This window comes from Geodermatophilus ruber, assembly GCF_900114385.1.
In the GTDB taxonomy this organism is placed as follows: domain Bacteria; phylum Actinomycetota; class Actinomycetes; order Mycobacteriales; family Geodermatophilaceae; genus Geodermatophilus; species Geodermatophilus ruber.
Window position 1 is genome coordinate 1 of record NZ_FOSW01000012.1, and the last position, 113,747, is coordinate 113,747.

The 113,747-nt window shown below is 74.4% G+C and carries 103 protein-coding genes, 3 tRNA genes and 1 pseudogene (1 of these 107 running past the window's edge); 35 read left to right on the forward strand and 72 right to left on the reverse strand.

The window, feature by feature from the left end; translation table 11 throughout:
• The first annotated feature begins 68 nt into the window (after positions 1-68).
• Positions 69-898 (forward strand): IS5 family transposase gene (locus tag BMZ50_RS17430; protein WP_425432016.1). Its coding sequence is split into 2 segments (ribosomal slippage): positions 69-425 and positions 428-898, totalling 828 coding nucleotides; the frame shifts between segments, so codons are not numbered across the junction.
• 78 nt (positions 899-976) lie between these two features.
• Positions 977-1,862 (forward strand): annotated as a pseudogene (locus tag BMZ50_RS17435) (IS982 family transposase).
• Between the two features lie 20 nt (positions 1,863-1,882).
• On the opposite strand, the gene BMZ50_RS17440 reads toward BMZ50_RS17435, so the two are convergent.
• The 3 genes from BMZ50_RS17440 to BMZ50_RS17450 are packed head-to-tail and all read right to left on the reverse strand — an operon-like array spanning position 1,883 to position 4,090.
• Positions 1,883-2,524: a cytidylate kinase-like family protein gene (locus tag BMZ50_RS17440; protein WP_091327279.1), complete on the reverse strand. Its 642-nt coding sequence runs from the start codon at positions 2,522-2,524 to the stop codon at positions 1,883-1,885.
• Entirely contained in the window at positions 2,497-3,066 is a 570-nt protein-coding gene (locus tag BMZ50_RS17445; RefSeq protein ID WP_091327281.1) for a GNAT family N-acetyltransferase, read from the reverse strand. The genes BMZ50_RS17440 and BMZ50_RS17445 overlap by 28 nt, the downstream gene beginning before the upstream one ends.
• Entirely contained in the window at positions 3,050-4,090 is a 1,041-nt protein-coding gene (locus tag BMZ50_RS17450; protein ID WP_245753703.1) for a thiamine-phosphate kinase, read from the reverse strand. Before BMZ50_RS17450 ends, BMZ50_RS17445 begins: the two co-directional genes overlap by 17 nt.
• 92 nt (positions 4,091-4,182) lie before the next feature.
• Here BMZ50_RS17450 and BMZ50_RS17455 point away from each other — a divergent pair, with 92 nt between their 5' ends.
• Together BMZ50_RS17455 and BMZ50_RS17460 are read left to right on the forward strand one after the other, a co-directional pair.
• Positions 4,183-4,416 (forward strand): Lrp/AsnC ligand binding domain-containing protein, encoded by a 234-nt coding sequence (locus BMZ50_RS17455; protein WP_091327285.1) that lies wholly within the window; start codon positions 4,183-4,185, stop codon positions 4,414-4,416.
• A gap of 167 nt (positions 4,417-4,583) precedes the next feature.
• Complete coding sequence (locus BMZ50_RS17460; RefSeq protein WP_245753704.1) at positions 4,584-5,063, forward strand: DUF3515 domain-containing protein; 480 nt, start codon at positions 4,584-4,586, stop codon at positions 5,061-5,063.
• A 6-nt stretch (positions 5,064-5,069) separates the two neighbouring features.
• Here the strand turns inward: BMZ50_RS17460 and BMZ50_RS17465 are convergent, their stop codons facing one another.
• Complete coding sequence (locus BMZ50_RS17465) at positions 5,070-5,720, reverse strand: hypothetical protein (RefSeq protein ID WP_091327289.1); 651 nt, start codon at positions 5,718-5,720, stop codon at positions 5,070-5,072.
• The gene (locus BMZ50_RS17470; RefSeq protein ID WP_091327292.1) at positions 5,717-6,868 is read right to left on the reverse strand and encodes a D-alanine--D-alanine ligase family protein; all 1,152 of its coding nucleotides are present in this window, start codon (positions 6,866-6,868) and stop codon (positions 5,717-5,719) included. Before BMZ50_RS17470 ends, BMZ50_RS17465 begins: the two co-directional genes overlap by 4 nt.
• A 95-nt stretch (positions 6,869-6,963) precedes the next feature.
• Here BMZ50_RS17470 and BMZ50_RS17475 point away from each other — a divergent pair, with 95 nt between their 5' ends.
• Positions 6,964-7,761: a CDP-alcohol phosphatidyltransferase family protein gene (locus tag BMZ50_RS17475; protein WP_091327294.1), complete on the forward strand. Its 798-nt coding sequence runs from the start codon at positions 6,964-6,966 to the stop codon at positions 7,759-7,761.
• Positions 7,762-7,776: 15 nt separating this feature from the next.
• Here the strand turns inward: BMZ50_RS17475 and BMZ50_RS17480 are convergent, their stop codons facing one another.
• From BMZ50_RS17480 to BMZ50_RS17490, 3 genes are read right to left on the reverse strand one after another with little or no spacing between them, the layout of a single operon-like run.
• Entirely contained in the window at positions 7,777-8,940 is a 1,164-nt protein-coding gene (locus BMZ50_RS17480; protein ID WP_245753705.1) for a cystathionine gamma-lyase, read from the reverse strand.
• Positions 8,937-9,953, reverse strand: coding sequence for an NAD(P)H-dependent glycerol-3-phosphate dehydrogenase (locus BMZ50_RS17485; protein ID WP_091327295.1), 1,017 nt, complete (start codon positions 9,951-9,953; stop codon positions 8,937-8,939). The genes BMZ50_RS17480 and BMZ50_RS17485 overlap by 4 nt, the downstream gene beginning before the upstream one ends.
• Complete coding sequence (locus tag BMZ50_RS17490) at positions 9,950-10,732, reverse strand: lysophospholipid acyltransferase family protein (protein ID WP_091327297.1); 783 nt, start codon at positions 10,730-10,732, stop codon at positions 9,950-9,952. The genes BMZ50_RS17485 and BMZ50_RS17490 overlap by 4 nt, the downstream gene beginning before the upstream one ends.
• A gap of 186 nt (positions 10,733-10,918) precedes the next feature.
• Between BMZ50_RS17490 and cofC the strand changes: the two genes are divergently transcribed.
• From cofC to BMZ50_RS17505, 3 genes are read left to right on the forward strand one after another with little or no spacing between them, the layout of a single operon-like run.
• Positions 10,919-11,551, forward strand: coding sequence for a 2-phospho-L-lactate guanylyltransferase (gene cofC / locus BMZ50_RS17495; RefSeq protein WP_245753706.1), 633 nt, complete (start codon positions 10,919-10,921; stop codon positions 11,549-11,551).
• Positions 11,552-11,591: 40 nt separating this feature from the next.
• The gene (locus BMZ50_RS17500) at positions 11,592-13,652 is read left to right on the forward strand and encodes an RNA degradosome polyphosphate kinase (RefSeq protein WP_245753707.1); all 2,061 of its coding nucleotides are present in this window, start codon (positions 11,592-11,594) and stop codon (positions 13,650-13,652) included.
• Positions 13,636-14,634 carry a bifunctional NUDIX hydrolase/histidine phosphatase family protein gene (locus BMZ50_RS17505; RefSeq protein WP_091327301.1) on the forward strand — a complete coding sequence of 333 codons (999 nt, stop codon included), beginning with the start codon at positions 13,636-13,638 and terminating at the stop codon, positions 14,632-14,634. Before BMZ50_RS17500 ends, BMZ50_RS17505 begins: the two co-directional genes overlap by 17 nt.
• Here the strand turns inward: BMZ50_RS17505 and leuD are convergent.
• A complete protein-coding gene (leuD, locus tag BMZ50_RS17510; RefSeq protein WP_091327303.1) occupies positions 14,592-15,197 on the reverse strand; it encodes a 3-isopropylmalate dehydratase small subunit in 606 nt (201 codons plus the stop codon). The genes BMZ50_RS17505 and leuD overlap by 43 nt on opposite strands.
• A gap of 5 nt (positions 15,198-15,202) precedes the next feature.
• Positions 15,203-16,615 carry a 3-isopropylmalate dehydratase large subunit gene (gene leuC / locus BMZ50_RS17515; RefSeq protein WP_091327305.1) on the reverse strand — a complete coding sequence of 471 codons (1,413 nt, stop codon included), beginning with the start codon at positions 16,613-16,615 and terminating at the stop codon, positions 15,203-15,205.
• Between the two features lie 85 nt (positions 16,616-16,700).
• Here leuC and BMZ50_RS17520 point away from each other — a divergent pair, with 85 nt between their 5' ends.
• The gene (locus BMZ50_RS17520) at positions 16,701-17,402 is read left to right on the forward strand and encodes an IclR family transcriptional regulator (protein ID WP_177212856.1); all 702 of its coding nucleotides are present in this window, start codon (positions 16,701-16,703) and stop codon (positions 17,400-17,402) included.
• Positions 17,403-17,413: 11 nt separating this feature from the next.
• Here the strand turns inward: BMZ50_RS17520 and BMZ50_RS17525 are convergent, their stop codons facing one another.
• The 9 genes from BMZ50_RS17525 to BMZ50_RS24570 form a co-directional block, all read right to left on the reverse strand.
• A complete protein-coding gene (locus BMZ50_RS17525) occupies positions 17,414-18,844 on the reverse strand; it encodes a hypothetical protein (protein WP_091327309.1) in 1,431 nt (476 codons plus the stop codon).
• A gap of 255 nt (positions 18,845-19,099) precedes the next feature.
• Positions 19,100-20,257: a galactokinase gene (gene galK, locus BMZ50_RS17530; protein WP_091327311.1), complete on the reverse strand. Its 1,158-nt coding sequence runs from the start codon at positions 20,255-20,257 to the stop codon at positions 19,100-19,102.
• The gene (gene galT / locus BMZ50_RS17535) at positions 20,254-21,342 is read right to left on the reverse strand and encodes a galactose-1-phosphate uridylyltransferase (protein WP_091327673.1); all 1,089 of its coding nucleotides are present in this window, start codon (positions 21,340-21,342) and stop codon (positions 20,254-20,256) included. Before galT ends, galK begins: the two co-directional genes overlap by 4 nt.
• Before the next feature lie 145 nt (positions 21,343-21,487).
• Positions 21,488-21,560: transfer RNA gene (locus BMZ50_RS17540), tRNA-Glu, on the reverse strand.
• Positions 21,561-21,677: 117 nt separating this feature from the next.
• Positions 21,678-21,750, reverse strand: a tRNA-Glu gene (locus BMZ50_RS17545).
• Positions 21,751-21,807: 57 nt separating this feature from the next.
• Positions 21,808-21,879, reverse strand: a tRNA-Gln gene (locus tag BMZ50_RS17550).
• Complete coding sequence (locus BMZ50_RS17555) at positions 21,865-22,824, reverse strand: CPBP family intramembrane glutamic endopeptidase (protein WP_143087209.1); 960 nt, start codon at positions 22,822-22,824, stop codon at positions 21,865-21,867. The genes BMZ50_RS17550 and BMZ50_RS17555 overlap by 15 nt, the downstream gene beginning before the upstream one ends.
• Before the next feature lie 382 nt (positions 22,825-23,206).
• The gene (gene gltX, locus BMZ50_RS17560) at positions 23,207-24,691 is read right to left on the reverse strand and encodes a glutamate--tRNA ligase (RefSeq protein ID WP_245753708.1); all 1,485 of its coding nucleotides are present in this window, start codon (positions 24,689-24,691) and stop codon (positions 23,207-23,209) included.
• Entirely contained in the window at positions 24,688-25,500 is an 813-nt protein-coding gene (locus tag BMZ50_RS24570) for a fumarylacetoacetate hydrolase family protein (RefSeq protein WP_091327318.1), read from the reverse strand. The genes gltX and BMZ50_RS24570 overlap by 4 nt, the downstream gene beginning before the upstream one ends.
• Before the next feature lie 75 nt (positions 25,501-25,575).
• On the opposite strand from BMZ50_RS24570, the gene BMZ50_RS17570 reads away from it, so the two are divergent.
• Positions 25,576-25,953, forward strand: coding sequence for a VOC family protein (locus BMZ50_RS17570; protein ID WP_091327319.1), 378 nt, complete (start codon positions 25,576-25,578; stop codon positions 25,951-25,953).
• A gap of 23 nt (positions 25,954-25,976) precedes the next feature.
• Complete coding sequence (locus tag BMZ50_RS17575) at positions 25,977-26,303, forward strand: putative quinol monooxygenase (protein WP_091327323.1); 327 nt, start codon at positions 25,977-25,979, stop codon at positions 26,301-26,303.
• Between the two features lie 75 nt (positions 26,304-26,378).
• Here the strand turns inward: BMZ50_RS17575 and cimA are convergent, their stop codons facing one another.
• The 4 genes from cimA to BMZ50_RS17595 form a co-directional block, all read right to left on the reverse strand.
• A complete protein-coding gene (gene cimA, locus BMZ50_RS17580; RefSeq protein WP_091327326.1) occupies positions 26,379-27,968 on the reverse strand; it encodes a citramalate synthase in 1,590 nt (529 codons plus the stop codon).
• A gap of 173 nt (positions 27,969-28,141) precedes the next feature.
• Complete coding sequence (locus tag BMZ50_RS17585; RefSeq protein WP_245753709.1) at positions 28,142-29,053, reverse strand: NAD(P)-dependent oxidoreductase; 912 nt, start codon at positions 29,051-29,053, stop codon at positions 28,142-28,144.
• Positions 29,050-30,042 carry a Gfo/Idh/MocA family protein gene (locus BMZ50_RS17590; RefSeq protein WP_091327330.1) on the reverse strand — a complete coding sequence of 331 codons (993 nt, stop codon included), beginning with the start codon at positions 30,040-30,042 and terminating at the stop codon, positions 29,050-29,052. Before BMZ50_RS17590 ends, BMZ50_RS17585 begins: the two co-directional genes overlap by 4 nt.
• Positions 30,043-30,087: 45 nt before the next feature.
• A complete protein-coding gene (locus tag BMZ50_RS17595; RefSeq protein WP_091327333.1) occupies positions 30,088-31,098 on the reverse strand; it encodes an amidohydrolase family protein in 1,011 nt (336 codons plus the stop codon).
• Positions 31,099-31,497: 399 nt separating this feature from the next.
• Here BMZ50_RS17595 and BMZ50_RS17600 point away from each other — a divergent pair, with 399 nt between their 5' ends.
• The 5 genes from BMZ50_RS17600 (at position 31,498) to BMZ50_RS23785 (ending at position 36,248) form a co-directional block, all read left to right on the forward strand.
• A complete protein-coding gene (locus BMZ50_RS17600) occupies positions 31,498-32,529 on the forward strand; it encodes an ABC transporter substrate-binding protein (protein WP_177212857.1) in 1,032 nt (343 codons plus the stop codon).
• Positions 32,530-32,560: 31 nt separating this feature from the next.
• Positions 32,561-33,415, forward strand: coding sequence for an ABC transporter permease (locus BMZ50_RS17605; protein ID WP_143087212.1), 855 nt, complete (start codon positions 32,561-32,563; stop codon positions 33,413-33,415).
• A complete protein-coding gene (locus BMZ50_RS17610) occupies positions 33,412-34,230 on the forward strand; it encodes an ABC transporter permease (protein WP_091327343.1) in 819 nt (272 codons plus the stop codon). Before BMZ50_RS17605 ends, BMZ50_RS17610 begins: the two co-directional genes overlap by 4 nt.
• A gap of 51 nt (positions 34,231-34,281) precedes the next feature.
• Entirely contained in the window at positions 34,282-35,046 is a 765-nt protein-coding gene (locus tag BMZ50_RS17615; RefSeq protein WP_091327345.1) for an ABC transporter ATP-binding protein, read from the forward strand.
• An 86-nt stretch (positions 35,047-35,132) separates the two neighbouring features.
• Entirely contained in the window at positions 35,133-36,248 is a 1,116-nt protein-coding gene (locus tag BMZ50_RS23785; RefSeq protein WP_177212858.1) for a LacI family DNA-binding transcriptional regulator, read from the forward strand.
• An 11-nt stretch (positions 36,249-36,259) separates the two neighbouring features.
• Here BMZ50_RS23785 and BMZ50_RS17635 read toward each other — a convergent pair whose 3' ends face one another.
• The 5 genes from BMZ50_RS17635 to BMZ50_RS17650 are packed head-to-tail and all read right to left on the reverse strand — an operon-like array spanning position 36,260 to position 40,323.
• Complete coding sequence (locus BMZ50_RS17635; protein ID WP_091327353.1) at positions 36,260-36,595, reverse strand: redoxin domain-containing protein; 336 nt, start codon at positions 36,593-36,595, stop codon at positions 36,260-36,262.
• 9 nt (positions 36,596-36,604) lie between these two features.
• Positions 36,605-36,754: a thioredoxin domain-containing protein gene (locus tag BMZ50_RS24330; RefSeq protein ID WP_177212860.1), complete on the reverse strand. Its 150-nt coding sequence runs from the start codon at positions 36,752-36,754 to the stop codon at positions 36,605-36,607.
• A gap of 10 nt (positions 36,755-36,764) precedes the next feature.
• A complete protein-coding gene (locus BMZ50_RS17640) occupies positions 36,765-37,697 on the reverse strand; it encodes a fumarylacetoacetate hydrolase family protein (RefSeq protein WP_091327357.1) in 933 nt (310 codons plus the stop codon).
• 35 nt (positions 37,698-37,732) lie between these two features.
• The gene (locus BMZ50_RS17645) at positions 37,733-39,043 is read right to left on the reverse strand and encodes a bifunctional 3,4-dihydroxy-2-butanone-4-phosphate synthase/GTP cyclohydrolase II (protein ID WP_091327360.1); all 1,311 of its coding nucleotides are present in this window, start codon (positions 39,041-39,043) and stop codon (positions 37,733-37,735) included.
• Positions 39,044-39,075: 32 nt separating this feature from the next.
• Positions 39,076-40,323 (reverse strand): LLM class flavin-dependent oxidoreductase, encoded by a 1,248-nt coding sequence (locus tag BMZ50_RS17650; RefSeq protein ID WP_091327364.1) that lies wholly within the window; start codon positions 40,321-40,323, stop codon positions 39,076-39,078.
• Between the two features lie 204 nt (positions 40,324-40,527).
• Between BMZ50_RS17650 and BMZ50_RS17655 the strand changes: the two genes are divergently transcribed.
• From BMZ50_RS17655 to BMZ50_RS17665, 3 genes are all read left to right on the forward strand, one after another.
• Positions 40,528-42,546 carry an AMP-binding protein gene (locus tag BMZ50_RS17655; RefSeq protein WP_091327681.1) on the forward strand — a complete coding sequence of 673 codons (2,019 nt, stop codon included), beginning with the start codon at positions 40,528-40,530 and terminating at the stop codon, positions 42,544-42,546.
• Positions 42,547-42,562: 16 nt separating this feature from the next.
• Positions 42,563-44,476, forward strand: a complete 1,914-nt coding sequence (locus BMZ50_RS17660) for a helix-turn-helix domain-containing protein (protein WP_177212861.1) — start codon at positions 42,563-42,565, stop codon at positions 44,474-44,476.
• 245 nt (positions 44,477-44,721) lie between these two features.
• Positions 44,722-45,477 (forward strand): hypothetical protein, encoded by a 756-nt coding sequence (locus BMZ50_RS17665; protein ID WP_091327370.1) that lies wholly within the window; start codon positions 44,722-44,724, stop codon positions 45,475-45,477.
• 179 nt (positions 45,478-45,656) lie between these two features.
• Here BMZ50_RS17665 and BMZ50_RS17670 read toward each other — a convergent pair whose 3' ends face one another.
• The 7 genes from BMZ50_RS17670 to BMZ50_RS17700 are packed head-to-tail and all read right to left on the reverse strand — an operon-like array spanning position 45,657 to position 52,362.
• Complete coding sequence (locus BMZ50_RS17670) at positions 45,657-46,580, reverse strand: alpha/beta hydrolase (protein WP_091327373.1); 924 nt, start codon at positions 46,578-46,580, stop codon at positions 45,657-45,659.
• A gap of 50 nt (positions 46,581-46,630) precedes the next feature.
• Positions 46,631-47,629, reverse strand: coding sequence for an LLM class flavin-dependent oxidoreductase (locus BMZ50_RS17675; RefSeq protein WP_177212862.1), 999 nt, complete (start codon positions 47,627-47,629; stop codon positions 46,631-46,633).
• 38 nt (positions 47,630-47,667) lie between these two features.
• Positions 47,668-48,408: an ABC transporter ATP-binding protein gene (locus BMZ50_RS17680; protein ID WP_218146322.1), complete on the reverse strand. Its 741-nt coding sequence runs from the start codon at positions 48,406-48,408 to the stop codon at positions 47,668-47,670.
• Positions 48,405-49,151 (reverse strand): ABC transporter ATP-binding protein, encoded by a 747-nt coding sequence (locus tag BMZ50_RS17685; RefSeq protein ID WP_091327379.1) that lies wholly within the window; start codon positions 49,149-49,151, stop codon positions 48,405-48,407. The genes BMZ50_RS17680 and BMZ50_RS17685 overlap by 4 nt, the downstream gene beginning before the upstream one ends.
• Positions 49,148-50,203: a branched-chain amino acid ABC transporter permease gene (locus BMZ50_RS17690; protein ID WP_091327382.1), complete on the reverse strand. Its 1,056-nt coding sequence runs from the start codon at positions 50,201-50,203 to the stop codon at positions 49,148-49,150. Before BMZ50_RS17690 ends, BMZ50_RS17685 begins: the two co-directional genes overlap by 4 nt.
• Positions 50,200-51,057, reverse strand: a complete 858-nt coding sequence (locus BMZ50_RS17695; protein WP_091327385.1) for a branched-chain amino acid ABC transporter permease — start codon at positions 51,055-51,057, stop codon at positions 50,200-50,202. Before BMZ50_RS17695 ends, BMZ50_RS17690 begins: the two co-directional genes overlap by 4 nt.
• A 51-nt stretch (positions 51,058-51,108) precedes the next feature.
• Positions 51,109-52,362, reverse strand: coding sequence for an ABC transporter substrate-binding protein (locus BMZ50_RS17700; protein ID WP_091327387.1), 1,254 nt, complete (start codon positions 52,360-52,362; stop codon positions 51,109-51,111).
• Between the two features lie 189 nt (positions 52,363-52,551).
• On the opposite strand from BMZ50_RS17700, the gene BMZ50_RS17705 reads away from it, so the two are divergent.
• The 3 genes from BMZ50_RS17705 to BMZ50_RS17715 are packed head-to-tail and all read left to right on the forward strand — an operon-like array spanning position 52,552 to position 55,314.
• On the forward strand, positions 52,552-53,568 hold the full coding sequence (locus BMZ50_RS17705) for an LLM class flavin-dependent oxidoreductase (protein ID WP_177212863.1): 1,017 nt from the start codon (positions 52,552-52,554) through the stop codon (positions 53,566-53,568).
• Positions 53,569-53,570: 2 nt separating this feature from the next.
• On the forward strand, positions 53,571-54,425 hold the full coding sequence (locus BMZ50_RS17710; RefSeq protein WP_091327393.1) for an amidohydrolase family protein: 855 nt from the start codon (positions 53,571-53,573) through the stop codon (positions 54,423-54,425).
• A gap of 19 nt (positions 54,426-54,444) precedes the next feature.
• Positions 54,445-55,314 carry an EamA family transporter gene (locus BMZ50_RS17715; protein ID WP_091327396.1) on the forward strand — a complete coding sequence of 290 codons (870 nt, stop codon included), beginning with the start codon at positions 54,445-54,447 and terminating at the stop codon, positions 55,312-55,314.
• Positions 55,315-55,355: 41 nt separating this feature from the next.
• Here BMZ50_RS17715 and BMZ50_RS17720 read toward each other — a convergent pair whose 3' ends face one another.
• Genes BMZ50_RS17720 through BMZ50_RS17730 form a run of 3 tightly spaced genes read right to left on the reverse strand, consistent with a single transcriptional unit; the run spans position 55,356 to position 58,409 of the window.
• A complete protein-coding gene (locus BMZ50_RS17720) occupies positions 55,356-56,144 on the reverse strand; it encodes an SDR family NAD(P)-dependent oxidoreductase (RefSeq protein WP_218146323.1) in 789 nt (262 codons plus the stop codon).
• Positions 56,141-57,124: a cyclase family protein gene (locus tag BMZ50_RS17725; protein WP_091327399.1), complete on the reverse strand. Its 984-nt coding sequence runs from the start codon at positions 57,122-57,124 to the stop codon at positions 56,141-56,143. The genes BMZ50_RS17720 and BMZ50_RS17725 overlap by 4 nt, the downstream gene beginning before the upstream one ends.
• Before the next feature lie 58 nt (positions 57,125-57,182).
• A complete protein-coding gene (locus BMZ50_RS17730; RefSeq protein ID WP_177212864.1) occupies positions 57,183-58,409 on the reverse strand; it encodes an FAD binding domain-containing protein in 1,227 nt (408 codons plus the stop codon).
• A gap of 86 nt (positions 58,410-58,495) precedes the next feature.
• Here BMZ50_RS17730 and BMZ50_RS17735 point away from each other — a divergent pair, with 86 nt between their 5' ends.
• Positions 58,496-59,749 carry a PucR family transcriptional regulator gene (locus tag BMZ50_RS17735; RefSeq protein WP_091327406.1) on the forward strand — a complete coding sequence of 418 codons (1,254 nt, stop codon included), beginning with the start codon at positions 58,496-58,498 and terminating at the stop codon, positions 59,747-59,749.
• 23 nt (positions 59,750-59,772) lie between these two features.
• Here the strand turns inward: BMZ50_RS17735 and BMZ50_RS17740 are convergent, their stop codons facing one another.
• The 3 genes from BMZ50_RS17740 to BMZ50_RS17750 are packed head-to-tail and all read right to left on the reverse strand — an operon-like array spanning position 59,773 to position 62,337.
• A complete protein-coding gene (locus BMZ50_RS17740) occupies positions 59,773-60,657 on the reverse strand; it encodes an NAD(P)-dependent oxidoreductase (RefSeq protein WP_091327411.1) in 885 nt (294 codons plus the stop codon).
• The gene (locus BMZ50_RS17745) at positions 60,647-61,231 is read right to left on the reverse strand and encodes a carboxymuconolactone decarboxylase family protein (RefSeq protein WP_091327415.1); all 585 of its coding nucleotides are present in this window, start codon (positions 61,229-61,231) and stop codon (positions 60,647-60,649) included. Before BMZ50_RS17745 ends, BMZ50_RS17740 begins: the two co-directional genes overlap by 11 nt.
• Positions 61,228-62,337 (reverse strand): LLM class flavin-dependent oxidoreductase, encoded by a 1,110-nt coding sequence (locus tag BMZ50_RS17750; protein ID WP_091327419.1) that lies wholly within the window; start codon positions 62,335-62,337, stop codon positions 61,228-61,230. The genes BMZ50_RS17745 and BMZ50_RS17750 overlap by 4 nt, the downstream gene beginning before the upstream one ends.
• A 191-nt stretch (positions 62,338-62,528) precedes the next feature.
• On the opposite strand from BMZ50_RS17750, the gene BMZ50_RS24335 reads away from it, so the two are divergent.
• The gene (locus tag BMZ50_RS24335) at positions 62,529-63,677 is read left to right on the forward strand and encodes a flavin reductase (protein WP_091327422.1); all 1,149 of its coding nucleotides are present in this window, start codon (positions 62,529-62,531) and stop codon (positions 63,675-63,677) included.
• Between the two features lie 17 nt (positions 63,678-63,694).
• On the opposite strand, the gene BMZ50_RS17760 is transcribed toward BMZ50_RS24335, so the two are convergent.
• Positions 63,695-64,714 (reverse strand): asparaginase, encoded by a 1,020-nt coding sequence (locus BMZ50_RS17760; protein ID WP_218146324.1) that lies wholly within the window; start codon positions 64,712-64,714, stop codon positions 63,695-63,697.
• 72 nt (positions 64,715-64,786) lie between these two features.
• Between BMZ50_RS17760 and BMZ50_RS17765 the strand changes: the two genes are divergently transcribed.
• The 3 genes from BMZ50_RS17765 (at position 64,787) to BMZ50_RS17775 (ending at position 68,511) form a co-directional block, all read left to right on the forward strand.
• A complete protein-coding gene (locus BMZ50_RS17765) occupies positions 64,787-66,154 on the forward strand; it encodes a dihydroorotase (protein WP_091327426.1) in 1,368 nt (455 codons plus the stop codon).
• Positions 66,155-66,262: 108 nt separating this feature from the next.
• Positions 66,263-67,801: an aldehyde dehydrogenase gene (locus BMZ50_RS17770; protein WP_218146325.1), complete on the forward strand. Its 1,539-nt coding sequence runs from the start codon at positions 66,263-66,265 to the stop codon at positions 67,799-67,801.
• On the forward strand, positions 67,801-68,511 hold the full coding sequence (locus tag BMZ50_RS17775) for an enoyl-CoA hydratase/isomerase family protein (RefSeq protein ID WP_091327429.1): 711 nt from the start codon (positions 67,801-67,803) through the stop codon (positions 68,509-68,511). Before BMZ50_RS17770 ends, BMZ50_RS17775 begins: the two co-directional genes overlap by 1 nt.
• 61 nt (positions 68,512-68,572) lie before the next feature.
• Here the strand turns inward: BMZ50_RS17775 and BMZ50_RS17780 are convergent, their stop codons facing one another.
• From BMZ50_RS17780 to BMZ50_RS17795, 4 genes are all read right to left on the reverse strand, one after another.
• The gene (locus BMZ50_RS17780; RefSeq protein WP_091327432.1) at positions 68,573-69,259 is read right to left on the reverse strand and encodes a cyclase family protein; all 687 of its coding nucleotides are present in this window, start codon (positions 69,257-69,259) and stop codon (positions 68,573-68,575) included.
• Positions 69,260-69,368: 109 nt separating this feature from the next.
• The gene (locus BMZ50_RS17785; protein WP_091327435.1) at positions 69,369-71,822 is read right to left on the reverse strand and encodes a xanthine dehydrogenase family protein molybdopterin-binding subunit; all 2,454 of its coding nucleotides are present in this window, start codon (positions 71,820-71,822) and stop codon (positions 69,369-69,371) included.
• Entirely contained in the window at positions 71,819-72,355 is a 537-nt protein-coding gene (locus tag BMZ50_RS17790; protein ID WP_177212865.1) for a (2Fe-2S)-binding protein, read from the reverse strand. The genes BMZ50_RS17785 and BMZ50_RS17790 overlap by 4 nt, the downstream gene beginning before the upstream one ends.
• A gap of 6 nt (positions 72,356-72,361) precedes the next feature.
• Positions 72,362-73,231 (reverse strand): FAD binding domain-containing protein, encoded by an 870-nt coding sequence (locus BMZ50_RS17795; protein WP_091327439.1) that lies wholly within the window; start codon positions 73,229-73,231, stop codon positions 72,362-72,364.
• A 193-nt stretch (positions 73,232-73,424) separates the two neighbouring features.
• Between BMZ50_RS17795 and BMZ50_RS17800 the strand changes: the two genes are divergently transcribed.
• A complete protein-coding gene (locus BMZ50_RS17800) occupies positions 73,425-74,576 on the forward strand; it encodes a DUF3500 domain-containing protein (RefSeq protein WP_091327444.1) in 1,152 nt (383 codons plus the stop codon).
• A gap of 20 nt (positions 74,577-74,596) precedes the next feature.
• Here the strand turns inward: BMZ50_RS17800 and BMZ50_RS17805 are convergent, their stop codons facing one another.
• Both BMZ50_RS17805 and serA read right to left on the reverse strand, forming a co-directional pair.
• A complete protein-coding gene (locus BMZ50_RS17805) occupies positions 74,597-75,619 on the reverse strand; it encodes a 3-isopropylmalate dehydrogenase (protein WP_091327447.1) in 1,023 nt (340 codons plus the stop codon).
• 15 nt (positions 75,620-75,634) lie between these two features.
• Positions 75,635-77,236, reverse strand: coding sequence for a phosphoglycerate dehydrogenase (gene serA / locus BMZ50_RS17810; protein ID WP_091327450.1), 1,602 nt, complete (start codon positions 77,234-77,236; stop codon positions 75,635-75,637).
• A 184-nt stretch (positions 77,237-77,420) separates the two neighbouring features.
• On the opposite strand from serA, the gene BMZ50_RS24340 reads away from it, so the two are divergent.
• Positions 77,421-78,110 (forward strand): hypothetical protein, encoded by a 690-nt coding sequence (locus tag BMZ50_RS24340; protein WP_177212866.1) that lies wholly within the window; start codon positions 77,421-77,423, stop codon positions 78,108-78,110.
• A gap of 3 nt (positions 78,111-78,113) precedes the next feature.
• The gene (locus BMZ50_RS17820; protein WP_143087215.1) at positions 78,114-78,536 is read left to right on the forward strand and encodes a hypothetical protein; all 423 of its coding nucleotides are present in this window, start codon (positions 78,114-78,116) and stop codon (positions 78,534-78,536) included.
• Positions 78,537-78,672: 136 nt separating this feature from the next.
• Here BMZ50_RS17820 and ilvC read toward each other — a convergent pair whose 3' ends face one another.
• The 6 genes from ilvC to ilvD all read right to left on the reverse strand — a co-directional run bounded on the left by ilvC (position 78,673) and on the right by ilvD (position 89,717).
• A complete protein-coding gene (gene ilvC / locus BMZ50_RS17825; RefSeq protein WP_091327457.1) occupies positions 78,673-79,701 on the reverse strand; it encodes a ketol-acid reductoisomerase in 1,029 nt (342 codons plus the stop codon).
• A 66-nt stretch (positions 79,702-79,767) separates the two neighbouring features.
• Positions 79,768-80,295, reverse strand: a complete 528-nt coding sequence (ilvN, locus tag BMZ50_RS17830) for an acetolactate synthase small subunit (protein ID WP_091327459.1) — start codon at positions 80,293-80,295, stop codon at positions 79,768-79,770.
• A gap of 91 nt (positions 80,296-80,386) precedes the next feature.
• Positions 80,387-82,258, reverse strand: coding sequence for an acetolactate synthase large subunit (locus tag BMZ50_RS17835; RefSeq protein ID WP_091327462.1), 1,872 nt, complete (start codon positions 82,256-82,258; stop codon positions 80,387-80,389).
• Between the two features lie 285 nt (positions 82,259-82,543).
• The gene (locus tag BMZ50_RS17840) at positions 82,544-85,234 is read right to left on the reverse strand and encodes a putative bifunctional diguanylate cyclase/phosphodiesterase (RefSeq protein WP_143087216.1); all 2,691 of its coding nucleotides are present in this window, start codon (positions 85,232-85,234) and stop codon (positions 82,544-82,546) included.
• The gene (locus BMZ50_RS17845) at positions 85,234-87,849 is read right to left on the reverse strand and encodes a putative bifunctional diguanylate cyclase/phosphodiesterase (protein WP_091327474.1); all 2,616 of its coding nucleotides are present in this window, start codon (positions 87,847-87,849) and stop codon (positions 85,234-85,236) included. The genes BMZ50_RS17840 and BMZ50_RS17845 overlap by 1 nt, the downstream gene beginning before the upstream one ends.
• A 164-nt stretch (positions 87,850-88,013) precedes the next feature.
• Positions 88,014-89,717, reverse strand: a complete 1,704-nt coding sequence (ilvD, locus tag BMZ50_RS17850; protein ID WP_091327481.1) for a dihydroxy-acid dehydratase — start codon at positions 89,715-89,717, stop codon at positions 88,014-88,016.
• A 163-nt stretch (positions 89,718-89,880) separates the two neighbouring features.
• Between ilvD and BMZ50_RS17855 the strand changes: the two genes are divergently transcribed.
• Together BMZ50_RS17855 and BMZ50_RS17860 are read left to right on the forward strand one after the other, a co-directional pair.
• Positions 89,881-90,702, forward strand: coding sequence for a helix-turn-helix transcriptional regulator (locus BMZ50_RS17855; RefSeq protein WP_091327485.1), 822 nt, complete (start codon positions 89,881-89,883; stop codon positions 90,700-90,702).
• Positions 90,703-90,763: 61 nt separating this feature from the next.
• Positions 90,764-91,117, forward strand: a complete 354-nt coding sequence (locus tag BMZ50_RS17860) for a PH domain-containing protein (RefSeq protein ID WP_245753710.1) — start codon at positions 90,764-90,766, stop codon at positions 91,115-91,117.
• 2 nt (positions 91,118-91,119) lie between these two features.
• Here the strand turns inward: BMZ50_RS17860 and BMZ50_RS17865 are convergent, their stop codons facing one another.
• Positions 91,120-92,076 carry a 2-hydroxyacid dehydrogenase gene (locus tag BMZ50_RS17865; protein WP_245753711.1) on the reverse strand — a complete coding sequence of 319 codons (957 nt, stop codon included), beginning with the start codon at positions 92,074-92,076 and terminating at the stop codon, positions 91,120-91,122.
• Positions 92,077-92,126: 50 nt separating this feature from the next.
• Between BMZ50_RS17865 and BMZ50_RS17870 the strand changes: the two genes are divergently transcribed.
• On the forward strand, positions 92,127-93,290 hold the full coding sequence (locus BMZ50_RS17870) for a PQQ-dependent sugar dehydrogenase (RefSeq protein ID WP_245753712.1): 1,164 nt from the start codon (positions 92,127-92,129) through the stop codon (positions 93,288-93,290).
• A gap of 72 nt (positions 93,291-93,362) precedes the next feature.
• On the opposite strand, the gene gatB is transcribed toward BMZ50_RS17870, so the two are convergent.
• The 4 genes from gatB to gatC all read right to left on the reverse strand — a co-directional run bounded on the left by gatB (position 93,363) and on the right by gatC (position 96,998).
• On the reverse strand, positions 93,363-94,874 hold the full coding sequence (gatB, locus tag BMZ50_RS17875) for an Asp-tRNA(Asn)/Glu-tRNA(Gln) amidotransferase subunit GatB (RefSeq protein WP_091327488.1): 1,512 nt from the start codon (positions 94,872-94,874) through the stop codon (positions 93,363-93,365).
• Positions 94,871-95,047: a hypothetical protein gene (locus tag BMZ50_RS24345; RefSeq protein WP_177212867.1), complete on the reverse strand. Its 177-nt coding sequence runs from the start codon at positions 95,045-95,047 to the stop codon at positions 94,871-94,873. Before BMZ50_RS24345 ends, gatB begins: the two co-directional genes overlap by 4 nt.
• The gene (gene gatA / locus BMZ50_RS17880; RefSeq protein WP_091327492.1) at positions 95,044-96,582 is read right to left on the reverse strand and encodes an Asp-tRNA(Asn)/Glu-tRNA(Gln) amidotransferase subunit GatA; all 1,539 of its coding nucleotides are present in this window, start codon (positions 96,580-96,582) and stop codon (positions 95,044-95,046) included. The genes BMZ50_RS24345 and gatA overlap by 4 nt, the downstream gene beginning before the upstream one ends.
• 74 nt (positions 96,583-96,656) lie before the next feature.
• Positions 96,657-96,998, reverse strand: a complete 342-nt coding sequence (gene gatC / locus BMZ50_RS17885; RefSeq protein ID WP_091327498.1) for an Asp-tRNA(Asn)/Glu-tRNA(Gln) amidotransferase subunit GatC — start codon at positions 96,996-96,998, stop codon at positions 96,657-96,659.
• 224 nt (positions 96,999-97,222) lie between these two features.
• On the opposite strand from gatC, the gene BMZ50_RS17890 reads away from it, so the two are divergent.
• Entirely contained in the window at positions 97,223-97,891 is a 669-nt protein-coding gene (locus BMZ50_RS17890) for an ACT domain-containing protein (RefSeq protein ID WP_091327503.1), read from the forward strand.
• A 29-nt stretch (positions 97,892-97,920) separates the two neighbouring features.
• Here the strand turns inward: BMZ50_RS17890 and ligA are convergent, their stop codons facing one another.
• The 13 genes from ligA to BMZ50_RS17955 form a co-directional block, all read right to left on the reverse strand.
• Positions 97,921-100,116: an NAD-dependent DNA ligase LigA gene (ligA, locus tag BMZ50_RS17895; RefSeq protein WP_091327507.1), complete on the reverse strand. Its 2,196-nt coding sequence runs from the start codon at positions 100,114-100,116 to the stop codon at positions 97,921-97,923.
• Positions 100,117-100,221: 105 nt separating this feature from the next.
• Entirely contained in the window at positions 100,222-101,265 is a 1,044-nt protein-coding gene (locus BMZ50_RS17900) for a methionine synthase (RefSeq protein WP_245753713.1), read from the reverse strand.
• A 25-nt stretch (positions 101,266-101,290) separates the two neighbouring features.
• A complete protein-coding gene (gene mnmA / locus BMZ50_RS17905; protein ID WP_091327510.1) occupies positions 101,291-102,379 on the reverse strand; it encodes a tRNA 2-thiouridine(34) synthase MnmA in 1,089 nt (362 codons plus the stop codon).
• Positions 102,376-103,566: a cysteine desulfurase family protein gene (locus BMZ50_RS17910; protein WP_091327513.1), complete on the reverse strand. Its 1,191-nt coding sequence runs from the start codon at positions 103,564-103,566 to the stop codon at positions 102,376-102,378. Before BMZ50_RS17910 ends, mnmA begins: the two co-directional genes overlap by 4 nt.
• Positions 103,567-103,638: 72 nt before the next feature.
• On the reverse strand, positions 103,639-105,033 hold the full coding sequence (locus BMZ50_RS17915) for an MFS transporter (RefSeq protein ID WP_245753714.1): 1,395 nt from the start codon (positions 105,031-105,033) through the stop codon (positions 103,639-103,641).
• 115 nt (positions 105,034-105,148) lie between these two features.
• Positions 105,149-106,114, reverse strand: a complete 966-nt coding sequence (locus BMZ50_RS17920; protein WP_091327515.1) for an electron transfer flavoprotein subunit alpha/FixB family protein — start codon at positions 106,112-106,114, stop codon at positions 105,149-105,151.
• Positions 106,115-106,163: 49 nt separating this feature from the next.
• Entirely contained in the window at positions 106,164-106,943 is a 780-nt protein-coding gene (locus tag BMZ50_RS17925) for an electron transfer flavoprotein subunit beta/FixA family protein (RefSeq protein WP_091327517.1), read from the reverse strand.
• A 128-nt stretch (positions 106,944-107,071) separates the two neighbouring features.
• Positions 107,072-108,166 (reverse strand): ABC transporter ATP-binding protein, encoded by a 1,095-nt coding sequence (locus BMZ50_RS17930; RefSeq protein ID WP_091327521.1) that lies wholly within the window; start codon positions 108,164-108,166, stop codon positions 107,072-107,074.
• Positions 108,163-109,050, reverse strand: a complete 888-nt coding sequence (locus BMZ50_RS17935; protein WP_143087217.1) for an ABC transporter permease subunit — start codon at positions 109,048-109,050, stop codon at positions 108,163-108,165. Before BMZ50_RS17935 ends, BMZ50_RS17930 begins: the two co-directional genes overlap by 4 nt.
• The gene (locus BMZ50_RS17940) at positions 109,047-109,844 is read right to left on the reverse strand and encodes an ABC transporter permease (protein ID WP_245753715.1); all 798 of its coding nucleotides are present in this window, start codon (positions 109,842-109,844) and stop codon (positions 109,047-109,049) included. The genes BMZ50_RS17935 and BMZ50_RS17940 overlap by 4 nt, the downstream gene beginning before the upstream one ends.
• A 125-nt stretch (positions 109,845-109,969) precedes the next feature.
• Complete coding sequence (locus BMZ50_RS17945) at positions 109,970-111,133, reverse strand: extracellular solute-binding protein (RefSeq protein WP_245753716.1); 1,164 nt, start codon at positions 111,131-111,133, stop codon at positions 109,970-109,972.
• Positions 111,134-111,261: 128 nt separating this feature from the next.
• Positions 111,262-112,047, reverse strand: a complete 786-nt coding sequence (locus BMZ50_RS17950) for an enoyl-CoA hydratase/isomerase family protein (RefSeq protein ID WP_091327524.1) — start codon at positions 112,045-112,047, stop codon at positions 111,262-111,264.
• A 57-nt stretch (positions 112,048-112,104) separates the two neighbouring features.
• On the reverse strand, positions 112,105-112,905 hold the full coding sequence (locus tag BMZ50_RS17955; RefSeq protein ID WP_091327527.1) for an ABC transporter ATP-binding protein: 801 nt from the start codon (positions 112,903-112,905) through the stop codon (positions 112,105-112,107).
• A gap of 89 nt (positions 112,906-112,994) precedes the next feature.
• Between BMZ50_RS17955 and glgX the strand changes: the two genes are divergently transcribed.
• Positions 112,995-113,747, forward strand: partial view of a glycogen debranching protein GlgX gene (gene glgX / locus BMZ50_RS17960; protein ID WP_091327530.1) — the beginning only. Its footprint extends 1,386 nt past the window's final position; the window shows 753 of its 2,139 coding nt (coding positions 1-753); the start codon lies at positions 112,995-112,997; its stop codon lies off the right edge, out of view.

The window sequence follows — 113,747 nt, forward strand, 5'->3', positions numbered from 1 at the left end:
AGAAGACGTTTCGTAAGTAGGTCGTCGGGCTCTGTCGGCCCGTAAAGAACCGGCGCAGGCTGCGGGTCGTGTCGTCGCCGGTGTCTTCCCCGCCACCACGGTTGATCAGTGACGAGCTGTGGTCGCTGGTCGAACCGCTGATCCCACCGCAGAAGCCGGCGATCCACGGGCGCACCGGCCGGCCGCGCACCGGCGACCGGGAGGTGCTGGAGGGGATCGCCTTCGTGCTCTCCACCGGCATCGGCTGGACCAAGCTGCCCACCGAACTCGGCTACGGCTCGGGGGTGACGTGCTGGCGGCGGATGCGCGAGTGGGCCCAGGCCGATGTCTTCGACCGACTCCACCAGGCCGTGTTGGACCGGCTGGGTGAGCAGGGCCGGCTGGACTGGTCGCGGGCCAGCCTGGACTCGGTCAGCGTCCGGGCCAAAAGGGGGGTGCGCTGACCGGCCCCAACCCCACCGACCGGGGCAAGGCCGGCAGCAAGTACCACCTGCTCGTCGACGCCACCGGGCTGCCGCTGAACATCGCCGTCTCCGGCGCCAACCGGCACGACAGCATGCTGGTCGAGCCGATCCTGGACTCGATGCCGGCGATCAAGCGCGGCGGCCGCGGCCATCCGCGCCGCCGGCCGGTCAAGCTGCACGCCGACAAGGGCTACGACATTCCGCGGGTCCGCCGCTACCTGCGCCGGCGCGGGATCACCGCCCGGATCGCCCGCATCGGCCGCGACTCCAGCTCCCGGCTGGGCCGCCACCGGTGGGTGGTCGAACGGACCCTCGGCTGGCTGCTGTCCTACAAGCGTCTCGCGCTGCGCTACGACCGGACCGCAACCACGATCACCGCGCTGGCCCGACTCGCCGTCACGCTGATCTGCGCCCGCCGCCTACCGCCGAACTAATGAAACGTCTTCTAAGTCCTAACGGCCCGGAGAGTCACAGGCCTGTAGTTGGAGGCGGAGGGTGTTCAGGCTCTGTTTGTGACGACAGACCTCAACACCCTCCTGACCGCACTCTACGTCTGGATCGATGACTTTCTCGCTGGTCGCGTGCGCGCTGGACGTCGCCCGCGGCTGACCGACCCCGAGCTGCTCACGCTGGCCACCGCGCAGGTCCTGCTGGGCGTGCGCTCGGAGGCCCGCTGGCTGCGACTGGTGCCCGAGGCGCTGCCCGGAGCGTTTCCCTACCTGCCCGGCCAGTCCGGCTACAACAAGCGGCTGCGTGGCGCGCTCCCGCTGCTCAAGCGGGTGATCCGGGACCTGGCCGCCGACACCGACCTGTGGACCGACCCGGTCTGGCTGGTCGACTCCACCCCGGTGGAATGCGCCCGCTCCCGCCCGGCCGCGCTGCGCTCGGCCCTGGCCGGAATCGCCGGCTACGGCTGGTGCCGGTCACATTCGCGCTGGTTCTGGGGGCTGCGGCTGCACCTGGTCTGCACCCCGCCGGGCTGCCGGTCACCTGGGCGTTGGCCGACCCCAAGGTCGACGAACGCCAGGTGCTGATGTGCATGCTCGACCAGGAACCGCACCTCCTCACCGACCGCCCCCACCTGCTGCTGCTCGCCGACAAGGGCTACATCTCCGCCGAGCTGGATGACTACCTGCATGCCCGCGGCGCCGACCTGCTGCGCCCGTCTCTCCGCAGCCGCGCCCCGGACAGGCGCTGCTGGCACCGATTCGTCAACTGATCGAGTCCGTCTACGACACCCTCAAAGGCCAGCTGGACCTCGAGCTGCACGGCGCACGCACGCTCCCCGGCGTGACCAGCCGAGTCGCCCAACGCCTGCTGGCCCTGACCGCCGCGATCTGGCACAACCGCGCCACCGGCCAGCCGATCACCCGATCCCTGATCGCCTACGACCACTGACCGACTTCGGACTTACTCGTCTAGCTCCCGATGCCGCGCGCCCGCGCCGCGAGGACGATGATGTCGACGACCGTGTCCAGCGGCAGGACCGTGCTGTCGAGGACGAGGTGGTAGTTCCGAGCGGCCGAGGGATCGCAGCGGTAGAAATGCCGCACGTAGGCCTCCCGGGCCCCGTCGTTGGCCTCCAGGTCCCGCCGGACCTCCTCGTGCGGCCGCCCGGAGCGGGCCACGATCGCGTCCAGCCGGCGCTCCCGCGGCCCGTCCAGGCGCACGTGCAGGGTGCGCGGCCGGTTCCCGAGCACCATCGCGGCGGCGCGGCCCAGCACCACCCCGCCCGGCCCCTCGGCGATCTCGGACACGATCCGCTCGGTCTGCTGGCGGAAGGCCCGCTCGTCGGGCAGCTGGGCGACGGGCACGACCCCGCCCACCGGGTCCGGCATCGTGCCCAGCGAGGCCACCAGCCGCCACAGGCCACGGGCCACCGTCTCGTCGTTCGCCTCCGCCTCCGCCAGGGACACGCCCAGGCGGCCGGCGACCTGCACGGGGATGGCGCGGTCGTGGAAGGCCAGGCCCAGCCCGTGGGCGACCGCGAGCCCCACCTCGTGCCCCCCGGCCCCGTACGAGGCCGAGACCGTCACGATGCCGTGCGTTCCGGTGCCCATGGCCCCTCCTCCCCGTGCTGGCGCGGCCGGTCCTGGTCCACGCCGTCCGCCGGGAGATCCTTGCCGAGGAAGACCGCCCCGGGCGAGTCGGCGTACCTCCCGTAACCGGGTGCCGGGGTGTAGCCCAGGGCGGCGTAGAGCGCCAGCGCCTCGGGCTGCCGGTCGCCGGTGTTCAGGACGACCGCACGGTGACCGGCCGCCGCCGCGCTCGCCTCCAGGGCGCGCACCAGCACCTGGGCCAGGCCGCGGCGCCGGAACCCCGGCTCCACGTAGACCCGCTTGACCTCCACGACACCGGCCTCGTGCACCCGCCAGGCACCGCACCCGGCCGGGACGCCGTCCACCTCCGCGACGAGGAACAGCCCGGCGGGCGGCGCGAACTCGGCCGGGTCGACGACGGCCTCGTCCGGCCCGCCGTACCGGGTCACGTACTCGCGCTGCACCCGGTCCACGAGCTGCCGCGCGACCGGGTGCTCGTAGGGCACCGGCCGCAGCCGCACCACCCGCCCGTCGGTCGGCCCGACCTCAGCGGAAGTGGACATGCCCCGCCCCTTCCGCGCCGACGGCCGCGACGACGGCGTCGGCGGGGTCGCCGTCGACCCGCACCCCCCAGCCCTCCGGCGCCTCGCGCACGGAGCCGATCGCCGTCCACCCCTCGGGCAGCTCGGCCCCCGGGGGGAAGGTCGCGATCAGCGCGTGGTCCTCCCCGCCGGTGAGCACCCAGGCCATCGGGTCGCCGCCCAGCGCGGCGGCCACCTGCTGCAGCGGGCCGGGCGGCTCGAGCGTGGCCCGCTGCAGCGCCGAGCGGTCGATCTCGATCAGCACGCCGCTCTCCTCGGCCAGGTGCCCGGCGTCGGCCAGCAGCCCGTCGCTGACGTCGCACATCGCGGTCGCCCCGGCGTCGGCGGCCGCGGGTCCCGCCGCGTAGGGCGGGGTCGGCCGCCGGTGGGCGGTCACCGCCGCCACCGGACTGGTGAAGCCGCGCCGCAGCACCGCCAACCCGCAGGCCGACCACCCCAGCCGGCCGGTCAGGGCGAGGACGTCGCCCGGCCGGGCGCCCGAGCGCAGCACCGGGGCGCGGCCGGCGAGGTCCCCGAGCGCGGTGATCGACACGACGATCGCGTCGCTGCCGGGGGCGGCCGCGACGGTGTCCCCGCCGACGACGGCGGCCCCCAGCGGGGCGCATTCCTCGGCCAGCCCGGTGGCCAGCCCCTCCAACCAGGACGTCGGGGTGCCCGGGGGGCAGGCCAGGCCCACCAGCAGCGCCGTGGTCACCCCGCCCATCGCGGCCACGTCGGCCAGGTTGGCCGCGGCCGCCTTGTGGCCGACGTCCTCCGCCGACGACCAGTCCCGCCGGAAGTGCCGGCCCTCGACGAGCACGTCGGTGGTCGCGACCACCCGGCCGTCGGGCGCGCGCAGCACCGCGGCGTCGTCACCGGGGCCCACGTCGGCGACCCGCGCGGTACCCGCCCGGGCCACGACGCGGGCGATCACCCCGAACTCGCCGACCACCCGCACGCTGTCGGCCGGATCGTCCCGCGGAACCAGCGGGCGAGGGCGAGTCACCGGTCACTCCGCAGCGCTGGGGTAGGTTGCCGAACTGTCCGCCGACCGGCGCGGACGCCGCTACGGCAGCGCTGCCCGAGGAAAGGTCTCCCGTGGTCCACGCCTACATCCTCATCCAGACCGAAGTCGGCAAGGCCGCCCAGGTCGCCTCGACGATCAGCTCGATCGCGGGCGTCACCAAGGCCGAGGACGTCACGGGCCCCTACGACGTGATCGTGCGCGCCGAGGCGGAGACCGTCGACGAGCTCGGCCGCCTGGTGGTGGCGCGCGTACAGTCGGTGGACGGCATCACCCGCACACTGACCTGCCCCGTCGTCAACATCTGAAGCTCCTGACCGAGAACCCTCCAGCCGACGCACCCCGGGAGTCCACGCCCCCGGGGGAACCCGGCCGACCGACGCCTCGGCAGGACGATCCCCTGCGGCGGCTCGCGCTGATCGTCACCGCCGTCGTCCTGCCGCTCGTCGTCGTCCTCCTCGTCCTGGTCCGGGTCGTGGGCGGGGACGACGCCGACGGCAGCGGGGACGGCGTGGCCGAGGTCTCCGGCACCCCCACCCCGGAGCGGGCCGACCTGCCGCCCCTGGAGGTGGAGGTGCCGCCGGTGACGCCCGAGGCGGACGCCTGGTGCCCGGCGCTCATGGGCGCGCTGCCCCTCGAGCTCACCGGGGAGCCCTCCCGCCCCGTGCGGTCCGACTCGCCCTACGCCTACGCCTGGGGTGAGCCACCGATCGTGCTGGTCTGCGGGGTCGAGCCGCCCGCCGGCTTCGAGGCCACGTCGCCGCTCATCCAGATCAACGGCGTGCAGTGGTTCGTCGACACCAGCGATCCCGACGCCACCGTCTGGACCACGGTCGACCGCCCCGTGCACGTCCGGGTGACGCTCCCGGCCGCCACCGACAGCGCCCCGGTGACCGCGCTCGGCCCGGTGATCAACGACGCCCTTCCGGTGCAGGAGCCGCAGCCGGGCGGCTGACCCGGCTCAGGACGGCGGCAGCCGCTCCAGCTGCGCCTCGACGACCGCGTGCACCTCGGCCATGGCCTCCTCCACCGACCCGCCGACCGCGGTCACGGCCACGCTGAAGACCCCGTGCCCGCACCAGGCGAACGCCGCGGGCCCGGTCAGGCCCGAGTCGGTGTGCGCGTCCTCCACGGTGAGCAGCCGGCACCCCCCGGGCAGGCGCGGCGGGTCCTCCCGCAGCACGCCGTCGTAGTACTCGGCCTCGTTGGCGGCGAGGTCCCGGGCGTAGGCGCCGGCGCCGGCGCGGTCGTCGAACTGGTCGACGAAGACGCTGGTGAGCGCGCCCGCGGCCCCGCCCCAGAAGCGCTCCCAGCCGTAGCGGTAGCCGTAGTGCTCCAGGATCTCCCGCTCGCGCTCGGGGTCGTCGGCGTACCCGGCGACGTCGTCGACGGACTTCTCCCCCGCCGGAGGGGTCAGGTGCTCGTCGGGCACCCGGGGCAGGTCGGAGGGCACCTCCGTGACCAGCAGCGCCTCCAGCTCCTCCGGTGAGGCCGGCGTCGGCCGGGCGGGCGCCGGGGTGGCCTCCCCCTCGACCGCCGTCGTGCAGCCCGGCAGCAGCGCTACCAGCAGCAGCGCCAGCCCGGTGAGCCGGCCGGGCACCGGCAGGGTCACGCCCGTGCGTCCCGGTCCACTGCCGGGCGGTCGCGGGCGCCGTGCACCGCCGGGGCGGCCGCCAGGAGGTGGTCCACCAACTCGGCGAAGCCCACCCCGGTCACCGCCCACATCCGCGGGAACATCGAGATCGGGGTGAAGCCGGGCATGGTGTTGACCTCGTTGACGACCAGCCGCTCGGCCCCGTCGGGGCCGACGCCCAGGAAGAAGTCGACCCGGGCCAGCCCGGCGCAGTCCAGCGCCAGATAGGCCCGCACGGCCGCCTCCTGCACCGCGCGCGTCTGCGCCTGTGTCAGGCCGGCGGGGACGTCGAACTCGGCGGCGTCCTCGAGGTACTTGGCGGTGAAGTCGTACCAGTCGGTCCCCGGCCGCAGCCGGATCTCCGCCGGCAGGCTGGCCCGGGGGGTGCCGCCGTCGGGGCCGGTCAGCACGCCGCACTCGATCTCCCGGCCGGGGACGGCGGCCTCGACGATGACCTTCGGGTCCACAGCGGCCGCAACCGCCACCGCCTCGGGGAACTGCGCCCAGTCGGTCACCCGGCTGATCCCGATGCTCGACCCGGCGCGGGAGGGCTTGACGAACACCGGCAGCCCCAGCCGCTCCCGCGCGGCGTCGTCCAGCAGGCCGGGGTCGGCCCGCAGCGCCCCGGAGGCGTCCCGGAGGACGACGTGCTCGCCCTGGGACAGGCCCGCGGCGGCCAGCAGCTTCTTGGTGAACTCCTTGTCCATCGACGCCGCGCTGGCGAAGACGCCGGAGCCCACGTACGGCAGGCCGCTCATCTCGAGCAGCCCCTGGATGGTGCCGTCCTCGCCGTAGGCACCGTGCAGCACCGGGAAGACGACGTCGAGCTCCGTGCGCGGCTCGTCCCCGGCCAGGGGCAGCAGCCCGCGGAAGGCGGGGTCCCCGACCAGCGTCACCGGGGTGCCGCCGGTGACCTCGGGCAGCACCCCGTCGACGATCTCCAGCCGCAGCCCGGGGTCGGGCAGCACCCACCCCCCGTCGCGGGTGATCCCGACGGGGATCGCCTCGTACCGGTCCGGGTCCAGCGCCGCGAGGACGGCGCCGGCGGAGATGCAGGAAATCGAGTGTTCCGCGCTGCGGCCCCCGAAGACGACCGCCACGCGCAGCTTGCCTGCCTGTCCGCTCATCGCGGCCGACCCTAGTCGAGCCGCCCGGATCCGCCCCGGTGACGGGGCGGCGGGCCGCGCACCCGAGGCCGCGAGGTGTGGGAGCCTCGACGCCGATGCGCGAGAACGTGGCGGCCCCGCCGGACAGGGCCCGAACCGGGACGACGGCCGGCGACGACGATCGGCCGCGGCCGTTCCCCCGCGGGCTGCGGCTCGCCGGGTCCGCGGTCCACCTCTACACCGCCAGCGGCACCGTGCTGGCGCTGCTGATCGTGCTGGCGGCGTTCGACGGCGACGCGGTCACCGCGCTGTGGCTGATGCTGGCCGCCCTCGTGATCGACGGCACCGACGGGATGCTCGCCCGGCGCCTGCGGGTCAAGGAGACGATCCCCTGGTTCGACGGGGCCCGTCTCGACGACATCGTCGACTACCTGACCTACGTGTTCGCCCCCGTCGTCCTGCTGTGGACCACCGGCTCGCTGCCCGACGGCCCGCTCGGCTGGGCCGTGGCCGCGCTGCCGCTGCTGGCCTCCAGCTACCAGTTCTGCCGGGTCGACGCGAAGACCTCCGACCACACGTTCCTCGGCTTCCCGAGCTACTGGAACGTGGTGGCCTTCTACGCCGTCGTCCTGGATCTGGGGCCGGGGACGATCGCGGCGGTGCTCGTCGTCTGCTCGGTGCTGGTCTTCGTCCCGGTGCGCTACCTGTACCCGTCGCGCACGCAGGCCCTGCGGGGGCTCAGCCTCGCGCTGAGCGCGCTGTGGTTGGTCAGCTACGCCGTCCTGCTGCTCCAGGTGCCCGACCCGCACCCGCTGCTCGTGGCGCTGTCCCTGGCCTACCTCGGCTACTACGTCGCCGTCAGCGGCTGGCTGACCGCCCGGGCGGCGTACCGCCGACAGGCCGCCGCCGGCTGACCCGCCCGGCCGGGCTCAGAGCACGTCGAGGGCGGCGGCGAGGTCGGCGACGAGGTCGGCGGTGTCCTCGATCCCGCAGGAGAGCCGCACGAACCCACCGGGGACGGCGTCCCCGCCCCACTGCGCCCGCCGGTCGATCGTGCTGTGCACGCCGCCGAAGCTGGTGGCCGCGGCCCACAGCCGGCTGGCCCGGAGCAGCCGGGCCACGGCCGCCTCGTCGGCGAGCTCGGCGGAGACCACCCCGTTGGGGCGCAGCATCTGCCGGGCGGCGAGGGCGAAGGACGGATCACCGGGCCGCCAGGGCCAGCGGACGCCGGTGACCGCCGGGTGGCCTGCCAGCAGCTCGGCCACCGCCGCGGCCGACTCCGCCTGGCGGGCCAGCCGCAGGTCCAGCGTGCTCATCGACCGGTGCCCCAGCCACGCCTCGAACGGCCCCGGCGTGCCGCCGGTGTGGTCGCGGAACGCCTTGATGCGGGCGTGCAACTCCCCGTCGGTCGTGCTGACGTGGCCGAGGAGCAGGTCGCTGTGCCCGGTCAGCGCCTTGGTGTCGCTGCCGAGCGTGAGGTCGGCGCCGAGCGCCAGCGGGCGCTGCCCCAGCGGGGTGGCCGTGGTGTTGTCGACGGCGAGGACGGCCCCGGCCGCCCGGGTGGCACGGGCCACGGCGGCGATGTCGCAGACGTCCAGCTGCGGGTTGCTCGGGGTCTCCAGCAGCACCAGCCGAGCGCCCTCGAGGTCCCCGCGGGCGGCGACCGCCTCGATCTCGGGGGTGGGCACGTACTCGACACGGACGCCGAAGCGTTCCAGCTCCTCGCGCGCGAGCAGCCGGGTCGTGTAGTAGCCGTCCGCGGGCAGCACCACCCGGTCCCCCGCCCGGGCGGTGGCCAGCACCGCGGCGCTGATCGCGGCCATGCCGGTGGCGAAGGACAGGCAGCGGCCGCCGTCGAGCGCACCGACCGCGGCCTCGAACACCCGCAGCGTCGGGTGCTCGGTGCGGGCGTAGGCGTCGGCGCCGCCGGCGCGGGGCGGCAGCTCGCCCAGGTGGTACGGGGCGGCGAAGACCGGCGAGGGGCGCAGCGGCGCGCCCGGCTCGGCCGCCGGCTCCCCCGCGCGGACCGACCGGGTGCCGTCACCCCAGCTGTCCTCGCCCGGGCTGTCGCCCCACGGACCGTCGGCGATCACTCCGGCTTGGCCTCGCGGGACATGATCTCCTTGACCATCTGCGCCGCCGGTACGCCCTCGTGGCACACCCGGACGACCGCCTCGGTGAGCGGCATGTCGACCCCGTGCGCGCGGCCCAGGTCGAGCACCGACCGGCAGCTCTTCACGCCCTCGGCGACCTGGCGGGTCGTCTGCAGCGCCTGCTCCACCGTCATGCCCCGGCCGAGCTTCTCGCCGAAGGTGCGGTTGCGGGACAGCGGCGAGCTGCAGGTGGCGACCAGGTCACCCAGCCCGGCGAGCCCGGCGAAGGTGGTCGGCTCCGCCCCCAGTGCGGCGCCCAGCCGAGCGGTCTCGGCCAGCCCCCGGGTGATCAGCGATGCCCGGGTGTTGTCGCCGAAGCCCATGCCCTCGGTGATACCGCAGGCCAGCGCGATGACGTTCTTCACCGCTCCGCCGAGCTCGCAGCCGACCAGGTCCGGATTGGTGTAGGGCCGGAAGTACGGGGTGTGGCAGGCGGCCTGCAGCTGCTCGGCCCGCTGCTGGTCGGCGCAGGCGATGACGGTCGCGGCCGGCTGCTCCTCGGCGATCTCCCGCGCGAGGTTGGGCCCCGACATCGCCGCGACGCGGTCGGGCCCGGCGCCGGTGATCTCGCAGACGACCTGGCTCATCCGCTTGGTGGTGCCGAGCTCGATGCCCTTCATCAGGGAGAGCAGGACCGCGTCCGGCGGGAGCAGCGGCGCCCACTGGACGAGGTTGTCCCGCAGCGACTGCGACGGGACGGCGAGCACGACCAGCTCGGCGGCCCGGAGCGCCTCGGCCGGGTCGGCCGTGGCCCGCAGCCCCTTCGGCAGCCGGATCCCGGGCAGGTAGTCGGGGTTCTCCCGGTCCTCGCTGATCGCCCGCGCCAGCTCCGGACGCCGGGCGTGCAGGGTGACCGCGCAGCCGGCGTCGACCAGAACCTTGGCGAAGGTCGTGCCCCAGGAGCCTGCCCCGAGCACGGCGGCGCGGGCGCCCTGCCCGCTCTGTGGGTTCACGCGGCGCTCCCCGGCAGGTCGGTGGACGCCCCGTTCCCCGGGCGCCGCGCGAACGCCGCCGGCGCGGGCTCGCCGCGCAGCTCGGCCAGCTGGTCGCGGACCACCGTCATGATCCGGTCGGTCACCTCCCGGAGCAGCTCACCGGTCACCGGCCGGCCGGCGCGCACCTGCGCCCGCAGGTCCTCCAGGTCGATCGGCTCGCCGACGAGGTAGTCGGCGGGCACCCGCAGCCGCAGGTGCAGCTTCTTGGCGTGGTAGTCGTGCAGCCGCTGCGGGCCCCACTGGGCCACCGGCAGCACCACGGCGTCGGTCGTGATCGCCAGCCGTGCCACGCCGGTCCGGGCCTGCATGGGCCACCAGTCGGGGTCCCGGGTGACGGAGCCCTCCGGGTAGAGGACCACGACGTTGCCGGCCGCCAGGTCGGCTTCCGCGGCGTTCAGCGACCCCTTGGCGTCCGCCGAGCCGCGAGCGACCGGGATCTGGCCCGCGGCGCGCAGGATCCGGCCGGCCGCCCCCTTGAACACCGACGACTTGGCCAGGAAGTGCGGTACCCGGCCGCTGTCCCACACCAGCCGGGCGCAGGCCAGCGGGTCGAGGATCGACACGTGGTTGGCCACCACGAGCACGGGGCCCGTCCGGGGGATCCGCTCGGCGTGCCGGTAGCGGAGCCGGAACAGCAGCGAGGCCACCGGGTGGACGACGAGGAAGCACAGCCACAGGGCCGGGGGGATCGGCCGACGGGTGTGCCACCGGGACGGTGCCGATCCGGGGCGGCGCATCGCGGCTCCATCCGGGGAACCCTCGGGGGTCACCGGCTCCCTCCCTCCTGCACCGCCGCGCCTGCCGCGCCGGGCCATGACCTGCGCCCCATCATCGGGCCCGGGCCGCAGACCACTATCGGGCCTGGGCAACAGACCAGGGTGCACCGGGTCCCACAACGGGGCCGGTGTGCTCACATTGTGGCCGTGCTCCCCTGGTCGGTCGTCATCCCGGCGAAACGGCTCGCTGTCGCCAAGACCCGCCTGACCCCGCTGCCCGACGGGCTCTCCGGCAGCGCGCACGCCGAGCTCGTGCTGGCCCTGCTGGCCGACACGGTTGCCGCCGCGCTGGCCGCGCCCGCGGTGACCGGCGTCGTGGTGGTCACCGACGACCCGGCCGCCGCGGCGGTCGTCACCGGCCTCGGCGCCCGCACGGTGCCCGACGAGCCCGACCGGGGGCTCAACCCCGCCCTGGCCCACGGGGCGCGCGCCGCCGGCGGCGCCGCGGTCGCCGCCCTGTCCTCCGACCTCCCCGCGCTGCGCCCGGAGGAGCTCTCCGCCGCGCTGACCGCCGCGGTGTCGGCGCCTCGCTGCTTCGTGGCCGACGCGCAGGGCACGGGGACGACGCTGCTCACCGCGACCGGGGTCGAGCTCGCCCCGGCCTTCGGCGCCGGCTCGGCGGCCCGGCACCGGACCGGCGGCGCGCTGCCGCTGACCGGCGCCTGGCCCGGGCTGGCCCGGGACGTGGACACCCCCGAGGACCTGCGGGCCGCCGTGGCCCTCGGCGTCGGCCGGCACACCGCCGCGCTGCTGGCCGCGCTGGGGGATCGCACCGGCTGAGGGCCGCCCGCGGCCGGTCATCCTGCGGCACGATGGGCGGGTGACCACCACTCGTCCCCTCGCCCCGGCCGAGAGGTACCTCAACCGCGAGCTGTCCTGGCTGGACTTCAACGCCCGGGTGCTGGAGCTGGCCGAGGACGAGTCGTTGCCGCTGCTGGAGCGGGTGAAGTTCCTGGCGATCTTCGCCAGCAACCTGGACGAGTTCTACATGGTGCGCGTGGCCGGGCTGAAGCGCCGGCGGAGCATGGGCCTGACCGTCCGCTCCCCCGACGGGCTGACCATCCGCGAGCAGCTCGAGCTCATCCAGCAGCGCACCCAGGAGCTGGTCCGCCGGCAGGCGGACGACTTCAACAAGGACATCGCGCCCCGGCTCGAGGACGCCGCCATCCGCATCCTGCACTGGGAGGACCTTCCGGAGGACGCCGCCCCGCGGCTGCGGGAGTACTTCCGCGACCAGGTCTTCCCGGTGCTCACCCCGCTCGCGGTCGACCCGGCCCATCCCTTCCCCTACATCAGCGGTCTGTCGCTCAACCTCGCCGTGTTGGTGCGCAACCCGGAGACCGGGGTGTCGCACTTCGCCCGCGTCAAGGTCCCGAACAACGTGCCGCGGTTCGTCGCCGTCGAGCCCCCCGACCACGCGGCGACCTTCCTGCCGCTCGAGGACCTCATCGCGGCGCACCTGCCGCAGCTGTTCCCCGGTCTCGAGGTCGTCGCGCACCATCCGTTCCGGGTCACCCGCAACGCCGACGTCGAGGTGGAGGAGGACCGGGACGAGGACCTCCTGCAGGCCATGGAGCGGGAGCTGTCCCGGCGCCGGTTCGGGCCGGCGGTCCGGCTCGAGGTGACCGAGTCGATGGACCCGCAGATCCTCGAACTGCTGCTCTCGGAGCTGGAGATGCAGCCCGGGGACGTCTTCCACGTGCCGGGGCTGCTCGACCTCGCCTCCCTGTGGCAGGTCTACGCCCTCGACCGGCCGGAGCTCAAGGACGAGCCGTTCGTGCCGGCCACCCACCCGCGGCTGTCGGAGGGCGAGTCGCCCACGAGCGTGTTCGCCACCCTGCGCGAGGGCGACGTGCTGGTGCACCACCCCTACCAGTCGTTCGCCACCAGCGTGCAGCGGTTCATCGAGCAGGCCGCCGCCGACCCGCACGTGCTCGCGATCAAGCAGACGCTCTACCGCACCTCCGGCGACTCCCCCATCGTCAACGCGCTGATCGACGCGGCCGAGGCCGGCAAGCAGGTCGTCGTCATCGTGGAGATCAAGGCGCGTTTCGACGAGGAGGCCAACATCAGCTGGGCCCGCTCGCTGGAGCGGGCCGGCTGCCACGTCGTCTACGGGCTCGTGGGGCTGAAGACGCACTGCAAGACGGCGCTGGTGGTGCGCCGGGAGAACGGCGTCATCCGCCGGTACTGCCACATCGGCACCGGCAACTACAACCCCCGGACCGCCCGGATCTACGAGGACCTCGGCATCCTCACCGCCGACCCGGGGGTGGGCGCCGATCTCACCGACCTGTTCAACACCCTCACCGGGTACTCGCGGCAGACCAGCTACCGGCGGCTGATGGTCGCCCCGCACAGCATCCGCGCGGGGCTGCTGGAGCGGATCCACCGGGAGGCCCGCAACGCCGCGGACGGCCGGCCGGCCGGGATCCGCATCAAGGTCAACTCGCTGGTCGACGAGCAGATCATCGACGCGCTGTACGAGGCCTCGACCGCTGGGGTGCCCGTGGAGCTGCTCATCCGCGGGATCTGCGCGCTGCGCCCGGGGGTGCCGGGCCTGTCGGAGAACATCCGGGTGCGCTCGATCGTGGGCCGCTTCCTCGAGCACTCGCGGGTGATGAACTTCGCCGGCGCCGGCGACCCCGAGTGGTGGATCGGCAGCGCCGACCTGATGCACCGCAACCTGGACCGCCGGGTGGAGGTGCTGCTGCGCGTCTGCGACGAGACCGCGCAGCGCCAGTTGCAGGAGATCTTCGACGCGGCGATGGCCGACGACGTCCGCTGCTGGGAGCTCGGCAGCGACGCGGTGTGGCGGCGCATCGGGGAGCGCGACTACCAGGCCGAGCTGATGGCGGCCGCCAGTGAGCACGGAAGCTGACACCGGCCTGGTCGTGCGGGCGGCCGGCGGGGCGCTGTGGCGCCCGGCGGACGACGGCACGGTCGAGACCGCCGTGGTGCACCGTCCCAGGTACGACGACTGGTCGCTGCCCAAGGGCAAGCTGGACGCCGGCGAGCACGCGCTGACCGCGGCGGTCCGCGAGGTGACCGAGGAGACCGGGCTGGGCGTCGTCGCCGGGCGGCGCAGCCTGCGGACCGAGTACGCCCTACCGGTGGGCGCCAAGCGGGTCGACTACTGGCTCATGCGGGTCGTGGGCGGCGAGTTCGTCGCCAACCAGGAGGTCGACCGGCTGCGCTGGCTCCCCCTGCCCGAGGCCGCTGCCCTGGTCACCCACGAGGCCGACCGGGCGGTGCTGGCCGACCTGGGGCGCACCGACGTCCCCCGGGCGCCGACCCTGCTGCTGGTGCGGCACGGGCGGGCCGGGGACAAGTCCCGCTGGGAGGGGCACGACGACCTGCGACCGCTGGACAGCAAGGGCCGCCGGCAGGCGCGGCGGCTGGCCGAGGTGCTGCCGCTGTTCGGGCCCACCGAGGTGTTCACGGTCCCCCGCACCCGCTGCCGGCAGACGGTGGAACCGCTGGCCGAGCGGCTGGGCCTGCCGGTGCAGGACCTGCCCGAGCTCGGGGAGCAGGAGTTCGCCGCCGACCCCCAGGCGGGCCTCGCGGTGGTGAACCGGCTCCTGTCGCCCCGGGGCACCCCGGGGGTCAGCGTGGTCTGCAGCCAGGGCGGTGCGATCCCGTCGGTGCTGCTCAGCCTGGGGGTGGGCCGGCCCGGCGTCGCCGCGCGGCTGCATCCGCCCGCCGCCAAGGGCAGCGTGTGGGCCCTCGGCGGCCGGCCCGGGGAGCTGGCCGCGGACTACTACCGGGACTTCGAGGCCGATCCCGACGCACCCGAGAGCGCGCCGGGATCGGCTCCGGTTCAGGCCGGCAGGACCGGGAGCGCCTTCGGCAGCCAGGGCTGACGGGCGGCCTCGTAGGCGTCGATGTCGGCCAGGTGGCGCTCGGTCAGCCCGACGTCGTCCAGGCCCTCGAGCAGCCGCCAGCGGGTGTAGTCGTCGATGTCGAACGGCACCGTGACACCCGCGTACCGGACCTCCTTGGCCTGCAGGTCGACGGTCACCTCGGTGGTGGGGTCGGCCTCGACCGCCGTCCACAGCGCCTCGACGTCGGCCTGCGGGAGCAGCACGGTGAGCAGCCCGGCCTTGGTCGAGTTGTTCCTGAAGATGTCGGCGAACCGGGAGCTGATGACCACCCGGAAGCCGCCGTCCAGCAGCGCCCAGACGGCGTGCTCGCGGGAGGAGCCGGTGCCGAAGTCGGGGCCGGCGACCAGGACCGAGGCGCCGGCGTACTCGGGCTTGTTGAGCACGAAGTCCGGCTCGTTGGTGCGCCAGGCGACGAACAGGCCGTCCTCGAAGCCGGTGCGGGTGATCCGCTTGAGGTACTCGGCCGGGATGATCTGGTCGGTGTCGACGTTGGTGCGCCGCAGCGGGGCCGCGGTGCCGGTGTGGGTGGTGAAGGCGTCCATCGGGGTCAGACTCCAGCGTTCTCGAGGTCGGCGGGCGCGGTGAGCGTGCCGGTGAGCGCGGTGGCGGCGGCGACGGCGGGGCTCACCAGGTGGGTGCGACCGCCCTTGCCCTGCCGGCCCTGGAAGTTGCGGTTGCTGGTGGAGGCCGAGCGCTCCCCCGGCTTGAGCTGGTCGGGGTTCATGCCCAGGCACATCGAGCACCCCGCGCCGCGCCACTCGGCGCCGGCCGCGACGAAGACCTGGTCCAGGCCCTCCTCCTCGGCCTGGGCCTTGACGGCGACGGACCCGGGGACGACGAGCATCCGGGTGGCGGGGTCGATCGTCTTCCCGCGCAGCAGCTCGGCGGCGACCCGGAGGTCCTCGATCCGGCCGTTGGTGCAGGAGCCGAGGAAGACGGTGTCGACCTTGATCTCGCGCAGCGGGGTGCCGGCGGTCAGCCCCATGTAGGCCAGCGCGGCCTCGACGTCGCGGCGGTCGTTCTCGTCGGCGAACTGCGCCGGGTCCGGCACGCTGCCCGAGATCGGCAGGCCCTGGCCGGGGTTGGTGCCCCAGGTGACGAACGGCGTCAGGGTGGAGGCGTCGATGCGGACCTCGCGGTCGAAGACGGCGCCCTCGTCGGTGCGCAGGGTCTTCCAGTACTCGACAGCGGCGTCCCAGTCGGCGCCCTGCGGGGCGTGCGGGCGGCCCTGCAGGAAGTCGAAGGTGGTCTGGTCGGGGGCGATGAGCCCCGCCTTCGCGCCGGCCTCGATCGACATGTTGCAGATCGTCATCCGGGCCTCCATCGAGAGCTTCTCGATGGCGCTGCCGCGGTACTCGATCACGTGGCCCTGGCCGCCGCCGGTGCCGATCTCGGCGATGACGGCCAGGATGATGTCCTTCGCCGACACGCCCGGGGGCAGCTCGCCGTCGACGGTGACCGCCATCTGCTTGGGCCGGTACTGCGGCAGCGTCTGGGTGGCCAGCACGTGCTCGACCTCGCTGGTGCCGATGCCGAAGGCCAGCGCGCCGAACGCGCCGTGGGTGGAGGTGTGGCTGTCGCCGCAGACGATCGTCATCCCCGGCTGGGTCAGCCCGAGCTGGGGGCCGATGACGTGCACGATGCCCTGGTCGCGGTCGCCCATGGGGGCCAGCCGGATGCCGAACTCGGCGGTGTTGCGACGCAGCGCCTCCACCTGCGCGCGGCTCACCGGGTCCGCGATGGGCGCGAGGATGTCCAGCGTGGGGACGTTGTGGTCCTCGGTGGCCATCGTGAGGTCGGGGCGGCGGACCGTGCGCCCGGCGGCGCGCAGCCCGTCGAAGGCCTGCGGGCTGGTCACCTCGTGCACGAGGTGCAGGTCGATGAAGAGCAGATCCGGCTCGCCCGCGGCGCTGCGCACCACGTGGGCGTCGTAGACCTTCTCGGCCAGGGTCTTCGGCACGACTGGTCCCCTCCTGGGTGGCGGCTCGCTCCCGGCACCGGATGCCTGCTGGTCATCTCACGGAATGGGATGCGAGTATTGCTGTGTGGGACAGCCTAACCCCGTCGCCGTGCTGGACAAAGCAGTGGCCATCCTCCGCGCCGTCGCGGCCGAGCCGGCGACCCTCGCCGAGCTGGTCGAACGCACGGGGCTGCCCCGCGCCACCGCCCACCGCCTCGCCGTGGCGCTGGAGGGGCACCGGCTGGTCCGCCGGACCGCCGCCGGCGCGTGGGCGCCCGGGCCGGCGCTGGCCGAGCTCGGCCGGGGGGTCGCCGACCTCGCCGAGCTCGCCGGCCGGCACCTGGCCACCCTGCGCGACATCAGCGGGGAGAGTGCGCAGTTCTACGTGCGCGACGGCGCCAGCCGGGTCTGCGTCGCGGTCGCCGAGCGCGCCAGCGGGCTGCGCGACACCGTCCCGGTGGGCGCCCACCTGCCCCTCACCGCCGGGTCCGCGGCGCACGCGCTGCTGGCCTTCGCCCCGGCCGACGAGGTGAACCCGCTGCTCCCGTCGGCGAGCTTCACCGCCCGCACGCTGCTCGACGTCCGCCGGCGGGGCTGGGCGCACAGCATCGCCGAGCGGGAGCCGGGGGTGGCCTCCCTGTCGGCCCCGGTCCGGGACTCCGCCGGCGGCGTGCTCGGCGCGGTGTCGATCTCCGGGCCGATCGAACGGCTGGGCCGGCGCCCCGCTCCCGAGGTGGTCGGCGCGGTGCTCGACGCGGCCGCCGCCATCTCCCGGGCGGTGCGCTGACCTTCCGGTGATCAGGGGCGCCCGGGCACCGGCCGGCAGTCGGCGGTGCAGCGCGGGCTCTCGGCCACCAGGTCCCCGATCTGCTCCGGGGTAGCCAGCCCGGTCAGGTCGCCGCCCCGCCGGACGGCGAGCAGCCACGCCATCGCCAGGGAGCGCTCCCCCTCCCGCTCGGCGGCGATCTCCCGGTACGTCGCCGCGCCGGAGTTCAGCCGGCCGGTGAGCGCGGTGACCTCCTCGGCCATCGTCGCGCCCTCGGCGATCGGGAAGTCGAAGTCGCGCGGCAACGCGTACCGGCCGGTCCGCCACCCGTCGCGGATGTCGAGGTACTGCCCTCCCAGCGGGCCCAGCACCGCCACCCCGGCCGCCGTGACCAGCAGCAACCGGGCCAGCGGGGCCCGGCGACGGGCCAGGACGTCGACCACGACCGCCAGGGCGAGGGCGACGAGGACCGGGATCGCCACCGCCCGGCGGACGCCGAGCACCCCGCCACTGAGGGCGTAGAGCACCACGGTGAGGACCAGGGCGAGCGTCCACGGCCAGAGCCGGGGCCGCAGGGCCGTGCCGGCGACCACCGCGACGGCCAGGACGCCGGCCAGCCACGGGGAGCCCAGCGCCGGCGCGTCGGTGAAGTAGTAGTAGGACTCCCCCCGGACGAACAGCTCCCCTCCCAGGCTGCGCAGCGCGGCCACCGGATCGGCGGAACCCACCGACCCGCCGCCGAGCACGATCCGCCCACCGCCCTCCCACCACACCAGCGGGACGAGCACCACGGCCAGCCCGGCCGCGGACGCGGCGAGAACGGCGCGCAGGTGGCGTACCCGGCTCGGGGAGCGGACCAGCCGGACGGCGACGAGCGCGCCCACCGCCCCGGCCCACGCCAGCCCGGCGCCATAGCTGGAGACCGCCACCCCGGCCGCGACCGGCGCGAGCACCCACACCCGCCGCTGCGAGGTCGCCAGCAGCAGCGCGGCCAGGCCCCACACGACCTCCAGGCCGTTCTCCGTCGCCAGCCAGGCCACGGCGCCGACGCCGGGCAGGAGGACGGCCGCCAGCGCGCCCAGCGCTGCCGGTCCCCGCCCGCAGCCGAGCCGGCGGCGCAGGGTCGCGTGGACCAGCGGCGCCACCAGCGCCATGGCCAGCGCCTTCCAGGTGCGCCCGTAGAACAGGTCGAAGGAGGGGTCCAGGTGGGAGAACAGCCAGAACTGGACGTGCCCGGCGAAGTTGGTCGCGTAGACCGTGGGCTGGAAGCGGCCGGGCACCGCGACCACGTCCAGCAGGCTCACCGAGACCTCCTCGCCGGAGAGCAGCCCCTGGGCGTTCACCGCGGCCACCGAGGCCAGCCCGACCGCCGCGGCGACGGCGTAGAGCCCGGCGGCGATCGCCGCGTCGGCCCACCGGCGCAGGGCCCGCGCGGCCGACGCGAGGCCGGACGCTGCCGCCATCACCGGCTACCGGTGCTCGCTCATCTCTCGCGCCTCGCTCACGCGTCCTCCCCGCTGGCGCTCGTCGGCCGCCCGCGCGGCGCTGCCGTGCCCCTGGATGCGCTCGGATGCTCGCTCACCGGAGCGCCAGGTTCAACACGACCACGAGCACCGCGCGATGCCGACCACGACGCCGACCACGAACGCCGCCCGGCGGCGACGAACGACGCGTCCGGGCGCAGGGCGTCCCCGGGCTCGGGGCCCGGTCGGGTGGGCTCAGGCGATGCGGCGGGCCCCCGGCGACGGAACGACGGTGAAGGTCCGCGGCGCGCGGTACCCCTCCTGCGCGAACCGATCCGTGATCATTGTCGCAACTGTGCTGGTCAGCGCGGCATCGACGAGCACGACGGCGCTGCCGCCGAAGCCGCCGCCCACCATGCGGGCGCCGGCCGCACCGCCCTCGAGGGCGGTGACCACGGCGGTGTCGAGCTCGACCGTGGAGATCTGGAAGTCATCGCGCAGCGAGGCGTGCCCGGCGGTGAGCACCGGCCCGATCGCCGCCGGGTCCTCGGTGTCCCGCAGGATGCGCACGACCTCGAGCACCCGGGCGTTCTCGGTGACGACGTGCCGCGCCCGGCGCAGCAGCACCGCCCCCTCGGGGGTGCCGTCGTCCAGCGCGGCCGGCGCGGTGACGTCGGGGACGTCGCGCAGCGCGGCCACGCCCAGCCGGGCCGCGGCCTGCTCGCACTCCCGCCGCCGGTCCCCGTAGCCGCCGGTGGCGTGGTCGTGCGCGGTCCCGGTGTCGACGACGAGCAGTTCCAGCCCGGCGGCCGCCAGGTCCAGGGGCACCTGCTCGGAGCTGCGGTCGCGGGTGTCCAGGAACAGGGCGTGCCCGGCGGTGCACAGCAGCGACGCGGACTGGTCGAGGATGCCCGTCGGCGCGCCCACGAAGTCGTTCTCCGCCCGGCGGGCGACGTCCACCAGGTCGGCGACGGCCAGGTCGGGCGCGGCGAGGTCGCGCAGCGCCAGCGCCACCGAGCAGGACAGCGCGGCGGACGACGACAGGCCCATCCCGGCCGGGACGTCGCCGTCGACCAGCACGCTGAGTCCGCCGCGCACCCGGTCCCGCAACGCGTCGACCACCCCGGCCGGGTAGCCGGCCCAGCCGCCCGGGCGCCCGGGCGCCAGCTCGGCGACCGGCACCTCCACCCGGTCGCTCGGGTGCTGCGCGGAGACCAGCGCCACCCGCCCGTCGCTGCGCCGGGCCACGGCGGCGCGGGTGGTGTGCGGCAGGGCCACCGGCAGCACGAAGCCGTCGTTGTAGTCGGTGTGCTCGCCGATGACGTTCACCCGGCCGGGCGCGGCCCACACGCCCTCGGGCTGCCCGCCGAACGCCTCGGCGAACGCCCGCCGGGCCCGTGCGGCAGCCGTCACCGCACGCTCCGCAGCTGCTCGGCGACGTCCTCGGGGGTGGTGTCGCTGATGAAGGCACCCATGCCCGACTCCGAGCCGGCCAGGTACTTCAGCTTCCCCGGGGCGCGGCGCAGGGAGAACAGCTGCAGGTGCAGCCACCAGTCCTCCCGGCCGCGGCCCACCGGCGCCTGGTTCCACGAGGAGATGTAGGGCATGGGGGTGTCGAACCGGCGGGCGAACCGGCCGAGGACGTCGAGGGAGATCCCGGCCAAGGCGTCGCGCTCCTCGCCGGTCAGCGCCGGCAGGTCGGGCACGCGGCGGTGCGGGAACAGCTGCAGCTCGTAGGGCCAGCGGGCCGCGGCCGGCACGAACGCCGTCCAGTGCTCGTTCGCGGCCACCACCCGGGGCCCGCTGCGCTCGGCGGCGACGACGTCGGCGAACAGGTCGCCCCCGGTCGCCCGCCGGTGCCGCTCGACCGAGGCCAGCACCTTCTCCACCCGCGGCGTCACGAACGGGTAGGCGTAGATCTGCCCGTGCGGGTGGGAGAGGGTCACCCCGATCTCCTCGCCGGAGTTCTCGAAGACGTGCACCTGCTCGACGCCCTCGACCGCCGACAGCTCGGCGGTGCGGTCGGCCCACACATCGACGACCAGCCGCGCCCGCTCGGGCCCGAGGGTGGCGAAGGACCGGTCGTGCTCGCTGGTGAAGACGACCACCTCGCAGCGCCCGAACCCCGGGCGCAGCTGCGTGAGCGGCGCCCCCGGCGCCGAGGGCGGGACGTCGAACTCCACCGCCGTCGCCAGTGCCGGGAACCTGTTCTCGAAGACCGCCACCTCGAAGCCGGCCTCGGGGATCTCCGTGGGCGGCCCGTCCGGGCGCGTGGGGCACAGCGGGCACCGGTCGGCCGGCGGCAGGAACGTGCGGGACTGCCGGTGGGAGGCCAGCGCCACCCACTCGCCCAGCAGCGGGTCCCACCGCAGCTGCGAGCGGGTGCTGACCGCGGGCAGCTCCCGCGGGTCGACCGCGGTCCGCTGCGGGGCCTGCGTCCCCGCGGCGAAGTACAGGATCTCCCGGCCGTCGGCCAGCCGACGGCTCGTCCGGACCACCACTGCTCTTCCTGCCTCCGGTCACCGGGCGTGAGCGGCGTCCAGACGCTAGCCCCGCCGTTGCTCACCGGCTACCGGGGCCGTGCACCCGGTGGCCGGGACGACGAGAGCCCCCGGCCGGATGGCCGGGGGCTCTCGCCCGCTGTAGCCCCGAAGGGATTCGAACCCTCGCTACCGCCGTGAGAGGGCGGCGTCCTGGGCCGCTAGACGACGGGGCCGTGCGCACAGCATTTTGCCACGCCCGTCCCGGCAGCCGGACACCGACCCCGGGTCGGGCAGCGTCCCCCGGAACGACGAGAGCCCCCGGCCGGATGGCCGGGGGCTCTCGCCTGCCGTAGCCCCGAAGGGATTCGAACCCTCGCTACCGCCGTGAGAGGGCGGCGTCCTGGGCCGCTAGACGACGGGGCCGTGCGGTCGTGCGGTGGTGCTCGGAGGAACGCTGTTTCCAGGACAACAGCTTCCTCGCTGGGGTACCAGGACTCGAACCTAGACTAACGGAACCAGAAACCGTCGGGCTGCCAATTACCCCATACCCCAAGGGTCGTGCTGCGCCTCGCGGCGCCGAGAAACACCATACCCGACGTGCACGGAGGGGTTCGGCACCCCCCGGGGTGACGCTGGTCGCAGGTCCTGCGCCGGGGTGACCGTCTCCGGGTGCAGCCGCCCGCGGGAGCGGGCCACCAGGGCGACGTAGGCGGCCATGGCCAGCAGATCGATCGCCACGATCAGCAGGCCGGTGCCCGTCGGCACCGAGTCGGTGGTCACACCCTCACCGAGCCCGCCGGCCAGGAGGAAGACCAGCACGTTGTTGACCGCGTGCAGCACGATCGCCGCCTCGAGCCCGCCGGTCAGCCACACGACCGCCGAGGCGGCCAGGCCGAAGGCGAACCGGTCGAGGAAGGTCCACACGTCCGGTGGGACGTGCAGTGCGGAGAACAACGCCGCGGTGAGCACGCCGGCGACCACGGCGCCCGTGCCCGGGGAGCGGAACCAGCCGGCGATCGCCTGGCTGAGGTAGCCGCGGAAGACGTACTCCTCCGCCGCGGACTGCAGCGGCGTGGTGCACACCACCACCAGGACCAGCCAGAGGAAGGACGAGGTCGGGCCGGTCACCTTCCCGCCGTCGACGAGGAAGCCGAGCAGGACGGCGAGCAGGATGCCGACCCCGAGGGTGGGCAGCGCCAGCAGCGTGTAGGGCAGGAACAGCCGCCAGCGCAGCCGGGCGCGCACCGACGAGGACCACCCCGGCCGCATCCCGTGGGCGGCCACCCAGGCCAGCCAGATGATCGGGATGGCCACGATCAGCGAGAGGTTGGTCACCAGCAGCGTGCCGGGATCGACCAGGTCGAGCAGCTTCAGGTCGGGGAACACGCCGGTGACCAGCGCCACCAGCACGACGCCGGTGGCTGCCACCAGGTAGACGACGGTGATCAGCAGCAGCCCGAGCAGGGGCCGCCACCACCGCCAGTCCCGCGAGCGCATGGCGCGCAGGTACGGGACCGGCACGTCGTGCGGCGGCGTCCCCGGCGGTGGCGCCCACCGCATCCCCGGGGGTGGCGCCCAGCCGCCGGGTGGCGGTGCCCACGAAGGCGGAGGCCCCGGCGGCCCGGGGACGGGGGTGTGCGGCCCCGGCTGCATCGGCACCGGCCCCAGAGGCCAGGGCACCGGCCCCGGGGGCGACGGCACCGGACCGGCCGCAGCGCCACCGGGCGGCGCCGAGCGGGCCCCGTGCAGCGCCCCCGGGACGAACGGCGGCGCCCCGTAGGGCCCGGTCGGCGGCGGCCCGGTGTAGGGCTCGTCTGCGGAACCGGGCAGCTCGTCGTCCCGGTCGTGCGGCGGCACCCCTGTCGTCACCGGGCTCCGATCACCCGGCGATCGTCGCGCGGGCCGCGGCCAGGCGGCCCAGCGTGCGGTCCCGCCCCAGCAGCTCCATCGACTCGTACAGCGGCGGGGAGACGGTGCGCCCGCTGACGGCCACCCGTACCGGCCCGAACGCCTGCCGCGGCTTGCGGCCCAACCCCTCCACCAGCGCGCTCTTCAGCGCGGCCTCGATCTCCGGGGTGGTCCACTCCCCCAGCCCGGACAGCGCCGCCGTCGCGGCGTCCAGCACCTCGGCCGCCTCGGGGCCGGCCAGCTGCTTGGCCGCGGCCGCCGGGTCGATCTCGACGTCGTCGGTGAAGAGGAACCGCAGCAGCCCCACCGCGTCGGAGAGCACGATCATCCGCTCCTGCGCCATCGGCGCGATCGCCCGCAGCAGCCGATCCTGCTCGGGCGTCGGCGGGTCGCTCACCAGCCCGGCCCGGGCGAGGAAGGGCACCACGCGGGAGATGAAGTCCTCCAGCGGCAGGGCGCGCAGATGGGCGGCGTTGATCGCCTCGGCCTTCTTCAGGTCGAAGCAGGCGGGGTTGGCGCTGACCCGGGTGACGTCGAAGGCCTCCACCATCTCCTCCATCGAGAAGATGTCGCGGTCCTCGGCGATCGACCAGCCCAGCAGCGCGAGGTAGTTGGCCAGCCCCTCGGGGAGGAAGCCCCGATCCCGGTAGACGTCGAGGTTGGACTGCGGGTCCCGCTTGGACAGCTTCTTGTTGCCCTCGCCGGTCACGTACGGGAGGTGGCCGAACCGCGGGGTCCCGGAGGCCACGCCGATGTCGGTCAGCGCCCTGTAGAGGGCCAGCTGACGCGGCGTCGAGGGCAGCAGGTCCTCACCGCGCAGCACGTCGGTGATGCCCATCAGGGCGTCGTCGACCGGGTTGACGAACGGGTAGAGCGGCACCCCGTTGGCCCGCACGAGCACGAAGTCGGGCACGGAGCCGGCGGCGAAGCGGATCTCCCCGCGCACGAGGTCGTCCCACACGAGGTCCTCGTCGGGCATCTTCAGCCGCAGCACCGGCTCGCGGCCCTCGGCCCGGAAGGCGGCCTTCTGCTCGTCGGTCAGGTACCGGTCGGCGTTGTCGTAGCCCAGCTTGGGGTCCTGCCCGGCGGCGAGCCGGCGGGTCTCGACCTCCTCGTTGGTGGAGAAGGACTCGTAGGCGTGACCGGCGGCCAGCAGCTTCGCGGCGACGTCGCGGTAGATCTCGTGGCGCTCGGACTGCCGGTAGGGCTCGTGCGGGCCGCCGACCCCGGGGCCCTCGTCCCAGTCCAGGCCCAGCCAGCGCATGCAGTCGAGCAGGTGCCGGTAGGACTCCTCGGAGTCGCGGCTGGCGTCGGTGTCCTCGATGCGGAAGACGAGCCTGCCGCCGGTGTGCCGGGCGTGCGCCCAGTTGAACAGTGCCGTCCGCATCAGGCCGACGTGCACCATGCCGGTCGGCGAGGGGCAGAACCGGGTCCGCACGGTCGCGGGGGTGGTCACCGCGCGCCTCCGGCGGTGGACGTGGTGTCGGCGTCGGCCACGGTGTTGGCCAGCGTGCCCAGGCCCTCGATGCTCACCTCCACGCGCTGGCCGGCCCGGATCGGGCCGACGCCCGAGGGCGTGCCGGTGAGCACCACGTCGCCGGGCAGCAGGGTCATGACCTGCGAGATGTGGGAGATCAGCGTCGGGACGTCGAACAGCAGCTGGCTGGTGCGGCCCTGCTGGCGCAGCTCGCCGTCGACGGTGCAGGTGATCTCGAGGTCGGCGGGGTCCTTGCCCAGCGCGGCGAGGTCGGTCTCGATCCACGGGCCCAGCGGGCAGAAGGAGTCGAAGCCCTTGGCGCGGGTCCACTGCCCGTCGTTGCGCTGCATGTCCCGCTCGGTGACGTCGTTGCCGATCGAGTAGCCGAAGACGCTGGACAGCGCCTGCTCGGGGCTCACGTGCCGGGCGCCGCGGGCGCCGATGACGACGGCCAGCTCGGCCTCGTGGTGCACGTTGGTGCTGCCCGGCGGGATCCGGATCGCATCGCCCGGGCCGATGACCGAGGTGGAGGGCTTGAGGAACAGCAGCGGCTCCTTCGGCGCGTCGCCGGTGTTCATCTCCTGGACGTGCGCGGCGTAGTTCTTGCCGACGCAGACCACCTTGCTGGGCAGGATCGGCGAGAGCAGCCGGACATCGGCCTGGTCGAACCGCTGGCCGGTGAAGGAGATGGTGCCGAACGGGTGGCCCTCGATCTGGGCGACCTGGCCGTCGCCGTCGAGGACACCGAAGGACATGCCGGAGGGCGAGGCGAAACGAACGATGCGCACGGGTCGAGGCTAGTCGCCGGGGCATGGTGCGTCCGGGCTGGTCGGTCACGGGGCGGTTGCCCCTACGGTGACGCCATGGCGTGCCGGCTCAGCGAGATCGTCGTCGACTCCCGCGATCCCGAGGCACTGGCCGCCTGGTGGGCGCAGGTCCTGGGCTACCGGGTCCTGTCCCGCGAGGACGGGGCGGTCGAGATCGGCCCGGCGGCCGGGTTCGGCGGGCCGGCACCGACCCTGGTGTTCACCCCCGTCGCCGACCTGTCGCCGGGCAAGCCCCGGCTGCACCTGGACCTCAACGCCACCGACCGGGACCAGGACGCCGAACTCGACCGGCTGCTGGCTCTCGGCGCGGTGCACGCCGATGTCGGCCAGACTGGCGCGGAGAACTGGCACGTGCTGGCCGACCCCGAGGGCAACCCGTTCTGCCTGCTGCGCCGCCGGCTCGACCCGCTGTAGATCCCGAGTCCGAGGAGATTGCCGTGATCCTGATCGTCGTCAAGTTCCCCGTCCGCCCCGAGCGCGTCGACGAGTGGACGACGCTGGCCCGCGAGTACGCCCAGGCGGTGAACCAGGAGCCGGGCAGCCTCTTCTTCGAGTGGTCGCGGAGCCTGGAGGAGCCGGACACCTTCGTGTGCGTCGAGGGCTTCCGGGACGCCGACGCCGGCGCGGCGCACACGAAGACCGAGCACTTCGCGAAGTTCGTTCAGATCGCACCCGACCTCGTCTCGGCGCAGCCGCAGATCATCTACGTGGACGCCCCCGAGGTCAGCGGCTGGGGACCGATGGGCGAGATCCAGCCGCGATGACACTGCGGTCCTCCGGACCGCACCGCGGCCAGGTGCCGTTCCCCGGTCGGGGTGGCCCTGGCCGCGGGGTCACCGTCAACGGTGCCGAACGGCATAGGTGAGGGCGTCGACCAGCGCGTGCCAGGAGGCCTCGACGATGTTGTCGTGGACGCCGACGGTGGTCCACTCCCCCACCCCGTCAGTGGTGTCGATGAGCACCCGCGTGGTGGCGCTGGTGCCGCCCTTCCAGCCGAGGATGCGGACCTTGTAGTCGGCCAGCGACACGTCGGCCAGCCGCGGGTAACGGCTCACCAGCGCCTGGCGCAGCGCGTTGTCCAGGGCGTTGACCGGGCCGTTGCCCTCGGCGGTGCTGATGATCCGCTCAGGCGTGCCGTCGTCGTCGAGAACATGCACCTTCACGGTGGCCTCGCTGACCACCACGCCGTTGCCCCAGTGCTCGACGGAGGTCTTGTAGCTCTCCAGCTCGAACAGCGGCGCGGGGGCGTCGGGCAGCTGGGCGCGCAGCAGCAGCTCGAAGGAGGCGTCGGCGGCCTCGAAGGACCACCCGTCGGCCTCCAGCACCTTCACCTGGTCGACGACCCGACCGATCACGTCGGCCTGCCCGTCGAGGTCGACGCCGAGCTCGCGGCCCTTGAGCTCGACCGAGGCCCGACCGGCCATCTCGGTGACCAGGATGCGCATGTCGTTGCCGACGACGGCCGGGTCGAGGTGGTTGTAGAGCTCCGGACTGACCTTGATGGCGCTGGCATGCAACCCGGCCTTGTGCGCGAAGGCCGAGGCCCCGACGAAGGGCTGGTGGTCGTCGGGGGCGATGTTGGCCAGCTCGGCGATCGCGTGGCTGACCCGCTGCAGCTCGGGCAGGCACTCGGCCGGCACGACGGGCAGGCCCATCTTGGTGACCAGGTTGCCGATCAGCGCGAAGGTGTCGGCGTTGCCGGCCCGCTCGCCGTAGCCGTTCGCCGTCCCCTGCACGTGGGTGACCCCGGCCTCCACGGCGGCGAGGGTGTTGGCCACCGCGCAGCCGGTGTCGTCCTGGCAGTGGATGCCCAGCTTCCCGTCCACCCGCGCCCGGACGTCGGCGACGACCCGGCCCACCTCCATGGGCAGCATGCCGCCGTTGGTGTCGCACATGACACCGACCTCGGCGCCGGCGTCGAACGCCGTCTGCAGCACCCGGACGCCGTAGTCGCGATCGGCGGCGTAGCCGTCGAAGAAGTGCTCGCAGTCCAGGAACACCCGCCGGCCGTGCGCCACGAAGAACGCGACGGTGTCGCGCACCATCGCCAGGTTCTCCTCGAGCGTCGTCCGCAGCGCCTCGCGCACGTGGCGCACGTCGGACTTGGCGACCAGGCAGACCACCGGCGTCCCGGCGTCCAGCAGCGCCTGCACCTGCGGGTCCTCCTCGACGCGGACGCCGGCCTTGCGGGTGGCGCCGAAGGCGACCAGCACGGCGTTGCGCAGCGCGAGCTCGGTGCGGGCGCGGGCGAAGAACTCGGTGTCCTTGGGCAGCGCACCCGGCCACCCGCCTTCGATGTAACCGACCCCGATCTCGTCGAGCAGCCGCGCGACGGCGAGCTTGTCGGCGACGGAGTAGCTGACGCCCTCGCGCTGGGCGCCGTCGCGCAGCGTGGTGTCGAAGACGTGGAAGTCGGGGTCGGTGGCCACGGGAGCTCCTGGGGGCGGGTCGGCGAGAATGTCCCGGCAAACAAAAAGACCCCCCGGATACGGGAGGTCTGCGCGCAGTCGGAGGGTGACTGCGCGCTAGGCGATAATGATCGTGCCGGCGAGGTACATCACCATGGAGTAAAGCACAGTCCCGCCGTCCCGCGGACCGGCCGTCAGGGCCGGCCGTCCCCCGGGACGAGGGCCGGATCCGCGCCGAGCACCTCCAGCACCGCCGCCATGTCGACCGCGGCGGCGTCGTCCACCCGCTCGGCGGCCGCCGCCATGGTCTCGAGGACGGCGGCGGTGAGCCGGTCGGGGACCCCCGCCGCCTGCTGGGCGGACCGGATCAACCCGAGGTCCTTGACCGCCCCGGCGAGGGCGAAGCTGACCGTGTGGTCGCCGGCCAGCATGGCGGCCCCCTTGGCGCGGGCGTACGCGCTGTCCACCGGGGCGCCCTCGATGGCGCGGAAGAAGTCCTGCGGGTCCAGACCGAGCCCGCGGGCGAGCGCGATCGACTGGGCGACGCCCGCGGTGAGCAGGAAGATCCACGCGTTGCAGGCCAGCTTGAGCCGGCTGCCGGCCCCGGCCTCCCCCAGCCAGAGCGTCCTGCGCCCGATCGCGTCGCACACCGGGGCCAGCCGCGCGCGGATCTCCTCCGGCCCGGAGGCGAGCAGCACGAGGGCGCCGTCCGCCGCGGGCTTCCGGGTGCCGAGCACGGGGCTGTCCACGAGCACCAGGCCGAGCTCACCGGCCACGGCGATCACCCGGTCGACGCCGGCCAGGCCGACCGTCGCGCACTGCAACCACGGCGTGCCGGCAGCCGGCGCGGCCCGCCGGATCACGTCGATCACCGCATCGGCGTCCAGCAGCACGGTCAGCACCACGTCGGCACCCGCGGCCGCCTCGGCCGGCGAGTCGAAGGCCTCGGCGCCGGTGCCCGTCAAGGCGCGCGCCTTCCGGCCGTCGCGGTTCCACATCCGCACCGGCAGGCCGGCCCGGCGCAGGGAGGCGACCATGCCCGCGCCCATCACGCCGGTGCCGAGGACGGCGACCACCGGGGCAGCCGCGCCCCCTGCCCCGGTCACCCGACCGGCTCCACGGCGCCGCTGCGCGCCGACCGGGTGATCGCCTCGAACGCCCGGACGGTGGCGGCGATCTGCGCCGGCGGGATCGGGTACTCCGCGGCACCCTCCACCGCCACCGCGAAGCTCTCCAGGTTCTCCCGGACCGCCGCGGAGGGCGGCACGAAGCGCTCCTCGCGCGCCCCGCCGCGGTGGGTCGTGGTGACGTCCCAGCCCGCGGGGCTCTCCGGGTGGCTGCGGTCGCGGATCTCCATCCACCCCTGTGACCCGAGCACGCACACCCGGCCGTGGAAGGGCGTGGTGAGGATGGCGGTGAGGGTCGCCGTCGCGCCGTCCGGGAAGCCGAGCGTCACCGACAGGGTGTCCCCGTTGCCGAAGCCGGTGGCCCGCGTGGCCAGCCGGGACCAGACCTCGGTGGGCTCGCCGAGGATGCTGACCGCCAGGTCGACCAGGTGGATCCCGGTGGCCGACAGCGGCCCGACCGGGGCCTCGGTGGCCGACAGGCGCCAGTTGTCCGGCGGCAGCGCCAGGAACTTGTCCTGGCTGAAGTTGCCCTCGAACACCAGCGGGATCCCCAGGTCACCGGCGCGGCAGCGCTCCCGGAGCTCGACCACCGGCGGCTCGAACCGCCGCTCGTGCCCGACCCCCACGCAGACGCCGGCCGCCGCCACCGCCGCCAGCGCGGCCTCGGCCTCGGCCGCGGTCGTGGTGAACGGCTTCTCGCAGAACACGTGCTTGCCCGCGGCGGCAGCGGCGCGGATCTGGTCGGCGTGGAACCGGTGCGGCGAGCACAGCACCACCGCGTCGATCCGCGGGTCCTCGAGCGCCGCGTGCAGGTCCGCGGCGGCGGCCAGGCCCAGCTGCTCGGCCCGGGCGCGGCCGGCCGGCTCGGGGTCGATGCCCAGGACCGGCCGGATCCGGGCGCTGCCGGCCAGCTGCGCCACGACCTGCCGGCCCCACCAGCCCAGCCCGACGACGGCCACCTCGATCACCGGCTCCCTCCCTTCCCCGCTCCGGCCGGTCCCGCCGCCGGGGCCTCAGCCCTCGAGCTTGAGCAGCTTGGCCGCGGTGGCGCCGCGGATGAGGTCCTTGTCCTCCTCGCCCACCCCGCGCACCCCGTCGATCTGCCCGAGCGGGTCGTAGTGGCCCATGTCGAAGGGGTAGTCGGTCCCGATGACCACGTGGTCGGGGCCCATCTGCTGGACCAGGAACTCCAGGTGCGGCGAGTCGAAGACCAGGCAGTCGACGAAGACCTGCCGCAGGTAGGTGCTCGGCGGCCGGGTGATGTGGTGGCGCCCCTCGGGACGCAGCTCGTAGGAGTGGTCCATCCGTGAGGAGTAGAACGGCAGGAACCCGCCGCCGTGCACGAGGCAGAGCGTGAGCGCGGGGTGCTCCTCCAGGACGCCGCCGTGGATCATCCGGGTGATCGCCACGGTGGTGTCCAGCGGATTGCCGATCACGTTGGTCAGGTAGTACTTCTGCAGCCGCTCGCCGTGGGTGAACCCGTTGGGGTGCAGCAGCACCACGACGTCCAGCTCCTCGGCCTTGGCGAAGAACGGGCGGAAGCGCGGGTCGTCGAGGTCGAGCCCGAACACGTTGGTGTTGATCTCCACGCCCCGGAAGTCCAGCTCGCGGACGCAGTGCTCCAGCTCCTCGACCGCCGAGGAGACGTCCTGCAGGGGGACGGTGGCCAGGCCGACGAACCGGTCGGGATGGGCCTGCACCATGGCGGCGAGGTTGTCGTTCTGCAGGCGCGCCAGCCGCCGGCCCAGGTCCACGTCGGTCCAGTAGTAGTACTGGGGCGGGGCCACCGAGAGGGCCTGGACGTCGATCCCCATCGCGTCCATGTCCGCCAGCCGCACGTCGACGTCGGTCGCCTTCGGGAGGATCTCCCTCATGTGGCCGGCCTGGTACTGGTTGGTCTCCCCGCCCGCCCAGTAGGAGAACGGTTCGTACTGCGGCTCCATCAGCCCCTGCACGAGCTCCAGGCAGGCGGGGGTGAGGACGTGCGCGTGGATGTCCACGGTGCGGCCGGTGCGCCCGCTCATGGGTGGGGGTCCTCTCGGCAGCCGGAGTGGTGCAGATCACAGTGGCCTGGCATCGTCTTGTGCATACGTAGTCATGTCAAGCGCTGAGATCTGCTGCCCTTCGGCCGGCTGCCACGCAGCTCATTCCAGCGCCCCGCATTCCGAGAAGGCGCTCGAGAGGTGCTTGACGCATGCATAGCGATGCAGGCATGGTGCGCCCCGAACGTGGCCTACATCACATCTTCTGCACGAAGTGCTCCACCGGGCTCCGCCTCCCGCGGAGCGGGCCGGCGACGAACCGTGCACGTCCCCGGGTCCCCGCGACGGCGCAGCCGGCTCCCCCATCGCTGCACCAGCTGGACGCGCCGGTCGCGTCCGACGAGAGAGGGCGAGGACATGCGGCACAGGACACTGAGGTGGATGGCCGGGCTGGCCGCGATCGGCCTCGCCGCGTCGGCGTGCGCCTCGGGCGGAGGATCGGGCCAGGCCGAGGGAGAGGCCGAGGACGCCGGCGGCGTCGTCAACATGGTCATGGCCCCCGACCCGGTCTGGAAGTGGCTCGAGGACCAGGGCATCAAGCAGGAGATGGAGGAGGCCGCCGGCATCCAGATCCTCACCTCCTCGTCCTGGGACGAGTTCGGCGTCTACGCCGGCGGGCACGCCGACGTCATCTCCGCGGCCACCTACGAGGTGCCCGACCTCGAGGAGGCGACCGGGGACCCGGCCACCGTCTTCGGGGCCTACAACACCGACCGCAGCATCCTGGCCGTCCGCGCCGACAACCCCGCCCAGTCCATCTGCGATCTGGCGGGGCAGCGGATCGCGACGTTCACCAACGTCAGCATCACGCTGATCTGGGGCATGTACGCCAAGGACAAGTGCGACCTGGACCTGCAGGCCGGCGGCGGTGACTTCGAGCTGGTCGTCACCGACATCCAGAACCTGGCCAGCCTCGTGGCCCGCGGCGACGCCGACGCCTGCCTGTGCCTGCCGGACTTCGGCATCCCCGAGCTGTCGTCCAACCAGATCAAGCCGCTGTACGACGGGCAGTCGGCCGCGCAGTTCTGGGCCGCGAACTACGCCGGTAACTCCGAGGACGTCACCCACCCGCAGACCAACGTCTTCGTGGCCCGCGAGGCCTGGGTGGAGCGCAACCCGGACGAGGCGCAGTTCCTCATCGAGCTGTGGGACCGCGGGATCCAGGAGTGGCAGCAGCACCGCGACGAGATCATCGCCGCCTACCCCGAGGACTTCGCCGTCCGCACGCCGGAGGAGATGGCCTTCCTCCAGGACTGGCTGGACAACCGGTTCGACTGGTTCGTCCCGACCGCGTTCATCGACGACGCGTGGGTGGAGGGCGAGACCGAGGTCTTCGACCTGATGCGGGAGACCGGATTCATGGGCGAGGACGTCGAGAACCCCTCCTTCACCACCCTCCAGCCGGAGTCCTGACCGCGCCCGCACCCGGGGAGGGGGAACCACCGTGGCCCGTCCCGTGATCGAGGCGCCGCCGACGACGCCCGCGGGTACCTGGCTGGAGGGCGAGGAGCTGGCCCGCCGCGCGGCCGCGCGGACCCGGCGCAAACGCCTCGCCCTCCTGGTGGCCGGCTGGGCCGCCATGCTGGGGATCTGGCAGGTGGCCGCGTACTACCTGCCCTTCGGCACGCTGCCGAACCCGCTCGAGGTGAGCGTGGAGATGTGGGAGATCGTCGCCAGCGGCGCGCTGGTCTCCGACTTCCTGGCCAGCGTCCTGAAGACCTTCGCCGGCTTCGGGGTCGCCGTGCTGATCGGCGCCCCCGTGGGCTACCTCATGGGCCGCTACGGCTACTGGCGGGCGTTCTTCCTGGACGGCGTGACCGTCGCGGGCACCATCCCGGCGCTCACCTACGCCGTCCTGTCGCTCATCATCTTCGGCCTGTCGAACCTGGGCCCGGTGCTCGCCGTGGCCCTGGTCTCGACGCCCTACGTGGCGCTGAACGTCGCCGAGGGCATCCGCGGGGTCGACCAGAACCTCGTGAAGATGAGCCAGGCGTTCGGCCGCAGCCCCCAGCAGATCCGCCGGGAGGTGTTCATCCCGACGATCGTCCCCTACCTCTTCGCGGCGGTGCGCATGTCCTTCGCGGTCGCCTGGAAGGTCGAGGCGCTCACCGAGGTCTTCGGCGGCACGAACGGGGTCGGCTTCCAGATCCGCACCCGGTACCAGCTGTTCGACATCACCGGCGTCATCGCCTGGATGGCCCTGTTCATCGTGTTCATGCTGCTGATCGAGCGGCTGTTGCTGCGCAAGCTGGAGCAGCGGGTGCTCGCCTGGCGCCCGGAGGAGAGGGCGGCCCGATGACGGACACCCTGACCCGCCGTCGCTCGACGGAGGAGATCGCCCGGTCCCGGCCGGCCTGGCAGCGCCGGCTCACCTCCGACCGGGCGGCGCGGCTCACCTTCTACGTGGTCGCGTTCCTGTTCTGGATCGCGCTCGCCGGGCTCTTCGAGCGGATCCCCGGACCGCCGTCGGTGGTGGACAGCCTCGTCGAGGAGTTCCGCCGGGGCGAGGTCTTCGGCAACTTCGCCGACACCTTCTACCGGTTCGGCATCGGGGTGGCCCTGTCGGTGGGCGTCGGCATCCTGGTCGGCGTCGTGATCGGGCTGTCCCCCATGGCCCGGGCGTTCCTCGAGAGCCCGGTCCTGGTGGGGCTGTCCATCCCCGCGATCATGTGGGCGTTCCTGACCGTCATGTGGTTCGGGTTCGGGCACACCAGCCCGATCGTCACCACGTTCCTGACGGCGGTCCCGTTCGTGATCCTCAACGTCGCCCAGGGCGTCCAGGGCGTCTCCCGCGACCTGCGGGACATGTCCTCCTCCTACGGCGTCCCGCTCGGCCGGCGGGTCCGGGAGCTCGTCCTGCCCGCGGTCGCCGGCTACGTCGTGGCCGGCCTCCGGTTCGCCGTGATCATGGGCTGGAACGGGGTGCTCCTGGCCGAGTGGTTCGGCGGCTCCGGGGGCGCCGGGTACCGGGCCCGCTTCTGGTACGACGCCAACCAGTTCGCCGGGTTCGCCGCCTGGGTGGTCCTCTTCGTCGGCGTGATCATCATCCTCGACCAGCTCCTGCTGGAGCGGCTGTCGCGGCGGATGTTCCGCTGGCGGGACGCCACCCACTGAGACGCCGAGCGCCGACCGGCCCCAGACCCACCACGTCCGAGAGGCAGTGAGATGGCCGTCCTGACGGTGAACGACCTGTGCAAGACCTTCGGCGCGGGCACGGCGCGCAGCAACCGCGTCCTCGACCACATCTCCTTCGACGTCCGCGGGCAGACCTTCGTCTCCGTCGTGGGCCCGTCCGGCTGCGGCAAGAGCACGCTGCTGAACATCATCTCCGGCGTCGAGACCCACACCTCCGGGGACGTCTCCGTCACCAGCGACGAGGGCCGGCCGGCGCGCCTGGGCTACGTGTTCCAGGACCCGCGGCTGCTCCCGTGGCGGACGGTCCGGAAGAACATGCTCTACGTCCAGGACAAGGACGACGACCAGGCCCGGCGCCGGGTGTCCACCTACCTGGACATGGTCGGGCTCGGCCAGCACGGCGACTTCTTCCCGGGCCAGCTCTCCGGCGGCATGCAGCAGCGCGTGGGCATCGCCCGGGCGTTCGCGGTGGAGCCGGACCTGCTGATCATGGACGAGCCGTTCAGCCACCTCGACGCGATCACCGCCCGCGGGCTCCGCGCGCAGCTGCAGGACATCTGGGCGCAGTCCCGGAAGACGGTCGTGTTCGTGACGCACGACGTCGTGGAGGCCGTGGAGCTCTCCGACCGGATCATCGTGTTGCAGCCCGGCGGCCGGATCTTCGAGGACATCCCGATCGACCTGCCCCGGCCGCGCCGGCAGTCCGACCCGGCCGTGGCCACCCTCCAGGCCGAGGTCCTGGCCCGGTTGGAGAAGATGAAGGCGATCACACCGCAGGCGGCCACCGCGGTCTGAACGACTCGACACCTGTCCCCGGGGGACCCCATGCTGATCTCCACCGCTCCGGGCTCCGGAGCGCCGCTGCCGGGCCGGAGCCTCCCGTGACCGCCGGGTCCGCGGCGCTCGACCCGGACGACGGCGAGGCAGCGACGCCGCGCTCCCCGCTGCCGGCGTCCCGCGGCCGCGACGCGGAGGACTTCCCGCCGACCAGCTGGACCGTCGCGCGTGCCGCCGGTGTCTCCCAGTCCACCGTCTCCCGGGCGCTGCGCGGGGACCCGCGGGTCCGCGAGGCGACGCGGCGGCGGGTCGACCAGGCCGCGCGGCGGCTGGGCTATGTCCCGAACTCCCTGGCCAGTGGGCTGGTCTCCCGCAGCACGGGGACGGTGGCGGTCATCGTCTCGGACCTGACCAACCCCTTCTTCCCGTCGCTGCTGACCCCGGTGCACGACGAGCTGCAGCTCCTGGGGTACCGCGTCGTCCTGCTCACCGAGCGCACCGACCTGCCGACCGGGCAGGAGACCCTGCGGCGGTTGCTCGACCGGTCGGTCGACGGGGTGCTCGTCACGACCGCCACCCTCGGCTCCCGCTTCGCCGGCGAGCTGCAGCGGCGCGGGGTGCCCATGGTGCTGCTCAACCGGTACATCGACGGCCTCGACGTGGACCGGGTCGTCAGCGACAACCACGGCGGCGCCCTCAGCGGCACCCGTCACCTGCTCGAGCTCGGCCACCGCCGGATCGCGGTCGTGCGCGGCCCCGCGAACACCTCGACCAGCCGCGACCGCCTCGCCGGCCTGCAGGAGGCGCTGGCCGCCGCCGGGCTCGTCCTCGACCCGGCGCTGGTCCGCGAGGGCACGTACTCCCACCAGAGCGGCTATCAGCACGCCCGCGAGCTCCTCCGGCTGCCCACCCCGCCGACCGCACTCGTCTGCGGGAACGACGTGGTCGCCTTCGGGGCGCTGGACGCCGCCCTGTCCCTCGGGGTCCGGGTGCCGCAGGACGTGTCGATCCTGGGCTTCGACGACATCCCGATGGCCGCGTGGGAGGTCTTCTCGCTGACCACGCTGCGCCAGCCCACGGGGGACATGGCCCGGGCCGCCGTCCGCATGCTCGCCGAGCGGATCGAGCACGCGGGCGAGCTCGGGCCGGGCCGCGAGCAGGTGTTCGCCACGAGCCTGGTGCGACGGGCGACCGTCGACCGGCCGCCGGACCCGCACTGAGCGGCGGCCGGCTACCCCGCGCCGGCGGGCAGGCCGGCCACCGCCCGCACCACCTCGTCCAGGTCGGGCAGCACGAGGGCGTCGTCGGTGACCCACCGGTAGCGGACGGTCCGGTCGCGGTCGATGACGAAGACCGAGCGCTTCGCCACGCCCGTATGGCCCTTCCACACGTCGTACCGCACGCCGTAGGCCGCGCAGACGGTGCGGTCCCAGTCCGACAGCAGCGGGACGTCGATGCCGAGGGACGCGGCGAACGCCGTCTGCGAGAACGTCGCGGTGACCCCGACCGCGAGCACCTCGGCGCCCAGCGCCCGGAACTCCGGCGCCCGTCGTCCCAACTGGGACAGCTCGGTGCCCTAGTAGCCGCCGAAGTCGAAGACGTAGAAGGCCAGCACGACCGGGCCCCGCTCGAGGACCCGGTCCAGGTCGACGTCCTCCTCGAAGGTCCGCCGCAGCCGGAAGCCGGGGGCGCGGTCCCCCACGTCGGGGGCGGGCCGGGCGGTCACGTCCCCCACCTCACGTCAGGGGGTGCAGGGGGCCGGCCTCGGTGATCCGGGCGGTGATCGCACCGAGCAGGTCGACCTCCAGCCGCACCTCGTCACCGGGGGTGAGCCATGGGTAGGCCTGCTCGCCGTGCACCGCGGCCAGCTCGAGGATGCAGCCGGTGCCCACCGTGCCGCTGCCGATCACGTCACCGGTCTGCACCCGGGTGCCGCGCGAGGCGTAGGCCACCATCTGGCCGAAGCTCCAGTAGAGGTCCGCGGCGTTGCCCTTGCTGCACGGCCGGCCGTTGACCGCGGCGCGCATCTCCAGGTCGAAGGAGACCCCGGCCCGGTGCGGCTCCAGCTCGTCGGGCGTGATCAGCCACGGCCCCAGGCTGGTGGCCGTGTCCTTGCCCTTGACCGGGCCCAGGCCCTGCCGCATCTCACGCGCCTGCAGGTCGCGGGCGCTCCAGTCGCAGAACAGCGTGTAGCCGGCGATGTGCCGCTCCGCCTCCTCCGGCCGCAGGTCCGCCCCGCCGCAGCCGATGACCGCGGCGAGCTCCAGCTCGAAGTCGAACTGCACGCTGCCGGGAGACATCGGGATCTCCTCCCGCGCCGACCGGATCGCCGCCGGGTTCTGGAAGTAGAAGACCGGCAGCTCGTACCACCCGGGGTCCATCTGCTGGCCGTTGGCCTCCCGGTAGGTGCGGACGTGGGTCTCGAAGGCGTAGAAGTCGCGCACCGACGGCGGTGCGGGGATCGGCGCGAGCAGCCGGGCCTCGCCCTCGGGGACGACGTCGAGGGGGTCGGCCAGCGCCTCCTCGCCCGCGCGGGCGAGCCGCTCGCCGTCGTCGCCCAGGAGATCGATCAGCCGGGTGGCGGTGCGCAGCCCGTGCAGGGCGCCGCCGGAGACGACGGCCGGGTGCTCCCGCCCGTCGGTGGGCGAGAGGTAGCTGCTCCAGCGCATGCGGGCTCCTTTCCGCGGGTGGGCCGTGTGGGTGCTCAGAGGGACGCCGAGCCGGAACCGGGCAGCCGCTCCCCGGCCGCGCGCAGCTCCCGCTCGCCCGCCGGCACGGGGACGTCCAGGCCGTCCAGCAGGTGGCCCATCCGGCGCTTCTTGGTCCGCAGGTAGGCCAGGTTCTCCGGGTTCGGGACCGTCTGGAGCGGCTCACGCCCGACGATCTCCAACCCGTAGCCGGTCAGCCCGCCGTACTTGACCGGGTTGTTGGTGAGCAGGCGCAGGCGGCGGGCACCGAGGTCGGCGAGGATCTGCGCGCCGACCCCGTACTCCCGGCTGTCGACCGGGACGCCGAGGTCGAGGTTGGCGTCGACGGTGTCCCGCCCGGCGTCCTGCAGGCCGTAGGCGCGCAGCTTGTGGCCCAGGCCGATGCCCCGCCCCTCGTGGCCGCGCAGGTACACGACCACGCCCCGCCCCGCCGCCGCCACCCGGGCCATCGCCGTCTCCAGCTGCGGCCCGCAGTCGCAGCGCAGCGACCGGAAGATGTCGCCGGTGAGGCACTCGCTGTGCACCCGCACGAGCACCTCGTCCTCGCCGGCGACGTCCCCGACGGTGAACGCGACGTGCTCGATGCCGTCGAGCAGCGAGCGGTAGCCCAGGCAGCGGAACTCGCCCCAGGGAGTGGGCACCCGGGCCTCCCCGGTGCGCTCGACGAGGACGTCGGCCCGCCGGCGGTGGGCCACGAGGTCGGCGATCGTGATGACCGGCAGCCCGTGCTCGTCGGCGAAGCGCAGCAGGTCCGGACGGCGGGCCATCGTGCCGTCGTCGTTGACCACCTCGGCGAGCACGCCGGCCGGGGCCAGACCGGCCAGCCGGGCCAGGTCCACCGCGGCCTCGGTGTGGCCCGCCCGCTTGAGCACCCCGCCGTCCCGGGCGCGCAGCGGGAACACGTGCCCGGGCCGGGTGAACGCCGCGGGAGACAGGGACTCGTCGGCCAGTGCGCGGACGGTCGCCGAGCGGTCGGCGGCGGAGATCCCCGTCGTGGTGCCGGCCGCGAGGTCGACGGTCTGCGTGAACGCGGTGCGGTGCGGCTCGGTGTTGTGCCCCACCATCATCGGCAGCTCCAGCGCGTCGCAGCGCTCGCCGGTCAGCGCCACGCAGAGCACCCCGGAGGTGTAGCGGACCAGGAACGCGACGTCCTCCGGGAGGACGTGCTCGGCGGCCATCACGAGGTCGCCCTCGTCCTCCCGGTCCTCGTCGTCGACGACGACCACCATGCCGCCGTCGGCGATCTCCTGCACCGCCTGCTCGACGTCGTCGAAGCCGCGGGGTTCCCTCTCCTCGGTACCGGTCACGGCGGCACTCCTGCTCCGGGCGTCGGGTGGTCTCAGGTCTCGTAGGGGGTCATCTCGTCGAGCGCGGGCTTGACGTGCTCCATGAACAGCTCGAGCTGCCGGACCACGCTCGCGGCCGGTTGCTGCGCCCAGTGGTAGATCAGCACGACGTACTCGGCCGGGAGCTGCCGCCACAGCTCCACGTACTGCTCCCTGGCCTGCTCGGGCGTGCCGACGACCCACAGCCCGGAGTTCACGACCGAGTCGACGGGGCGGTCGGGGTCGAACGACATCGGCGTGGTGCCCGCGTAGAGGTCGCGGAAGATGTCCACGTCGTACTCGGCGACCATCCGGCGCGCCTCGTCCTCGGTCTCGGCGATCTGCCCCCACCGGACCAGCGCCTGGTTCTGGCCCAGCGCGTAGCTCCGCCCCGCCGCGGCGGCCGCGTCGACGTAGGCGCCGCCGAACTCGGCGGCCCGCTCGATCTTGGAGAAGTAGGTCGGGATGAACCCGCGCGGCCCGCAGTACTCGATCGTCTCCTTGCTGGCGTTGCTGGAGACGAAGACCGGCGGGTAGGGCTTGGTGAGCGGGCTGGGGACGACGCTGACCCGGCGGATCTTGTTGTGCTCGTCCATCTCCCCGGGGGCTCCGAGCTCCCGGGTCGCCGTCATCGTCCAGTCGACGCCCTGGTCGTAGGGGTAGGGCACCTGCCAGCGGCCCTTGGCCTCGACGCTGTCCTGGGTCCAGGCCTGCAGGACCAGCTCGACGTTCTCCTCGAAGATCTCCCGGTTGATCTGGTCGTCGGAGATCCGGGCGGCCTGCGTGGCCTCGTCCAGCTCGGCCATCTTCTCCTGGTTGCCCGAGGGCGAGAGCGTGGCCCGGGAGCCCAGGTGCTGGCCGAGGATGTTGGTCCAGCGCGCCTGATAGCCGCGGGAGAAGCCGCAGAAGCTGCGGCCGCCGGCGAGGTGGTCGATGACGGCGACGTCCTCGGCCACGCGGAACGGGTTCTGCGCACTCATCGTGTAGCCGAGCTGCCCGACCCGGATCCGCTTGGTGATCGCCGCCCAGTAGGCGTCGAGCAGCCCCGGGTTGGGGCCCACCTCGTAGCCCTCGCTGTGGAAGTGGTGCTCGATCGAGGAGATCCCCCACAGGCCGAGCTCGTCCGCGGCACGGACGATCGTCGGCATCTCGCGGATCAGCGCCTGGTAGCGCTCCGCGTCCCGGCCCAGCGGGCGCTGCGCGATGCGCTCCTCACGGCCGGCCCGGACCTGGGGGTACAGCTGCAGGATCACCTTCACCATGGCCGGCGGCCTCCGCTCCGTGGGGAGATGTGGGCTGGGTCACTCCCGTCGCCGGAGGACGCTACGGATTCCGGCAGGGGCGGACGTGGGAGGCCGCGACAGGGTGGGCGGGGCCTCCTTGTGGACGCGCACAAGGAGGCCGCCGGCCCGGCCGCCCGATACTGGCGCCTCCTCAGGCCGCCGCCGCACGACCAGGGACGCCGCATGACCATCGCCGAGTTCGACGGACTGCCGATCGCCTGGACCCCGCCGCCGGGCGCCTTCGCCGCCTCCCCGGCGGGCCGCTTCGCCGCCCGCCACGGCCTCGCCGACGCCCGGGCGCTCGCCGACCGGGCCGCCGCCGACCCCGCCTGGTACTGGGCCGCGGGCGCCGAGGACGTCGGCATCCCCTGGATGCGGCGCTTCGACCGGGTCGTGGACCTCTCCCGGGGCGTGGAGCACCCGGAGTTCTTCGTCGGCGGGCTGCTGAACTGGGCGGACTTCGCGGTCGACCGGTGGGTCCGGGAGGGCCGCGGCGACGCCCGGGCGGTGGAGTGGGAGGGGGACGACCGCAGCACCCGCACGCTGACCTACGCCGAGCTGAAGAAGGACGTCGACGCCGCGGCCGGCGCGCTGCGGGCCCGCGGCGTGGGGGCCGGCGACGTGGTCGCCCTGCTGCTGCCGATGGTGCCCGAGGCGATCGCCACCGTGCTGGCCGTGGCGAAGATCGGCGCGATCGCCATGCCGCTGTTCAGCGGGTACGGCGCCGGCGCCGTCCGCGCGCGGCTGGTGGACGCCGGCGCCACCGCGCTGGTCACCTGCGACGCGTTCCCCCGCCGCGGCCGCCCGGTGGAGCTCAAGCGGGTCGCCGACGAGGCCGTCCGCGACCTGCCCGCCCTGCGCACGGTCCTCGTCGTCCGCCGGCTCGGGACCGAGGTGCCCATGACGCCCGGCCGGGACGCCTGGTGGCACGAGGAGTGCGCCACCGCCCGGCCGGTGGAGCAGGCCGAGCCCGTGCCCGCCGGCGCTCCCTGCCTGCTGCTCTACACCTCCGGCAGCACCGGCCGCCCCAAGGGCTGCGTGCACACCCACGCCGGCCTGCCACTCAAGATCGCGTTGGAGGCGCGGCACGCCCTGGGGGTCGACGAGACCTCGGCGATGCTGTGGCTGACCGACATGGGCTGGGTGATGGGCTCGTTCGTCATCGCCGCGGCGCTGGGCAACGGCGGCACCGCGGTGTTCTTCGAGGGGGTGCCCGACTGGCCCGCCCCCGACCGGCTGTGGGCGGTCGCCGAGCGCAGCCGGACCACCGTGCTGGGCGTCTCCCCCACCGTGGTGCGGGCCCTCATGGCCCACGGCAGCTCGTGGCCGGACCGGCACGACCTACCCGACCTGCGGGCCATCGGGTCCACCGGGGAACCGTGGAACGTCGAGCCGTGGCTGTGGTGCGCCCGGCACGTGGGCAAGGGCCGGGTGCCGATCGTCAACATCTCCGGGGGCACGGAGGTGGGCGGCTCCCTGCTCTGCGGCTCGATCTACCAGCCGGTGAAGCCGGCGGCGTTCACCGGCCCCACGCTCGGCGTCCGCACCGACGTCGTGGACGAGCAGGGGCGCCCGGTGCGCGGGGAGATCGGGGAGCTCGTCGTCCGCTCCGTCTGGCCGGGGATGACCCGGGGGTTCTGGGGCGACGACGAGCGCTACCTGGACGCCTACTGGCGGCGCTTCCCCGGCGTCTGGCACCACAGCGACCTGGCCTACGTCGACGCCGACGGCTTCTGGTACCTCCTCGGCCGCTCCGACGACACCATCAAGGTGGCCGGCAAGCGGCTCGGGCCGGCCGAGGTGGAGTCCCTGCTGGTCGCCGACGAGCGGGTGGTCGAGGCCGCGGCGATCGGCGTCCCGGACCCGGTCAAGGGCGAGGCGCTGGTCTGCTTCGTGGTGCTGCACCCCGGCGTGGACGCGGCCGCCGCCGCCGACGGGCTGCGGACGGCGGTGCGCGAGGCGTTCGGCAAGGCGCTGGCCCCGTCCGCGGTCCACCCCGTTCCCGCGCTGCCCAAGACCCGCAACGGCAAGATCCTCCGGCGGGTGGCCCGAGCCTCCTATCTCGGCAGCCCACCGGGCGACCTCAGCGCGCTGGAGGACGCCGCGGTCCTCGAGGACTGGCCGCGCACGGGCGGGTCCGGGTCGGGGAAGCCGCGGTCGCGACAGCGTGATGCACGGGCCGGACTCCCTAGAGTGTCGTGACCCGGAACACATCGTCGTGGAAGGGCCGCTCGTGGTGCACCCACCGCTCACGGAGCCCGACGTCCTCCTCGCCGGGGAACCGCCCACCGCCGAGCTGAGCTCCTGGCTCGACGCCATCGCCGAGATCACCCGCGCGGCCAACCGCGACGCGCCGCTGGCCGATCTGCTGGACCTCATCGCCGGGACGACCGCGCGGCTGACCGGTTACGGCTTCTGCGCCGTCTTCGTCGCCGACTTCGAGCGCCAGGCGCTGCTCATCAAGGGCTCCTACGGGCTCTCCCAGGAGTACATCGCCACGATCAACGCCCGCACCCCGATCCCGCTGCGCGCCGGCGAGACCGGCGAGGGCCCCTCCAGCCGCGCGTACCGCGCCCAGCGCCCCACGACGATCCTGGACATCGCCGCCGATCCCCCCTCGCGCTCCTGGGAGACCGTGGCCGCGCAGCAGGGTTACTCCTCGCTGCTGTCGGTGCCGCTGGCCGTCGGGCAGACCCTGTTCGGCCTGATCAACTGCTACACCGTCGAGAAGCACGAGTTCTCCGCCCGCGAGATCATCCTGATGGAGAGCATGGCCAACCAGGCCGGCCTGGCCGTCGAGACCGCCCAGCGGCTGGCCGAGGGCCGCCGCCGGGCCCAGGAGGCCGCCGAGCGGGCCGACGCGCTCCGGGCCGAGCTCGACGCGCAGCGGCAGGCCGAGGAGGACCACCGTGCCCTGCTGCGGGTCGTGCTGCGCGGCGGCGGCCTGGCCGCCATCGCCGAGTCGCTGGCCGCCATGCTCGGGTGCGCGGTGGTCATCGACGACGACGCCGGCCGGGTGCTCGCCTCGGCCTGCCGCGACGGCCGGACGGGCTGCCGCGATCCCCGGCTGATCGCGGCCTACCAGCGGGCCCGGGCGCAGGTGGGCCCGCAGGTGGGCCGGGAGACCGTCGCCGTCACACCCGCCAGGGAGCGCCGCGGGGAGCCGACAGGGCTGGTCGTCCCCGTCGTGCTCGACGAGAACCTGGCCGGGCACCTGTGGGCGCTGGACCCGGCCGCGCCGTTCGGCCCGCCGCAGCGGCAGGCGCTGGCCCGGGAGGCGGCCGTGGTCGCGCTGGCCCTGCTCAAGGAGCGGACGGCGCAGGAGGTGGAGTGGCGGCTGTCCCGGGACTTCCTCGACGACCTCTTCGACCCCCGCGGGCAGAGCGCCGAGGCGCTGCACGCCCGCGCCCGCCAGCTCGGTGCGGACCTGTCGCAACCGCACACCCTGCTGGTCGTCCGGCGCGATCCCGCCCGCGGGGGCGCGGCCGTGCACGAGGAGCGGGAGGCCTACGCGCAACGGTCGCTGCTCTCCCTCGTGCAGCGCACCGCGGCCGGGGAGCCCGGGGCCACCCTGACTGCCACCCGCAGCGACCACGTGGTGGTCCTGTGGCACGACGACGGGAGCAACCGCGACGCCCAGGACTTCGCCGAGCACCTGCACCGGGAGATCCAGGCCTACGCCGGCGGGTGGACGGCCACGATCAGCGTCGGCCCGACCTGCCACGACGTCCAGGAGTACGACGATGCCTACCGGCTCACCTGCGGGGTGCTGGACCTGGTGCAGCAGTCCGGCCGCCGCGACCGGGTGGCCTCGCTGGGTTCGATCGGCGCCTTCGGGCTGCTGCTGCAGGTCCGCCGTCCGCAGGAGCTGCAGTCCTTCGCCGAGTCGATGCTCGGCACCGTCCGCACCTACGACCAGCGACACCAGACCGGCCTGGGGGCGACCCTGCGCTGCTACATGGCGCAGCGGTGCAACGTCACCCGCACGGCCAAGGAGCTGCACGTGCACCCCAACACGGTGGCCTACCGGCTGCGGCGGGTGGAGGAGCTGCTCGGCATCGACGTGGGCGATCCCCAGGCGATGCTGCACCTGCAGCTGGCGCTCATGATCGAGACGATCCTGGGCGACTAGACGAGTAATTCCGAAGTCGGTCAGTGCCGGCAGGTTGGTGAGCGTGAAGACTCGGCCGTCGGTGCGCGGAGGCCCGGGCCGAGGGTGTCGTTCACCCGCGCCGTCGTCATGCGGGCCATCGCAGGACTGGTGCGAACCGGGGTTGCGCAGGTGTGACGGGTTCCTCAGCGGGGCATCAGGCGGGCGGGAGCAGATGGGCCCGGGGGTTCTGTTCCACCACGCAGCATGGGCGACGGAGCCACGACGTGCTGAACCTCTCCCTCACCCTGGCGATCGGCCTGCCGCTGACGTTCCTGCACGTCTGGTCGCCCTACGTCCACCCCGGCAGGTACATCGACTCGAGGTACTGGCTGCCGTTCGCCGACGGCATCTCCATCACCTACATCTTCCTGCAGCTGTTGCCCGAGATCACGCACCTCGCTGACGAGGTGCTGCATCCGGACGAGCCCTATGTCGTGAGGTTCTCCGGGTGGCTCGAGGCGCTCTCCGCCTGGGGCGCGCAGAACCCCTTTCTTCCCCTGCTGGTGGGGTTCACGTTCTTCTACGGGCTGGAGAGAGGGTTCGAACGCCCCGTCGCCCACGGGCCCAGCGACGGGGCGGAGCGTCGGGTGCACTTCTGGGTGCACATGTTCGGCATGTCGCTGTACAAGATCCTGCTGGGCTACCTGATGGGCCAGATCACCAGCGTGTCCGGCCTCCTCATCTTCGCCTTCGCCATGACGATGCATTTCCTGGTGATCGACTTCCACCTGCTGGAGATGCACCGCTCGGCCTACCACCGGATCGGCAGATGGATCCTGAGCGGCGCCTTCCTTGTCGGATGGATCCTCAGCACGCAGGTCGAGATCGCCCCACCGGTGCTGGCCATGCTGGTCTCGTTCGTAGCGGGCGGCGCCGTGCTGATGGTCATTCAGGACGAGTTCTCGGAGAGCCACGACAACTCCTATGCCGCCTTCCTGATCGCGGTCCTCCTGTACGGCTCGCTGCTGCTGGTGTTCTAGTGCCGGGTCACGCCACCTTCGCCCTCTTGATGGGTCTCGGCTCGGCGGATCACCTCGCGGAGCTCGGGCTCGGTGACGTGTCACCGACCCGGGAGCGTTCGCAGCCGCGGCACCAGCTCCCGGCCCCGTCGCGTCGGCGGCGCGCAGGATCGGTCCGTCGCCGCAGCCCGCTCATCGGCTCACGGTTGGCGGGCAGAGGCGACGAGCTGCTCGCCGAGGAAGCGGGCACCCCGCTCGGCGGCCAGCTCCAGGTGGCTCTTGTTCGTGTACAGGACCATGTGCGACGTGTCGTTCATGACGAAGAGCTCCTTCTTCGTCGTGGGGATCCGGTGGAAGGCGTCGATCTCCAGGTCCCAGGAGGTGATGTCGTCGTTCTCCGCGACGATCATCAGCGTCGGGGTGTCCAGGATCCGGCCCACGTAGGGGAAGACCGTGTAGTTCCAGAGCAGCTCCACCGACTGCACGGTGTTCCAGTGTTCGTGGTTGGGGGCGTCGGTCGCCTTCAGCGCCTCGAAGCCGGAGGTGACCTCGGGGAACGGCCAGACGCACGGCTCCGCCGCCGGGTCCTTGCTGGACATGGGGATCCTGCCGTGCTCGCCGGAGCCGAAGCGCGACCGGCGGTCGGCGAGGACCAGCTCCCGCAGCCGGCGGAAGCCGAGTGCTCCGTGCACCCGCTCCATCGTCCGCCAGCCGTCCACCACCGGGATGGTCGAGACGATCGCCCGCACTCGGGGGTCGGTCGCGCCCACGACGAGCGCGTGGCCCCCGCTGTAGGAGATGCCCCACACGCCGATGCGGTTGCGGTCCACCACCTCGAGGGTCTCCGCATAGCTGATCGCGTTCCGGTAGTCCTCGATCTGCCGCCACGGGTCCAGGTGCTGGCGCGGGCTTCCGTCGCTCTCGCCGAGGTTCCGGTAGTCGAACACCAGAGCCGCGCAGCCCTGGTCCACGAAGGCGCGTGCGTAGGTGGGCTGGACCAGCTCCTTGACGTAGCACCACCCGCCGGCCATCACCACGAGCGGGAACGGACCCGAGCCCTCGGGCAGGTACAGGTGCCCGCGGACCGTGGTGCCCTCGCTGGTGAACTCGAAGTTCTCGGGCATGGGACTGCCTCCTTCGCTGATCGCTGTTCACCGCCGGCCACCGGCGGCCGTCAGGTCGGGGCGAGCGCCACCACCGTGCGGCGGACGCCGGCCACGTACGTCTCCTCCGCCGCGACCGGGTGCGGCACGACGGCGACCGTCGCCGCCTCCGTGCCGTGCCAGCCCACCAGCTGCTCCCGGCACCGGCCCGGCGGGCCCACCAGGCAGTACTCGTCGATCAGCCGGTCGGAGACGGCCGCGCGCAACCCCGCCCGGTCGTCGGCGGCGAACGCGGCGGCGATCGCCGCCGCCTCGGCCTCGTGGCCGGCCGCGGCCAGGGCGCGGTTGTAGGCGGGCAGCCCGACCCAGTACGAGAGGGCCGCCCGGGCGGCCTCCCGCGCGGCCGCGAGGTCGTCGGTGACGAAGGCGTGCACGGTGACCTCCACCGGCGGGGCGGGCCGGCCGGTGCGTTCCCCGGCCCGCGCCGTGGCGGCCGCCAGCGCGCCGACCCCCGACCTCGGGACCAGCCAGGCCATCACCCCGTCCGAGACGGCGGCACCGGCCTCCGCCATCCGCGCCCCCACCGCGGCGGTGTACACCGGCACCGGGTACTCCGGTCTGCGGAAGTCGAGGAGCTGGTCCCGGTAGGTCTGCGGCGGCAGGTCGGGGTAGCGCTGGCGGCCCCGGCCGGACAGCACCGCCTTCACGTCGCGGACGTAGGCGGGCAGGTCGACCGACGGCCGGCCGACGGGCACCCCCAGGGCGCGCAGCCGCATCGGGTGGCCCAGACCGACGCCGAGGACGAAGCGCCCGCCGGAGAGGTCGGAGGCGGTCACGGCCATCTGCGCGGCGATGACCGGGTGCCGCAGGTAGCTGACCGTGACGTAGCTGCCGACCCGGATCCGCGAGGTGCCCAGCAGGATGGCCAGGTCGATCGAGAGCGTGTCGGTCAGCGACTCGGTCGTGAAGCAGGCGTCGTAGCCCAGCTGCTCGGCGCACCGGGCGAGGTCCACGAACTCACGGGTGCGCGCGGGCGCGAAGGTGAGCAGCGCGACGCCGAGCTGCGCCACGGGCACCGTCCTCTCTCGCGGGCTCGCGGCCCGCGGGGTCACAGCTGCAGGTGCTGCGCCATCCAGGTGGGGTCGGCGCGCAGCGCCGCCGCATCGCCGGAATGGACGACGACCCCCTGGTCCAGCACGAAGACCCGGTCGGCCAGCTCCAGCGCCATCTGGCTGTTCTGCTCCACGAGGAGCACGCCGAGCCCCTCGTCGGCGACCCGGCGCAGCATCCGGCCGAGGTCGGCTGCGATGTTGGGGGCCAGGCCCTGGGTGATCTCGTCGACGAGCAGCAGCTTCTGCCCGCAGATGAGCGCCCGGCCCACCGCCACCATCTGCTGCTGCCCGCCCGAGAGCCGGGAGGCGTCGCGGTCCAGGTGCGGTTCCAGCTGCGGGAACACCTCGAGCACCCGGCGCACCGCGGCCTGCTGCTGCGGCCGGGGCCGCCGCGAGCCGAGCGCGGCCAGGCGGAAGTTCTCCCGCACGGTCAGGCCGGGGAACATCCGGCGGTCCTCGGGCACGTATCCCACGCCGGCCCGGGCCACCTGCTCGGCCGGCAGCCCGACGACGTCGCGCCCGTCGCAGCGGATGCGCCCGCCCCGCACGGAGACCAGCCCCATGATCGAGCGGACCGTCGTGGTCTTGCCCGCGCCGTTGCGGCCGAGCAGCGCGACCAGCTCGCCCGGTCCCACGGTGAGCGACACGCCCTGCAGCACGTGCGCGAGGCCGTAGTACGCCTGCACGCCGTCCAGCTCGAGCAGCGGCCGGGGCTCCGCCCGCACGGCGGCGCTCACAGCGTCCCCGTCAGATAGACCTCTTGCACCCGCGGGTGCGACTTCACGTCCTCCGGTGCGCCCTCGAAGAGCTTCTCGCCCTGGTGCAGCACGGTGATCCGGTCGGCGATGCTGAGGATCACGTCCATCTTGTGCTCGATCATGAGGATGGTGACGTCCCGGTTGAGCTCCTTGACCAGCTCGACCGTCGCCGCCGTCTCCGAGGGGCTCATGCCCGCCGTCGGCTCGTCGAGCAGCAGCAACCGCGGCGAGGTGGCCAGCGCGATCCCCAGGTCGAGCCGGCGCTGGTCGCCGTGGGAGAGGTTGCTGGCGATCACGTCCCGCTCCCCCGCCAGGCCGATCCGCTCCAGGACCTCCTCGGTGTGCGCGACCACGGCCCGGATGCCGTCGGCCGGCCGCCAGAACACGTAGGAGTGGGCCGCCGCCTGGGCGGCGATGCGCACGTTCTCGAAGACGGTGAGCAGCGGGAACACCGTGGTGATCTGGTAGGACTTCGCGAGTCCCTTGCGGGCCACCTTCGAGTACGGCATGCCGGTGATGTCCTCGCCGGCGAACCGCACGCGCCCCGCGCTCGGCCGGGTGTGCCCGGTGATCAGGTTGAACAGCGTCGTCTTGCCCGAGCCGTTCGGGCCGATGATCGCGTGCAGGGCACCCTGCGGGATCTCCAGCGAGACGTCGTTGACCGCGTGGATGCCGCCGAAGGACCGGTCCAGCCCCGCCGCGGTCAGGATGGGCTCGGTCATCGCGTCCTCCGCCGCTTCCGGAACAGCCCGGGCAGCGTCTGGGTGAGCAGCCCCCACAGCCCCTGCGGGAACGCCAGCACGCAGATCACGAAGATCGCCCCCACGATCAGCTGCCAGGAGGCGAAGTAGCGGCTCAGCGTGCTCTCCAGCAGCAGGTAGACCACGGCACCCAGGAACGGGCCGAACAGCGAGGACCGGCCGCCGAGGATGACCATGATCAGGACGACGCCGGACAGCAGCCAGTACGGCTGCAGGCCGACGAAGTTGTTGAGCATCGCGAACAGCCCGCCGGCCAGCCCGGCGACGGCCCCGGCGACGACGAAGGTGGCCAGCTGCACCAGCCGGGTGCTGTAGCCGCAGCCCCGGGCCCGCTCCTCGCTCTCCCGGATGGCCTGCAGGACCCGTCCCATCGGCGACTCGGTGTAGAGGATCAGCCCGGCGAAGACCACGAGCACCAGCACGGCGGTGACCACGAAGAACGTCAGCGGGTCGCGCAGCGCGTTGAGCTCCACCGTCGTCCCGGGCAGCCAGAGGGTCGGGACGGGGATGCCGGCGAGGCCGTCGTCCCCACCGGTCAGGTCGTCCCACTGCAGGGCGATGAAGAAGCCGAGCTGGGCGAAGGCCAGCGTCAGCATGGAGAAGTAGACCTCGGTGCGCCGCAGGCAGACCGCGCCGACCAGGGCCGAGAGCACGGCCATGCTCACCACCGCGACGAGCAGGGCCAGCCAGGCGCTGCTGCTCACGTGCAGCAGGGTCAGCCCCGCGGCGTACCCGCCCCAGGCGAACGGGAGCGCGTGCCCGAAGGAGACCAGCCCGCCGTAGCCGACGAGCAGGTTGAGCCCGGCGGCCCACAACCCGTAGATGAGCATCCCGATCGCCAGGCTCGGGTTCGGCACGGTGAAGAGCACGACCACGGCGAGCACGACCAGCAGGCCCAGCTGCCCCCAGGTCCAGCGGGCCGGCGCCGCGCCGGAGAGGCGGGCGACGGTGACCGCGGCCTCGCCGGCGGTCGGGGTGCCGTCCGTGGCCGACGGGGTGGTCAGGTGCGTCATGTCGCCCCCAGCAGGCCGCGTGGCCGGAAGGTCATCACGAGGATCATCAGGACGAACGGGACGATGCCCGCGTAGACGCTGGCGTACAGCGTGGTCAGCGAGACGACGACGCCGATGAGCAGCCCGGCGACGACCGCGCCCCAGAAGCTGCCCATGCCGCCCACCACCACGACGACGAAGGCCAGGATGAGGATGTCGGCCCCCATCTCCGGGTAGACGCCGGTGATCGGCCCGGTGAGGACGCCGGCGATGCCGGCCACGGCCACCCCGAGGGCGAAGACCAGCGTGCGGTACCGGTCGAAGGGCACGCCCAGCGCGCGGATCATGACGTGGTCGCGGATCCCGGCCCGCACGATGAGCCCGACGTCGGTGCGCCGCAGGAACAGGTGCAGCCCCGCCACGACGAGCCCCACCACCACGACCACGAAGAGCAGGTAGGCGGGGAGCCGGACGATGCCGAGGTCGACCTGGAAGCGGAGCAGCTCCGGCGTCGACACGCGCCGCCCGCCGGAGCCGGCGATCATCCGGACGCCCTCGATGAGCACGTAGGTCAGCCCGAAGGTCAGCAGGAGCGCGTCGACCTGGTCCCGCCCGTACATCGGCCGGATGATCGTGCGCTCCAGCCCCGCACCCAGCAGCGCCATGACGACCGGCACGACGAGCAGGGCGGGCCAGAGGCTGCCGGTGGCCACCGCCAGGTAGGAGGCGACGTAGGCCCCGACCATGTAGAGGGCGCCGTGGGAGAAGTTGATGAACTCCAGGAGCCCGAAGATCAGGTTCAGCCCCAGCGCGAGCAGCACGAGCAGCGCACCGCTGACCAGACCCAGGACGATCTGGGAGATCAACTGGCCCATGGGAACCCTTCCTGGCAGGGATGGTCCGGGCCGGATCCGGCTGCCGCTGCCTCAGCCGGCCCGCTGGAACTCCGTCTGGACCTCCTCGCACGTGGGGGCGTAGTCCTCGCTCCCCGGCAGGGTCTCGACCACCTCGCGGTAGCCCCACTGGCCGTCCCCGCCCCGGCTCTCCGCCTCGTCGGCCGCCAGCCCCTCGAGGATGACGATCGGCGCCAGGGCCTGGTGGTCGCAGGCGCGGATGGTCATCTCGCCCTGGGCCAGGCTGACCTCCTTGCCCTCCATGAACTCGCGGAACTCCTCGGGCGTCTCCGCGCCGTCCTCGATCGACGCAGCGATCAGGTTGATCGCGTTCCACAGGTAGACGCCGTAGCCGCCCGGCGGGGCGCCGTAGGCCTCGCGGTAGGCGTCCACGTACTCCTGCACGCCCTCGTCCTCGACGTTCCAGTAGAAGGCCGCCATCGCCCAGGTGCCGTCGATGAGGTCGAAGCCGAGCTCCTGGTCGAAGCTGAGGTCCTCGATGCTCAGGAACGTGCGGAACCGGTCGGTGAGGCCGAACTGGTCGACCTGGCGCAGGAAGCTGACCTGGTCGCGGCCGGCGCCGCCGAAGACCAGGACCTCGGCCCCGGATCCCTCGATCGTAGGGATGTAGGGGTTGAAGTCGGTCGTGCCGAGCGGGAAGTAGGCCGTGCCGACCACGGTGCACCCGGCCTGCTCGGGGATCGCCTGCTTGTAGGCCGCCTCCTGCTCGTGGCCGAAGGCGTAGTCGGGCATGAGCAGGAAGACGCTGCGGCCCAGCTGGTCGCAGATGAACGGCGAGCCGGCGTTGATCGCCTGGGACGGGGTCGGCGCCAGGTGGTACGTGAGGTCCGCGTCGTAGTTCGGCGGCCGGTTGAGCTGCTCGGTCTGGCAGGTGCCGATGTAGGGCACCCCCGCCTGCGTCGCGATCTGGTTGACCGCCAGCGTCGTGGCCGCGGAGACGCACCCGGTCAGGTAGTCGACCTGCTCCTCCTGGACCAGCGCCTGGGCCTCCCGCAGGGCGACGTCGGGCTTGAGCTGGTCGTCGCGGACGATCAGCTCGATGGGCCGATCCCCGATCTGCCCGCCCAGCTGCTCGACGGCCAGCTCCGCGCCGTTGCGCTGCTCCTCCCCCAGCTGGACGTAGGCACCGGTGAGGCCGGTGATCACCCCGATCCGGACCGGTTCGTCGGAGCCGCCCCCGCCACCGCCGCCCCCGCCGGCCACCGTGCCGCCGCACGCGGTCAGCAGGAGCACCGCCCCCGCCACGCCCACCGACTTTCCCCGCATGTGATCGCCTCCCCTGCCCAGCCAGCTGGCGGGCACCCTAGGGGCGCGGACGTGACGCACGTCTCGTGAAGGGCCACACAAAGCGGGCGGGGGAACTTGGGGGTCGGCACAAGCACGGCGCGCGCGGCCTGCTGTTGCATGGCTCACCGGCCCCCGCTCACCCGGCCCTGCGGACGAGGCGAGGAACGCATGCAGATCGGCCTGTTCCACTCGATCCAGTGGCCCGAGGGCAGCGACCAGCGGGAGCGCTACGAGCAGGCGACCGCCCAGGCCTGCGCCGCCGACGACCTCGGCTTCGACTCGATCTGGCTGACCGAGCACCACTTCAGCCGGCACGGGATCGTGTCCGACAGCCTCGCTGTGCTCGCCCACCTGGCGGCCCGGACCGGCTCGGTCCGGCTGGGCACGGCCGTCACCGTCCTCCCGCTGCACCACCCGCTGCGCGTCGCCGAGGCCGCCGCGACCGTCGACCAGCTCAGCGGGGGGCGCCTCGACCTGGGCATCGGCCGCGGGTACCAGCCGGGCGAGTTCCGCGGGTTCGGCGTCGACATCGCCGAGAAGCACGACCGCTTCACCGAGGCGCTCGACGTCCTGCGCCGGGTCTGGACCGCCGACGGCCCCGTGTCGCACACGGGGACCTACTGGTCCTTCGAGGACGCCGCACCGCAGCCGCGGCCGGTCCAGCGTCCGCACCCACCCCTGTGGGTGGCCACCGACAGCCCCGACGGCCTGGCGATCTGCGCGGCCGAGGGCTACGGCGTGCTGCTCCCCCAGGGCACCTCGCTGACCGTCACCGCGGCCCAGATGAAGCGCTACGGCGAGGCGCTGGCCGGCGCCGGGCTCGGGCCGGCCGGCGGCCGGGCCTACCTGGCGCGGGCCGCGCACGTGGCCGCGACCGACGAGCAGGCGTGGGCCGAGGCCGAAGGGCCCTACAAGGACTTCCTCGGCTACGCCGACCGGCTCCGCCGGGCGCGGTCCGGCAGCGACCCGGGCGGCCGCAGCCCCTTCGACCTCGATACCGACCTGCGCGACAGCGCCCTGTTCGGCTCGCCCGAGACGGTGATCTCGCGGTTGCGCGACATCCGGGAGCTCGGCATCGAGCGCGTCATGCTGTTCGTGCACCTGGGCGGCCTGCCGCACGAGCGGATCATGTCCTCGCTGGACCTGCTCGCCCGGGAGGTCCTGCCCGTGGTCCGGGAGCTGTGACCATGACCGCCGACGCCCCCTCCCCCGTCGTCGACGCGCAGGTGCACGTCTGGCTGCCCGAGGGGCCGGACCGGCCCTGGCCGGCCGGTGGGGCCGAGCGCGCGCGGTCGATGCACCGCCACGAGCCGATCAACGGCCCCGGTCTGCGCGCCGAGATGCGGGCGGCGGGCGTGGACCGCGCCGTCCTCGTGCCGCCGTTCTTCGAGGGCTACCGCAACGACTACGCGGTGGCCTGCGCCGCGGAGTTCCCGGACGCCTTCCGGGTCATGGCCCGGGTGGACCTGCGCACCGGCGATCCCGGCCCGGTGCGGGAGCTGCTGCGCGACCCGGTCGTCGCCGGCGTCCGCCTGGTCTTCCTCCCGGCCGACGCCGGGCGGGTGGAGGACCCGGCCGCGGAGTGGCTGTGGTCCTTCGCCGAGGACGAGGACGTCCCGGTGATGCTGCTCGCCTCCGGTCAGCTCGACGCGCTCGGCGACGTGGCGAAGCGGCACCCCGGGCTGCGGCTGGCCGTCGACCACCTCGGGCTCACCGGGGAGGCGACCGACGGGGCGGCCGCACCGGAGATCGCCGAGCTGGCCGGGCTGGCCGGGCTGCCCAACGTCTCGGTCAAGCTCACCGCGCTGCCCTGCTACAGCACCGAGGACTACCCGTGGCCGGCGATGCACCCGCACCTGCGCCGGCTGTTCGACGCCTTCGGTCCGGAGCGGCTGTTCTGGGGGTCGGACCTCTCCCGGCTGCGCGGGCCCTACGCCGACCTGGTCCGGCTCTTCCGCGAGGACCTCGACTTCCTGTCCGCGGCCGACCTGGATGCGGTCCTGGGCGGCAGCGTGCTGCGCTGGCTGGGCTGGCCGGTCTGACCGGAAGGGAGGAACGGCGGTGGCCGCCGTCCTCCTCGGGCTGCTGACCGCCCTGCTGTTCGGGACGGCGGCCTACCTGGGGCCCGTGCTCGGCCGCAGCCACGGGGCGGCCGCGGTGCTCGCGGTCGGGCAGGTGGCCGCCGTCGTGGCCGCCGGTGCGCTCGTGGTCGCCCTGGGCCCGGCGCCCCCGGCCGGCCGTGCCCTCGTGCTCGGCCTGCTCGCCGGGGTCGCCAACGGGCTGGCGCTCTCGGCGATGTTCGAGTGCGCGCGCCACCTGCGGCTGAGCGTGATGGCACCGATCGGGGCGTCCGGGGGCGCGGTCCCGGTCGTGGTCGCCCTGCTGCTCGGGGAGCGCCCGGCCCTGTGGCAGCTGGCCGGGATCCCGCTCGCGCTCGTCGGCGTCGCCCTCGTCGCGGCGGGCCAGCGGGGCGGCTCCGGCGCCGATCCGCCCGGCGGCCACCGGGTGCTCGGGCTGTGGCTGGCCGGGGCGTGGGCGCTGCTCTACGGCGTGTTCCTCAGCCTGTTCGCGGAGGCGGTCGCGGCCGGCGACGCCGGCACGGACGGAGGGCTGTGGGCGGTGCTGACCAGCCGGGTCACGCTGCTGCTCACCGTCCTCGCCGTGCCGCTGGTCCGCCGGGCGCCGGTGCGACTGCCGCGGTCGGCGGTCCTGCCGGTGACCGTCAACGGGCTGCTGGTCCTCGCCGGCGTCCTGACCTTCGCCGGCGCCGTCTCCGCCGGGCTGGTCAGCGTGGTCTCGGTGCTGGCCACCCTGTCGCCGCTGGTGACGGTGGCGCTGGCGGTCGGCCTGCTGCGCGAGCGGCTGGGCCCTGGCCAGCAGATCGGCCTGGTCGCGGCCACGGGCGGTGTCGTGCTGCTGGCCGCCGGCTGACGGCGCCGGGGGGCCGGTGTGGCCACAACGGCCCCGCGCAGTCAGTACATGACCAGCCCGTTGGACACGTTGAGGTCCTCCCCCGTGATCGCCGCGGCCCGCGGTGAGGCGAGGAACGCGACCGCCTCGGCGACGTCGCGCGGGCGGACCAGCCGCTGCAGCGGCGAACCGCCCGCGAAGTCCGCCCGGGCCTCCTCGACGGTGATGCCCCGGGCCCGGGCCTGCTGCTCGAGCACCCAGTCGATCCGGGGCCCCTCCACCCCGCCCGGGGAGACCAGGTTGACCCGCACCCCGGAGGGGCCCAGCTCCCAGGCGAGGGTGCGCACGAGGCCGATGAGGGCCGTCTTGGACGCGGCGTAGGGGGTCCGGTTCACCAGCGGCCGCTTGCCGGTGACCGAGCCGATGACCACGACCGACCCGGAGCCGCGGGCGATCATCCCCGGGAGGAACGCCTTGCAGGCCAGCATCGTCCCGGTCACGTTGACCCGGAAGGTGTCCTCCCACTCGTCGAGCGGCATCTCCACCAGCGGCGCGCTCGGCCCGCCCACACCGCTGTTGTTGACCAGCACGTCGACCCGGCCGAACTCCGCGTCGGCCGCCTTGGCCGCCGCGGTGATCGAGTCCGGGTCGCGCAGGTCCAGCGGGACGACCAGCGCCCGCCGCCCGCCGGCCCGGACCCGGCCGGCGAGTTCCTCCATCGCATCGGTCGAGCGGCCGGTCAGCACGACGTCGGCGCCCTCGGCGGCCAGCCGCAGGGAGATCTCCCGCCCGATCCCGGTGCCCGCGCCGGTCACCGCGGCGACCGACCCGGTCAGCTCCGGTGCGCTCACTTGACCGCGATCGCGTTCATCGGCGAGCCGGCGGCCCCGGTGATGGGCAGCGGGGCCGCCGACAGCAGGAACTCGTGGACGCCGTCGGCGGCGCAGTCCTCGCCGATCGCCTGCAGGTCCCAGATCTCGCCGAACGGGATCCCCATGTGCACCAGGGCCACGACGTGCAGCGGCTGGAACAGGTCGACCTCGTTGGGCCGGACCTCGCAGCCCCAGGTGTCGGTGGCGATCGCCGCGACGTCGTGCTCGTAGAGCCAGGGCGCGGTGTGCAGCGACAGGCCGGGCGCCGGCCCGCCGTTGTAGTCCCCCCAGTTCCCGCGCCGGGTCTCGGTCATCCCGGTGCGCACGATCAGCGCGTCGCCGGTGCGGATCTCCACGCCCTCCGCGGCGGCGGTGGCGTCGAGGTCCTCGACCGTGATCGCGTAGCCGGGCTCGAGGCAGTCCACGCCCTTGTGCCGGGCCACGTCCAGCAGCACCCCGCGCATGACGAACTTGCTCCGGGCGACCTCGATGCCGCAGGTGGCCGCCCCCTTGGCGGTGACGTTGCCGGCGTCGAAGCCGTTGTACATCTGCCCCTTCCAGAAGATGTGCGCCAGGCCGTCCCACTGGCTGCCGGACTGGTTGGGGGTGACCAGCACGTCGTCGGAGAAGCCGAACCCCTTGGACGGGCCGAAGCCACCGGGCAGCGGGTCCTGCTTGCCGGCCAGGTAGTCGGTGCCCGTCGCCGTCATCATGTTCAGCGGGTTGGCCCGGAAGCCGCCCGACTGCGGCCCGTCGAGGTCCAGCGGCAGCCCCATCGAGATGACCTTGCCCTGGCGCACCAGCGCGGCGGCCGCGGTGACCTGCTCCGGGCCGACGTGGTTGAGCGCACCGAGCTGGTCCTCGGCCCCCCAGCGGCCCCAGTTCGAGAACTTCGCGATGTAGTCGCGGATGACGTCGTCCCCGCGGAAGGGCACCTCATCGACCGGCGAGCTGACCATGGTTCCTCCTGAACCGGTGGGTGGCCGCGTCCCGGGCCGGGACGCGGGGTGGCGGGCCTCACCGGACGCGCATGTCCGCCGAGTCGCCGGGCGTGCGGAGACCGAACGTGAGCGAGGGGTCGCCGGGCACCCAGTCGCTGCGGAACTGGGCCCCCTCCCCCAGGTCCCGGGTGCGCGCGAGCAGCGCGCGACCGAGATCGAGCTGGGCCGGCTCCCAGAGCCGCAGGGCCTCGCGGACGTCGCCGCCGGCGCGGACCAGCGCCGCCGCGAGCGCCCACACGTCGTCGGCGCCCTTGGCGGTCGCGGCGGCCGCATGCGGGCGGACGGCGAAGGCCGCGTCACCGACGAGCGCGACCCGCTCGAAGGCCATCCGTGGCACGTCGACGTCGACCATCACCTGGAGGAAGGGGGCCGGGCTCTTCTCCGCGACCTCGGCCAGCGGGGGCGGCAGCCGGGCGGCCGCGGTGGCGGCGAAGTCGGCCAGGTGCTCCTCGCGCACCGCGCCCGGCGGCAGGGACACCTCGCGGCGCCGGCCGGAGCGGTCGGTGAGCAGGTCGGCCAGCGGCTCGCCGTCGGGCACGTTGCGGTACCAGACCAGGTTCATCAGCCGGCGGCCCGGCTCGACCGCGCCGTCGTAGTGCGGGATCGGGTAGGTCAGCGCGTGGGTGCCGGGCCGGACGAAGTAGGTGAGCGAGTCGTCCAGCGCGGCGAAGGTCGCGGGGCTCAGCTCCCGCTCGTCGACGACCGCCCGCCAGGCCACGTAGCCGCCGTAGCGGGGCCGGACGTCGGGCAGCATCGTGCGGCGGGTGAAGGAGGAGATGCCGTCGGCCCCGACGAGCAGGTCGCAGGTCGCGGAGCGGCCGTCGGCGAAGGCGATCCCCACCTCGTCGGCGGTCTGCCGGATGCCGGTCGCCTCGGCGTCGAGGTGGTAGCGGTCGGGGTCCACGGCGCGCAGGAGCGTGCCGTAGAGGGTGTTGTAGCTGGTGAAGTGGTGCCGCCGGGCGGCCTCGGTGAGCACCGAGCCGTCCTCGGCGAGGTACCGGTGGTGGGCGGCCGTCGTGCTCACCGCGGAGAGGTCGAGCAGCCGGTGCTCCAGCAGGTACCGCACCGTCGTCGGGTGCAGCACGATGCCGACGCCGCGGCCCTCCAGGGGCACCCGCGAGCGCTCATGGACGTCGACGTCGCAGCCGAGGTCGCGCAGCACCAGTGCGGTCGTCAGCCCGATGAGCGAGCCCCCGAGCACGGCTACGCGCAGCCGCCGCCCGGCCTGCAGCCGGCCGGTCACCAGCGGCCCCCCGCGCCGGCGGCCCGCAGTGTGGCCTGCGTCACGTGTAGCGTCTCGGCGGCGCCGACGGTGGAGGAGGAAGCCCGGTGCTCGACGCCGCGGACCCCGCGCTGACCGCCCCCGGCAGGCCGCCGCTGCCCGGGTGGGTCCGGGAGATGGCCGCCGACGTCGACCTGGTCGCCCTGTGCGAGCGGGTCGTGGCCCGCGACATCGCGGTGGCCTTCCCCGGCCTGGCGCAGGACGACGGGTTCGCCGGGCACCTGCGCGCGAGCGTGCGGGAGAACCTGCGCCTGCTGCAGCAGGTGCTCTGCGGCCGGCTGCCGCTGGCGGCGGTGCGCCTGGAGCAGCCGCTGGCCTTCGCCCGCGTCCAGGCCGAGCTGCACATCCCGCAGACGGCCCTGCAGCGCTCCTACCGGGTCGGCTTCGTCGAGATGTGGCGGGCGTGGGCCGACCGCCTGCAGGAGGTGGCCGAGGCGAGCGACGTCCCCCGCGCGGAGGCGGTGCGGGCGCTGGCCGACCTGACCGCCGCGATCCTCGACTACCAGGACCACGTCGCCTCGCTGGTCGCGGAGAACCACGCGCGGGTGGACGAGGCGCTCAGCCGCACGCGGGCGCACGTCCGGCAGGGGCTGGTCCGGGAGATCCTGCGCGGCGACCGCTCGTCGCTGGCCCCCTCGGACCTCATCACGCTCGACCACGACCTCGGCGGCGAGCACGTCGTCGTCCTCCTGCCGGCGGTGGCCGAGGGCGCGGCCGGCAACCTGATGACCGGGCTGCGGGCCCGCACCGGCGTGCGGCAGACCCTGGTCCACCCGCTGGACCTGAGCCGGACGGCGGTCTGGCTGACCGTCCCGAGCTGGACCGGGGGCATGCACCGGCGCCTGCTCGCCGCCCTCGCCGACGCGGGGATGGAGGCCTCGGTGTCCGAGCCGCTGCGCGGTCTCGCCGGCTTCCGCGAGGCCCACGAGCAGGCCCGGGACGTCGAGCGGGTGCGGGCGGCGTGGGGCCGCGCCGCCGCACCGCGGGTGCTCGGGCACGCCGACGTCGCCCTGGAGATCCTGCTGCTGCGCGACCCCGCGCGGGCCCGCCGGTTCGTGCGCGCCGAGCTGGGCCCGCTGGCCGAGGACACCCCCGAGGCGGGCCGGCTGCGGGAGACGCTGGAGGCCTCGTTCCGGCTGGGCAGCCACGTGGGCACCGCCGAGCACCTGGGGCTGCACGAGCACACCGTCCGCAACCGGCTGCACCGGGCCGAGGAGCACCTCGGGCACCCGCTCCCCGAGCGGCGCACCGAGCTGCAGGTCGCCCTCCGGCTGCAGCGGCTGCTCGCCGGCGCCGGCTAGCGGCCGGGCCGGGGCGCCGGGGGTCACTGGCCGGCCAGACGCTGCAGGACGCCGAAGACGCAGGCGGTGTCCTCCCGCAGCCGGTCCTGCGCGACGGCCGCCTGGTACAGGACGGTGCTCGCCGAGAACAGCGGCGTCGGGCTGGCCAGGCTCGCGGCGAACTCGGCGATCAGCGCGTTGTCCTTCTGCATGGTGGCCACGGTCGCGGTCGCCTCGGCGAACTCCCCGGCGGCCATGAGCGGCCCGCGCACCTGCAGCATCCGGGAGCTGCCGGCACCGTCCCCGACCGCCGCCAGCACCGCCCCCAGGTCCAGCCCGGCCCGCTGGGCCAGCAGCAGCGCCTCGGCCGCCGCCGCGTTGTGGACGGCGACGAGCAGGTTGGCCACGAGCTTCATCCGGGTGCCCTGGCCGAACGCCCCGAGGTCGTGCTGCGCCCGGGTGAACGCGGCGAGCACCGGCCGGGCCCGCTCCTTGGCCGCCGGCTCCCCGCTGAGGTAGGCCACCAGGTCGCCGTCGCGGGCCTGCTGGCCGGTGCCGCTCACCGGGCAGTCCAGCAGCGTGGCGCCGAACGCCCGCGCCCGGTCGGCGGCCTCCTGCTTGGCCTGCGGGGACAGCGTGCTCGTCTCGACGATGACCAGGCCGGGGCGCGCGCCGGCAGCCACGCCGCCCTCCCCGTCGAGGACGGCGTGCAGCGCCGCCGCGCCGGGCAGCGACGTCACCACGACCCCGGCGCCCCGCGCCACCTCGGCCGGGTTCGCGCAGACCGCGCCGCCGCGCGCCGCGTGCCCGGCCCGGCGGGCGGGGTCGACGTCGAAGCCGAGGACCGGGACGCCGGCGGCGAGCAGGTGCCCGCTCATGGCCGAGCCCATGACGCCGAGCCCCAGGAACCCGACCGGCTCACCGGCCATCGGGGCTCCCCACGCGCAGGTCGGGCAGCAGCGGGCCCTCGGGCACCGGCGTCCGGGCGACGTTCATGACCATCGCCAGGGTCGTGTAGTAGCCCGCGGTGACGACCAGCTCCACGAGGCCGGCGTCCCCCAGCTCGGCCAGCGCCCGGTCGAACGTCCCGTCCGAGACGCCCCGGGTCCGGTGCAGCTCGTCGAGCAGGTCCCAGACCGCGGCCGCCCCGGCGTCCATCCGGGCGGGGCGCCGGTTCTCGGCGATCGCGTCGGCGATCGCCGGGTCCAGGCCGGCCGCCAGCGCCAGCGGGTGGTGGTGGCCCCACTCGAACTGCTGGTCCCAGTGGCGGGAGACCACCAGGACCGCCATCTCGAACAGCCGGCGGGACAGCCCTCCGGCGAACCGCAGGTGCTCCCCCACCTTCTGCACCCGGGTCATCAGCTCCGGGCTGCGCAGCAGCGGGGCGAACGGCCCGATCACCCCTCCGCGCGGTCCCGCGCTGATCTCGGCGACGGCGGCGCGCTGCGCGGCGCTGCGCTCCTCCTCGGGTGGCAGCGGCAGCCGGTCCGGCCCACCGGTCATGCGGCGCCGCCGGTCCCGAGCGCGTCCTCGATCTGCGGCATGACCTTGGTGGCCATCAGCTCCATCGAGCGGCGGGCCAGGTCGGGATCGACCCAGTCGAGGCCGGCGTAGACCAGTTCGCCGAAGTCGCCGGTCCGCTCGCGGAAGGTCAGCAGCTGCTCGGCCACCGCGTCGGGGGTGCCGCAGATGACCAGGTCGTCGAGGACGCCGTCGAGGGTGACCGCCTCGTCCGGCTGCTCCCGCGAGGTCTTGAACAACCCGAGGCGGCCCAGCGACCGCATCTTGGCGACCATCTTCGTGTAGTAGAAGCGGTACGGGCTCCGCGCGTCGGCCCGCCCGTAGGCCTCGGCCACCCGCGCGTCGTCGGCGACGAACACGGTGCGGGCGATCCGCCAGTCCGCGGGCGAGGCGCTCTCCCCCACCGACCGCTTGCCCTCCACGTAGTTGGGCCAGTGCGTGGCCACCCACTGCGGGAGCAGGAAGTTGGCCGACAAGGGGTGGAAGTCGCGGGCCCCCATGGCCACCACGCCCTTCGAGAAGGGGGCGACGACGGTGCCGACGATCTCCGGCCGCGGCTGCTGCAGCGGCCGGCCCACGATGCCGACGCCGGCCTCGTCGTCGTAGGTGGTGGCGGTGGTGACGGGAAACCGGTTGCCGGGCAGCTCGATCCGGTAGGGCGGGTCGCGCTCCCACAGCGCGGTGATGACGTCGATCGCCTCGGCGAACAGCTGGTTGCGGTCCTCGTCCAGGATGCCGAGCAGCTCGGCGTCCGACGGCAGCGCGCCGGGGCTGACCCCGAGGATGAACCGCCCTCCGGACAGGTGGTCGAACATCGCGGCGTGGACCGCGACCAGCGCGGGGTGCAGGTGCGAGAGGTTGGTGGTCCCGGTGGCAAGGCGGATCTGCCGGGTCTCCGGGACGAGCGTGGCGAGGAAGACCAGGCTGTTGGTGATGTTCTCGTGCCGGTCGGTGAGGTGCTCCCCGATGAAGGCGTCGTGGAAGCCGAGCCGGTCGGCGAGGATCACCGCCTCCCGGTCCTCGCGCAGCGTGTCGGCCCACGCCCGGCCCCGCGGGTGCATCGGCATCGCGAAGTAGCCCAGTCTCACGACGATCCCCTCTGCGGCGGCCGGTGGTCGTCGCAGTCTCGGGCGGGGGCGCCGCGAGGACAGTGTCGGCGGCTGTGAAGTTCACCGGCGCGGGATGACGGCCTCCACCATCCCGCGGGCGGCCCGTCCCGGGTCTACTCGGCGGACCGCGCCCGCGTCCCGGGTGCGAACGGCCTCCAAGGACGGTCCGCGTGGCGACCTCGGCGAGCGCAGGCATCCCGGCGTGCGATCCGGCGACCTTCCGCCATGTCGTCGGCCATCTCGCCAGCGGCGTGACGCTGGTGACCACCCGGACGGCTGCGGGCAGCTTCGGCATGACGGCGAGCTCGGTGACCTCGCTGTCGCTGAGCCCGCCGATGATGCTGGCCTGCCTGAACACCACCTCGACGACGTGCGCCGCCGTCGTCGAGGCCGGTGCCTACGCCGTCAACGTCCTCGGCCAGGGCCAGGGGCACCTCGCCCAGCAGTTCGCCACCCCGTCCGCCGACAAGTTCACCGGCGTCCGGGTGGTCGAGGGGGCGCTGGGCCTGCCGGTCCTGGCCGACGCCCTGGCCCGGATCGAGTGCGAGGTCGTGGAGCAGGTCCAGGCGGCCACGCACACCGTCTTCCTGGGCCGGGTGCTGCACGCCGAGGCGGCCCCGGGCAGCCCGCTGACCTACTTCCGCGGCGGGTTCGGCCGGTTCGAGTTCACCCGGGACGACGAGGTCTACCAGCGGGCCCGCCGGCAGGTGCTCGACCGGGCCTACGCCCCCGACGCGGTCCTCTCCCTCGACGACCTCGCCTACACCCTCGACGTCGACAAGCCGGCGGCGTTCTACGCCCTCACCCGGCTGACCGCCGACGGGCTGGTCCGCCGCGACCCCGACCGGGGCTACGTGGTGGTGCCGTTCGACACCCGCACCTCCGACGCCACCTTCGACGCCCGCTGCGCCATCGAGCTGGGAGTGGTCGACATGGTCATCGGCCGGGTGCCGGCCGACGAGCTGGCCGCGCTGCGCGCCCGGTTCGAGGCCATGGCGGCGCTGCTGGTCGGTGACCGTTTCGTCGACTTCGACGGCTACCTCGACGCCAACTACGCCTTCCACGAGACGCTGGTCGCGCTGGCACGCAGCGCGCCGCTCACCACGGCGTTCGCGCAGCTGCACATCCGGAGCGTCATGACCCGCAGCTTCGGGGCCACGCCGGTGACCTCGCAGCGCTTCATCGAGGCCCAGCGTGGGATCACCGAGGGCCTGGAACGCGGCGACGGCGCGGCCGCGCGGGCGGCGGTCCACCGCTACACGGAGCTGGCCAAGCAGCGGGTGCGGCAGATCCTCGAGCAGACCGGCGGGCGGCTCTGAGGCCGGCGCCGCCCCGCTCAGGCGGGGCCGCCCGGCGCCGCGCCGCGGGCGGTGATCGTCGCCCGCACCTGCGCGGGCTCGGTGCCGCCGGCGAGCAGTGCCCACAGCAGCAGGCGGGCCTTGCGGGGGTCCAGCCACCCCGCCGGCACCACGCCACGGGCCAGCAGGTCCTGCTCGGAGCCGACGAACCCGTACGTCCCGCCGAGCACGGGGCCACCGCCGGTCCGGCCGGCGAGCACCACCGGCCCGCGCTCCACCGCGGCGCTCACGGTCTCGGCCAGGGCGGCCGGGACGTGCCCGGCGCCGAACCCGGCCAGCACCACACCGTCGTGGCCGGCGTCCAGGACCAGGCGCAGCAGCTCACCGGTGTCGCCGAGGTGGGTCTCCAGCAGCGCGACCCGCGGGTTCCGGCCGGCCGACGGGCCGGGCAGCCGGGGCCAGCGGGCGGCCCGGCCGGCGTAGGTGACCCGGCGCTCGTGCACCCGGCCGACCGGGCCGAAGGCGCCCGAGGTGAAGGCGTGCAGCGCGATGCTGTCGGTCTTGCGCACGCGGGCGGCGGCGTGCACCTGGTCGTCGAGGACGACGAGCGCACCACGCCCCCGCGAGGCGGCCGCGGCCGCGACCACCGTGGCGGCCAGCAGGTTGGCGGGGCCGTCGGCCCCGGCCACGGCGGGTGTGCGCATCGCCCCGGTGACCACCAGGGGCTCGGGCCGGTCCCAGTACAGGTCCAGCAGGTAGGCGGTCTCCTCGATGGTGTCGGTGCCCTGGACGACGACGACCCCGTCCGCGTCCTGCGCACGGGCCCACTCCGCCACCGCCGCGACGTCGAGCGGGGTGAGCCAGGCGCCGGGCACCGTCCGCAGCGTGCAGGCGGCCAGGTCGGCCACCTCGGCCAGGCCGGGGACGTCGCGCACGAGATCGGCCGCCGCCAGCGTCGGCAGGGCGCCCCCGCCGGTGGACGGGGGCGTCATCGTGATCGTCCCGCCGAGCGACCCCACGACCACCCGCGGCCGCCGTGCCCCCGTGCCCATGCCCATGCCCCGGCCCTCCCCTTCCCCGCCCGGACGGGTGGGGCCACCGTACGACCGGCCCGACCCGAGGAGCACCCCGTGACCGAACTGGACCTGCTCGTCGCCGGCGGCACCGTCGTCACGCCCGGCGGCCGGCGCCGGGCGCACGTCGGGGTGCGCGACGGCGTCGTGGTCCACCTCGGCCCGGCCGGCCCCGCAGGGGAGCTCCCCGCCGCCCGCACCGTGGACGCGGCCGGGCTGGTCGTGCTGCCCGGCGGCGTGGACACCCACGTCCACCTCATGGACCCGGGCAGCCCGGAGCGGGAGGACTTCCCGACCGGGACCGCCGCGGCCACCGCGGCGGGCGTGACGACGATCGTCGAGCACAGCCACGGCTCCCCCGTCCGGACCGTCGCCGACCTGCGGGACAAGACCGCCTACCTGCGCGACCGGTCCGACGTCGACTTCGGCCTGGCCGCCCACGCCTGGCCGGGTTCCGCGCGCGAGGTCGCGGGCCTGTGGGCCGCCGGGGTGACCTTCTTCAAGGTCTTCACCTGCACCACCCACGGCGTGCCCGGGCACGACGCGGCCCGCCTGAAGGAGCACCTGACCGCGACCGCCGAGGCCGGCGCGGTCAGCCTGCTGCACTGCGAGGACGAGTCGCTCACCGAGGCGGCCGAGACCCTGCTGCGCACGGCGGGCCGCACCGACGGCGGCGTCCTGCCCGACTGGCGCAGCCGGGACGCCGAGCTCGTCGCCGCCGTCGTCGCGGCGCTGCTGGTCCGGCGCACCGGGGCCCGCGCCACCGTGGCCCACGTCAGCCATCCCGAGGTCGCCGGCTACCTCGCCGGGGAGCGGGCCCGCGGGGCCGCGCTGGCCGCGGAGGGCTGCCCGCAGTACTTCCTGCTGCGCGAGGAGGAGGTGCTCGACCACGGGCCGCTGCGGAAGTTCACCCCGCCGGCGCGGGCCCGCACCGACGCCGACGAGGCGGAGATGTGGCAGCTGCTGCGCTCCGGCGTGCTCACCCACATGTCCAGCGACCACGCGCCCTCGACGCTGGAGCAGAAGCGCGCCGGGGACATCTGGAACGTGCACTTCGGCCTGCCCGGGCTCGACAGCACGATGGCCCTGCTGCTCGACGCCGTCGCCCGCGGCCACCTGTCGTACGAGGACGTCGCCCGCGTGTACGGCGAGCGCCCGGCGCGGACCTACGGGCTGTGGCCGCGCAAGGGTCGGATCGCCGTCGGCGCGGACGCGGACCTGGTGCTGGTCGACCCGGGGCAGGAGCGGACGCTGCGCCACGAGGACGTGCTGTCCAAGGCCGGCTGGACGCCGTTCGCCGGTCGCACGGTGCGCGGGTGCGTGGTGCAGACCTACCTGCGCGGCGCGCTGGTCGCCGAGGCGGGGCGGCCGGCCCGCGCCCGCTCCGGCCGGCTCCTCCACGGCGCGGGGTGGTGCCCCCGCTGACCACCGTCCCCTTGTCCCGCCCCGGGGTCGTCCCTAGGGTCGCCGCACCGCGTGCACCGGCCCGTCCCCGCATCCGGCCCCACGTCGCCATCCCCCCGAGGAGCGTTCGTGACCCTCTCGCCCCCCTCCCCGTCCGTGGTGGACCTGCCGGTCGCCGCCCTCCCGACCGGCCTGCGGATCGGCGGTGAGCTGCTGCCCGGCCGGGCCGACCCCATCGAGGTGCTGAACCCGGCCACCGGGCAGGCCTTCGCCTCGGTGGCCGCCGCCGACGCCGCCGATGTCGACCGGGCCGTGCAGGTGGCGCACGAGACCTTCCGCTCCGGGGTGTGGAGTCGGCTGCCGATCCACGACCGGGCGCAGCTGGTGCACCGCTTCGCCGACGGCATCGAGGCCCGCATGGCCGACCTCTACACGCTCGAGACACGGAACAACGGCCGGCCGATCACCGAGACCCGGGCGCAGATCACCCGGCTGCCCGAGTGGTACCGGTACAACGCCGCGCTGCTGCTGGCCGACCGCGACGCGGTGGTGCCGCTGCGCGGGGACTACCACGCGTACACCAGCCGCTTCCCGCTCGGCGTGGTCGGCATCCTGGCGCCGTTCAACCACCCGATGATGATCGCCTCCAAGAGCCTCGCCCCGGCGCTGGCGACCGGCAACAGCGTGGTCCTCAAGCCCTCGGAGCAGACGCCGCTGACGGCCCTGCTGCTGGCCGACATCGCCGCCGAGGCCGGCATCCCGCCGGGGGTGCTCAACGTGGTGAACGGGCTGGGCGCCAGCACGGGTGCGGCGCTGACCGAGCACCCGCGGGTTGCGAAGGTGGTCTTCACCGGCGGCACGGAGCCCGGCCGGGCCATCTCGGTGGCCGCCGCCCGCCGCTTCGCCAAGGCCACCCTCGAGCTCGGCGGCAAGTCCCCGGTCCTCGTCTTCGCCGACACCCCGGTGGACGTCGCCGCCCGCGGCGCGGCCTTCGCCGGGTTCATCGGCGCCGGCCAGACCTGCATCGCCGGCAGCCGGCTGCTGGTCCAGCGGGAGATCTACGCCGACGTGGTCGACGCGCTGGCCGAGCAGGCCGGGCGGATCCGGATCGGCGACCCGGCCGAGCCTGCGACCCAGCTGGGCCCGGTCATCTCCGCGCGGGCCCGCACCCGCATCCTCGGCGCCGTCGAGCGGGGCGTCGCCGAGGGGGCGCGGCTGGTCACCGGCGGCCGGGCCGCCGGCGTCCCGGAGCTGCCCGGGGGCTTCTTCGTCGAGCCGACGGTGCTCGCCGACGTGCGCAACGACATGGAGATCGCCCGGCAGGAGATCTTCGGGCCGGTGGTCGTGGTCATCCCCTTCGACGACGAGGAGGACGCCGTCCGGCAGGCCAACGACTCGCCGTTCGCCCTCGGCTCGGCGATCTGGACCCGGGACGTCGCCCGCGCCCACCGCGTCGCCTCGCAGCTGGAGATGGGCATGGTGTGGATCAACGACCACCACCGGCTGGACCCCTCCTCCCCGTGGGGCGGGCTCAAGGAGAGCGGCACCGGCCGCGAGGGCGGCTGGGAGTCCTTCCACGACTTCACCCACGTCCGGGCGGTGACCGTGCGGACCGCGCCGGACGACGTCGACTGGTACGGCGGGCGCGCCACGGGACGGCTGAACTGATGGCCGGGCTGACGGTCTCCCCGGTCACCGACGGCGTCGTCGTCGCCGACGTCGACCGCCCCGACCACCTGTGGGCCCTCGACGACCTGCGCGCGCTGGCCGGCCTGCTCACCGACCCGCCGGAGGGTGCGCACGTGCTGCGGGTGCGCTCGCGCGGGGCGGCGTTCTGCCTCGGCCGCGAGCGCGGCGGCACCAGCACCGCCCCCGGCGCGGTGCGCGGCGAGGCCGAGACCCTGGTGTCCGTCACCCGCGCGTTCCGCCGTACCCGGCTGGTCACCGTCGCCGAGGTGCAGGGCGACGCCGCCGGGTTCGGCGTCGGCGTGGTGGCCGCCTGCGACGTCGCGGTGGCGGTGGCCGACGCCCGGTTCTCCTTCCCCGAGGTGGGCATCGGGCTGGCGCCGGCCCTGGTGCTGACCTGGCTGCCGCGGCTGGTCGGCGAGCGGCAGGCGTTCTGGCTGACCGCCACCGGGGAGCAGGTCCCCGCCGCCCGGGCGCTGGAGCTGGGCCTGCTCAACGCCGTCGTCGCCGCCCCGGAGGAGCTGGGCAAGGACGTCGACGAGCGGGTGGCGGTGCTGCGGTCCCGCAGCCCGCGGGTGCACGCGGAGATCCGCGACATGCTCCGCGCCTTCGCCGCGGTCGGCGAGGACCAGGCGCTGGACATGAGCATCGACCGCCTGGTGGTGGGGTCGATGCGCCGCGGCGAGGACTGACGGCACTCCGCGGGGGCCGCACCCCCGTGGGCGGCGGCCCCCGCGAGCCGGTGGACCCGCGTCAGTCGACCAGGGCGACCGCCCGGGTCGGCCCGCCGTGGGCGCCACGCACCTTGAGCGGGAAGCCGACGAACGTGAAGCGCGTGTCGACCACCTGGTCGAGGTTGGCCAGGTTCTCGTAGTGGGTGATGTGCTCCCGCCGGCACATCATGTGCACCGGGTAGGACTTGCTGGCCGGGTTGTCCGGCGTGGGGCTGTCCACCCCGAAGGTCTTGACGCCGCGCTGGACGATCCACTCGGCCGCCGACGCCCCGAGGCCGGCGAAGTCGGTCAGGTACCGCGGGTCCCCGACGTACTTGTTCCAGGTCGCGGTGTGGAACAGCACGATGTCGCCCGGCCGCACCTCGACCGACGACTCGGCCTCGACGCGGTCGAGGTCCTCGGCGGTGATGTCGGTCTGCGGGACGAACGCGGTCACGTCCAGGCAGACCGCCGGGCCGTAGAAGAGGTCGAGGGACATCTGGTCGATCGTCTCGGCCCCCGGCGTGGGGTCGAGGTGGGAGAACGAGTCGACGTGGGTGGGCCCGTTGTCGTTGAGCATGAAACCGGTGGTCTGGAAGGAGAAGCCGCCCTCGAAGCGGGGCGCGGTCTCCTCGTGGGTCGCGTGCTCGAACTGGACCGTCTTCAGATGGCCCGGGTAGACCTTCATCCCCTCGTAGATGTCCTGCGACAGGTCGACGATCCGCATGCGCGCTCCTCGGTCGGTGGGACGGTCGGACAACGCATCGTCGTGGGCCCGGCGGGCCGCTCACCATGTGCGTGGGCACAGGCCCCGACGCCGGGGGCTGTGCTCCCGCTCAGCCCGGAGGAGCCCCCTCCGCCGCCCGGATGGCCGCGCGCAGCCGGTCCGGCGTCATGGGCAGCTCCGTGACCCGCACGCCGAGGGGGGCCAGCGCGTCGTTGACCGCCACGTTCAGCGCCGCCGGCGCCATCATCCGGCCGCCCTCTCCCCCGCCCTTGATCCCGTGCGGGGTGTAGGGCGAGGGCGTCTCGACGTGGTCGATCCGCAGTTCCGGCACCTCCATCGCCGAGGGGATGGTGTAGTCCAGGAAGCTGCTGGTGACCAGCTGGCCGTGGTCGTCGTAGACGAACTCCTCGTACAGCGCGGTGCCGATGCCCTGGGCGGTGCCCCCGACGATGTGACCGGCCAGCGACCTGGGGTTGACCAGCGTCCCGCAGTCGTGCACCGCGGCGTAGGCCAGGATCCGCACCTCCCCCGTGGCGACGTCCACCTCGACGACGGGCACGTGGCAGGCGTGGCCCATGAAGGGGTAGAAGACGCCGAGGTCGGAGCGGTCGGCCGAGGGCATCGTCGTCCACGGGTGGTCGAAGACCTTGCTCTCCTCGAGGCCGCTCTCGATGTCCTCCGGGAACGTGTGCTTGAACAGGTGAAGCGCGATCGCGATGTCCCCGAGGCTCTTCCGCCGGTCGGGCACGCCCCGGACCTGGAAGCCACCCTCGGTCCACTCCAGGTCGTCGGGGTCGACCTCCAGCAGCTCCGAGGCGGCCCGGCGGGCCTTGGCCTTGATCTTCGCGCTGGCCCCTTCCACCGCGCCGGCGAGCATCACGGTGGTGCGGGAGCCCCCCGGCCCGGTCGCCGGCAGCCCGCCCTGGCTGCCGTGGTAGACGATCGACACGTCGTGCGGCTCGCAGTCGAACTCCTCGGCCACCAGCTGCGCCACCATCGTCTCGGGGCTGTTGCCCCAGAAGGCGCACGAGTACAGCGTCGCGGTGATCCCGCCGGTGGCGTCCACGTTGAGCGTGACCGACTCGGGCATCGACGTCACCGGGGCGCCGGGCTCGTCGAACCAGAACCAGAACTCCGTGGCGGAGAAGACGCTGCGCTCCTGGGCGGTGATCAGCCCGATCCCGAGGTAGCGCCCCTCCTCCCGCGCGCGGGCCTGCTCGGCCCGCCAGCGGTCGTACTCGCCCAGCTCCAGTGCCCGCTCCAGGACCGCCTCGTAGTCGCCGGAGTCGTAGGCGTTCCCGGTGGGGATGAAGTACGGGAACTGGGCCGGCTGGATGAAGTTGCGCCGCCGGATCTCCACCGGGTCCATGCGCAGCTCGCGGGCGGCCTTGTCCACCATCTGCTCGAGCATCCAGTTGTTGACCTCGGAGCCGAAGCCGCGGTAGGCGCCCTGCTGGTTCTTGTTGGTCAGCGCCGCCCGCACCCGGTACCGGACGCTGCCGATCGTGTACGGGCCGGTGACCTGCGCGAGGGCGTTGCCGTGGTGACCGACGCCGAACTGGATGTAGGCGCCGTAGTCGTCGATGGTGTCGATCCGCAGCCCGCGCAGCGTGCCGTCGCGCATCACCGCAAGCTCGACGTCGTACACCCGGTCGCTGCCGTGGTGGTCGCAGTTGGAGATGTTGTCGACGCGGTCCTCGAGGAAGACGACCGGCCGGCCGACGATCCGGGAGCACATCCCGGCGATCACCAGTGGCTTGGTGACGAACAGCTTGGAGCCGAAGCTCCCCCCGGCGGGCACCTGGCGGATGTCGAGCTTGTTGGCCGGGATCCGCAGGGTGGCCGCCGCCATGAACAGGTAGCTGGTGAACGACAGCGAGTTGGTGTGCGCGGTCAGCTGCCCGGTGCTGGGGTCGAAGTCGGCGATGGCGCCGACGGTCTCCAGCGGCTGCCCGCCGGAGCGGTGCCACCGCAGCCGGTCGCGGACGACCAGGTCGGCCTCGGCGAAGTCGGCGTCGACGTCCCCGAAGTCGAACGTCCGGTCGTAGGCGAGGTTGGCGCCCAGCGCCTCGTGCACCAACGGGGCGCCGGCGTCCAGCGCCCGGACGGGGTCGACCACGGCGGGCAGCGGGTCGTACTCCACCTCGATGAGCGCCAGCGCGTCCTCGGCGAGGTAACGGTCGTCGGCGACGACGACCACCACGCCCTCCCCCACGTACCGCACCTTGTCCACCGCCAGGCAGCGCCAGGTGTGCTTGGCCGGGTCCGGGCCGAAGTCCGGCAGCGGGTCGGTGAGCTCGGCCGCCTGCGCGCCGGTGACGACGGCGTACACCCCGGGCATGGCCTCCGCGGCGGTCGTGTCGATCGAGACGATCCGGGCGTGCGGGTACGGGCTGCGCAGGACGGCGGCATGCAGCATGCCGGGCCGGACGAGGTCGGCGATGTAGCCGCCGCGGCCGCGCAGGAACTTGGGATCCTCGACCCGGCGGATGGACTGGCCCACCCACCGGCGGGGCCCGTGGGTGCGGGCCGGCGGGACGTCGCGGCGCTCGATGATGGTCATGCCTTCGCCTCCGTCGGCACCGTCGCCGCGGTCCCGGCCGTCGGGTCCCACTGCTGCCCGCCGCGCAGGCGGGGGGCAGCGGCCAGGACGGCCTCCACGATGTACTGGTAGCCGGTGCAGCGGCACAGGTTGCTGGCGATCTCCTCCCGCACCTGTTCGGGGGTGGGATCGGGTTCCTGCTCGAGGATCTCCACGGCCCGCATGAGCATCCCGGGGGTGCAGTAGCCGCACTGCAGCCCCTGCTTGTCCCAGAACTCCTCCTGCAGCGGGTGCAGGTCCGGGCCGGAGGCCAGGCTCTCCACCGTGCGGACCGAACGGCCGTCGACCTGCACCGCCAGCGTGCTGCAGGAACGGATGCTGGCCCCGTCGAGGAGCACGGTGCACGTCCCGCAGACCCCGTGCTCACAGCCGATGTGCGTGCCGGGCAGCCCCAGGTCCTCCCGCAGGACGTCGACCAGCAGCCGGCGCGGCTCGACCGCCAGCGTGTGCTCGCGTCCGTTCACCGTCAGCGTGATCTCGTGCAGGTCCCTCATGCCGGGTCACCTCCGATCCAGGGCGCGTGCGAGGGCGCCCTCGATGCCCCGGCGCAGGCACGCCCGGGCGATGTCGATGCGGGTCTCGGCACCGGCGTGCAGGTCGCCGGCCGGGGCGAGCCCTGCGGTCCCGGCGTCGACGGCGGCCTCGATGGCCGCGGCACCGGGGGCACGTCCGACGAGGGCCTCCTCGGCGGCGGTCAGCCGCAGCGGTGTCGGGCCCATCCCGCTGACCGCCACGGCCGCCCGGGTCACCTCGCCGCCGGCGAGCGCCACGAGCGCCGCCACCCCGACGATCGCGAAGTTGCCGTGCGTGCGGGCGAACTCCACGAAGGCGTGCCCGCCGGGGAACGGGGGGAAGCGGACCTCGGTGAGGATCTCGTCGGGCTCCAGCGCCGTGGTGAACGGGCCCAGGAAGAACTCCGCCGCGGGGATGCGGCGCGCGCCGCCCGGGCCCGTGGCGACCATCTCGGCGTCGGCGGCGAGGGCGACGGCGGGCAGCTCGGCGGCGGGGTCGGCGTGCGCGATGCTGCCGACGACGGTGCCGCTGTGCCGGATGGGCGGGTGCGCCACGTGGCCCAGCGCCTCGGCCAGCAGGGGGGCGGCCAGCGCGACGTCCGGGCTGCGCTCGGCCGTGGACTGCCGGACCATGGCGCCGATCACCAGGACGTCGTCCTCGAGCCGCAGGGTGTCCAGCCCGGTCACCCGCCGCAGATCGATCAGGTGCCCCGGCTGGGCCAGCCGGAAGTTCATCAGCGGGACCAGGCTCTGCCCGCCGGCGAGCACCCGCGGGTCGTCGTCCGCGTGCTCGACGAGGAGCGCCACGGCGTCGGACACGGTGGTGGGTGCCGAGTAGCGGAAGGGCGGCGGCTTCACGGCGGCCTCCTCGATGCGGGCGGACTCCCCGGGACGTGCGGTGATCCTGCCCGGCGCGGAATCCGGCGGCCATGTGCGCGCCGCCAGAATGCGCACCGGTCCTTGGGGGCGCCGCACAAGACGAGCGGCGGCACCGCGCGGGCCGCGTTCCGCGGGCCCACGGCACGCTTCCGGCGTCGTACGGTCTGGCGCCATGACGACCGCCGACGCGCTGCGGCAGCGCTCCGCGGCCCAGGCGGTGGCCCAGGCGATGGCGGCCGCGGCCACCACCTGGCTGGACGGGCTCGACCCCGACCAGCTCGCTCTCGCCCGGTGGCCGGGCCCCGACGAGGACGCCGACAGCGAGGCGGAGCGGCTGCGTTGGTACTACACCCCCACCGACCACGGCGGGTTGCCGTTGAACCGGCAGCGACCGGCGCAGCAGTCGCTGGCGATGCAGCTGGTCGCCACCGGCCTGTCCACGGCCGGATACGTCACCGTGTGCACGGTGATGGGCCTGGAGAACGTCCTCGACCACGTGGAGGGCTTCACGGTCGACTGGGGCCGCGAGCGCGGCCGGGACCCGGGGCTGTACTACCTGCGGGTCTTCGGTCGGCCCGGGGGGCCGCAGCCGTGGGGATGGCGGTTCGGCGGGCACCACGTCTCGCTGAACCACCTCGTCGTGGACGGGCGGGTGCGGTCGGTGACGCCGTGCTTCATCGGCGCCGACCCGGCCGCTGCTCCGCTCCTGGGGCCGGCGATCCTGCGCCCGCTGGGGACGGCCGAGGACCTCGCGCGGGAGCTGGTCCGATCCCTGCCGCCGCCGCTGCGGGCGCGCGCCGTGCTGCTGGACCGGGCCCCGTCGGACATCGTCGGCGGGAACCGTTCCCGGCTCACCGACGGCGACGAGATGCTCGGTCTCCCGGAGATCTGGCGGGGCCGGTTCACCGATCCGCGGCTGCTCGACCGGGTGACCGGCATGGAGCGGCGCGCCCGGGAGGCCACGGGCTACGCGCCCGCCGACCACCGCCGCCTCGCCCTGACCGCGCAGCCGCAGGGGCTACCCGCCGCCGAGCTGGACGGCGAGCAGCGCGAGCTGCTGCGCACGCTGCTGGGCGTCTACCTGGGGCGGGTGCCCGACGGGCTCGCGCCCCAGGTAGACCTGGACGAGGTGCACCTGGCGTGGGCCGGCCCCACCGAGCCGGGGCAGCCGCACTACTACCGGCTGCAGGCCCCGCGGCTGCTCGCCGAGTGGGACAACACCCAGCGCGGGGCCAACCACGCGCACTCGGTCTGGCGGGACCCGCAGGCCGACTTCGGCGTGGACGCGCTGGCCGCGCACCGGGCGGCCCACCACGCCGGCTGACCGGCTCCCCGGCCGCCCGGTCAGCCGCCGGCGAGCGCGGCGAGCCGGTCGCCGACCTCGGTGGTGCGGATCGGCGCCTTCGGGTCGCGGGTGGACAGGTCGAAGGCGACCGCGGCGTTGACCTTCCGCGCCTGCTCGGTCCGGCCCAGGTGCTCCAGCAGCAGCCCCACCGACAGCACGGTGGCGGTCGGGTCGGCCTTGCCCTGCCCGGCGATGTCGGGCGCCGAGCCGTGCACCGGCTCGAACATGCTCGGGTGGGTGCCCGAGGCGTCGAGGTTGCCGCTGGCGGCCAGCCCGATGCCACCGGTGACCGCGGCCGCGACGTCGGTGATGATGTCGCCGAAGAGGTTGTCGGTGACGATCACGTCGTAGCGACCCGGGTCGGTGATGAAGAACATCGAGGCCGCGTCGACGTGCTGGTAGGCGACGGTGACCTCCGGGAACTCGGCGGAGACCTCCTCCACCGTCCGTGACCACAGCGACCCGGCGTGGGTGAGCACGTTGGTCTTGTGGATCAGCGTCAGGTGCCGGCGCGGCCGGGCGACGGCGCGCTCGAAGGCGTAGCGCACGACCCGCTCGACACCGAAGGCGGTGTTGAGGCTGACCTCGGTGGCCACCTCCTGCGGGGTGTCCCGCCGGATCACGCCGCCGTTGCCCACGTAGGGCCCCTCGGTGCCCTCGCGGATGCAGAGCATGTCGATCGGGCCCGGGTCGGCCAGCGGGCTCTGCACCCCGTCGAACAGCTTGGCCGGGCGCAGGTTGACGTGGTGGTCGAGCTCGAAGCGCAGCTTGAGCAGCAGGCCCCGCTCGAGGATGCCGCTGGGCACGCTCGGGTCGCCGATCGCGCCCAGCAGGATCGCGTCGTGCTGGCGCAGCTCGTCGAGGACCGTCTCGGGGAGCAGCTCGCCGGTCCGCAGCCAGCGGGAGGCCCCCAGGTCGTAGGGGGTGCTCTCCACGTCGGGAGCCACCGCGGTGAGGACCTTGAGGCCCTCGGCCACCACCTCGGGGCCGATGCCGTCTCCAGAGATCACTGCCAGGCGCATGACGACGACCCTAGGTCAGCGCGGGGTGAGGTCTGCCGAGCGGGCCTCGCGCGCACCGATGCGGCCGGCGATGTCGCCGAGCAGCTCCGCGGGGACCGGGCTGTCCACCGTCACGGCCATCAGCGCCTCGCCGCCGCGGTTGGTGCGGCTGACCTGCGCACCGGCGATGTTGATGCCGGCCTCGCCCAGCGCCGCGCCCACGGTGCCCACGACACCCGGCCGGTCGGTGTAGACGAAGAACAGCAGGTAGCCCGACAGGTCCAGGTCCATGTCGAAGCCGCTGAGCTCGACCAGCTTGGGCACCTGGTTCTTGCCGAACAGCGTGCCGGAGACGGCGATCTCGGTCCCGTCGGCCATGGCGCCGCGCACGCTGATGAGGTTGCGGTAATCGGGGCTCTCGACGTCGCTGCCCATCGCCACCGCGAGGCCGCGCTGCTCGGCGAACAGCGGCGCGTTGACGTAGGTGACCTGCTCCTCGACGACGTCGGAGAAGACGCCCTTGAGCACGGCCAGCTGGACGACGGAGACGTCGAACTCGGCGATCTTGCCGCGCACGTCGACGGTGACCGACTGGGCCAGCCCGCCGGCGACCGCGGTGAAGACCCGGCCCAGCTTCTCGGCCAGCGGCAGGCCCGGCCGGACGTCCTCGGCGACGACACCGCCGGCCTGCACGTTCACCGCGTCGGGCACGAACTCGCCCTGCAGCGCCAGCCGTACCGAGTGCGCCACCGCGGTGCCGGCCTTGTCCTGCGCCTCGGTCGTGGAGGCGCCCAGGTGCGGCGTGACCACGGCGTTCGGCAGCTCGAACAGCGGGCTGTCGGTGCACGGCTCCTTGGCGTAGACGTCGATCCCGGCCGCGCCGACCTGACCGGACTTCAGCGCGTCGGCCAGGGCCGCCTCGTCGACCAGCCCGCCGCGGGCGGCGTTGACGATGATGACCCCGCGCTTGGTGGTGGCCAGCTCCGCGGCGCCGATGAGCCCGAGGGTCTCCGGCGTCTTGGGCAGGTGGATGGTGATGAAGTCCGACTCCCGGAGCAGCTCCTCCAGGGAGACCATCCGGACGCCGAGCTGCGCGGCGCGGCCCGGCTGGATGTAGGGGTCGTAGGCGATCAGCGTGACGCCGAAGGCGGCCAGCCGCTGCGCGACCAGCTGACCGATCCGGCCCAGCCCGACGACGCCGACGACCTTGTCGGTGACCTCGACGCCGCTGAACTTCGAGCGCTTCCAGGTGCCCTCGCGCAGTGAGGCGTCGGCGGCGGGGATGTGCCGGGCGGCGGCCAGCAGCAGCGCCACGGCGTGCTCGGCGGCGCTGACGATGTTCGACGTCGGCGCGTTGACCACCATGACGCCGCGCTCGGTGGCGGCGGCGACGTCGACGTTGTCCAGCCCGATCCCGGCCCGCGCCACCACCTTGAGTTGCGGGGCCGCGGCCAGCGCCTCGGCGTCGATCTGCGTGGCGCTGCGGATCATCACCGCGGAGGCGTCGGCCAGCGCCGGGAGGAGGGCGGAACGGTCGGCGCCGTCCACGTGGCGGATCTCGACGTCGCTCCCCAGCACCTCCAGCACGCTGGGAGCGAGTTCTTCGGCGATCAGGACGACGGGCGCGCTCGTGGTCACGGGATGACAGCCTAGGGAACGGCTCCGCACCCCTGACCCGTCAGCCCCTGTCCGCACCCACCGTCCCGCCCCGGTAGCGCGGCGACACCCCCCGCCGGAGGGGTGGCTGTGCTTGCCCGCGTCCGGCGCGGTCGACATCCTGGCCGCGCAGAGTCGGCGACAGCCGGCGCCGACGGAGGAGAACATGAGTACCCACGACAACGACCACGGGGCGGGCGCGGGCCCGGAGTACGGCCAGCCCCACGGGGCGCCGCAGCCGTCCTACGGTCAGCAGTACGGCCAGCAGCCCTACGGGCAGCAGTATCAGCCCTCCCCCTACGGGCAGGGGCAGCAGTACGGCCAGCAGCCCGGCTACCCCCAGCAGTACGGCCAGCAGCCCGGGTACGGCCCCTACGGCCAGTCGGCCGTGCCGGCCAAGCCCGGCGGGGTGGTCACCGCTGCGGTCCTCGGTTTCGTCTTCGGCGCCATCGGCGTGATCGTCACCCTCTTCTCGATCATCGCCGGGGCCGCGGTGGGCGGTAGCGCCACCGACATCGACGACATCCCCGGCCTGGAGGGCCTCGCCGGTGCGATCGGCGGGGTCCTGCTGGTGTTCGGGCTGATCACCCTGGCCTGGACCGTCGTCACGATCTGGGGCTCGGTGTGGGCCCTCACCGGCCGCAGCCGGGTGATGCTCCTGGTGGGTGGATCCATCGCTCTGGCCGTCACCCTCTTCGGCCTGATCGGCAACCTGTCCGAGGCCGACGTCAACGGCGCCGGCGGCGTCGTCACCAGCCTGCTGTTCTTCCTCGCCGCGCTGGCGATCGTCGTGCTGCTGTCGATGAAGCCGGCGGCGAACTTCTTCGCCGCGCACCGCGCCCGCCGCGGCCGCTGACCGATGTCCGGGGCCGGTGACGCACCGCAGGGCGCACCCGGTGCGGAGCGGCGCCCGCCGCAGGTGCTCGCCGCGGCGGTCCTCGGCTTCCTCGAGGCCGTCCTGCTGCTCCTCGCGTCGCTGGCCTACTTCACCTTCAGCTCGATCGTCGGCTTCCTGGCGGTGTTCGGCGTGCTCTTCCTGGCGCTCGCCGTGGGCTGCGTCTGGGGCGGCGTCCGGGCGCTGCAGGGGCGGGACGGCCGCGTCCTGCTCATCGCGGCAGGGATCGCCGCCGGGCTCGCGCTGCTGGCCGTCGTCATGGCCGTGGCCGGCGGCGCGGGGCTGGACGCCTTCTCGCTGCTGACCCTGCTGCTGGGTGCGGCGACCGTGCTGCTGCTGTCCCGGCCGGCCGCCCGGCGGTGGTTCGCCGCCCGCGGCCCCCGGTAGCACCTGCACGAACGACGGAGGGCCCCCGCTGCCACGTGGCAGCGGGGGCCCTCCGCACGTCAGGACCCGTCCCGGGCCGGCCCCGTCCAGAGGCTCGCCGCGCGCCTGCGAGCGGTGCGGAGGACGGGGTCCTTCGTCAGTTCCGCGCGGCGGTGCCGGTGTAGTCGTCGGAGGCCGACACCCAGCTCATGAGGCCGCGCAGCTTGCGCCCGGTCTCCTCGATCGGGTGCGCCTCGGCCTCGGCGCGGCGGCGCTGGAAGTCCGGCGCCCCGGCGTCCTGGTCGGCGATGAAGGCCGCGGCCCAGGAGCCGTCCTTGATCGCCCCGAGGACCTCCTTCATCGACTGCTTGACGCGCTCGTCGATGACCTTCGGGCCGGAGGTGTAGTCGCCGTACTCGGCGGTGTCGGACACCGACCAGCGCTGCTTGGCGATGCCGCCCTCGTACATGAGGTCGACGATCAGCTTCAGCTCGTGCAGGCACTCGAAGTAGGCGACCTCGGGCTGGTAACCGGCCTCGGTGAGGGTCTCGAACCCGGCGGTGATCAGCGCGCTGGCGCCACCGCAGAGCACGGCCTGCTCGCCGAACAGGTCGGTCTCGGTCTCCTCGGCGAACGTGGTCTTGATGACGCCGGCCCGGCTGCCGCCGATCGCCTTCGCGTAGGACAGCGCCAGGGGCAGCGCCTGGCCGCTCGCGTCCTGCTCGACGGCCACGAGGCAGGGCACACCCTTGCCGTTCTCGAACTCGCGGCGCACCAGGTGGCCGGGGCCCTTGGGCGCCACCATGGCGACGTCCACGCCGGCCGGGGGCTTGATGTACCCGAACCGGATGTTGAAGCCGTGCCCGAAGAACAGCGCGTCGCCGTCCTGCAGGTTCGGCTCGACCGACTCGGCGTAGAGCGTCCGCTGCACGTGGTCCGGCGCCAGGATCATGATCAGGTCGGCCTCGGCGGCTGCCTCGGCAGGCGTGACGACCCGCAGGCCCTCGGCCTCGGCCTTGGGCCGGCTCTTCGACCCCTCGGGCAGACCGACACGGACGTCGACGCCCGAGTCGCGCAGCGAGAGCGCGTGCGCGTGCCCCTGGCTGCCGTAGCCCAGGACGGCGACGGTGCGCCCCTGGATGATCGAGAGGTCGGCGTCGTCGTCGTAGAAGATCTCGGCGGCCATGTGCGGGGTGTTCCCTTCGGTTGACTCTGCTTCAGCGCGGTGAAGCGGGTTCTTCGGTGGTGAGTTTCAGGCGGTGCGGTCGACCGGCCGCAAGGTACCGGCGCCCGACATCGACCGCGGCCCCCGGCCCAGGGCCACGGTGCCCGACTGCGCCATCTCCTTGATCCCCAGGGGGGCGAGGACGGCGAGCAGAGCCTGGAGCTTGTCCGGGGTGCCGGTGGCCTCCAGGGTCACGGTGTCGGTGTTGACGTCGATGACGTGGGCGCGGAACAGCTCGGCGGTCTGCAGCACCTGGGTCCGGTCGGCCATCGGGGCCCGGACCTTGACCAGCAGCAGCTCGCGCTGGACGGCGGCGACGGACTCCAGCTCGACGATCTTGATGACCTCGATGAGCTTGTTCAGCTGCTTGGTGATCTGCTCGAGCGGCTGGGCGTCCGCGTCGACGACGATCGTCATCCGCGACAGGTCGGGGTTCTCCGTCGGGCCGACGGCCAGGGACTCGATGTTGAAGCCGCGCCGGCTGAACAGCGCCGAGACCCGGGCGAGGACGCCGGACTTGTTCTCGACGAGGACCGACAGGGTGTGGCGGGTCATCGTGGTGAAACCTGCTTCCGATTGGTCGTCCGGCCCCGTTCCAGGGGCCCGCCGCGAGCGTGCGAGTGGTGGGGGGGAACGGGGTCCTTCATCAGACCTGTCCGTCGCCGAAGACCGGGCGGACGTCGCGCGCGGCCAGGATGTCGTCGTTGCTGGCGCCCGCGGCGACCATCGGCCACACCTGGGCGTCGGAACCGACGACGAAGTCGATGACGACCGGGGCGTCGTCGATCGCCATGGCCTTCTGGATGACGGCGTCGACGTCGTCCTTGCTCTCGCAGCGCAGACCCACGCAGCCCAGGGCCTCGGCCAGGGCGACGAAGTCGGGGATGCGCACCGGCTTGGGGCTGCCGTCCTCGTTGCGTGCGTGCAGCCGGGTGTTGGAGTAGCGGCCCTCGTAGAAGAGGGTCTGCCACTGGCGCACCATGCCGAGGTTGCCGTTGTTGATGACGGCGACCTTGACCGGGATGCCCTCGATGGCGCAGGTGGCCAGCTCCTGGTTGGTCATCTGGAAGCAGCCGTCGCCGTCGATGGCCCACACGGTGGTGTCGGGGCGGCCGTACTTGGCGCCCATGGCTGCCGGCACGGCGTAGCCCATGGTGCCCAGGCCGCCGCTGTTGAGCCAGGTGCCGGGCTTCTCGTACTTGATGAACTGCGCGGCCCACATCTGGTGCTGGCCGACGCCGGCGGCGTAGATCGCGTCCGGCCCGGCGAGGGCGCCCAGCCGCTCGATGACGTACTGCGGGGACAGCGCGCCGTCCTCGGGCCAGTCGTAGCCCAGCGGGTAGGTCTGCCGCCACGAGTCCAGCTGGGTCCACCAGGCCGTGAGGTCGGGCGTGCGGCCGGCCTCGTGCTCGGCGCGCACGGCGGCGACCAGCTCGGCGATCGTCTCCCGCGCATCGCCGACGATCGGCACGTCGGCCTTGCGGTTCTTGCCGATCTCGGCCGGGTCGATGTCGGCGTGGACGACCAGCGCCTCGGGCGCGAACGACGACAGCTGGCCGGTGACCCGGTCGTCGAAGCGCGCACCCAGGGCCACCAGGAGGTCGGCCTTCTGCAGCGCGGTCACCGCGGCGACCGTGCCGTGCATGCCGGGCATGCCCAGGTGCTGCGGGTCGCTGTCGGGGAACGCCCCGCGCGCCATCAGGGTGGTGACCACCGGGGCACCGGTGAGCGCGGCCAGCTCGGCCAGCTCCGCGGTCGCCTGCGCCTTGAGGACGCCGCCGCCGACGTAGAGGACCGGCCGGCGGGCAGCGGCGATCAGCGCCGCCGCCTCGCGGACCTGCTTGCCGTGCGGGCGGGTGGTCGGCTTGTAGCCGGGCAGGTCCAGCCGCGGCGGCCAGGTGAAGTCGGTGGTCGCCTGCAGGACGTCCTTGGGGATGTCGACCAGGACCGGGCCCGGGCGGCCGGTGGCGGCCAGGTGGAACGCCTCGGCGATCCGCTGCGGGATCTCGCGGGCGTCGGTGACCAGGAAGTTGTGCTTGGTGATCGGCATCGTGATGCCGCGGATGTCGGCCTCCTGGAAGGCGTCGGTACCGATCGCGCCGCTGGGCACCTGGCCGGTGATCGCGACGACCGGGACCGAGTCCATGTGCGCGTCGGCCAGCGGCGTCACCAGGTTGGTCGCGCCCGGCCCCGAGGTGGCCATGCAGACGCCGACCCGGCCGGTGGCCTGCGCGTACCCGGTGGCCGCGTGCCCGGCGCCCTGCTCGTGCCGGACCAGCACGTGCCGCACCTTGGAGTCGAACAGCGGGTCGTAGGCCGGGAGGATCGCGCCGCCCGGGATGCCGAACACCACGTCCACCCCGACGGCCTCGAGCGAGCGCACGAGGCTCTGCGCCCCGGTGATGCCGCTGATCGGCTCGTGGGCCGCGTTCTCGAGCGAGCGGGCCGCGGTCTCGACACCGGTCAGCGCAGCGGCGGCCTCTCGGGTGGCGGACTCTCCGGGGGCGGAGCTGTTCATGTCGGCGTTCTCCTGGCAGGGCCCCGGTCTGGGGCCGTCGGTCGGGGGCCGGGCGGTGTGGGCACCGGTGGCTGCGGGCGCGGACGGGGCCGCCTGCCGGTGGCTCAGGAGGCCCGTCAAACAAAAACCCCTCGTGCCACAGGCACAGAGGGGTGAGCGCGTCGGTCGGGAGACCGGCGCGCTAGGCGATTACGAGAAGCAGACAGGCCGGACGCACGCGCCCACTGTGCGCCTCCGGTGGCGCGCCGTCAACTATGCCGTCCCATCCAGTGGACGCCACGGACCTCAGAAGTGGGACGGAACACCATCGAGCACGCCCGGCCGGAAGCCGGCCAGCAGCAGCGGCAGCCGGTCTGCCGGCACCGGGCGGCCCAGCAGGAAACCCTGCAGGTAGCCGCAGCCGATCCGGCGCAGGGCCGCCAGTTGGCCCGGGGTCTCCACCCCCTCGGCCACGACGTCCATGCCCAGCGTGCGGCCGAGCTGCACCACGCTGGCCACGAGCGCGGCCGCACGCGGGTCGTCGTCGATGTGGGCGACGAAGGCGCGGTCCATCTTCAGCACGCGGACCGGCAGCCGGGCCAGCCTGGCCAGGCTCGAGTAGCCCTTGCCGAAGTCGTCCAGTGCGACCCCGCACCCCATCGCCCGCAGGGTGTCGAGGTCGTTCTCCATCCCGTCCCCGGCGCCCATGAGCACCGACTCGGTGATCTCGAGGATCAGTCGGTGCGGGGCCGTGCCGGACTCGGCCAGCGCGCGGGCTACGTCGGTCGCCAGGCAACCGGCCTGCAGGTGGCGGATCGAGATGTTGACGCCGAGCCGCAGGTCGTGACCCTCGGCGAGCAGAGGTGCCAGCGCGGTGGTCGCGACCCGCAGCACCCAGCGCTGCAGCGGCACGACCAGGCCGTCGTCCTCGGCGAGTCCGATGAACTCGTCCGGAGGCACGTCGCCGAACTCCGGGTGGTGCCAGCGCACGAGGGCCTCCAGCCCCACGATGCGGTGCTCCTGCACGCCCACCACCGGCTGGAACACCAGCGACAGCCCACCGCCGGCGATGGCCGCGGGGAGGTCGCCGGCCAGCCGGGCACGCCGGTCGACCGCCCGGTCCAGCGCCTCACCGGAGGAACGGACGCAGTTCTTGCCGGCGGCCTTCGCCGCCCGCAGCGCCAGGTCGGCCCGGCGCACCGCCTCGGCAGGGGTACAGCCCGGTCGCAGCTCCGCCACACCGACGCTTCCCGACACCGCGAAGACCGGGCCGCCCCGGGATTCGCCGTCGGGCGCGAACGGACGGTGGTCGTGGTCGAGGACCGCCACCAGCCGCTCGGCCAGGGCGGTGGCCTCTGCGCGTCCGGCGCGGACGAGGACGGCGAACTCGTCCCCGCCGAGGCGTGCGACGACGTCGCCCTCCCGGGCCGCCGTGCGCAGTTCCCCGGCGACCTCGCAGAGCAGCCGGTCCCCCGCGTCGTGGCCGGCGACGTCGTTGACCGCCTTGAAGCCGTCGAGGTCGACGAGCAGGAGGCAGCCGGGCTCGCTCCCGGCCCGTACCTCGGCGAGGGCGTTCATGAAGCGGGCGCGGTTGGGCAGCCCGGTGAGGAAGTCGGTGTAGGCCAGCCGCTCGAGCTCCCGCTGGGTGACACTGCGGTCGCTGACGTCGCGGAGGTGCAGGACCAGCCCGTCCCCGCTGCCGGCCCCCGGCGCCCCGACCCGGGCGGCACCGGACACCTCGACGTCGCGCCAGCCGCCCTCGCGGGTGCGCAGCCGCACCGTCGCGGGCAGCCCGTCCGCGACCGAGCCGTCCCGGACGGCGGTCCGGACGCGGTCGACGAGGTCCCGGTCGGCCGGGTCGAGCAGGCCGGTGAGCGTCCGCCCGGAGAGCTCCGGCTCCGCCCACCCGAGCTGGGACCGCACCGCCCCCGACAGCCAGCCGATCCGCCCATCGGCGTCCAGGACGACGGTGACGGCGTCACCGCTGTCCACCAGCGCCCGGAAGTAGCCCTCCGTCCGCCGCAGTCGCAGGGTCAGCCGACGGCCGTCGACGCCCCACAGCGCGGTGCGGGCAGCGGTGAGGACCAGCAGGGTCGCCGCCCCGACACCCTCGACCGGGGAGAGCGGGTACCCGGCGGCGGCGACGACGGTGAGGCCCAGCAGGACGGCGAAGGCGGCGGTGTGAGCCAGGACCACCCCGCGCAGCGGCAGCGTCCTCTTGTCCCGCTCGGGCACAGGCGGCCGCTCGGGGGCGGCCGCGACGGCGCACACGCCCGCGGCGAGCATGACGAACCAGGCCTGCCCGTGCAGCAGCAAGGCGACCGCGCCGCCGAGCGCGCCGCTGATCGCCACGACCGCTGCAGCGGTGAAGCAGGCCAGCAGCCAGGTCGCTGCGCGCCGTCGGGCGTCGTCCACCGCCGTGACGGTGATGAGCCCCACACCGCAGAGCAGCGCACCCGCCGCCGGATAGCCGGCCGAGACCAGCCCGTCGGCCCCGCCCGGGACGCCGGGCAGGACGTCGTCGAGCAGCACGCGGCCGATCACACCGACCCCGACGGTCACCACGGCGCCGTCCAGCAGCACCCGCGAGCCGACCCGCCGCCGGGCACGGGGCGGCAGCAGGAACACCGCGGCGGCGATCGCCACCGGGATGGACAGGACCATCGGCAGGTCGGCGGCGCCGCCGCGGCCGAGGTCGCGCCCGGTGTCGCCGAACCAGGCGATGACCTGGCCGACGGCGAGCAGTGCCGGGACGAGGGCCAGGACGTGCCACGTCCGCCCCGTGCGCCCGGGCAGCCGGGACGCGGATCGCTGCGCGACGACCGCGGTCGCTGCCGCGCCGACGGCCAGGCAGGCCGGCACCAGGTGGGCGGCCTGCGGGTGCGCCGTCACCTCCAGGGTGGCCGTGCACGCCGCCAGCAGGGCGAGCAATCCGAGGACCGCGGCTCGGGCTGCCCTGGCCGGCCCGCCGTCCGGATGGGCCTGCCCTGGGGGCATCAGCGGGTGCCGACCAGGCCGGGCCACAGCACCCCGGCGCCGTCGGCCAGCAGCGCCCCCAGCTCCTCCTGCCGCATCGGGCGGGCCAGCAGGAAACCCTGCGCGAATCCGCAGCCCAGGGTGCGCAGCGCGCCGAGCTGCGCCGGCGTCTCGACGCCCTCGGCGACCACGTCGAGCCCGAGGGTGCGCCCGATGGTGACGACGGACTCGCAGAGCGCGCGGGTCTTGGGGTCACGGTCGACGCGTGTGACGAAGGACTCGTCGAGCTTGAGGATGTCGATCGGCAGCCGGGTCAGGTGGGCCAGCGAGAAGTGCCCGGTGCCGAAGTCGTCGAGCGCCACGTGCACGCCCATGAGCCGCAGCGCCTCGAAGTCGACGGCCACGTACTCGCCGTCGGCCAGCACGGTCGCCTCGGTGATCTCCAGGACCAGCCGCTCGGGGGCCAGTCCGGTGGAGCGCAGCACCGCGGCGACGTCCCCGACGAGGGTGCGGGCGGCCACGTGGGAGGCGGAGATGTTCACGCCCAGGCGCAGCGGGACACCGTTGGTGCTCGGCAGGGCCACGGCGGCCTCCGCCGCCCGCTCCAGCGCCCAGCGCTGCAGCTCGCCGATGACCCCGGCGCGCTCGGCGATGGGCACGAACTCCGCGGGCGGCACGTCGCCGAGCTCGGGGTGCCGCCAGCGCAGCAGCGCCTCGACGCCGGTGACCCGCTGCTCCTCCAGGGAGACGATCGGCTGGAACAGCACCGCCAGCTCGCCGCGGGCCACGGCGTAGGGCAGGTCGTCGCGCAGCCGGGCGCGGCGGACGGCGGCGTTGCCGAGGGCCGGCCGGTACTGCTGGGAGGTGCCCGGGCCGGAGCGCTCGGCCGCCCGGACGGCGAGCTCGGCGCGGGCCAGCAGCTCGTTGACGGTCAGCCCGGCCTCGAGGTCGACGACGCCGACGCTCGCGGTCAGGTCGAAGATCCCGGCTCCGGTGGCCAGGGGCTGCTCGATGGCGGACAGGCAGCGGTCGGCGAGCAGGCCGGCGGTGTGCCCGGCGCTCTCGGCCAGGACGGCGAACGCGCCGCCGCCGAGCCGGGCGACCGCCTCCGACCCGCGCACCGTGGCCCGCAGCCGCCGGCCGAGCTCGACCAGCACGGTGTTCATCACGTCCCGGCCGGCGTGCTCACGCACCTCGTCGAGGCCGTCGAGCTCGACGAGCAGCAGGCTCCGGCCCGGCGCCCCGCGCTCGGCCGGGGCGGCCAGCGCCTCCTCCACCCGGCGCGCCAGGCCGGCCCAGTTGGGCAGGCCGGTGAGGGGATCGGTGAACGCCAGCTGCTCCAGGACGCGCTCCCGCGCCAGCCGGGCGGTGACGTCGCGGCAGTGCAGCACCACCGCGCCGACGTCCGCGTCGCGGCGCAGGTCGGAGACGCTGGCCTCCAGGTGCCGCCAGGTGCCGTCGGCGTGCCGCAGCCGCAGCCGCAGCAGACCGGCGGACGGGTCGCCGTCGGGCCCGGGCTGCAGCGCCCCGGCCACGGGCAGGGCGTCGTCGGGGTGGACCAGCTCGATCAGGTGGCGGCCGGGGACGGCGTCGGCGGTGTCCCCCAGCGCGGCGGCCAGCGTCGCCCCGGCCCAGGTGACCCGGAGGTCGCCGTCGAGGATCAGCACCGCGTCGCCGCTGGAGCGCACCATCGATCGGAAGTAGGCCTCGCTGCGCCGCAGGCGGGCACCCAGGTGCTGCTCCCCGCGGGCGGTGACCCACCGGTGCACAGCGGCGAGCACGGCGCACAGGAGGAGGCCGGCGAGCAGGACCGGGCTGGGCCGGCCGGCGACGAGCGCGGCGACCGCCGCTCCCAGGAGGGCCACGACCATCGCGAGGTGCGGCAGCAGCTGGCCGAGCTGGGTGGAGCGGCCGCTGTCCGGGCGGGGCCGGGCACCGTCGTCCTCGCAGGGACCGGGGTCGAGCAGGACGGCCGCCCCGAACAGGACCAGCCCGGCCACGATCATGAAGCGACTGAGGTCGGTGACGCCGACCGCGCCGGAGAGCAGCGCGGAGGTGGCCAGCGCGCGGCCGGTGGTGAGCAGGATGGCGCCCGCGAGCAGCACCAGGGCCATCCGCTGCCGGTGGCTCTCGATGACCCCCAGGACGACCAGCGCGGCAGTCATGGTGGCCGAGGTGACGACGACGGCAGCGCCGAGGATGAGCACCTCGCCGGGGGCGAGGTCCAGCCAGCTGCGGTGCGGGCCGAGCACGAGCAGCTGGACCACGAGCAGGCAGGCGGTGCCGAACAGGGCCAGCTCGACGGCGGCACGGGCACCGCGGAGCAGCCTGGTCCGGTCGACGAGGGTCAGGATGCCGGCGACGGCGATCACGTAGGCGGGGACGGTGGGCAGCCAGCGGAGCACCACCAGCTGCATCGGGTCGGTGATGCCCACCACGGTCGACGCGGTGAACCCGATGACCGGCAGCAGCGGGCCGATGGCGAACAGCCGCCACCCGCGCAGTCCGGACTGCCGGGACCGTCCGGCGCACCAGATCACGACGGCGGTGACCACGCCGAGTGCGGCGACCGCGACGTCGCCGACGACCCGGGCACCCGTTCCGGCGGAGACCGCGCAGGCGGCGCCGACCGGCACGGCGCTCCCGAGGAGCCACCACCTGACCCTGTCCACACCAGGGAACTCGGCAGGCGGCGGCGCCCACGACAGCGGACCGGGCCGGCGGTCACCCCTTGGGGGGAGCCCCGCCCCCGGTCCTGACCTGGGCGTTCAGGCCGGGACCGGGAGCCGGGGCGGAGGGCTCAGCCGCAGATCGCGCCCTGCGCCGCGGAGCCGACCAGCTTGGCGTACTTGCCGAGCACGCCGGTGGTGTAGCGCGGCGGCAGCGGCGTCCACGCCGCCCGCCGGCGGGCCAGCTCGTGCTCGTCGACCAGCAGGTCGAGGGTGCGGGTGGTGAGGTCCAGCCGGATCCGGTCGCCGTCCTGCACCAGCGCGATCGGCCCGCCGTCGGTGGCCTCGGGGGCGACGTGGCCGACGCACAGGCCCGTCGTCCCGCCGGAGAACCGGCCGTCGGTGAGCAGCAGGACGTCCTTGCCCAGGCCGGCGCCCTTGATCGCGCCGGTGACGGCGAGCATCTCGCGCATGCCGGGGCCGCCCTTGGGGCCCTCGTAGCGGATGACGACGACGTCACCGGGCTGCAGGGTGCCCTCGGTGACGGCGTCCATGGCGCCCTGCTCGCCGTCGAAGACGCGGGCGGTGCCCTCGAAGACCTCGGCGTCGAAGCCGGCGGACTTGACCACCGCGCCGTCCGGGGAGAGCGAGCCGCGCAGGATGGTCAGGCCGCCGGTCTTGTGGATCGGGTCGACCATCGCGTGGATGATCGCGCCGTCGGGGTCCGGCGGGGCGATCTCGGCGAGGTTCTCGGCCATCGTCCTGCCGGTCACGGTGAGCGTGTCGCCGTGCAGCAGGCCGGCGTCGAGCAGGGCGCGCAGCACGACCGGGACGCCGCCGATGCGGTCGATGTCGGTCATCACGAACCGGCCGAAGGGCTTGACGTCGGCCAGGTGCGGCGTGCGGTCGCCGATCCGGTTGAAGTCGTCGAGGGTCAGGTCGACCTGCGCCTCGTGCGCGATCGCCAGCAGGTGCAGGACGGCGTTGGTGGAGCCACCGAGCGCCATGACGACGGTGATCGCGTTCTCGAACGCCTTCTTCGTCATGATCTGGCGGGCGGTGATGCCCTGGCGGAGCAGGTTGACGACGGCCTCGCCGGAGGCCACCGCGAAGGCGTCGCGCCGGCTGTCGGGCGCGGGTGGGGCGGCGCTGCCGGGCAGGGCCATCCCGAGCGCCTCGGCGACGCTGGCCATGGTGTTGGCGGTGTACATGCCACCGCAGGAGCCCATCCCGGGGCAGGCGGCCTTCTCGATCTCGGTCAGCTCGTCGCGGGTGATCCGCCCGGCCGCGCAGGCGCCGACGCCCTCGAAGACGTCGATCAGCGTGAGGTCCCGGTCACCGAGCTTCCCCGGCAGGGTGGAGCCCGAGTACAGGAAGACGCTGGCCAGGTCGAGGCGCGCGGCGGCCATCAGCATCCCGGGCAGGGACTTGTCGCAGCCGGCCAGCAGCACCGAGCCGTCGAGCCGCTCGGCGAACATGACGGTCTCGACCGAGTCGGCGATGACCTCGCGGGAGACCAGCGAGGCGCGCATGCCCTCGTGGCCCATCGAGATGCCGTCGGAGACCGAGATCGTGCCGAACTCCAGCGGGTAGCCGCCGGCGGCGTGCACGCCCTCCTTGGCCCGCTTGGCCAGCCGGTCCAGGGACAGGTTGCAGGGGGTGATCTCGTTCCACGACGAGGCGACGCCGATCTGCGGCTTGTCCCAGTCGTCGTCGCCCATGCCGACGGCGCGCAGCATCGCGCGGGCGGGAGCCCGGGTGATCCCGTCGGTCACCTCACGGCTGCGGGGCTTGATGTCGGCGGTGGCTGCGCGCGGTTCCTCGACGGTCGTCACTCGTTCTCCTCGTTGGCGCTCGTCGGCCTCGCGCCGCCTCGTCGTGCTCTGTTCCGGCGTGAGCTCGCACGCTCACATCCGGCGATGGTAGGCGGCCCGCGACCGGCTGCCGAGACACCGCTGATACTGGTACCAGCACCACTACCGAGCCGGAGGAGGCCCCGTGTCGGCTGCCCTGCGCCGCGAGCTGGCCGACTTCCTGCTCTCCCGCCGCCGCCAGGTGGACCCCGCGACGGTCGGCCTGCCCCCGGGCGGCCCCCGCCGGCAGCCGGGCCTGCGGCGGGAGGAGGTCGCGCTGCTCTCGGGCGTCAGCCACACCTGGTACACGTGGCTCGAGCAGGGGCGAGACATCCGCCCCTCGCGCCGGGTGGTCGACGCCCTGGCCCGGACGCTGCGCATGTCGGCCGCCGAGCACGAGTACGTGCTGCGGCTGACCGGGCACGGCGTGCCCTTCCCCGCCACGCCGGGGCCGGAGCTGCCGACGCACGTGCAGCGGCTGCTCGACGCCCTGGTGCCCTCCCCCGCGTACGCCATCACCGCGAGCTGGTCGATCGTCGGCTGGAACCGGGCCTACGGGCGGCTCTACCCCGGGGTCGCCGAGGTGGCGCCCGCGGACCGGAACCTGCTGTGGCTGGTCTTCACCGACCCGGCGGTGCGGGCGCTGCTCGGCGACTGGTCCGCCGACAGCCGCCGGTTCCTCACCCAGTTCCGCGCCGACGTCGGCGCGCGCCTGCAGGACCCGGAGGTGGTCGACCTGCTGGCGCGGCTGGAGGCGGCCAGCGAGCACTTCCGGACCGGCTGGGCCAGCCACGACGTGGACCGCTTCACCTCCGGCGAGCGCCGCTTCGAGCACCCGCAGGTGGGCACGCTGCTGCTCGAGCACCACCAGCTGACCCCGGCCGACGCCCCCGGCCTGCAACTGGTGGTCTACACCGCGGCCGAGGGCAGCGACGCCGCGGCCAAGCTGGTCCGGCTGACCGCGTGAGCGCCGCCCGCGCCGGCGGCTGGGAGGATGTGTGAACGTGGTCGTCACTGCGCGGATGCGGATGAGCCGAACGGCCCTGCTCCCCGTCGTCCTGCTGTTCGTGTGCTTCGTGCCGCTGGCCTTCGCCGCGTCCTGGACGCCGGTGGTGCTGCTGGTGCCCCTGCTCGCCGCGTTCTGGGTGCTGCGGGTCGGCGTCGACGTGGCCGACGACGGCGTCACCGTCCGGTCGCTGCTCGGCTCCCGCCGGGTCGCGTGGGCCGACGTCGCGGGCATCCGCGTCGGCCGGCGCGCGGACCTGTGGCTGGTGACCACCGGCGGGACGGAGGTGCGCCTGCCGGTGCTGCGACCGCGGGACCTGCCCCGGCTGGCCGCCCTCTCCGGGGGCCGGTTCGCGGTGCCCGAACCGCCGCGGTGAGGTCAGTACGCGTCGACCACGTTCACCAGCGGCTGCCCGGCCAGCACCCGGGACAGCTGGTCGGTGACCGCGGCTGCCGCCCGGTCGTCGGTCCCCGGCACCGCCCCGGCCACGTGCGGCGTGAGCAGCAGCCCGGGCGCTGACCACAGCGGGTGTCCGGCCGGCAGGGGCTCGGGGTCGGTGACGTCCAGGGCGGCCCGCAGCCGGCCGCGGCGCAGCTCGGCGAGCAGCGCGTCGGTGTCGACGACGACGCCGCGGCTGGCGTTGACCAGCAGCGCGCCGTCGGCCATCGCCGCGAGGAAGGGCGCGTCGACCAGGCCGGTGGTGGCCGGGGTGACCGGCACGACGACCACCACGACGTCGGCGGCGGGCAGCAGCTGCGGCAGGTCGGAGACGGGGCGCACGCCGTCGCGGGCGGTGCGGGCGACGTAGGTGAGCTCCACGTCGAAGCCGGCCAGCATCCGGCCGATCGCGCGGCCGATGTCCCCCGCCCCGACGACGAGCACCCGCGCGCCGACGAGCGAGCCGAAGGTCCGCTGCGTCCACCGCTGCGCGGCCTGCTCCTGCAGGAAGAACGGGAGACCGCGCTGGGCGGCGAGCGTGGCGGCCACCACCCACTCCGCCGTCGACGGGGTGTGCGCGCCGCGGGCGTTGCACAGGACCACCCCGTCGGGCAGCCGGTTGACGAACCGCTCGGCACCCGCGCTGACCAGCTGGACCAGCCGCAGGCGGGGCAGCGCCTGCAGCAGGCCGGGGTCGGCCCCGCTGCCGGCCCGGGGCACCCACACCTGCGCCCGGGCGGCCGCACCGGTCGGCGGGCCGTCGGCCGGGGCGATGCGGTGGGCCCGGACGCGGGAGGAGAGCGCCTCGACGGCGGTCGCGAGCGCCCGGGACGGCACGAGGACGTGCAGGGTCTCGTCGGAGCCGACGATGTCGGAGCCGGTGATCGCAGGGGGCACGGGCTCTGACCCTAGGCCCCTCGCCGCCCGGCGCACGTACTGTTCTCGGGGTGAGCCGGCAGCACGCCAGACGGGCGTCGCGGGGAGCCGCCGCCGTGATGCTGGCCGCCGTCGTGGCCGGGTGCGGCAGCGGCGGCTACGAGCCGGCCGGGCCGTTCCGCCCGCGGCCGGAGGGGCCGCCGCCGCAGGTCGGGCCGCCTTCGGACTCCACGCCGGCGCCCGCCCCCGGCGACCCCGCCGACCCGAACTCCGGCGAGGAGGCCGGCGACCCGAACGTCGTCGCCTCGCACCTCACCGTGCCCACCGGCCTGGTGATCCTGCCCGACGGCACCGCCATCGTCGGGGAGCGGGAGACCGGCCGCCTGCTGCAGGTCTTCCCCGACCGCTCCCCCGCCCGCGAGCTCATGACCGTGGCCGGCATCGACACCGCCGGGGACGGCGGACTGCTCGGCCTGGCCCTGTCCCCCACCTACGACGAGGACGGCCTGCTCTACGCCTACCTCTCCACCGCGACGGACAACCGGGTGGTGCGTTTCCCGCTCGGCGGCACCCCGAACCCCGTGCTGACCGGCATCCCCCGCGGCGAGGTGCACAACGGCGGCGGCCTGCTCTTCGGCCTGGACGGCACCCTCTACGTGGGCACCGGCGACACCGGCAACCCGGCGCTGGCGCAGGACCCGGCCTCCCTGGCGGGCAAGGTGCTGCACGTCGACGTCTTCGGCCAACCGGTCGGCGAGGGGACGGTGCACAGCCGCGGGCACAGCGATGTGACCGCGCTGTGCCTGGGCGGTGACGAGACCCTGTTCGCCACCGACGACTCGGCCACGGGGGCCGACGAGCTCAACGCGGTGCTGCCCGGCAGCGACCACGGCTGGCCGGCGCGGGGTGGCGACAGCGTCGACGCGGTGGTCGAGGTGCCCGCGGCCGAGGGCGGCCTGGGCGGGTGCGCCGTCTCGGGCCGGACGGTGTACCTCGGCGCCCTCGACGGGCAGCGGGTGTACGCCGTCGAGCTCCACAGCTCCGGCGCCGCGGCCGGGGACCCCACCGCGTTCCTCGGCGATCGGTACGGCCGGCTGCGCACCGTCGTCCTGGACGCCGAGGGCGCCCTGTGGATCACCACGTCGAACCGGGACGGCATCGGCACGCCGGCCGAGGACGACGACAAGGTGCTGCGGATCCTGCCGCCGGGCGGATCGGCGGAGTCCCCGCTGTGACCCCGTCGGCCTACCGGCCGCCTCCGCCCGCCGGTCCACGGCGCGGCGAGGAGCGGCGGGCGACGCGGTGCCTCAACCCCCGAGAACGCGCTCCTCGAGCATCCGCTTGACCGTCGCCGCGTCGGCCTTGCCGCGGGTGGTCTTCATGACCGCTCCGACGAGCGCGCCGAGCGCCTGCACCTTGCCGCCCTGCACCTTGGCGACGACGTCGGGCGCGCCGGCGATCGCGGCCTCGACCGCGGCGACCAGCTCGTCGGACTCGCCCATGACCGCCAGCCCGCGGGCCTCGACCACCCGCGCCGGGTCGCCCTCGCCGGCCAGGACGCCGTCGAGCGCCTGCCGGGCCAGCTGGTCGTTGACCGTGCCGGCGGCGACCAGCGCGGTCAGCTCGGCGACCTGCCGCGGCGTGACCGGCAGCTCGGCGAGCTCCACGCCGGCGTCGTTGGCGCGGCGGGCCAGCTCGCCGAGCCACCACTTGCGGGCGTCGGCGGGCGAGGCCCCGGCGGCGACCGTGCCGGCGACCAGATCGACGGCGCCGGCGTTCGCGATCCAGGCCATCTCGGTGGCCGAGAGCCCCCACTCCTCCTGCAGCCGCGCGCGGCGGGCGGCCGGGAGCTCGGGCAGCTCGGCGGCGAGCTTCTCCACCCACTCGGCGTCCGGGGCGACCGGGACCAGGTCCGGCTCGGGGAAGTACCGGTAGTCGGTCGCCTCCTCCTTGCTCCGGCCGGGCGAGGTGCTGCCGGTGTCCTCGTGGAAGTGCCGGGTCTCCTGCAGCACCCGCCCGCCCCCGTCGAGGACGCCGGCCTGCCGGCGTATCTCGTGGCGCACCGCGCGCTCCACCGCGCGCAGCGAGTTCACGTTCTTGGTCTCGGTGCGGGTGCCCCACTCCAGGCTGCCGATCGGCGCCAGCGAGGTGTTCACGTCGCTGCGCAGGTTGCCCTGCTCCATGCGGACCTCGGAGACGCCGAGGGCCAGCAGGATCTCGCGCAGCTCGGTGACGTAGGCCCGCGCCACCTCCGGCGCCTTCGCCCCCGCGCCCGGGATGGGGCGGGTGACGATCTCGACCAGCGGGATGCCCGCCCGGTTGAAGTCGACCGCCGAGTACTCCGCGCCGTGGATGCGCCCGGTGGAGCCACCCACGTGCAGGTTCTTGCCGGTGTCCTCCTCCAGGTGGACGCGCTCGATCTCGACCCGGTAGGTCTCGCCGTCGACCTCGACGTCCAGGTGGCCGGCGGTGCACAGCGGCTCGTCGTACTGGCTGATCTGGTAGCCCTTGGGGATGTCCGGGTAGAAGTAGTTCTTCCGGGCGAAGCGGCTCCAGGTGGCGATCCGGCAGCCCAGCGCCAGGCCGATGCGGATGGTCGCCTCCAGCGCCGCGGCGTTGGCCACCGGCAGCGAGCCGGGCAGGCCCAGGCACACCGGGCAGGTCTGGGTGTTGGGCTCGGCGCCGAAGGTGGTGGCGCAGCCGCAGAACATCTTGGAGGCGGTGCCCAGCTCGACGTGGGTCTCCAAGCCGATGACCGGCTCGTAGCGGGTGAGCGCGTCGTCGAAGTCGACGAGGCGCGCACCGGTTGCGGTGCTCACGGAGTGTCCCCCTTGGAGGTAGTGCGGCCGGTGATCCAGGCACCGATCCCGGTCAGCACGCCCAGGACGATGAAGACGGCGAAGACGGCCCGGCCGGTGAGCAGCCAGAGCAGCAGGCCCGCGACGACGACGAACGCCGTCAGGGCCCAGGCGGCCTTGAGCGCGCCGTTCACGCCGCGGCCGCCCGGCGGGCGAGCTCGTCGAGGAACCGGTGCCCGCGCGCGTCGGCCAGCGCGGCCTCGACCGCGGCGGCCACCCGGTAGCAACGGTCGTCGGCCAGCGCGGGGGCCATCACCTGGAAACCGACCGGCAGCCCCTCGGACAGCCCGACGGGCACCGAGATGGCCGGCAGGCCGGCCAGGCTCGCCGGCAGGGTGCACAGGTCGGCGGCGTACATGGCCAGCGGGTCGTCGACGCGGGCGCCGAGCGGGAAGGCCACGGTCGGCGTCGTCGGGCTGACGAGGACGTCGACGTCGTCGAAGGCGGCGGTGAAGTCCCGGCTGATCAGCGTGCGGACCTTCTGCGCCTGCCCGTAGTAGGCGTCGTAGTAGCCCGCCGACAGCGCGTAGGTGCCGAGGATGATCCGGCGCTTGACCTCGGGGCCGAAGCCCGCTTCCCGGGTGAGCGCCATGACCTCGTCGACGGAGCGGGTGCCGTCGTCGCCGACCCGCAGGCCGAAGCGCATGCCGTCGAACCGGGCGAGGTTGGACGACGCCTCGCTGGGGGCGATGAGGTAGTACGCCGGCAGGGCCAGGTCGAATGAGGGGCAGGAGACCTCGCGGACCTCGGCGCCCATGCTCTCCAGCAGGGCCACCGTCTCGGCGACCCGGGCCAGCACGCCGGGCTCGTAGCCGTCGGTGTGGCCTTCCCCGCCCAGCTCCCGGACGACGCCGACCCGCAGGCCCGAGAGGTCGCCCTCGGCGCCGCGGCGGGCGGCCTCGGTGAGCACCGGCATCGCGGCGTCGATGCTCGTGGAGTCGCGCGGGTCGTGACCGCCGATCGCCTCGTGCAGGACGGCGGCGTCGAGGACCGTGCGGGCCATCGGCCCGGCCTGGTCGAGGCTCGAGGAGAACGCGATGAGGCCGTAGCGGGAGACCGAGCCGTAGGTGGGCTTGTGGCCGACGAGGCCGGTCACCGCGGCCGGCTGGCGGATCGAGCCACCGGTGTCGGTGCCCAGCGCCCACGGCGCCAGGCTGCCGGCGACCGCGGCGGACGAGCCGCCCGAGGACCCGCCGGGGATGCGGTCGGTGTCCCACGGGTTGCGCGCCGGCCGGTAGGCGGAGTTCTCGGTGGAGGAGCCCATCGCGAACTCGTCCATGTTGGTCTTGCCGAGCAGCACGGTCCCGGCGTCCTTGAGCCGCGCCGCGACGGTGGCGTCGTACGGCGGCCGCCAGCCCTCGAGGATCCGCGAGCCGCTGGTCGTGGGCACGCCCTCGGTGACGAAGACGTCCTTGAGCGCGACCGGCAGGCCGGCCAGCGGGCCGAGCTCCTCTCCGGCGGCGCGGGCGGCGTCGATCTCGCCGGCCCGGGCCAGGGCGGCCTCGGCGTCGACGTGCAGGTAGGCGCCGAGCACCTCGTCCTCGGCGGCGATGCGGTCCAGGTAGGCGCGGGTCAGCTCGACCGAGCTGAGCTCACCGGCGGCCAGCCGGCGGCCGAGCTCGACGGCGTCGACCCCGGTGAGGTCGCTGTTCGGCACGGAGGTGCTCACTCGCCTTCCTCGCTGGCGCTCGTCGGCCGCGTTCGCAACGCTGCTCTGCTGCTCCGGTGAGCTCGCACGCTCGCTCACTCCTCGTCTCCCAGGATCTGCGGCACGCGGAAGCGGCCGTCCTCAGCGGCGGGGGCCTCGGCCAGGACCACGTCCCGGGGCAGGCTCGGCTCCACGACGTCCGGGCGCGCCACGTTGGTCAGCGGCACGGCGTGGGTGGTCGGCGGGACGTCGGCGACGTCGGCCTTGCCGACCTGCGCGACGGCGTCGAGCACCGCGCTGAGCTGTCCGGCGAAGTGGTCGAGCTCCTCGTCGGTCAGGGCCAGGCGGGCCAGGTGCGCCAGGTGCGCGACGTCCTGCCGTCCGAGTCCGGCACTGCCCTGCCGGCCGGGAGCTTCCTTCGGGGAGGGGGTGCTCACTGCGGTGCGAACTCCACTTCGGCGGTGCCCTCCGGGCGCCGCTGGGGACCAGGTATCCAACCACGCCACTGTACGTGTGCGGTGCTCGCGACCCGTCGGCGGCGACGGTTCCCGCAGCCGTTCCGGCCGGGCGGCTCGACCCGGTACGGGCCGATGGGGGAAGCTGGTCCCACCGCGATCGATGGAGATCGGCCCGTACCTCGAGCACGCCCACGGAGGGAACCGTGTCCTATCTCCTGCGGCTGGTCGTGCCGGACCGCCCCGGCATCCTCGGCGCGGTGGCCACGGCCCTGGGCCATGCCGACATCGACATCATCTCCGTCGACGTGCTGGAGCGCGGCGGTGGCGTGGCCGTCGACGACATCGTCGTCGACCTGCCCTCCGACCGGCTGCCCGACAGCCTGATCACCGCGGCGCAGGCCGTTCCCGGCGTCCAGGTGGAATCGCTGCGGCCGTTCGCCGGGGTGCTGGACACCCATCGGGAGCTCGAGCTGCTGGAGGCGCTGGCGCGGACCGGCGAGGGCACCGCGGTCAAGCTGCTGGGCGCCGAGCTGCCCCGGGTCTTCCACGGCGGCTGGGCGGTGATCCTGCACGGCACCGAGGCCGGCCCGTGCGACGTGCTGGCGGCCTCCGACGCGGCTCCCACGTTCGAGGGCATGACGGTGCCGTGGCTGCCGCTGCCGGCCCCCCGGCTGCTGCCCAGCGAGGACGACTGGCTGCCGGAGCGCTGGCGGGAGATGGCCATCGAGATGATGGTCGCGCCCTTCGGCAGCCCGCGGACCGCGGTGGTGCTCGGCCGCTCCGGCGGGCCGGCCTTCCGCCGCTCGGAGCTGCTGCGCCTGGTGCACCTCACCGGGATCGCCGCGACCGTCGCCCAGCTGCCGCCCGCCTGAGCCGGGCGACCGCCGGCGGGGGCACGGGCTCACTCCCCCGCCGGCTCCGCCTTCGCCGCCTCAGCCCCCGCGGGCTCGCTGCCGTCGCCGATGGTGGCCACCGCCCGCGCCGCCTCCGGCCCCTCCTCCAGGAGCACCCGGAAGCCGTCGTCGTCCAGGATCGGCGCCTTGACCTGCACCGCCTTGTCGTACTTGCTGCCCGGGTCGGCACCGACGACCACGAAACCGGTCTTCTTGCTCACCGAGCCGGTCACCTTCCCGCCGCGCTGCTGGATCGCCGCGATCGCCTGGTCCCGGCTGAAGTCGCGCAGCGAGCCGGTGACGACGACGGTGACCCCGGTCAGCGGCCCCGGCCCGGCGTCCTCCCCCTCGTCGGCCATGCGGACACCGGCCGCCCGCCACTTCTCCACGACCTCGCGGTGCCAGTCGACGGCGAACCAGTCCTTCACCGACCGCGCGATGGTCGGGCCGACGCCGTCGGCGGCGGCGAGCTCTTCCTCGGAGGCCTCGGCGATGCGGTCGAGGGAGCGGAAGTCCCGGGCCAGCGCCTGCGCCGCGGTCGGCCCGACGTGGCGGATCGACAGCCCGACGAGCACCCGCCACAGCGGGACGTCCTTACGGGTCTCCAGGTTGGCCAGCAGCTTGCGCCCGTTGGCCGACAGCGCGCCGTCCTTCTTCGTGAAGAACGCCGTCCGCTCCAGCTTCTCCTCGTCCAGGAAGAAGATGTCGCCCTCGTCCTGCAGCAGCCGGCTCTCCAGCAGCGCGATCGCCGCCTCGTAACCGAGCACCTCGATGTCGAACGCCCCGCGCCCGGCGACGTGGAACACCCGCTCCCGCAGTTGCGCGGGGCAGGACCGGGCGTTCGGGCAGCGGATGTCGGCGTCGCCCTCCTTCTCCGGCCGCAGCTCCGTACCGCACTCCGGGCAGTGGGTCGGCATGACGAACTCGCGCTCGTCGCCGGTGCGCGCGGCGACGACGGGACCCAGCACCTCGGGGATGACGTCGCCGGCCTTGCGGATGACGACGGTGTCGCCGATGAGCACGCCCTTGCGCTTGACCTCGCTGGCGTTGTGCAGCGTGGCCAGCTGCACCGTGGAGCCGGCCACCTTGACCGGCTCCATGAACGCGAACGGCGTCACCCGGCCGGTGCGCCCCACGTTCACCCGGATGTCGAGGAGCTTGGTGGTCGCCTCCTCCGGCGGGTACTTGAAGGCGATCGCCCAGCGCGGCGCCCGCGAGGTGGAGCCGAGCCGGCGCTGCAGGGCGATCTGGTCGACCTTGACCACGACGCCGTCGATCTCGTGCTCCACCGAGTGCCGCTGCTCCCGGTAGCGCTCGATGTAGGCCCAGACGCCCTCCAGGTCGTCGACCACCTCGTAGCGGGCGCTGACCGGCAGGCCCAGCGCCCGCAGCCGCTCGTAGGCCTCCGACTGCCGCTCGGCCGAGAACCCCTCGGCGGCGCCGAGGCCGTGCACCACCAGGCGCAGCGGCCGGGAGGCGGTGATCCGCGGGTCCTTCTGCCGCAGCGAGCCGGCCGCGGCGTTGCGCGGGTTGGCGAACGGCGCCCTGCCCTGCTCCACCATCGCGGCGTTGACGTCGGCGAACGCCGCGATCGGGAAGTAGATCTCGCCCCGGACCTCGAGCAGCGCGGGCACGTCGTCCCCGGTCAGCTGCTGCGGCACGTCGGCCATCGTGCGGACGTTGGCGGTGACGTCCTCCCCGGTCACGCCGTCGCCGCGGGTGGCCGCGCGCACCAGGCGGCCGCGCTCGTAGACCAGCGCCACCGCGACGCCGTCCACCTTCAGCTCGCACAGGTAGGCCACCCCGGTGCCGGCCTCGCGCTCGACGCGGGCGGCCCAGGCGGAGAGCTCGTCGCTGCTGAACGCGTTGTCCAGGCTCTGCATCCGCTCCAGGTGCTGGACCGGGGAGAAGGTCGCGGTGAAGCCGCCGTTGACCTTCTGGCTGGGCGAGTCGGGCGTCACCAGCGCCGGGTGCTCGGCCTCGATGCCCTGCAGCTCGCCCATCAGCTGGTCGTACTGGGCGTCGCTGACCAGCGGCGCGTCCTGCACGTAGTAGGCGAAGGCGTACCGGTCGAGCTCCTCGGAGAGGTCCCGGTGCCGGGTGCGCGCCTCGTCGGAGACCTCGGTGAGGTCCTCCCGCTCGGCCGCGGCCCCCACCTGCGGGGCGTCGTCCAGCGACTCGTCCAGGTCGGCTTCGGTGGTCACGGCGAAACGGTATCCGCCCGGTACGACGGTCGACCGGCCCTTCCCCCGCCTGGCCCCGTCCACGGGACCGCCCCGAGCTCGCGAGGGGGGGAGGACGGGGTCCTTCTACTCCGGCCGCAGGTACCGCGCCGCCTCGCGGACGTGGGCCATCGCCGTCCGCGCGTAGCCGGGCGTGGCGCCGGCCAGGCCGCACGCCGGGGTGAGCGTGACGGCATCCGCCAGCCGGTCCGCGGGGAACCCGAGCTCCCGCCACCAGGCCTGCACCCGCGACGCGGTCGCCTTCGGCGCGGGCAGCGAGGCGTCGGTCCCGGGGACGACGCCGGGCAGCAGGTGGACGCCGGCCTCGACCGCGGCACCGATCGGGTCGAGGTCCTGGACCAGCCCCAGGTCGAAGGAGACCGCCGCGGCGCCGGCGGACCGGAACAGCTCCAGCGGCGCGCGGGAGGCGCAGCAGTGCACCACGACCGGCACCGGCAGGGCCGCGACGACGGCGGCCAGCTCCTGCTCCACCACGGAGGCCTCGACGGCCGGCAGCCGGCCGAAGCCGCTCGCGGTGGGCAGCGCTCCCTGCAGGACCGCGGGCACCGAGGGCTCGTCCAGCTGGACGACGACGCGGGCGCCGGGAACCCGGGCGACGACGTCGGCCACGTGCGCGGCCAGCCCCTCGGTCAGCGACTGGGCGAGGTCGCGGCGGGCCCCGGCGTCCACGACCGCGCGGTCGCCGCGGGTGCGCTCCAGGCCGGCGGCGAGCGTCCACGGGCCCGCGGCCTGCAGCTTCCACGGCCCCGCGTAGCCCTCGGCCACCTCGTGCAGGGCGTCGAGGTCGCGGGCGAGGAGCTCCCGGGCCCGCCGCAGATCGACGCCGGCCCGCGGCACGAGGCGCCAGCCGGCCGGCGTGAGCTCGACGGCGAGGTCGACCAGCAGCGCGGCGCTGCGGCCGATCAGGTCCGCGCCGGGTCCGCGATCGGGCAGCTCGGCCTGGTGCGGGAAGTCGGGCAGCTCCCCGGTGACCAGGCGCAGCGCCTCGGCGGGGTCGGTGCCGGGCAGCGAGCCGACACCGGTGGCCGGGCCCCACGCCACGGGGGTCGCAGTGCCGCCGTCCTCGGGCGAGACGTCGTCGGGGGCACTCGGTTCGATCGGCGGGACCACGACCGCGACGGTAGCCCGGTCGGGATCAGGCCCGGACCGGCCGCCCGGTCGCGCGCACCGTGCCCTGGCCGAGCACGAGGTCGCCGCACCCGGCGTCGGGCGAGTACAGCACCGCCGACTGCCCCGGCGCCACGCCCCGCTGCTCCTCGGCCAGCAGCAGCAGCAGCCCGCCGTCGTCGGCCGCGCGCACCTCACACGGCACCGCCGCGCCGTGCGCGCGCAGCTGCACCTCGGCGGTGCACGGCAGCGCCGGGGCCGGGCCGGTCCAGGTCGGCGGGGCGGTGCGCACCTCGGTGACCCCGGCCAGGTCGGCGGTGCCGATCGTCACCGTGCGCGACACCGGCTCGATGCCGAGCACGTAGCGGGGGCGGGAGTCGCCGACGGCGACGCCCAGCCCGCGACGCTGGCCGACGGTGAAGCCGTAGGCGCCGGCGTGCTCCCCCACGGTCGCGCCGGTGGCGGCGTCGACGACCGGCCCGGGCTGCTCCCCCAGGCGCCGGGCGAGGAAGCCGCGGGTGTCGCCGTCGGGGATGAAGCAGATGTCGTGCGAGTCCGCTTTGGTGGCCACCGCGAAGCCGCGCTCCGCGGCGATCTCCCGCACCCGCTTCTTGGTCATCGAGCCGAGCGGGAACACCGCGCCGGCCAGCTGCTCGGCGGTGAGGACGGCCAGCACGTAGGACTGGTCCTTCCCCGCGTCCACCGAGCGGCGCAGCTGCCCGTCGGCCAGCCGGGCATGGTGCCCGGTGACGACGGCGTCGAAGCCCAGCGCCTGCGCCCGGTCCAGCACCGCGGCGAACTTGATCTTCTCGTTGCAGCGCAGGCACGGGTTGGGGGTGCGGCCGGCCGCGTACTCGGCGACGAAGTCGTCGACGACGTCCTCGGTGAACCGCTCGGCGAGGTCCCAGACGTAGAACGGGATGCCCAGCTCGTCGGCGACCCGGCGGGCGTCGTGCGCGTCCTCCACGCTGCAGCACCCGCGCGCCCCGCTGCGCAGCGTCTGCCGGTCCGGCGAGAGCGCCAGGTGCACGCCGGTCACGTCGTGACCGGCCTCGACGGCCAGCGCCGCGGCCACGGCGGAGTCCACCCCGCCGCTCATCGCGGCGAGCAGCCTCATCGCCGGCCGAGCCCGGCCCGGCGGGCGCGCTCGACCACCGGGCCGATGACCGCGAGCACCGCGTCGACGTCGGCGTCGGTGGACGTCGCGCCGAAGGTGAACCGCAGCGAGCTGCGGGCCGTGGCCGCGTCGGCGCCGACGGCCAGCAGCACGTGGCTGGGCCGGGCGACGCCGGCGCTGCAGGCCGACCCGGTGGAGCACTCGACCCCGCGGGCGTCCAGGAGCATGAGCAGCGCGTCGCCCTCGGCACCGGGGAAGGACAGGTGCGCGTTGCCGGGCAGCCGCCCCGGCCCGCCGGCGAGGACGTCGTCCAGCGGGGCGCCGTTGAGCTGGACGTCGGGCACCCGGTCCATCACCCCGTCGACCAGCCGGTCGCGCAGCGCGGCCAGGCGGGCGGCCCGCTCCTCCCGGCCGCCGACCGCGGAGGTGGTGGCCACCTGCAGACCGACGATCGCGGCCACGTCCAGCGTGCCCGAGCGCACGTCGCGCTCCTGCCCGCCGCCGTGCAGCAGCGGCATGCACGCGGCGTCCCGGCGCAGCAGCAGCACGCCGGCGCCCATCGGCCCGCCGAGCTTGTGGCCGGTCATGGTGAGCGCGTCGACGCCGCTGCCGGCGAAGTCGACCGGCACCTGCCCCACCGCCTGCACCGCGTCGGTGTGCAGCGGCACCCCCACGGCGTGGGCGGCCTCGGCGAGGGCGGCCAGGTCGCTGACCGTGCCGATCTCGTTGTTGGCCCACATGACGCTGGCCACCGCGACGTCCTCGCCGTCCCCGAGCGCCTCGGCCATCGCCTCGGGCGTCACCCGGCCGGTCGGCTCGACCCGCAGCCAGGTGATGTCGGCTCCGTCGTGCTTGGCCAGCCACTCGACGCTGTCGAGGACGGCGTGGTGCTCGGCGGGGCTGGCCACGATCCGCCGCCGCCGGGAGTCGGCCTCCCGCCGGGCCCAGTACATGCCCTTGACGGCGAGGTTGTCGCTCTCGGTGCCCCCGCCGGTGAACAGCACCTCCGAGGGGCGGGCGCCCAGCGCCTCGGCCAGCCGCTCGCGGGACTGCTCGGCCACGCGGCGCGCGGCCCGGCCGCTGGCGTGCAGCGAGGACGGGTTCCCCACGCGCCCCAGCTGCTCGGCCATCGCGACCAGCACCTCGGGCAGCACCGGCGTCGTCGCCGCGTGGTCCAGGTACGTCACCCGCACTCCTCGCTGGCGCTCGTCGGCCATGTGCCCGTCATGTTCTGCTCCTGCGCGACCTCACCCGCTCGGTCACGTCGCCAGGGTAGTCGCGGGTTGCGGGCCGCCCGCCGCTCCCACCGGGGCAGCGGCCCGCGGGGCCACCACGGCGCCCAGCACGGCGAGAGCGGTGAGCACGACGGCGGCGACGACGACCGCGACCGAGAGCGGCAGCAGCGCGGCGGTCGCCGCGGCGACGAGCACGCCCACCAGGCCGACGCACAGCGCCGAGCCGGTCACGTCGGCGATCTGGAAGGCGGCCGAGTCCGCGCCCCGCCGGTGCTCGGGGGACTGCTCGAGCAGCAGCACACCGACGCTGGGCATGCCCAGCCCCATGCCCAGCCCGGCCACCGCCCAGGTCAGGTAGGCCGGCCAGCCGCCCACCCCGGGGACGGCGACGAGCGCACTGGCTGCCACGCCGGTGGCCAGCAGCACGAAACCGGCGCGCAGCAGCCGCCCGCGGGAGACCTGCGGACGGCGACCCTGCAGCTGGGAGGCGATCGCCCAGCCGACCGCGCCGGCGGTGAGCGGGATCCCCGCCGTCGTGGGGCTGTAGCCGTGCAGCTGGGTGAGCGCCAGCGGCAGCAGCACGTCCATCCCGAAGAACGCTCCGGCCAGCAGACCACGGGCACCGACGACGGCGGGCAGCCCCGCCCGCGCGCGGGCGACGCCGGGCGGCAGCAGCCGGCGCAGCCCGCCCGCCAGCGCGGCGAGCCCGGCCGCGGCGAGCGCCACCGAGGCGAGATCCAGCCGCTGGCCGGCCGCCTGCAGGGCGCCGATGCCGAGACCGGCCAGCCCGGCCCACAGCGGGCCGAGGGCGACGCGGGAGGCCGACGGCGCGGGCGCGGCCAGGCCGCGCAGTGCCGGCAGCACCAGCAGCAGGCTCGCCGCGACCAGCGGCAGGAGGCCGAGGAAGACCCAGCGCCAACTGGCGTGGGTGGTGACCAGCCCGGCGACCAGCGGCCCCACCAGCGCCGGGAGCACCCAGGCCGCGGAGATGGCACCGAACAGGCGCGGCCGCAGCGCCCCGTCGTAGGCCTGGCCGGCGACCACGTACAGCGAGACTGCGATCAGCCCGCCGCCCAGGCCCTGGACCGCCCGGGCGGCCACGAGCGGCGCCATGCTCCCGGCCAGCCCCGCGGCCAGCAGGCCGGCGGCGAACACCCCGCCCCCGGCGACCAGCGCCGTCCGCGGGCCGCGCCGGTCCCCCAGGTCGCCGCCCATCACCATCCCGACGACCGAGGCGACCAGGTAGGCGCTGAACGGCCAGCCGTACCAGGCCAGCCCGTCGAGCTCGGCCACCACCGTCGGCATCGCCGTCCCCACGGCCATCGCCTCGAAGGCGATGAACGTGACGAGCAGCAGCAGCCCGGCAGTCGGCAGCCGGTGCCGCCGGTCGAAGATCCCTGCGGCCGGCCGGGTGTCCACGTCCCCGCCAACCACCGGCTCCCCCGTCCGCTTCCCGCCCCGGACGCGCGTCGGGCGCCGGCCCCCGCGGAGGGGGGCCGGCGCCCGACGGATGCGGCCCGGGACGGGCCGGTGCTCAGCCCTTGCGGGCGGTGATCGCCTCGGTGGCGGCCGGGACGACCGTGTTCAGGTCGCCGACGATGCCGAAGTCGGCCAGCTCGAAGATCGGGGCCTCGGGGTCCTTGTTGACCGCGACGATCGTCTTGGACGTCTGCATGCCGGCCCGGTGCTGGATGGCCCCGGAGATGCCCACGGCGATGTAGAGCTGCGGGGAGACGGTCTTGCCGGTCTGCCCGACCTGGAAGGTATGCGGGTAGTAGCCCGAATCCACCGCCGCGCGGGAGGCGCCCACGGCCGCGCCGAGGGAGTCGGCCAGGCCCTCGATGATGGCGAAGTTCTCCGCCGAGGCCACCCCGCGCCCGCCGGAGACCACGATCGCGGCCTCGGTCAGCTCCGGGCGGCTGCTCTTCTGCTCCACCACCCGGTCCACGACCTTGGTGGCCCGGGCGGCGTCGGACAGCTGCACCGCGACGGTCTCCTCCGCCGCGGCCGCCGGCGCCGGGGTGGGGGTGACCGAGTTGCCGCGCAGCGTGTAGATCGGGGTGCCGGCGGTGACCTTCGAGTGCACGATGGTCTGCCCGGCGAAGGCCACCTGGGTGGCGGTGCCCTCGGCGGTGACCTCGGTGACGTCGGTCAGCAGCCCGCTGCCGGTCTTGACCGCCAGCCGGGCGGCGACCTCCTTGCCCTCCGGGGAGGACGGGATGACCACCGCCGCGGGCTGCTTGTCGGCGACCAGGCCGGCGAGCACCTCCGCCTTCGGCGCCACCAGGTAGTTCTCGATGTCGTCGGACTCGGCGACGTAGACCTTCACCGCGCCGTACTCGGCCAGCTGCGCACGGGCGCCGGCCGCCGCGCCCGGGGCGCCGGCCACCACCGCGGCCGGCTCGCCCAGCGCGCGGGCCGCGGTCAGCGCCTCCAGCGTGGTCTTGCGCACGCCCTCACCGGCCGGGTTGAGCTCGACCAGGACCAGGACCTCAGCCATGACTGTTGATCTCCTCGCAGAAAGAAGGGAAAGGCTTGATCGGCCCGGGTCAGACGATCTTCTGGGCGGCCAGGTAGTCGACCAGCTTCTGGCCGCCGTCGCCCTCGTCGGTGACCTTCACGCCCTCGCCCTTGGGCGGGCGGCCGGCGAAGTCCAGCACCTGGCTGGTGGCCGCACCCAGGCCGACAGCGGAGGCATCGATGCCCAGGTCGGCCAGCGTCTTGCGCTCCACCGGCTTCTTCTTGGCCGCCATGATCCCCTTGAAGGAGGGGTAGCGCGGCTCGTTGATGGTGTCCCAGGTGGACACGATCGCCGGCAGCGGCGCCTCCAGCGCCCAGTAGCCGCCGTCGGTCTGCCGCTCCACCTTCGCCACCCCGCCCTCCACGGTCAGCTTGCGCGCCCCGGACAGCTGCGCGATCCCCAGCCGCTCGGCCAGCAGCGCCGGCATCACGCTCATCTGCGAGTCGGTCGCCTCCGCGCCGCACAGCACCAGGTCGTACTCCAGCTGCCCCAGCGCCGCGGCCAGCACCGCCGAGGTCGCCACCGCATCCGACCCGTGGATCGCCTCATCCGAGACGTGCACCGCCCGGTCCGCGCCCATCGACAGCGCCTTGCGGATCGCGTCAGCGGCCGAGTCCGGCCCCACGGTCAGGATCGTCACCTCGCCGCCCTGCGCGTCGCGCAGCTGCAGCGCCTCCTCGATGGCGTACTCGTCGATCTCGTTGACCACGTTGTCCGCCGCCCCCCGGGCGACGGTGTTGTCCGCCGGGTCCAGACTCCGCTCACTCCCCGAGTCGGGAACCTGCTTGACCAGAACGACGATGTTCATCGTCAGACCTACCTCCGCACTGGGGTCAGGGCGCGGACCTCCGCCCGCCTCGCTCCGATAGTGGACGTTACCGCCGAGTAACGGCGCTGCCCTCCCCAGAGCCGGTGACCCGGATCACGTGAGCGCGATCACCCGGCCGGCGCGACCAGCACCGCTCGCTCGGCGGGCGTCACCGTGACCGCCGTGCCCGGGACGAGGGCCTGGCTCTCGGCGCTCGCGACGTCCACGACGACCTCCACGCCGCCGGGCAGGGCCACCGCCAGCCGGGTCGACGCCCCCGAGAACGTGCGGGTGACCACGCGCCCCTCCCCGGCCGGGTCCGCGGCGACCAGCAGCGCCTCGGGGCGGACGAGGGCGACCACCGGCCCGCCGGACGGCGCGGCACCGGCCACCGGACGGCGGACGCCGAGCAGCTCGACCCCGCCGCCGGCGAGCACCGCCGGCACCCGGTTCATCGTGCCGACGAACTCCGCGACGAACGCCGTCGCCGGCCGCTCGTAGAGGTCGTCGGGCGAGGCCACCTGCTCCAGCCGCCCGGCCCGCAGCACCCCCACGCGATCGGCCACCGACAGCGCCTCGGCCTGGTCGTGGGTGACGAAGACGGTGGTGATGCCGAGCTCCAGCTGGATGCGGCGGATCTCCTCCCGCAGCTGGACCCGCACCCGGGCGTCCAGCGCCGAGAGCGGCTCGTCGAGCAGCAGGACCTGCGGCGCCACGGCCAGCGCGCGGGCCAGGGCCACCCGCTGCTGCTGCCCACCGGAGAGCTGGTGCGGGTAGCGCCCCGCCCGGTCGGCCAGCCCCACGAGTTCCAGCAGCTCGCCCGCGCGCCGGCGCTGCTCGATCCGGCTCCGGCGGCGCACCCGCAACCCGAAGGCGACGTTCTCGGCGACGGTCAGGTTCGGGAACAGGCTGTAGGCCTGGAACACCATCCCCGTGTCCCGCTTGCTGGCCGGCACGTCGGTGACGTCCCGCCCGTCGAGCAGCACCCGGCCGGCGTCGGGGCGGTCGAAGCCGGCGATCGCCCGCAGCGCCGTCGTCTTCCCGCAGCCCGAGGGGCCCAGCAGCGCGAGCAGCTCGCCACCGGTGACGTCCAGGTCGAGCCCGTCGAGCGCGAGCACCGAGCCGTACCGGCGGGTGAGGCCCTCCAGCCGGACGCCGACTCCCGGGCGCTCGCGCAGCTCCGCGGGGGCCGTCCCGGCGGGCGCGGCAGGGAGCGTGGTCATGCGGACTCCTTCCCCGGCCGCCGGCGGTCCAGCGCGGAGATCAGCAAGAGCAGCAGCCAGGTCATCGCCAGGGAGAGCACCGAGACCGCGACCGACAGCTGCGGCTGCGACCCGGAGATCTCCAGGATCCACGTCGGGAAGGTCCGGAAGCCGAGGATCGCTGCGACGGTGAACTCACCCAGCACCAGGGCGAGGGTCAGGAAGGCGGCGTTGAGCACCGAGGTGCGCAGCACGGGCAGCACCACCGAGACCAGCACCCGCGGCCAGGAGGCGCCGAGGTTGCGGGCGGCCTCGGTGAGCGTGCGCAGGTCGGTGCCGCGCAGCCCGGCGTCCAGCGCCCGGTAGACGAACGGCAGTGCCAGCACGACGTAGACGAACACGAGGATCCACGGCAGCGACGGCCGCTGGAGGGCGAAGAACACCTCGGCCAGCGGGGTGCCGAAGAAGTGGTCCGGCGCCCAGGCCAGCACGCTGCGCACACCGACGACCAGCGCGATCGGGGGCAGCACCAGGGGCAGCAGGGTGAGCAGCTCCACCGTCGTCCGCAGCCGAGGCAGCCGCAGCTCGACGAGGACGACCGTCGGCACCATGAGCAGCAGGGCCAGCAGCACGGTGAGGCTGCCGAGGGCCAGCGACCGCCCGAAGGTCTCGGCGAACCCCTCCGCGGCCGGGATGCCCGTGTAGTGCTCGGCGGTCAGCCCGCCCGCGCCCCCGTCGCGGAGGGTGAACCACAGCGAGGCGCCGATCGGCACCAGGAAGTACAGGCCTGCGGCGGTGAGCACCACCCACCGCCAGGTCCCGGCGCCGCGCCGCCCGGCCCGGACCGGCATCTCCGGCGCGACGCCGCCGGCGCCGGTGACCCCGGCCGTCGACAGTGCGCTCATGCCAGCCACCGCTGGGTGCGCCGCTGCACCCAGGCGTAGAAGGCCATGACCAGGCCGATGAGCACCACCATGCCCAGGGCGAGCGCCTTGCCGAGGTTCTCCGAGCCGACGACGACGTTGCTGGAGAGCGCGTCGGCGATCTGCAGGGTCACCAGCGGGATGCTGCTGCCGACCAGCGCGCGGGCGGTGGCGTAGGCGGCGAACGCGGAGGCGAACAGCAGCATCGTCGCGCCGAGGACCGGCGGCGCCAGCACCGGACCACCGACGTAACGCCAGTACTGCCAGCCGCTGGCCCCCAGGTTGTCCGCCGCCTCGCGCCACTGCGGGCGCAGCGCCTCCAGCGCGGGCGTGATGGTCAGGACCATCAGCGGCACCAGGAAGTACAGGTAGACCAGGGCCAGGCCGGCCATCGAGTACAGCGAGAAGCCGCCCCAGCCCAGCGTGTCGGTGAGCAGGGCGGTCACGACCCCGGCGTTGCCGATGGTGGCGATGAATGCGAAGGCCAGCGGGACGCCCCCGAAGTTGGCCAGCACCCCCGAGGCGGTGAGCACCAGGCGGCGCAGCAGCCGGCCGCGGCGGGCGCGCAGCACCGCGACGGCCAGTGCCAGCCCGAGCGCGGCACCGAGGACGGCGGTGATCGCCGAGAGCTGGAGGCTGCCGACGTAGGCCCGCCGGTAGGCGCCGTCGGTGATCGTCCCCAGGTTCGCCGCGGACCAGGCGTCCTCGAAGGTGACCGGGTCGGTGACCCGGAAGGCCTCCACCGAGAGGACGGCGATCGGCAGCACCAGGAACACCGCGACGTAGAGGAAGAAGGGCAGCGCGCCGAGGGCGGCGAGCAGCCCGGCGCGCCGGCCCCTCCTGCGCGGGGCCGGCGCGTCGGGCGCACCCGCCGGGCGCGCGACCGGTTCGCGGGCGGTGCTCAGCCGGAGATCTCCGCGTTCCAGCGCTCGGCGACCACCTGCTGGGCGGCGGTCTCCTGCTCCTGCGTCGGGAACTCCGCGGTGCCCTCCACCGGCGGGAGCGCCGACAGCGCGTCGGCGTCGGCGGTGCCGGCCTCCTGCATCGACGGCAGCCGCACCGGCCGCGCCCCGCCGTTGAGCCAGATGTTCTGCCCCTCGTCGCTGTAGAGGAACTCCTGCCACAGCCGCGCGGCGGCCGGGTGCGGCGCGAACGTGCTGATGGCCTGGCTGTAGTAGCCGCCGAAGAGGCCGTCGGCCGGGACGTGCACCTCCCACTCGACCCCCTGCTCGGCGAAGGTGTCGGTGAAGGAGGCGTTGAGGTAGTCCCAGTCGATGGAGATCGGCGTCTCGCCGCTCTGGATCGTGGCCGGGGTGATCTCGACCGGGTTGAAGTTGCCGGCCGCCTTGACCTGCGCGAAGAAGTCGATGCCCGGGCCGATGTCGTCGAGGCTGCCGCCGCTCGCCAGCGACGCCGCCCAGACACCCGCGAACGCCGCGGCGGCCTGCGTCGGGTTGCCGTTGAGCGCCACCTGGCCGGCGTACTGCGGCTCGAGCAGGTCGGCGAAGGTGGTCGGGCACTCGGCGACCACCGTGGCGTTGCAGCCGATGGAGATGTAGCCGCCGTAGTCGTTGTACCAGTGGCCGTCGGCGTCCTTCTGCCCCTCGGGGATCTCGTCCCAGGTCTGCACCCGGTAGGGCGCGAGCAGGTCCTGCGCCTGCGCCTGCCGGGCGAACGCGGTGCCCAGGTCGAGCACGTCGGGCGCGCGGTCCTGCCCGCGCTGGCTGGTCACCGCGTTGAGCTCGTCCTGGCTGGAGCCGTCCGGGGAGGCGCTGTTGATCTCGATGCCGTACTTCTCGCTGAAGGTCTTCAGCATCTCGCCGTAGTTCGCCCAGTCCGGCGGCAGCGCGATCACGTTGAGCACCCCCTCGGCCTGCGCGGCCTCGATCAGCGCCTCCATCCCGCCGAGGTCCTCGGCCGAGGTCGCCGTGGCCGCCTCGCTGCCGGCCCCTCCCCCGCCGGAGCCACCGTCGTCGGACCCGCAGGCGGCCAGGGCCAGGGTCGCGGTGACCAGCGCCGCGGCCGTCCGCACGGTCGGGCGATTCCACAGGGTGCTGCGCTGCACGTCTCTCCTCCAGTGGTGTGCCGGCAGGGGGTGCACCGGCGGGGCAGGCTGCCGGGATCGTGGCAGAGCGGGACCGTCCGTGACGGGTCAGGAAGGCCGCCACCCGGTGACCGTCCGGGAAACGATGATCACCGGCCGGCGAAGGTCGCCTTCCCCGGACCGCTCTCCAGGAAGGAGCTCATCCCGGTCTTCTGGTCCTCGGTGTCGAACAGCTCGGCGAACAGCCGGCTCTCCAGGGCCAGCCCCTCGCGCAGCGGCAGGTCCAGCCCCTCGTCGATCGCCCGCTTGGCGGCGGCCAGCGCCAGCGGCGGGCCGGCGGCGAACTTGCGGGCCATGGCGACCGCGGTGTCGTAGACCTCGTCGTCGGGGACGACCGCGTCGGCCAGCCCGATCTCCAGCGCCTCCTCGGCGCCGACGTGCCGGCCGGTGAACACCAGGTCCTTGGCCTTGGCCGGGCCGACCAGGCGGGCCAGCCGCTGGCTACCGCCGGCGCCCGGGATCACGCCGAGCAGGATCTCCGGCTGGCCGACCTTGGCCCCGGCGCCCATGACCCGGAAGTCGGCGCACAGCGCGAGCTCGTAGCCGCCGCCGAGGGCGTACCCGGTGATCGCCGCGATGACCGGCTTGGGGATCTCCTGCACCCGCGTGAAGGAGTCGGTGAGCTCGCGACCCCAGGCCACCATGCTCGCGCCGTCCAGCTGCGCCATCGCCTTGATGTCCGCGCCGGCGGCGAAGACGCGCTCACCGCCGTAGAGCACCACGGCCCGGACGTCGGACCGCTCGGCGGCCTCCATCGCCGCGGCCCGCACCTCCCGGTGCAGCTGCTCGTTGATCGCGTTCATCTTCGGCCGGTCGAGGCGGATGGTCCCCACCCCGTCCGCCACCTGCAGGGTCACGAACTCGGGCGCTGCCATGCGGGGCCTCCATCGAGGGGGGACGACGTCGTCGCCGCACCCTAACCAGGCGGGCCCTCAGGCCACGCGGCGCGCCGTGTACCGGCCGTCGGCGCGCCCCACCTGCAGCGCCAGGCCGAAGGTGTGCGACAGGGCCTGCTCGGTGAGCACCTCGTCCACCGGGCCGGCGGTCACCACCTCACCCGCGCGCAGCAGCAGCGCGTGGGTGTAGCCGGGCGGGATCTCCTCGACGTGGTGGGTCACCAGCACCTGGGCGGGGGCGCCACGGTCCCGGGCGAGGTCGGTGAGCCGGCTGACGAGGTCCTCCCGGCCGCCGAGGTCCAGGCCGGCCCCGGGCTCGTCGAGCAGCAGCAGCTCGGGGTCGGTCATGAGCGCGCGGGCGATCTGCACCCGCTTACGCTCGCCCTCGCTGAGGGTCCCGAACGGGCGGTGGGCCATCGCCGCCACGCCCCACTGGTGCAGGAGCCCGGCCGCGCGGGTCAGGTCGTCGACGTCGTAGCGCTCGCGCCAGCGGCCGACCACCGCGTACCCGGCGGACAGGACGACGTCCCCGGTCCGCTCCGACGCCTCGATGCGCTGGGCCAGGGCGGCGCTGGTCAGCCCGATCCGCGGCCGCAGCTCGAAGACGTCGACCGCCCCGAGGGTCTCCCCGAGCAGGTGCACCTCCCCGCGGGTGGGGTGCATGTGCGCCGCGGCCAGCTGCAGCAGCGTCGTCTTCCCCGCGCCGTTGGGCCCCAGCACCACCCACCGCTGGTCGGGCCCGACGGTCCAGTCGATCCCACGCACGAGGTGCGCCTGTCCGCGGACGACGTCCACACCGTGCATCTCGACGACCGGCTCGCTCGACACGGCGCCCATCCAACCAACCAGGGCCGCCGCGTCCGCGGACCGCCCCGCCCACCGGCCGGTCTCCCACCGCATCCGGCGGAAACTGGGACGATCGGGGCGTGCCTACGAGCCCCGCGGACGTCGAGGTCTGGCCCGGGTCCCCCACGCCCCTGGGCGCGCACTGGGACGGCACCGGCACCAACTTCGCCCTGTGGTCGGCCGCGGCGCAGGCCGTGGACCTGTGCCTGTTCGACGACGCCGGCACCGAGCACCGCCACCGGCTGCAGGAGACCACCCACCAGGTCTGGCACGCCCGCCTGCCCGGCGTCGGCCCCGGCCAGCGCTACGGCTACCGGGTGCACGGCGGCTACCAGCCGGGCTCGGGCCACCGCGCCAACCCGGCCAAGCTGCTGCTGGACCCCTACGCCCGCGCGGTCGACGGGGACCTCACGCTGCACCCGTCGCTGTTCGGCTACCCCGACGCCGCGGTCGACGGCCCGGTGCCCGATCCGCGCGACTCGGCCCCCTACGTGCCGCGCGGCGTCGTCGTGCACGACTCCTTCCCGTGGGACGGCGACCGGCGACCGGGCACCGCGTGGTCGGACACCGTCATCTACGAGGTGCACGTCAAGGGCGCGACGATGGCGCACCCCGACGTCCCGCCGGTGCTGCGCGGCACCTACGCCGGCCTGGCCCACCCCGCGTTCGTCGAGCACCTGCTGGCCCTCGGGGTCACCGCCGTCGAGCTGCTGCCGGTGCACCACTTCGTCAGCGAGCCGCACCTGCTGCGCCGCGGCCTGACCAACTACTGGGGCTACAACACCCTCGGCTACTTCGCGCCGCACGCCGGCTACAGCTCGTCGGGCTCCGGC

Coding starts and splice junctions, on each gene's coding strand:
- BMZ50_RS17955 (WP_091327527.1), bottom strand. CDS start 112,905: ATGGGCGCCGTGTCGAGCGAGCCGGTCGTCGAGATGCACGGTGTGGAC.
- leuD (WP_091327303.1), bottom strand. CDS start 15,197: ATGGACGCCTTCACCACCCACACCGGCACCGCGGCCCCGCTGCGGCGC.
- BMZ50_RS17685 (WP_091327379.1), bottom strand. CDS start 49,151: ATGACCGAGCCCATCCTGACCGCGGCGGGGCTGGACCGGTCCTTCGGC.
- BMZ50_RS17745 (WP_091327415.1), bottom strand. CDS start 61,231: ATGACCGGTGGGCCGGACCGGCTGCCGCTGCCACCCGAGGAGGAGCGC.
- BMZ50_RS17440 (WP_091327279.1), bottom strand. CDS start 2,524: ATGGGCACCGGAACGCACGGCATCGTGACGGTCTCGGCCTCGTACGGG.
- BMZ50_RS17640 (WP_091327357.1), bottom strand. CDS start 37,697: ATGCGCTGGAGCAGCTACCTCTCGCCCACCGACGGGCGGGAGCACCCG.
- BMZ50_RS17935 (WP_143087217.1), bottom strand. CDS start 109,050: ATGAGCGCACTGTCGACGGCCGGGGTCACCGGCGCCGGCGGCGTCGCG.
- BMZ50_RS17610 (WP_091327343.1), top strand. CDS start 33,412: ATGACGGACACCCTGACCCGCCGTCGCTCGACGGAGGAGATCGCCCGG.
- BMZ50_RS17740 (WP_091327411.1), bottom strand. CDS start 60,657: ATGGCCGGTGAGCCGGTCGGGTTCCTGGGGCTCGGCGTCATGGGCTCG.
- mnmA (WP_091327510.1), bottom strand. CDS start 102,379: ATGAGGCTGCTCGCCGCGATGAGCGGCGGGGTGGACTCCGCCGTGGCC.
- BMZ50_RS17820 (WP_143087215.1), top strand. CDS start 78,114: ATGTCCGGGGCCGGTGACGCACCGCAGGGCGCACCCGGTGCGGAGCGG.
- BMZ50_RS17700 (WP_091327387.1), bottom strand. CDS start 52,362: ATGCGGGGAAAGTCGGTGGGCGTGGCGGGGGCGGTGCTCCTGCTGACC.
- BMZ50_RS17710 (WP_091327393.1), top strand. CDS start 53,571: ATGACCGCCGACGCCCCCTCCCCCGTCGTCGACGCGCAGGTGCACGTC.
- BMZ50_RS17525 (WP_091327309.1), bottom strand. CDS start 18,844: ATGGCGGCAGCGTCCGGCCTCGCGTCGGCCGCGCGGGCCCTGCGCCGG.
- BMZ50_RS24340 (WP_177212866.1), top strand. CDS start 77,421: ATGAGTACCCACGACAACGACCACGGGGCGGGCGCGGGCCCGGAGTAC.
- BMZ50_RS17775 (WP_091327429.1), top strand. CDS start 67,801: ATGGCCGGGCTGACGGTCTCCCCGGTCACCGACGGCGTCGTCGTCGCC.
- BMZ50_RS17920 (WP_091327515.1), bottom strand. CDS start 106,114: ATGGCTGAGGTCCTGGTCCTGGTCGAGCTCAACCCGGCCGGTGAGGGC.
- BMZ50_RS17790 (WP_177212865.1), bottom strand. CDS start 72,355: ATGAGGGACCTGCACGAGATCACGCTGACGGTGAACGGACGCGAGCAC.
- BMZ50_RS17785 (WP_091327435.1), bottom strand. CDS start 71,822: ATGACCATCATCGAGCGCCGCGACGTCCCGCCGGCCCGCACCCACGGG.
- BMZ50_RS17570 (WP_091327319.1), top strand. CDS start 25,576: ATGGCGTGCCGGCTCAGCGAGATCGTCGTCGACTCCCGCGATCCCGAG.
- BMZ50_RS17950 (WP_091327524.1), bottom strand. CDS start 112,047: ATGGCAGCGCCCGAGTTCGTGACCCTGCAGGTGGCGGACGGGGTGGGG.
- BMZ50_RS17655 (WP_091327681.1), top strand. CDS start 40,528: ATGACCATCGCCGAGTTCGACGGACTGCCGATCGCCTGGACCCCGCCG.
- BMZ50_RS17760 (WP_218146324.1), bottom strand. CDS start 64,714: ATGGGCATGGGCACGGGGGCACGGCGGCCGCGGGTGGTCGTGGGGTCG.
- BMZ50_RS17780 (WP_091327432.1), bottom strand. CDS start 69,259: ATGCGGATCGTCGACCTGTCGCAGGACATCTACGAGGGGATGAAGGTC.
- BMZ50_RS17835 (WP_091327462.1), bottom strand. CDS start 82,258: ATGAACAGCTCCGCCCCCGGAGAGTCCGCCACCCGAGAGGCCGCCGCT.
- BMZ50_RS17490 (WP_091327297.1), bottom strand. CDS start 10,732: ATGCGCCGCCCCGGATCGGCACCGTCCCGGTGGCACACCCGTCGGCCG.
- BMZ50_RS17805 (WP_091327447.1), bottom strand. CDS start 75,619: ATGCGCCTGGCAGTGATCTCTGGAGACGGCATCGGCCCCGAGGTGGTG.
- BMZ50_RS17615 (WP_091327345.1), top strand. CDS start 34,282: ATGGCCGTCCTGACGGTGAACGACCTGTGCAAGACCTTCGGCGCGGGC.
- BMZ50_RS17600 (WP_177212857.1), top strand. CDS start 31,498: ATGGCCGGGCTGGCCGCGATCGGCCTCGCCGCGTCGGCGTGCGCCTCG.
- BMZ50_RS17470 (WP_091327292.1), bottom strand. CDS start 6,868: ATGAGCGGACAGGCAGGCAAGCTGCGCGTGGCGGTCGTCTTCGGGGGC.
- ilvC (WP_091327457.1), bottom strand. CDS start 79,701: ATGGCCGCCGAGATCTTCTACGACGACGACGCCGACCTCTCGATCATC.
- BMZ50_RS17705 (WP_177212863.1), top strand. CDS start 52,552: ATGCAGATCGGCCTGTTCCACTCGATCCAGTGGCCCGAGGGCAGCGAC.
- BMZ50_RS17690 (WP_091327382.1), bottom strand. CDS start 50,203: ATGACGCACCTGACCACCCCGTCGGCCACGGACGGCACCCCGACCGCC.
- BMZ50_RS17445 (WP_091327281.1), bottom strand. CDS start 3,066: ATGTCCACTTCCGCTGAGGTCGGGCCGACCGACGGGCGGGTGGTGCGG.
- BMZ50_RS17860 (WP_245753710.1), top strand. CDS start 90,764: ATGAGCCGAACGGCCCTGCTCCCCGTCGTCCTGCTGTTCGTGTGCTTC.
- BMZ50_RS17695 (WP_091327385.1), bottom strand. CDS start 51,057: ATGGGCCAGTTGATCTCCCAGATCGTCCTGGGTCTGGTCAGCGGTGCG.
- BMZ50_RS17555 (WP_143087209.1), bottom strand. CDS start 22,824: ATGCGCTCGCGGGACTGGCGGTGGTGGCGGCCCCTGCTCGGGCTGCTG.
- BMZ50_RS17840 (WP_143087216.1), bottom strand. CDS start 85,234: ATGCCCCCAGGGCAGGCCCATCCGGACGGCGGGCCGGCCAGGGCAGCC.
- BMZ50_RS17930 (WP_091327521.1), bottom strand. CDS start 108,166: ATGACCACGCTCCCTGCCGCGCCCGCCGGGACGGCCCCCGCGGAGCTG.
- BMZ50_RS17650 (WP_091327364.1), bottom strand. CDS start 40,323: ATGGTGAAGGTGATCCTGCAGCTGTACCCCCAGGTCCGGGCCGGCCGT.
- ilvN (WP_091327459.1), bottom strand. CDS start 80,295: ATGACCCGCCACACCCTGTCGGTCCTCGTCGAGAACAAGTCCGGCGTC.
- BMZ50_RS17475 (WP_091327294.1), top strand. CDS start 6,964: ATGCGCGAGAACGTGGCGGCCCCGCCGGACAGGGCCCGAACCGGGACG.
- BMZ50_RS17670 (WP_091327373.1), bottom strand. CDS start 46,580: ATGCCCGAGAACTTCGAGTTCACCAGCGAGGGCACCACGGTCCGCGGG.
- BMZ50_RS17800 (WP_091327444.1), top strand. CDS start 73,425: ATGACGACCGCCGACGCGCTGCGGCAGCGCTCCGCGGCCCAGGCGGTG.
- BMZ50_RS17595 (WP_091327333.1), bottom strand. CDS start 31,098: ATGAGCGGGCGCACCGGCCGCACCGTGGACATCCACGCGCACGTCCTC.
- BMZ50_RS17725 (WP_091327399.1), bottom strand. CDS start 57,124: ATGGTCAGCTCGCCGGTCGATGAGGTGCCCTTCCGCGGGGACGACGTC.
- BMZ50_RS17925 (WP_091327517.1), bottom strand. CDS start 106,943: ATGAACATCGTCGTTCTGGTCAAGCAGGTTCCCGACTCGGGGAGTGAG.